The organism is Variovorax sp. V213 (genome assembly GCF_041154455.1).
Taxonomy (GTDB): domain Bacteria; phylum Pseudomonadota; class Gammaproteobacteria; order Burkholderiales; family Burkholderiaceae_C; genus Variovorax.
In genome coordinates this window covers 5147459-5259663 of the sequence record NZ_AP028664.1, presented here as the reverse complement: position 1 = coordinate 5259663, position 112205 = coordinate 5147459, and the positions used below count along the sequence as shown (strand labels likewise).

101 protein-coding genes, 1 pseudogene and 1 riboswitch (2 of these 103 running past the window's edge) are annotated in these 112205 nt (G+C 67.3%); of the genes and pseudogenes, 35 read left to right on the top strand and 67 right to left on the bottom strand.

Going from position 1 to position 112205, the window contains the following annotated elements; all coding sequences use genetic code 11:
• From ACAM55_RS24820 to ACAM55_RS24735, 18 genes are all read right to left on the bottom strand, one after another.
• A protein-coding gene (locus tag ACAM55_RS24820) for a dihydrodipicolinate synthase family protein (RefSeq protein WP_369654070.1) crosses the window boundary here: on the bottom strand, positions 1-853 show its 5' portion. The gene continues 65 nt to the left of window position 1, outside the view; the window shows 853 of its 918 coding nt (coding positions 1-853); the start codon lies at positions 851-853; its stop codon lies beyond the left edge, outside the window.
• Positions 854-1168: 315 nt separating this feature from the next.
• Complete coding sequence (locus ACAM55_RS24815; protein ID WP_369656472.1) at positions 1169-2161, bottom strand: tripartite tricarboxylate transporter substrate-binding protein; 993 nt, start codon at positions 2159-2161, stop codon at positions 1169-1171.
• Between the two features lie 24 nt (positions 2162-2185).
• Complete coding sequence (locus ACAM55_RS24810; protein ID WP_369654069.1) at positions 2186-3391, bottom strand: M20 aminoacylase family protein; 1206 nt, start codon at positions 3389-3391, stop codon at positions 2186-2188.
• A 64-nt stretch (positions 3392-3455) separates the two neighbouring features.
• A complete protein-coding gene (locus ACAM55_RS24805) occupies positions 3456-4745 on the bottom strand; it encodes an aspartate aminotransferase family protein (RefSeq protein WP_369654068.1) in 1290 nt (429 codons plus the stop codon).
• Positions 4746-4755: 10 nt separating this feature from the next.
• Positions 4756-5811, bottom strand: coding sequence for a phosphotransferase (locus ACAM55_RS24800; protein WP_369654067.1), 1056 nt, complete (start codon positions 5809-5811; stop codon positions 4756-4758).
• A 22-nt stretch (positions 5812-5833) separates the two neighbouring features.
• Positions 5834-6862, bottom strand: a complete 1029-nt coding sequence (locus ACAM55_RS24795; RefSeq protein ID WP_369654066.1) for a histone deacetylase family protein — start codon at positions 6860-6862, stop codon at positions 5834-5836.
• Positions 6863-6879: 17 nt separating this feature from the next.
• The gene (locus tag ACAM55_RS24790; RefSeq protein WP_369654065.1) at positions 6880-7611 is read right to left on the bottom strand and encodes a GntR family transcriptional regulator; all 732 of its coding nucleotides are present in this window, start codon (positions 7609-7611) and stop codon (positions 6880-6882) included.
• Between the two features lie 40 nt (positions 7612-7651).
• The gene (locus ACAM55_RS24785) at positions 7652-8578 is read right to left on the bottom strand and encodes a DMT family transporter (protein WP_369654064.1); all 927 of its coding nucleotides are present in this window, start codon (positions 8576-8578) and stop codon (positions 7652-7654) included.
• Positions 8575-9633 (bottom strand): histone deacetylase family protein, encoded by a 1059-nt coding sequence (locus tag ACAM55_RS24780; RefSeq protein WP_369654063.1) that lies wholly within the window; start codon positions 9631-9633, stop codon positions 8575-8577. The genes ACAM55_RS24785 and ACAM55_RS24780 overlap by 4 nt, the downstream gene beginning before the upstream one ends.
• The gene (locus tag ACAM55_RS24775) at positions 9630-11000 is read right to left on the bottom strand and encodes an aspartate aminotransferase family protein (RefSeq protein ID WP_369654062.1); all 1371 of its coding nucleotides are present in this window, start codon (positions 10998-11000) and stop codon (positions 9630-9632) included. The genes ACAM55_RS24780 and ACAM55_RS24775 overlap by 4 nt, the downstream gene beginning before the upstream one ends.
• Positions 11001-11025: 25 nt before the next feature.
• Entirely contained in the window at positions 11026-11997 is a 972-nt protein-coding gene (locus ACAM55_RS24770) for a 2-hydroxyacid dehydrogenase (RefSeq protein ID WP_369654061.1), read from the bottom strand.
• Positions 11997-13655, bottom strand: coding sequence for an ABC transporter ATP-binding protein (locus ACAM55_RS24765; RefSeq protein WP_369654060.1), 1659 nt, complete (start codon positions 13653-13655; stop codon positions 11997-11999). The genes ACAM55_RS24770 and ACAM55_RS24765 overlap by 1 nt, the downstream gene beginning before the upstream one ends.
• Positions 13652-14503, bottom strand: a complete 852-nt coding sequence (locus tag ACAM55_RS24760; RefSeq protein ID WP_369654059.1) for an ABC transporter permease — start codon at positions 14501-14503, stop codon at positions 13652-13654. Before ACAM55_RS24760 ends, ACAM55_RS24765 begins: the two co-directional genes overlap by 4 nt.
• Positions 14500-15471, bottom strand: coding sequence for an ABC transporter permease (locus tag ACAM55_RS24755; protein ID WP_124959184.1), 972 nt, complete (start codon positions 15469-15471; stop codon positions 14500-14502). The genes ACAM55_RS24760 and ACAM55_RS24755 overlap by 4 nt, the downstream gene beginning before the upstream one ends.
• A 43-nt stretch (positions 15472-15514) precedes the next feature.
• Complete coding sequence (locus tag ACAM55_RS24750; RefSeq protein WP_369654058.1) at positions 15515-17083, bottom strand: ABC transporter substrate-binding protein; 1569 nt, start codon at positions 17081-17083, stop codon at positions 15515-15517.
• A 94-nt stretch (positions 17084-17177) separates the two neighbouring features.
• A complete protein-coding gene (locus ACAM55_RS24745; protein ID WP_369654057.1) occupies positions 17178-17969 on the bottom strand; it encodes a class II aldolase/adducin family protein in 792 nt (263 codons plus the stop codon).
• Positions 17970-18273: 304 nt separating this feature from the next.
• The gene (locus ACAM55_RS24740) at positions 18274-19143 is read right to left on the bottom strand and encodes a pirin family protein (protein ID WP_369654056.1); all 870 of its coding nucleotides are present in this window, start codon (positions 19141-19143) and stop codon (positions 18274-18276) included.
• A 39-nt stretch (positions 19144-19182) separates the two neighbouring features.
• On the bottom strand, positions 19183-19569 hold the full coding sequence (locus tag ACAM55_RS24735; RefSeq protein ID WP_369654055.1) for a DoxX family protein: 387 nt from the start codon (positions 19567-19569) through the stop codon (positions 19183-19185).
• Positions 19570-19654: 85 nt separating this feature from the next.
• On the opposite strand from ACAM55_RS24735, the gene ACAM55_RS24730 reads away from it, so the two are divergent.
• Together ACAM55_RS24730 and ACAM55_RS24725 are read left to right on the top strand one after the other, a co-directional pair.
• Positions 19655-20584, top strand: coding sequence for a LysR family transcriptional regulator (locus ACAM55_RS24730; protein ID WP_369654054.1), 930 nt, complete (start codon positions 19655-19657; stop codon positions 20582-20584).
• 38 nt (positions 20585-20622) lie between these two features.
• Positions 20623-21099, top strand: a complete 477-nt coding sequence (locus ACAM55_RS24725; RefSeq protein ID WP_369654053.1) for a peptidylprolyl isomerase — start codon at positions 20623-20625, stop codon at positions 21097-21099.
• Between the two features lie 18 nt (positions 21100-21117).
• Here ACAM55_RS24725 and ACAM55_RS24720 read toward each other — a convergent pair whose 3' ends face one another.
• Complete coding sequence (locus ACAM55_RS24720) at positions 21118-22764, bottom strand: CHAD domain-containing protein (protein WP_369654052.1); 1647 nt, start codon at positions 22762-22764, stop codon at positions 21118-21120.
• On the opposite strand from ACAM55_RS24720, the gene ACAM55_RS24715 reads away from it, so the two are divergent.
• From ACAM55_RS24715 to ACAM55_RS24705, 3 genes are all read left to right on the top strand, one after another.
• Positions 22763-24136, top strand: a complete 1374-nt coding sequence (locus ACAM55_RS24715) for an amidase family protein (RefSeq protein WP_369654051.1) — start codon at positions 22763-22765, stop codon at positions 24134-24136. The two genes, ACAM55_RS24720 and ACAM55_RS24715, sit on opposite strands and share 2 nt — an antisense overlap.
• 108 nt (positions 24137-24244) lie before the next feature.
• Positions 24245-24667 (top strand): VOC family protein, encoded by a 423-nt coding sequence (locus ACAM55_RS24710; protein WP_369654050.1) that lies wholly within the window; start codon positions 24245-24247, stop codon positions 24665-24667.
• A gap of 28 nt (positions 24668-24695) precedes the next feature.
• Positions 24696-25913, top strand: a complete 1218-nt coding sequence (locus tag ACAM55_RS24705; protein ID WP_369654049.1) for a pirin family protein — start codon at positions 24696-24698, stop codon at positions 25911-25913.
• A gap of 22 nt (positions 25914-25935) precedes the next feature.
• Here the strand turns inward: ACAM55_RS24705 and ACAM55_RS24700 are convergent, their stop codons facing one another.
• Entirely contained in the window at positions 25936-26226 is a 291-nt protein-coding gene (locus ACAM55_RS24700; protein WP_369654048.1) for a YciI family protein, read from the bottom strand.
• 144 nt (positions 26227-26370) lie between these two features.
• Here ACAM55_RS24700 and ACAM55_RS24695 point away from each other — a divergent pair, with 144 nt between their 5' ends.
• On the top strand, positions 26371-27441 hold the full coding sequence (locus tag ACAM55_RS24695) for a M4 family metallopeptidase (RefSeq protein WP_369654047.1): 1071 nt from the start codon (positions 26371-26373) through the stop codon (positions 27439-27441).
• Positions 27438-27779: a protealysin inhibitor emfourin gene (locus tag ACAM55_RS24690; protein ID WP_369654046.1), complete on the top strand. Its 342-nt coding sequence runs from the start codon at positions 27438-27440 to the stop codon at positions 27777-27779. The genes ACAM55_RS24695 and ACAM55_RS24690 overlap by 4 nt, the downstream gene beginning before the upstream one ends.
• A 24-nt stretch (positions 27780-27803) precedes the next feature.
• Here the strand turns inward: ACAM55_RS24690 and ACAM55_RS24685 are convergent, their stop codons facing one another.
• Positions 27804-29132 carry an Nramp family divalent metal transporter gene (locus ACAM55_RS24685; protein WP_369654045.1) on the bottom strand — a complete coding sequence of 443 codons (1329 nt, stop codon included), beginning with the start codon at positions 29130-29132 and terminating at the stop codon, positions 27804-27806.
• Positions 29133-29229: 97 nt separating this feature from the next.
• Here ACAM55_RS24685 and ACAM55_RS24680 point away from each other — a divergent pair, with 97 nt between their 5' ends.
• The 3 genes from ACAM55_RS24680 to ACAM55_RS24670 all read left to right on the top strand — a co-directional run bounded on the left by ACAM55_RS24680 (position 29230) and on the right by ACAM55_RS24670 (position 30839).
• Positions 29230-29538, top strand: coding sequence for a putative quinol monooxygenase (locus ACAM55_RS24680; protein ID WP_369654044.1), 309 nt, complete (start codon positions 29230-29232; stop codon positions 29536-29538).
• A 118-nt stretch (positions 29539-29656) separates the two neighbouring features.
• Positions 29657-30220, top strand: coding sequence for a hypothetical protein (locus tag ACAM55_RS24675; protein ID WP_369654043.1), 564 nt, complete (start codon positions 29657-29659; stop codon positions 30218-30220).
• A gap of 19 nt (positions 30221-30239) precedes the next feature.
• A complete protein-coding gene (locus ACAM55_RS24670) occupies positions 30240-30839 on the top strand; it encodes a hypothetical protein (protein WP_369654042.1) in 600 nt (199 codons plus the stop codon).
• A gap of 74 nt (positions 30840-30913) precedes the next feature.
• On the opposite strand, the gene gap is transcribed toward ACAM55_RS24670, so the two are convergent.
• Together gap and ACAM55_RS24660 are read right to left on the bottom strand one after the other, a co-directional pair.
• The gene (gene gap / locus ACAM55_RS24665; protein WP_369654041.1) at positions 30914-31915 is read right to left on the bottom strand and encodes a type I glyceraldehyde-3-phosphate dehydrogenase; all 1002 of its coding nucleotides are present in this window, start codon (positions 31913-31915) and stop codon (positions 30914-30916) included.
• A gap of 62 nt (positions 31916-31977) precedes the next feature.
• Positions 31978-34089, bottom strand: coding sequence for a transketolase family protein (locus ACAM55_RS24660; protein WP_369654040.1), 2112 nt, complete (start codon positions 34087-34089; stop codon positions 31978-31980).
• Positions 34090-34224: 135 nt separating this feature from the next.
• Between ACAM55_RS24660 and speD the strand changes: the two genes are divergently transcribed.
• From speD to ACAM55_RS24645, 3 genes are read left to right on the top strand one after another with little or no spacing between them, the layout of a single operon-like run.
• Positions 34225-34605: an adenosylmethionine decarboxylase gene (speD, locus tag ACAM55_RS24655; protein ID WP_369654039.1), complete on the top strand. Its 381-nt coding sequence runs from the start codon at positions 34225-34227 to the stop codon at positions 34603-34605.
• Positions 34606-34628: 23 nt separating this feature from the next.
• Positions 34629-35339, top strand: a complete 711-nt coding sequence (locus tag ACAM55_RS24650; RefSeq protein WP_369654038.1) for an NDP-sugar synthase — start codon at positions 34629-34631, stop codon at positions 35337-35339.
• Positions 35336-36730 (top strand): aminopeptidase P N-terminal domain-containing protein, encoded by a 1395-nt coding sequence (locus ACAM55_RS24645; protein WP_369654037.1) that lies wholly within the window; start codon positions 35336-35338, stop codon positions 36728-36730. Before ACAM55_RS24650 ends, ACAM55_RS24645 begins: the two co-directional genes overlap by 4 nt.
• A 39-nt stretch (positions 36731-36769) precedes the next feature.
• On the opposite strand, the gene ACAM55_RS24640 is transcribed toward ACAM55_RS24645, so the two are convergent.
• The 9 genes from ACAM55_RS24640 to ACAM55_RS24600 form a co-directional block, all read right to left on the bottom strand.
• Positions 36770-38122 carry an esterase-like activity of phytase family protein gene (locus tag ACAM55_RS24640; protein WP_369654036.1) on the bottom strand — a complete coding sequence of 451 codons (1353 nt, stop codon included), beginning with the start codon at positions 38120-38122 and terminating at the stop codon, positions 36770-36772.
• A gap of 76 nt (positions 38123-38198) precedes the next feature.
• Entirely contained in the window at positions 38199-40484 is a 2286-nt protein-coding gene (gene pbpC / locus ACAM55_RS24635) for a penicillin-binding protein 1C (RefSeq protein ID WP_369654035.1), read from the bottom strand.
• Between the two features lie 53 nt (positions 40485-40537).
• Positions 40538-46552: an alpha-2-macroglobulin gene (locus ACAM55_RS24630; protein ID WP_369654034.1), complete on the bottom strand. Its 6015-nt coding sequence runs from the start codon at positions 46550-46552 to the stop codon at positions 40538-40540.
• Positions 46553-46972: 420 nt separating this feature from the next.
• Entirely contained in the window at positions 46973-48091 is a 1119-nt protein-coding gene (locus tag ACAM55_RS24625; RefSeq protein WP_369654033.1) for a saccharopine dehydrogenase family protein, read from the bottom strand.
• Positions 48088-49713, bottom strand: a complete 1626-nt coding sequence (locus ACAM55_RS24620) for an FAD-dependent oxidoreductase (protein ID WP_369654032.1) — start codon at positions 49711-49713, stop codon at positions 48088-48090. The genes ACAM55_RS24625 and ACAM55_RS24620 overlap by 4 nt, the downstream gene beginning before the upstream one ends.
• A gap of 7 nt (positions 49714-49720) precedes the next feature.
• Complete coding sequence (locus ACAM55_RS24615; RefSeq protein ID WP_369654031.1) at positions 49721-51262, bottom strand: polyamine aminopropyltransferase; 1542 nt, start codon at positions 51260-51262, stop codon at positions 49721-49723.
• A 14-nt stretch (positions 51263-51276) separates the two neighbouring features.
• Positions 51277-51495, bottom strand: a complete 219-nt coding sequence (locus ACAM55_RS24610; RefSeq protein WP_015868006.1) for a DUF350 domain-containing protein — start codon at positions 51493-51495, stop codon at positions 51277-51279.
• A 58-nt stretch (positions 51496-51553) separates the two neighbouring features.
• Positions 51554-53032, bottom strand: coding sequence for a DUF4178 domain-containing protein (locus ACAM55_RS24605; RefSeq protein WP_369654030.1), 1479 nt, complete (start codon positions 53030-53032; stop codon positions 51554-51556).
• Between the two features lie 9 nt (positions 53033-53041).
• Positions 53042-54091, bottom strand: a complete 1050-nt coding sequence (locus tag ACAM55_RS24600) for an SPFH domain-containing protein (RefSeq protein ID WP_369654029.1) — start codon at positions 54089-54091, stop codon at positions 53042-53044.
• A 165-nt stretch (positions 54092-54256) separates the two neighbouring features.
• On the opposite strand from ACAM55_RS24600, the gene ACAM55_RS24595 reads away from it, so the two are divergent.
• The 3 genes from ACAM55_RS24595 (at position 54257) to ACAM55_RS24585 (ending at position 57669) form a co-directional block, all read left to right on the top strand.
• Positions 54257-56599, top strand: coding sequence for an NADP-dependent malic enzyme (locus tag ACAM55_RS24595; protein WP_369654028.1), 2343 nt, complete (start codon positions 54257-54259; stop codon positions 56597-56599).
• A gap of 180 nt (positions 56600-56779) precedes the next feature.
• Positions 56780-57193 (top strand): ribonuclease domain-containing protein, encoded by a 414-nt coding sequence (locus ACAM55_RS24590; protein WP_369654027.1) that lies wholly within the window; start codon positions 56780-56782, stop codon positions 57191-57193.
• Positions 57194-57243: 50 nt separating this feature from the next.
• Positions 57244-57669 (top strand): barstar family protein, encoded by a 426-nt coding sequence (locus ACAM55_RS24585; protein WP_086012221.1) that lies wholly within the window; start codon positions 57244-57246, stop codon positions 57667-57669.
• A 351-nt stretch (positions 57670-58020) separates the two neighbouring features.
• Here the strand turns inward: ACAM55_RS24585 and rsmA are convergent, their stop codons facing one another.
• From rsmA to ACAM55_RS24570, 3 genes are read right to left on the bottom strand one after another with little or no spacing between them, the layout of a single operon-like run.
• The gene (gene rsmA / locus ACAM55_RS24580) at positions 58021-58788 is read right to left on the bottom strand and encodes a 16S rRNA (adenine(1518)-N(6)/adenine(1519)-N(6))-dimethyltransferase RsmA (protein WP_369654026.1); all 768 of its coding nucleotides are present in this window, start codon (positions 58786-58788) and stop codon (positions 58021-58023) included.
• Entirely contained in the window at positions 58788-60194 is a 1407-nt protein-coding gene (locus tag ACAM55_RS24575; protein WP_369654025.1) for a peptidylprolyl isomerase, read from the bottom strand. Before ACAM55_RS24575 ends, rsmA begins: the two co-directional genes overlap by 1 nt.
• A gap of 17 nt (positions 60195-60211) precedes the next feature.
• Positions 60212-62794, bottom strand: coding sequence for an LPS-assembly protein LptD (locus ACAM55_RS24570; protein WP_369654024.1), 2583 nt, complete (start codon positions 62792-62794; stop codon positions 60212-60214).
• A gap of 234 nt (positions 62795-63028) precedes the next feature.
• On the opposite strand from ACAM55_RS24570, the gene ACAM55_RS24565 reads away from it, so the two are divergent.
• The 5 genes from ACAM55_RS24565 to ACAM55_RS24545 all read left to right on the top strand — a co-directional run bounded on the left by ACAM55_RS24565 (position 63029) and on the right by ACAM55_RS24545 (position 68163).
• Entirely contained in the window at positions 63029-64123 is a 1095-nt protein-coding gene (locus ACAM55_RS24565) for an aminoglycoside phosphotransferase family protein (RefSeq protein WP_369654023.1), read from the top strand.
• A complete protein-coding gene (locus ACAM55_RS24560; protein ID WP_369654022.1) occupies positions 64124-64858 on the top strand; it encodes a 16S rRNA (uracil(1498)-N(3))-methyltransferase in 735 nt (244 codons plus the stop codon). It abuts the gene before it with no gap.
• Positions 64859-64931: 73 nt separating this feature from the next.
• On the top strand, positions 64932-66287 hold the full coding sequence (locus tag ACAM55_RS24555) for a M20/M25/M40 family metallo-hydrolase (RefSeq protein ID WP_369654021.1): 1356 nt from the start codon (positions 64932-64934) through the stop codon (positions 66285-66287).
• A 102-nt stretch (positions 66288-66389) separates the two neighbouring features.
• Positions 66390-66845 (top strand): YidB family protein, encoded by a 456-nt coding sequence (locus ACAM55_RS24550; RefSeq protein ID WP_369654020.1) that lies wholly within the window; start codon positions 66390-66392, stop codon positions 66843-66845.
• A gap of 133 nt (positions 66846-66978) precedes the next feature.
• Positions 66979-68163 (top strand): MFS transporter, encoded by a 1185-nt coding sequence (locus tag ACAM55_RS24545; RefSeq protein ID WP_369654019.1) that lies wholly within the window; start codon positions 66979-66981, stop codon positions 68161-68163.
• Positions 68164-68172: 9 nt separating this feature from the next.
• On the opposite strand, the gene ACAM55_RS24540 is transcribed toward ACAM55_RS24545, so the two are convergent.
• Positions 68173-69024, bottom strand: coding sequence for a lysophospholipase (locus ACAM55_RS24540; RefSeq protein WP_369656471.1), 852 nt, complete (start codon positions 69022-69024; stop codon positions 68173-68175).
• 14 nt (positions 69025-69038) lie between these two features.
• Positions 69039-70550 carry a M20 family metallopeptidase gene (locus ACAM55_RS24535; protein ID WP_369654018.1) on the bottom strand — a complete coding sequence of 504 codons (1512 nt, stop codon included), beginning with the start codon at positions 70548-70550 and terminating at the stop codon, positions 69039-69041.
• A 91-nt stretch (positions 70551-70641) separates the two neighbouring features.
• On the opposite strand from ACAM55_RS24535, the gene ACAM55_RS24530 reads away from it, so the two are divergent.
• Positions 70642-71439 (top strand): DUF72 domain-containing protein, encoded by a 798-nt coding sequence (locus tag ACAM55_RS24530; protein ID WP_369654017.1) that lies wholly within the window; start codon positions 70642-70644, stop codon positions 71437-71439.
• Here ACAM55_RS24530 and ACAM55_RS24525 read toward each other — a convergent pair whose 3' ends face one another.
• Positions 71440-71955, bottom strand: a complete 516-nt coding sequence (locus tag ACAM55_RS24525; RefSeq protein ID WP_369654016.1) for a polymer-forming cytoskeletal protein — start codon at positions 71953-71955, stop codon at positions 71440-71442.
• Between the two features lie 136 nt (positions 71956-72091).
• Between ACAM55_RS24525 and ACAM55_RS24520 the strand changes: the two genes are divergently transcribed.
• Entirely contained in the window at positions 72092-73021 is a 930-nt protein-coding gene (locus tag ACAM55_RS24520; RefSeq protein WP_369654015.1) for an ion transporter, read from the top strand.
• On the opposite strand, the gene ACAM55_RS24515 is transcribed toward ACAM55_RS24520, so the two are convergent.
• The 4 genes from ACAM55_RS24515 to ACAM55_RS24500 form a co-directional block, all read right to left on the bottom strand.
• Positions 72966-73556, bottom strand: a complete 591-nt coding sequence (locus ACAM55_RS24515) for a YigZ family protein (RefSeq protein ID WP_369654014.1) — start codon at positions 73554-73556, stop codon at positions 72966-72968. The two genes, ACAM55_RS24520 and ACAM55_RS24515, sit on opposite strands and share 56 nt — an antisense overlap.
• 34 nt (positions 73557-73590) lie before the next feature.
• Positions 73591-74178, bottom strand: coding sequence for a methionine biosynthesis protein MetW (gene metW / locus ACAM55_RS24510; RefSeq protein WP_369654013.1), 588 nt, complete (start codon positions 74176-74178; stop codon positions 73591-73593).
• Positions 74175-75359, bottom strand: a complete 1185-nt coding sequence (locus ACAM55_RS24505) for a homoserine O-acetyltransferase (RefSeq protein WP_369654012.1) — start codon at positions 75357-75359, stop codon at positions 74175-74177. The genes metW and ACAM55_RS24505 overlap by 4 nt, the downstream gene beginning before the upstream one ends.
• 129 nt (positions 75360-75488) lie before the next feature.
• The gene (locus tag ACAM55_RS24500) at positions 75489-76052 is read right to left on the bottom strand and encodes a TMEM165/GDT1 family protein (RefSeq protein ID WP_369654011.1); all 564 of its coding nucleotides are present in this window, start codon (positions 76050-76052) and stop codon (positions 75489-75491) included.
• Between the two features lie 16 nt (positions 76053-76068).
• Positions 76069-76244, bottom strand: a riboswitch (yybP-ykoY riboswitch).
• 261 nt (positions 76245-76505) lie between these two features.
• Between ACAM55_RS24500 and ACAM55_RS24495 the strand changes: the two genes are divergently transcribed.
• Entirely contained in the window at positions 76506-77081 is a 576-nt protein-coding gene (locus tag ACAM55_RS24495) for an RNA recognition motif domain-containing protein (RefSeq protein WP_369654010.1), read from the top strand.
• 91 nt (positions 77082-77172) lie between these two features.
• Here the strand turns inward: ACAM55_RS24495 and ACAM55_RS24490 are convergent, their stop codons facing one another.
• From ACAM55_RS24490 to ACAM55_RS24475, 4 genes are read right to left on the bottom strand one after another with little or no spacing between them, the layout of a single operon-like run.
• Positions 77173-77955 carry an SDR family oxidoreductase gene (locus tag ACAM55_RS24490; protein ID WP_369654009.1) on the bottom strand — a complete coding sequence of 261 codons (783 nt, stop codon included), beginning with the start codon at positions 77953-77955 and terminating at the stop codon, positions 77173-77175.
• Positions 77956-77986: 31 nt separating this feature from the next.
• Positions 77987-78631: an LPS export ABC transporter periplasmic protein LptC gene (lptC, locus tag ACAM55_RS24485; protein WP_369654008.1), complete on the bottom strand. Its 645-nt coding sequence runs from the start codon at positions 78629-78631 to the stop codon at positions 77987-77989.
• Positions 78628-79176 (bottom strand): KdsC family phosphatase, encoded by a 549-nt coding sequence (locus tag ACAM55_RS24480; RefSeq protein WP_369654007.1) that lies wholly within the window; start codon positions 79174-79176, stop codon positions 78628-78630. The genes lptC and ACAM55_RS24480 overlap by 4 nt, the downstream gene beginning before the upstream one ends.
• Entirely contained in the window at positions 79176-80174 is a 999-nt protein-coding gene (locus ACAM55_RS24475) for an SIS domain-containing protein (RefSeq protein WP_369654006.1), read from the bottom strand. The genes ACAM55_RS24480 and ACAM55_RS24475 overlap by 1 nt, the downstream gene beginning before the upstream one ends.
• A gap of 87 nt (positions 80175-80261) precedes the next feature.
• On the opposite strand from ACAM55_RS24475, the gene ACAM55_RS24470 reads away from it, so the two are divergent.
• Positions 80262-82247: a monovalent cation:proton antiporter-2 (CPA2) family protein gene (locus tag ACAM55_RS24470; RefSeq protein ID WP_369654005.1), complete on the top strand. Its 1986-nt coding sequence runs from the start codon at positions 80262-80264 to the stop codon at positions 82245-82247.
• Between the two features lie 29 nt (positions 82248-82276).
• On the opposite strand, the gene ACAM55_RS24465 is transcribed toward ACAM55_RS24470, so the two are convergent.
• Positions 82277-82777 (bottom strand): hypothetical protein, encoded by a 501-nt coding sequence (locus ACAM55_RS24465; protein WP_369654004.1) that lies wholly within the window; start codon positions 82775-82777, stop codon positions 82277-82279.
• On the opposite strand from ACAM55_RS24465, the gene ACAM55_RS24460 reads away from it, so the two are divergent.
• On the top strand, positions 82776-83231 hold the full coding sequence (locus ACAM55_RS24460; RefSeq protein ID WP_369654003.1) for a hypothetical protein: 456 nt from the start codon (positions 82776-82778) through the stop codon (positions 83229-83231). The genes ACAM55_RS24465 and ACAM55_RS24460 overlap by 2 nt on opposite strands.
• Before the next feature lie 82 nt (positions 83232-83313).
• On the opposite strand, the gene ACAM55_RS24455 is transcribed toward ACAM55_RS24460, so the two are convergent.
• The 6 genes from ACAM55_RS24455 to rpmH form a co-directional block, all read right to left on the bottom strand.
• On the bottom strand, positions 83314-83775 hold the full coding sequence (locus ACAM55_RS24455; RefSeq protein WP_369654002.1) for a Crp/Fnr family transcriptional regulator: 462 nt from the start codon (positions 83773-83775) through the stop codon (positions 83314-83316).
• Positions 83776-83865: 90 nt separating this feature from the next.
• On the bottom strand, positions 83866-85284 hold the full coding sequence (mnmE, locus tag ACAM55_RS24450) for a tRNA uridine-5-carboxymethylaminomethyl(34) synthesis GTPase MnmE (RefSeq protein ID WP_369654001.1): 1419 nt from the start codon (positions 85282-85284) through the stop codon (positions 83866-83868).
• 77 nt (positions 85285-85361) lie between these two features.
• The gene (gene yidC, locus ACAM55_RS24445; RefSeq protein ID WP_369654000.1) at positions 85362-87050 is read right to left on the bottom strand and encodes a membrane protein insertase YidC; all 1689 of its coding nucleotides are present in this window, start codon (positions 87048-87050) and stop codon (positions 85362-85364) included.
• Positions 87047-87334: a membrane protein insertion efficiency factor YidD gene (yidD, locus tag ACAM55_RS24440; RefSeq protein WP_369653999.1), complete on the bottom strand. Its 288-nt coding sequence runs from the start codon at positions 87332-87334 to the stop codon at positions 87047-87049. Before yidD ends, yidC begins: the two co-directional genes overlap by 4 nt.
• Entirely contained in the window at positions 87331-87723 is a 393-nt protein-coding gene (locus ACAM55_RS24435; RefSeq protein ID WP_369653998.1) for a ribonuclease P protein component, read from the bottom strand. Before ACAM55_RS24435 ends, yidD begins: the two co-directional genes overlap by 4 nt.
• A 98-nt stretch (positions 87724-87821) precedes the next feature.
• A complete protein-coding gene (gene rpmH / locus ACAM55_RS24430; protein ID WP_007834827.1) occupies positions 87822-87956 on the bottom strand; it encodes a 50S ribosomal protein L34 in 135 nt (44 codons plus the stop codon).
• A gap of 320 nt (positions 87957-88276) precedes the next feature.
• Between rpmH and dnaA the strand changes: the two genes are divergently transcribed.
• The 3 genes from dnaA (at position 88277) to gyrB (ending at position 93612) form a co-directional block, all read left to right on the top strand.
• Complete coding sequence (gene dnaA, locus ACAM55_RS24425) at positions 88277-89656, top strand: chromosomal replication initiator protein DnaA (protein ID WP_093020203.1); 1380 nt, start codon at positions 88277-88279, stop codon at positions 89654-89656.
• 90 nt (positions 89657-89746) lie between these two features.
• Complete coding sequence (gene dnaN / locus ACAM55_RS24420; protein ID WP_093020201.1) at positions 89747-90853, top strand: DNA polymerase III subunit beta; 1107 nt, start codon at positions 89747-89749, stop codon at positions 90851-90853.
• Positions 90854-90987: 134 nt separating this feature from the next.
• Positions 90988-93612, top strand: a complete 2625-nt coding sequence (gyrB, locus tag ACAM55_RS24415; RefSeq protein WP_369653997.1) for a DNA topoisomerase (ATP-hydrolyzing) subunit B — start codon at positions 90988-90990, stop codon at positions 93610-93612.
• Positions 93613-93623: 11 nt separating this feature from the next.
• Here the strand turns inward: gyrB and ACAM55_RS24410 are convergent, their stop codons facing one another.
• Both ACAM55_RS24410 and ACAM55_RS24405 read right to left on the bottom strand, forming a co-directional pair.
• Positions 93624-94286: a hypothetical protein gene (locus ACAM55_RS24410; protein WP_369653996.1), complete on the bottom strand. Its 663-nt coding sequence runs from the start codon at positions 94284-94286 to the stop codon at positions 93624-93626.
• An 86-nt stretch (positions 94287-94372) separates the two neighbouring features.
• Positions 94373-94639 (bottom strand): hypothetical protein, encoded by a 267-nt coding sequence (locus ACAM55_RS24405; protein ID WP_369653995.1) that lies wholly within the window; start codon positions 94637-94639, stop codon positions 94373-94375.
• A 300-nt stretch (positions 94640-94939) separates the two neighbouring features.
• On the opposite strand from ACAM55_RS24405, the gene ACAM55_RS24400 reads away from it, so the two are divergent.
• From ACAM55_RS24400 to ACAM55_RS24390, 3 genes are all read left to right on the top strand, one after another.
• Positions 94940-95458, top strand: coding sequence for a hypothetical protein (locus ACAM55_RS24400; protein ID WP_369653994.1), 519 nt, complete (start codon positions 94940-94942; stop codon positions 95456-95458).
• Positions 95459-95584: 126 nt separating this feature from the next.
• Positions 95585-96085 carry a hypothetical protein gene (locus ACAM55_RS24395; RefSeq protein WP_369653993.1) on the top strand — a complete coding sequence of 167 codons (501 nt, stop codon included), beginning with the start codon at positions 95585-95587 and terminating at the stop codon, positions 96083-96085.
• Positions 96086-96216: 131 nt separating this feature from the next.
• Positions 96217-97464 (top strand): metallophosphoesterase, encoded by a 1248-nt coding sequence (locus tag ACAM55_RS24390; RefSeq protein ID WP_369653992.1) that lies wholly within the window; start codon positions 96217-96219, stop codon positions 97462-97464.
• Between the two features lie 9 nt (positions 97465-97473).
• On the opposite strand, the gene ACAM55_RS24385 is transcribed toward ACAM55_RS24390, so the two are convergent.
• Complete coding sequence (locus ACAM55_RS24385) at positions 97474-97971, bottom strand: polyhydroxyalkanoate granule-associated phasin (protein ID WP_369653991.1); 498 nt, start codon at positions 97969-97971, stop codon at positions 97474-97476.
• Between the two features lie 187 nt (positions 97972-98158).
• On the opposite strand from ACAM55_RS24385, the gene ACAM55_RS24380 reads away from it, so the two are divergent.
• Entirely contained in the window at positions 98159-98734 is a 576-nt protein-coding gene (locus ACAM55_RS24380) for an acyloxyacyl hydrolase (protein ID WP_369653990.1), read from the top strand.
• On the opposite strand, the gene ACAM55_RS24375 is transcribed toward ACAM55_RS24380, so the two are convergent.
• From ACAM55_RS24375 to ACAM55_RS24365, 3 genes are all read right to left on the bottom strand, one after another.
• Positions 98731-99699, bottom strand: coding sequence for a lysylphosphatidylglycerol synthase domain-containing protein (locus ACAM55_RS24375; protein WP_369653989.1), 969 nt, complete (start codon positions 99697-99699; stop codon positions 98731-98733). The genes ACAM55_RS24380 and ACAM55_RS24375 overlap by 4 nt on opposite strands.
• Entirely contained in the window at positions 99696-100973 is a 1278-nt protein-coding gene (clsB, locus tag ACAM55_RS24370; protein WP_369653988.1) for a cardiolipin synthase ClsB, read from the bottom strand. The genes ACAM55_RS24375 and clsB overlap by 4 nt, the downstream gene beginning before the upstream one ends.
• 85 nt (positions 100974-101058) lie before the next feature.
• A complete protein-coding gene (locus ACAM55_RS24365) occupies positions 101059-101841 on the bottom strand; it encodes an endonuclease/exonuclease/phosphatase family protein (protein ID WP_369653987.1) in 783 nt (260 codons plus the stop codon).
• A gap of 218 nt (positions 101842-102059) precedes the next feature.
• On the opposite strand from ACAM55_RS24365, the gene ACAM55_RS24360 reads away from it, so the two are divergent.
• On the top strand, positions 102060-102488 hold the full coding sequence (locus ACAM55_RS24360; RefSeq protein WP_369653986.1) for a serine/threonine protein kinase: 429 nt from the start codon (positions 102060-102062) through the stop codon (positions 102486-102488).
• Positions 102489-102567: 79 nt separating this feature from the next.
• Here the strand turns inward: ACAM55_RS24360 and ACAM55_RS24355 are convergent, their stop codons facing one another.
• The 8 genes and pseudogenes from ACAM55_RS24355 to ACAM55_RS24320 all read right to left on the bottom strand — a co-directional run bounded on the left by ACAM55_RS24355 (position 102568) and on the right by ACAM55_RS24320 (position 111062).
• Positions 102568-103146, bottom strand: a complete 579-nt coding sequence (locus ACAM55_RS24355; protein WP_369653985.1) for a Spy/CpxP family protein refolding chaperone — start codon at positions 103144-103146, stop codon at positions 102568-102570.
• Positions 103147-103296: 150 nt separating this feature from the next.
• Positions 103297-104395: pseudogene (locus ACAM55_RS24350) on the bottom strand (flavodoxin family protein).
• A gap of 94 nt (positions 104396-104489) precedes the next feature.
• Positions 104490-105389: a pirin family protein gene (locus ACAM55_RS24345; RefSeq protein ID WP_369653984.1), complete on the bottom strand. Its 900-nt coding sequence runs from the start codon at positions 105387-105389 to the stop codon at positions 104490-104492.
• A gap of 67 nt (positions 105390-105456) precedes the next feature.
• Positions 105457-106209: a GNAT family N-acetyltransferase gene (locus tag ACAM55_RS24340; protein WP_369653983.1), complete on the bottom strand. Its 753-nt coding sequence runs from the start codon at positions 106207-106209 to the stop codon at positions 105457-105459.
• On the bottom strand, positions 106206-107453 hold the full coding sequence (locus ACAM55_RS24335; protein WP_369653982.1) for a biosynthetic peptidoglycan transglycosylase: 1248 nt from the start codon (positions 107451-107453) through the stop codon (positions 106206-106208). Before ACAM55_RS24335 ends, ACAM55_RS24340 begins: the two co-directional genes overlap by 4 nt.
• A 28-nt stretch (positions 107454-107481) precedes the next feature.
• Complete coding sequence (locus ACAM55_RS24330; protein ID WP_369653981.1) at positions 107482-108051, bottom strand: hypothetical protein; 570 nt, start codon at positions 108049-108051, stop codon at positions 107482-107484.
• On the bottom strand, positions 108032-108961 hold the full coding sequence (gene xrtQ / locus ACAM55_RS24325) for an exosortase Q (RefSeq protein WP_369653980.1): 930 nt from the start codon (positions 108959-108961) through the stop codon (positions 108032-108034). Before xrtQ ends, ACAM55_RS24330 begins: the two co-directional genes overlap by 20 nt.
• A gap of 25 nt (positions 108962-108986) precedes the next feature.
• Positions 108987-111062 carry a VIT domain-containing protein gene (locus ACAM55_RS24320; RefSeq protein WP_369653979.1) on the bottom strand — a complete coding sequence of 692 codons (2076 nt, stop codon included), beginning with the start codon at positions 111060-111062 and terminating at the stop codon, positions 108987-108989.
• A gap of 208 nt (positions 111063-111270) precedes the next feature.
• On the opposite strand from ACAM55_RS24320, the gene creD reads away from it, so the two are divergent.
• Positions 111271-112205, top strand: partial view of a cell envelope integrity protein CreD gene (gene creD / locus ACAM55_RS24315; RefSeq protein WP_369653978.1) — the 5' portion only. 547 nt of this gene lie beyond the right edge of the window; the window shows 935 of its 1482 coding nt (coding positions 1-935); it begins with the start codon at positions 111271-111273; the stop codon falls past the right edge of the window.

Sequence of the window (112205 nt, the reverse complement as noted above, 5' to 3'; positions counted from 1 at the left end):
CCGCCGCGCGCTCCTCGCCCACCAGCGGCAGCCGCGGGCGGCGCATGTGCTCGCTGCCCACGCCCACCAGCGCATCGATCAGCTTCAGGTTCTGCACCAGCTTGGTCGACACATCCAGGTGCAGCATCGGCGTCATCCACTGGTACAGCGCCAGCGCCTCGGCGAATTTCCCGGCCTTCATCAGGTCATACAGCGCCACCGTCTCGCGCGGGAACGCGCAGCCCACCCCGGCCAGCAGGCCATCGCAACCCAGCGCCAGCCCTTCGTAGGCCAGGTCGTCCACCCCCAGGAACAACTGGTAGCGGTTGCCCACCGTGTTGCGCAGGTCCGTGATGCGGCGGATGTCGTCCGTGCTCTCCTTGATCGCCGCGATCCATTCGCAGTCCGCCAACTCGACCATGTGCTCGGGCTTCAGGTCCACCCGGTAGGCCACCGGGTTGTTGTAGACCATGATGGGCTTCTGAGCGGCGTTGGCGATGGTGCGCACATTGAGCATTGCCTCGCGCGCATCGGCCACGTAGATCACCGAGGGCATCACCATGAAGCCCGCCACCCCCAGCTGGTTGGCGCCGTCCACGTAGCGCAGGGCTTCCCGGGTGCTGGTTTCCGACACATTCGCCAGCACCGGGATGCGGCCGTCGGCCGCTTCCAGGGCGATCTGGGCGACCTGCAGCTTCTCTTCGAGCGTGAGCGTGCTGGCTTCGCCCAGCGAGCCGCAGGTCACCAGGCCGTGGATGCCGTTGCGGATCTGGAAGTCGATGTGCCGGGCGGTGCCATCGGCATCGATGCTTTCGTCGGCGTGGAACTTGGTGGTGATGGCGGGGAAGATGCCTTGCCAGCGGGGGTTGGTCACGTGATGGGCTCCTGGGTTGCGCGACGGGAAACGGCCGCGATCTAAATATATTAATAATATATCTTCAGGATATGCGTGGGGCAAGCGCTCTTTTGGGTCAGGGTCTTCTGTGATATCCGGAGAAGGACGGAGGAAGTCCGCTTGATGGGGCGCGACTTGTGTGCGTCCGCGCTTTGTTCACGCTCACGCGTTCAGGGTGCGCTCCCGCCGACGGGGGACAGGGACATTCGCGGAGGGGAGTACCCGGTGGCCTTTGCACGCGCCCTGAACAAGAGTGCCCTGAACAAAAGCGCCGAACACAACATGAGACCCAAGTCAGTCGATCTTCGCCCCAGAAGCCTTCACCACCGCCCCCATCGCATCCCAGTCCGCGCGCAGCAGCTTCTGGAACTCTTCGACGCTCTGCGTGCGCGGCTCCACGCCCAGGCGCTTGAAGCGCTCCTGGATCGCCGGATCGGCCAGCACCTTGTTGGTGGCCGCGTTGAGGCGCTCGACCTCGGCCTTGGGCGTACCGGCGGGTGCGAGCAGGCCGATCCAAGAATCGAAGGCATAGCCCGGCAGGCCGCTCTCGGCCACGGTCGGCAGGTTGGGCAGGAAGGGGCTGCGCGCCTGGCCGGTGGAAGCGAGCAGCTTCATGCGCGGATCGGCCTGGAAACCCATCACGCCGATGCTCGAGGAGATGACGGCCTGCACGCGGCCCGCGAGCACCTCGTTGACGGCCTCGCCGGTGGACTTGGTCGGGATGTGCGTCATCTGCAGTCCAGCCTTGGCAAGGAACGACGCCATCGCAAGGTGCGTGGCGCTGCCGTTGCCGGCCGAGGCGTAGTTGTACTTGCCCGGGTTGGCCTTGACCTCCTTGATGAAGTCCGCCGTGTTCGACACGTTGAGCCCGCTCGCCACCGCCAGCACGTAGCCCGCATTGCCGATGCTGGCCACGCCCACGAAATCCTTCAGCGGGTCATAGGAGAGCTTGCTGTACAGGAAGCCCGCGATGTTGTGGCTCGCGGCCGCGAGCACCAGCGTGTTGCCGTCCGCAGGCGCCTTGGCCACCGCGGCCGCACCCACCGTGCCGCCCGCACCCGCGCGGTTCTCGACGATCGCGCTGGCGTTCAGGGCCGCGCCCAGTTCGGCGTTGAAGGCGCGCGCCACCGTGTCTTGCACCGCGCCCGTGCCGAAGGGCACGACGATGTGGATCACGCGCTGCTGCGCGTGCACGGGCGCGAAGGCGCCGAGTGCCGTGGCGGCGGCAAGGGCAGCCAGCGAACGCCGGGAGAACAGGGGGGGAGTCATCGGGGTGGCCGCTTTCATCATCATTGGCAGGAAAAATTTCAATCAGGCACCCGACGGCAGCCAGCGCTGCACCAGCTTCACGAAGTAGCTGGCGCCGATCGGAATGATCTCGTCGTTGAAGTCGAACGAGGTGTTGTGGATGATGCAAGGGCCGGGCCCATGGCCGTCGAGCCGGTGGTCGCCATCGCCATTGCCCAGAAAGGCATAGCAGCCGGGCCGCGCGAGCAGCATGTGGGCGAAGTCTTCGGCGCCCATCACGGCAGGGAAGTTGTCGGTCACCATGTCTTCGCCCACCACCTCGCGCATCACACTGGCGGCAAAGCGCGCTTCGGCCACGTGGTTGACCACCGGCGGCGACGAGCGGTTGAAAAACACCTCGGCCGTGCAGCCGTGCGCCGCGGCCACGCCGGCGGCCACCTCCCGCAGACGCGCCTCGATCTTGTCGATGGCCTCGATGGAAAAGGTGCGGATGGTGCCGCCGACGGTCGCCACGTCGGGAATCACGTTGGGCGCGTCGGAGCCCTGCAGCTGCGTGACCGCGAGCAGGGCGCGCTCGGTGCTCGGAATGGTGCGCGGCACGATGGTCTGCAGCTGCTGCGCGAGCGTGACCACCGCGGCCACGGGGTCGATGCCGGTGTGCGGCATCGAGGCATGCGTGCCGCGCCCGTGCATGGTGATCTTGTAGGTGTTGCTCGACGCCATCAAAGCGCCTTCGTTGAGCGCGAAGCGGCCCACGTCGCCGACCGGGAAGTTGTGCAGCGCAAAGACCGCGTCGCAAGGAAAGCGGTCGAACAGGCCGTCCTGAATCATCTTCTTGGCGCCGGCCTTGCCCATCTCCTCGGCGGGCTGGAAGATGAAATGCACGGTGCCGTCGAAGTCATGCGGCCCCTGCTGCGACAGGTGCCACGCGGCGGCCAGCAGCATGGTGGTGTGGCCGTCGTGGCCGCAGGCATGCATGCGGCCGGCGTGGGTGGACTTGTGGGCGAACTCGTTGGCTTCGTTCAGCGGCAGCGCGTCCATGTCGGCGCGCAGGCCGATGGTGCGTGTGCCGGTGCCCTTGCGCAGCACGCCGACCAGGCCGGTGCCGGCAATGCCGCGGTGCACCTCGATGCCCCATTCGGCGAGCAGGCCCGCCACCTTTTCGGAGGTGCGATGCTCTTCGAAACCGAGTTCGGGGTGGGCGTGGATGTCGCGCCGGATATCGACGAAGCGGGAAACGTTGTTGGCGAAGGAGTCGACGATGTTCATGATGGCGAAGGACTGGAGGCGAACGATTCTGGCGCAAGGCGGCGACGGCCGCCATGGCCGGGTTTCAGAGCCCTGCCAGCACCTGGTCGAGCGTCTCGACGAGCAGATCGGCGTTGGCTTCGGAAAACACCAGCGGCGGGCGGATCTTCAGCGTGTTGGCGTGCTCGCCGGTGGCGCTCAGCAAAACCTGCCGCTCGCGCAGGCCGTTGACGACCCGCGCGGTTTCCGCTGTGGCGGGCGTGCGCGCCTGGCGGTCCGACACCAGCTCCACGCCCACGAACAGGCCGGCGCCGCGCACATCGCCGAACAGCGCATGGCGCTCGGCGAGCTTCGCGATCTGCGCACGCAGATAACGGCCGACGCGCTGCGCATTGGCCATCAAGCCTTCGCCCTCGATCACGTCGAGCACCGCCATGCCCGCGGCCATCGAGACCGGATTGCCGCCGAAGGTGTTGAAGTAGCGGCACTCGCGGCCGAAGGCGGCCAGCACCCCGGGGCGCACCGCGAGGCCGGCCAGCGGATGGCCGGCGCCGAGCGGCTTGCCCATGGTGACGATGTCGGGCACCACGCCGTGCCGCTGGAAACCCCAGAAGGCATCGCCGGTGCGCCCGAGGCCGGGCTGCACTTCATCGGCGATGAAGAGGCCGCCGGCTTCGCGCACCGCGTCCACCGCCTCGGCCATGAAGCCCGGCGGGTCGGTGAAGATGCCGTCGCTCGAGAACACGGTGTCGACCATCAGCGCGGCCGGGCGCAAGCCCTGCGCCTTCAGATCGGCGATGGCCTCGCGCACGCCCTCTGCAAACGCGCGGCCCATGTCGCCGGCGGCGATGCGGTAGCTGTCGGGTGCGGGCACGGTGCGCACCGCGTCGCCGAGCTGCACGAACTTGCCGAGCGAGGGCGAGGCCTCGGCAATCGACGCCGTCACGCCGTGGTACGCGAAGCGCGTGACGATCAGCCCCTCGGCTTTCGTATGCGCTCTGGCAATGCGCATCGCCAGGTCGTTGGCCTCGCTGCCGGTGCAGGTGAACATCGCATGGCCGAGTTCGGCCGGCATGGTGGCGAGCAGCCGCTCGGCATAGTCGAGCACGCCTTCATGCAGGTAGCGCGTGTGGGTGTTGAGCACGCCCGCCTGGCGCGCGATGGCCTCGACCACGTGCGGATGGCAATGGCCGACCGAGGCGACGTTGTTGTAGGCGTCGAGATGGCGCTTGCCGTCGGCGTCGTACAGCCACACGCCTTCGCCGCGCACCGGGTGCAGCGGTGTTTCGTAGAACAGGCGGTAGGCCGGGCCGAGCACGCGTGCGCGGCGCTCGACGAGCGACCGGGTGTCGGGAGCAAGAGCGAGGGAGGTCATGGGCGGTCTCTCAGAGGTTCACCGCGCGGCGGAAGGCGGCTGTCGCGGCGGCGGCGCCGACGCGCTCGCAGGCCTGCAGCCGCGCCCACGACAACGGGTTGTTGCGCAGCAGGTAGGGCGCGTTCTCGGGATAGCGCGCGGCGCGCCAGCCGCTGATGGCCACCACCATCACGAGCCGCGCCGTGACCAGGTTGAACAGCACGCCGACCTCGGTCGGCGACAGCGGCCGCACCGCGTGGTACGCAGCGACCAGCGACACGATGGCCGCGAGCGGATCGTCACCGGTGCCGGCCTGGTACGCAGCGGCCACGGCCAGGTCGTTGATGCACGGCGCGCGCACCATGTCGCCGAAGTCGAGGATCGCGGCAATGCGGTCGGTGTCGGCCGGGTCGACCAGCACGTTGTAGATGTTGAAGTCGTTGTGGATCGGCTGCGCGGGCAAGGTGCGCAGCACGGGCTTGGCGTCGCGTTCGAAGCGGTCGAGCGCGGCCGAGGCCAGCGCGCGGCGCTCGGGCTCGGCGATATGCGCGAGCAGGCCGCGCACGCTGTCGGCGCGCTGGAGGTCCCAGGGCAGCGGCAGTGCGCCGGCCGGATGGTCGAAGCCCGCGAGCGCGACGTCGAGCCGGGCCAGCATGCGCGCGAGGTTCTGCTGCTGCAGCGGCGTGCGCGGCGCTTCGGGCAGCGGCAGGCCGGGCAGGTAGGTGAAGAGCCGCACCACGCGCGGCAGGCCGTCGCCCGGGTCGCACACGAAAGAGGCCGCGCCCTCGCATGTCGGCACGATGCGCTGCACCGGCAGGCCGGGATCGGTGGCTGCGAGATGCAGCAGGGCCTGGGTCTGGAAGTCGGCGACGAGCGCGGTCTCCGCCGGATGCGAGATCTTCAGCATGAAGCGGGCGCCGTCGGTGGCGCGCTCCAGCCGGTAGTTGCGGTCGCGCTCGCCGGTCAGCGGCTTCATCTCGCCGTCGATGCCGTAGCGCTCCTGTGCCAGCTGGCGCACCCAGGCGTCGTCGAGCGCGGGCGAGCCTTCGCTGAGTACCTGCGCGTCGGTGAATTCCGCCGTCGTCATGGGTGCACCCTTGGCGTTGCGCTCATGCCACGCTCTCGAAACCGCGCAGCGCACTCGCGATGTTCGGGCCCAGGTCATCGGAAAGGTAGCCACCCTCCTGCACCAGCACCGTGGGCAGGCCCAGGCGCGCGATCTCGGCCAGCAGCACCGCGAAGCCGGCGGTCTGGATCTTCATGCCCTTGTAGGGATCGCGCTCGTGCGCGTCGAGGCCCAGCGCCACCACGAGTGCGCCGGGCGCATAGGCGCGGATGCTGTCGCAGGCATCGCGCAGCGCGGGCAGGTAGCCGTCAATGTCGGTGCCCAGCGGGAGCGGCTTGTTGATGTTGTAGCCCAGGCCTTCGCCTTCGCCGCGCTCGTGCGCGTGGCCGGTGAAGAAGGGCGTGAAGTTGCGCGGATCTCCATGCAGCGAGATGGTCAGCACGTCGGCGCGGCGGTAGAAGATGCCCTGCGTGCCGTTGCCGTGGTGCACGTCGATGTCGAGGATGGCCACGCGGTCGTGCACGCCTCGCAGGTGCTGTGCGGCAATGGCCACGTTGTTGAGGTAGCAGAAGCCGTTGGCGCGGTCGGCGTAGGCGTGGTGGCCGGGCGGACGGCACAGCGCATAGGCCACGCGCTCGCCATCGAGAACGAGCTGCGCCGCATGCGTCGCCATGTTCGCCGAGGCAATGGCGGCCTCCCAGGTGCGCGCGCCGATCGAGCACGCGTTGTCGCCCATGTGGAAACCGGCCTGGCCGACCACGCTGTCGGGATAGGTGCAGGGCTGGCCCGGAAAGGGATGGATGTTGGGCATCACCTCTTCCGAGGGATCGTCCAGCAGCTGCCAGCGCGCATAAGCGGTTGCTAGAAATCGCAGGTACTCGGGCGTGTGAATGGCGGCACGCGGGCCGGCGCCGAAGTCGCGCGTGGCGACGATCTCGTGACCCTCCTGCTCCACCGCCTTCAGCAGGCGGAAGGCGCGCTCGGGCTGCTCGTTGCTGCGCTTGAGCTTGCCGCGCACCATGAAGAGCTGCGGGTCGTGGTCCTTGTGCGTGTCGCTGTAGACGACTTTCATCGGGTGTCTCTCCGGTGTCAGGCGTGGGTGGGAAGGGGCGCTGCGCCGTGCTGCTTCACGAACAGCGCGCGCACGTGCTGCCAGGCGTCTTCCAGGTGCACGCGCATCGCGGCCTTGGCGGCCTCGGGATCGCGGCGCAGCAGGGCGTCGACGATGGGGCGATGGGTCTCGGCCATCGCGGTGGGGTCGTGGTAGACCGCGTCGATCAGCGCGATGATCATCTGCATCTCGGTCTGCGTGTTCATGAAGATGCGGTGCAGATGGGCATTGCCCGACAGCTCGCAGATCAGCGTGTGCAGCGCCAGGTCGGTGGCAATGCGGTGGTGCTGCGGCTGCGTGCTCGCCTCGCGCACCATGGCTTCGACCAGCGCCTGCACGCGCGCGATGCCCGCGTCGTCGGCCTTGCGGCAGGCCAGCTCGATCGAGGTCAGTTCGAGGCTCAGGCGCACCTCGAACAGATCGTCGATCTCCTGCACGCTGATGGTCCTCACCGCGAAGCCGTGGCGCGGCTTGGCCACCAGCACACCCTGGCGTTCGAGCCGCCGCGCCGCCTCGCGCACCGGCGCGCGGCTCACGCCCATGCGGCGCGCGATGTCGGCCTCGACGATGCGGCTGCCCGGTGGCAGGCGCCCTTCGACGATGGCGCGCGTCAGCTGGGCCTCGACCAACCCGACGAGGTCGGTCGATTCGACCGACTCGAAGAGGGCCGTATCGGAAGAAGGAGGAGGAGAAATTGCGGAAGTAGCCATGTTGCTTGTCTCGTCATTGGTATGCGCCAGGGGCGATTCTTCACCGGATGGCGTCTGGCGCAGCCGGTACGGTCTTCAGCCCTCGCCCCGCGCGGGCAAGATAGATGCCGGCCGCCATGATCAGTGCGATGCCAGCCATCGCGATCGCGTCGGGCGGCCTGCGGAACCAGAAGGTGCTGAAGGCCACGGCCAGCAGCAGCTGGAAGTAGTTGAGCGGCGCCAGCGTGGAGGCCTCGACGCGCTCGAAGGCGGCCAGCAGCAGCCATTGCGCCGCGGCGCTGCAGGCGCCGCCCGCGAGCAGCAGCGCCACGTCGCCCCACGGAGGCTGCTGGGCGGGCAGGAAGAAGGGGGCAGGAATCAGCGTGGCGACGAAGCAGACCAGCGCGGTCCAGGCGTATTGCACCGGGCCCGCGACCAGGCCCGCGAGCCGCCGCGTGAGCAGCTGGAAGACCGCGTAGCAAACGGCCGCCACGGCCATCAGCACCGTGCCGAGCAGAGGCAGGTCGGCGCCCGGCCGCACGATCAGCAGCATGCCGCCAAAGCCGACCGTCACCGCCACCCAGCGGCTGCGCCGCAGCTGCTCGCCGAGCAGCCACGGCGACAGCGCCACCATCAGGAGCGGTGCGGTGAAGTAGATGGCCGTGGCCTCGGCCAGCGGCATCCAGATGAGCGCCGTCATGAAGCAGGTCGCCACCGTCGCGAGCATCAAGCCCCGCAGCAGCAGCAAAGGCTTTTGCGGCGTGCGCCATATGCGCAGGTCGCCATGGCGCAGCAGCATCGCAAAGGCAATGCCGCTCACCGCGACGTAGCGCATCACGTTGACGAAGGGCGCCGGGTAGAACTGCAGCATGTATTTGCAGAACGCGTCGTAGGAGGCAAAGGCCACCAGCGCGCAGAAGAACAGCGCCACGCCGGCGCTTTTCGAGCCCGCCGGGCGCAGTGCGAGAGCCGTGGCTGCGGTGCTCATCGCGCGGCCTGGAAGCCCCGCAGGAAATTGTCGAGCGCGGGGCCGATGGCCTCCACCATGTAGCCGCCTTCCTGCACGACCACGGTCGGCAGTTTCAGCGCGCCGACGCGCTCGCCGATGTGGCGGTAGGCGTCGAGGTCGAGCTTCAGCACGCTGATGGGGTCGTCCTTGTAACTGTCGAAGCCGAGCGCGAGCACCAGCGCCTTGGGCGCGAATTCGCGCAGCGCGGCCGCGCCTTCGTCCACCGCCTGCAGGAACACCGCGTTGTCGGCGCCGTGCGCCAGCGGCAGGTTCAGGTTGAAGCCTTCGCCCGCGCCCACGCCGCGCTCGTGCGCATAGCCGGTGTAGAACGGGTAGTAGCCCGAGGGATCGGCGTGCGTCGACACGGTCAGCACGTCGCCGCGCGCATAAAAAATGTTCTGCGTCCCGTCGCCGTGGTGCGCATCGACGTCGAACACCGCCACGCGGCCGTGCCGCTCCCACAGCCGCTGGGCCGCGATGGCGCTGTTGTTGATGTAGCAGAAGCCGCCCGCGCGGTCGCGGTGCGCGTGATGGCCCGAGGGGCGGCACAGCGCATAGGCCGCGTCGCCGCTTTCCAGCACCGCATCGGCGGCCGCCACCGCGGTGTGCGCCGAGCGCAGTATCGAGCGCCAGGTGTGCGGGCCCAGCGGGCACGAGAGGTCGCTGATGTAGTAGCCCGTGCGCGCCACCAGCGATGGCGAGGGGCACGGTGCGCGCGCCACGCCCGGCGTCCCGTTGTAGTAGGGCGAAAGGTTCGGCAGCACCTCGATGCCGGGTTCCACGCCGGGCACCTCGAGCTGGCGCCACAGCGCGTAGGCCGTTTCCAGGTAGTCGAGGTAGTCGGTGCTGTGCACGGCCTCGAGCGGCGCGCGGCCGTAGTCCGGCGGCTCGGCCAGCGCAATGCCGCGCAGGGCCAGCGCGTCACGCAGCGCATGCGCGCGGCTCGGCAGGTCGGTCGGCTTGCAGATGCGGCCCAGCCGCATGAACTGCTGCGGGTCGTGCAGCAGCTGGTCGTCGGTGAAGAAGGCCTTCATGCGAAGGTTTCTTCGAACACCGCCATGGCGCGGCCGAAGCGCGCGAACATGTCGTCGGTCTGCTCGGCCGTGATGATGAGCGGCGGGCAGAAGGCGACGGAATCGCCCATGGCGCGCACGATGAGCCCTTGCGCCAGCGCGAGCTCGGCCAGCCTGGCGCCGGCCTTCTGCGCGGGATCGAAGGGCGTGCGCTTCCCGGGGTCGGCATACAGCTCGATGGCGCCGATGAGCCCGACGCCGCGCACCTCGCCGACGTACTTGCGCGCGGCGTGGTTCTGCAGCCCCTGCTGGAATTGCGGTGCCAGCGACTGCACGTGCGCGACGATGTTCTCGTCCTCGTAGACCTTGAGCGTCTCGAGCGCGATGGCGCAGGCGACCGGATGGCCGGAGTAGGTGAAGCCGTGGCCGAAGGTGCCGATCTTGCCGCTGTTGGCGGCCACGGCCGCATGCACCTTCTCGTTCACCATCACGGCCGAGATCGGCACGTAGCCCGACGACAGCGCCTTGGCCGCGGTCAGGATGTCGGGCGCGAGGCCGAAGGTGGTGGAGCCGAACATCTGGCCGGTGCGGCCGAAACCGCAGATCACCTCGTCGGCGATCAGCAGCACCTCGTACTTGGCGAGCACCTTCTGGATCTTCTCGAAGTAGGTGGCCGGCGGCACCAGCACGCCGCCCGCGCCCATCACGGGCTCGGCGATGAAGGCGCCGACCGTTTCGGGGCCTTCGTCGAGGATGCGCTGCTCGAGCGCAGCGGCCAGGCGCGTCGCGAAGTCTTCCTCGCTTTCGCCGGCCTCGGCGTAGCGGAAATGGTGCGGGCAATCGACATGCAGGATGCGGTCGATCGGCAGGTCGAAGTCGCGGTGGTTCGGCACCAGGCCGCTCAGGCTCGATGCCGCAACGGTGACGCCGTGGTACGCGTTGCGGCGCGCAATGATCTTTTTCTTCTCGGGCTTGCCGATGGCGTTGTGGTAGTACCAGACCAGCTTGACCGCGGAGTCGTTGGCCTCCGAGCCCGAGTTGGCGAAGAACACTTTGGACATCGGCACCGGCGCCATCGCCAGCAGCTTTTCGGCCAGCGCGATGGCGGCCGGATTGGAGCGGCCGTTGAACGTGTGGTAGTAGGGCAGCCCGTGCAGCGCATCGCTGCCGGCCTTGGCCAGGCGTGCGTTGCTGAAGCCCAGCGAGGCGCACCACAGGCCCGACATGGCTTCGAGATAGCGGAGGCCCTGGTCGTCCTCCACGAAGATGCCGTCGCCGCGCTGGATCACCAGCGGACCGACCTGCGGATGCGTGGCAAGGTTGGTGAAGGAGTGGAGATGCGCGGCGATGTCGGTGGCGGCGTTTTCCGCGTGCGTGCTTGCGTTCATGAAGACGGTTCCGGTTTGGGGGAGTTCAGTAGCCGCGGGCCAGGTCGACCTGGTTGGCGGGGCGCCGGCCCTGCCGCACCGCCGCGAGGTTGCCGAGCGTCTGGCGGGCGATCACGAGGCTGTCGGTGCGCGTGGCGATGTGCGGCGTGACGAGGATGCGCGGGTCGCCCCAGAACGGATGGTCCGGCGGCAGCGGCTCCTGCGAAAAGGCATCGAGGGTGGCCGCCGAAAGCTGGCCCGCGTCGAGCGCCGGCTGCAGGTCGGCCTCGACCAGATGATCGCCGCGGCCGACGTTGATCAGGTGCGCGCCGCGCGGCAGCTTTGCGAACAGCGCGGCATCGAGAAAGCCGTGCGTCTCGGCTGTCAGCGGCAGCAGGCACACCAGCGTGTCGCACCCCGAGAGAAATTCGTCGAGCTGCGCCGCACCGTGGAACCCAGCGACGCCGGACGGCAAGGATTCTTTCGCGCTGCGGCTCCAGCCACGCACCTGGTAGCCGATGGCGGCCAGCGCCTCGGCGCAGGCCATGCCCAGCGTGCCGAGGCCGGCGATGCCGACGCGATGGTGGCGCGGCGACACGACTGGCTGCTCTTCCCATCGGCGGGCCTGCGAACTCGCGACGTAGGCTTGCATGCCGCGGTGCCGCTGCACCACGGCCCAGCAGACATAGGCCTTCATGCCGGCCGCCATGCCGGTGTCGACGATGCGGCACAGCGGCAGATGGCGCGGCAGCTGCGCATCGGCCGTGATGTGCTCGATGCCCGCGGCCAGCGACTGCACGAGCCGCAGCTTCGGCATCTGCGCGAGCAGGCCGTGCGGCGGAAACCAGCAGACGGCCGCATCGATCTCGTCCAGCGCGCCGAGCGCATCGAGGTTAGTGCCCAGGCGCAGGTCGATGCCCGGATGGGCCTCGCGGAAAGCGACGGCGAGGTATTCCATGTCGAGCACGGCGCTGAGCAGCGCCACGCGAGGCGTGCCGGCCTTGTCGTCCGGCGCCATCACGCGACCAGCGCCTCGGCCGGCGATGCGGAGGACACCAGCCGCGGCACCGCTTCGATCAGCTTGCGCGTGTAGGCGTGCTTCGGATCGCCGAGCACCCTGTGCGTCTCGCCGTATTCGACGACCTCGCCGCGCTGCATCACCGCGATGTGGTCGCACATCTGGCCGGCCACGCGCAGGTCGTGCGTGATGAAGACCATCGCAAGCTGGAACTGCTCGCGCACCTGCGCGAAGAGTTCGAGCACCTGCGCCTGCACCGACACGTCGAGCGCCGACACCGGCTCGTCGGCCACCAGCAGCTCGGGCTGCATGGCGAGGGCGCGCGCAATGCCGATGCGCTGGCGCTGCCCGCCCGAGAACTCGTGCGGATAGCGCTCGGCCGCGTCGGGGCCCAGGCCCACGAGCTTCAGCAGTTCCATCGCGCGTGCCATGGCTTCGGCCTTGCCCACGCCCTGCGCAATGGGACCGCCCGCAATGGCCGCGCCCACGCGGTGGCGCGGGTTGAGCGAGGCGTACGGGTCCTGGAACACCATCTGGATCTTGCCCGCGGCCTCGCGCCGGAAGGCCGGGCCCTGCGACAGGCTGCGGCCCTTGAAGAGGATGCGGCCGCTGTCGAACGGCGAGAGCCCCACCAGGCAGCGGCCTACGCTCGATTTGCCCGAGCCCGATTCGCCGACCAGCCCCAGCGTTTCGCCGCGGCGCAAGTCGAAGCTGACGTTCTTCGCGGCCTGCACCGAACGGCCGCGCTTGAAGAGGCCGCTGCCCGAGGTGTAGGTCTTGCACAGGTCCTGCACCTGCAGCACGCGCACGATCTCGCCGGTGGGGGTGTCGCGCTCGGCATTGCCGGTGGGAATGGCCGCAATCAGCTTGCGCGTGTAGGGGTGCTGCGGCGCATCGAGCACCTGGCGCACCGGCCCGGCCTCGACCACCTTGCCGGTCTGCATCACGACCACGTGATCGGCGATTTCGGACACCACGCCGAAGTCGTGCGTGATGAACAGCACCGCCGTGCCGCGGCGCTGCTGCAGCTCGCGGATCAGCGCGAGGATCTGCGCCTGCGTGGTCACATCGAGCGCGGTGGTCGGTTCGTCGGCAATGAGCAGCACGGGCTCGAGCACCAGCGCGCAGGCGATCATCACGCGCTGGCGCTGGCCGCCCGAGAGGCGGAACGGATAGGCGTCGATCAGCAGCTCCGGGTCCGGCAGCCCCACATCGGCCAGCGCGGCCAGGATGCGGCGCCGCTTCTCGGCCACGGGCACGCTGCCGTGCGCGTCGAAGACCTCGCCGATCTGCTCGCCGATGCGCATCACCGGGTTCAGCGCCGTCATCGGCTCCTGGAACACCATGCCGATGCGCCGGCCGCGCAGCTCGCGCATCTGCGGCTCGGTGAGCTGCAGCAGGTCGCGGCCCTCGAACAAGATCTGCCCGGCCACGGGCTCGACGTGCGGACGCGGCAGCAGGCCCATCACCGCGTTGGCGATCATCGATTTGCCCGAGCCCGATTCGCCGACCACGCACAGCGTCTGCCCCGGCAGCACCGACAGCGTGGCGCCGTCGACGGCCAGCGCGCGGTCCGCGCCCTTGGGCAGGCTGATGCCCAGGTCGACGACGTCGAGCACCGGCTGCACCGGCTTCATGGGTGTGACGGTGGCGCTCATTTGCCCCTCCCGTCGAGCCGCGTGTTGAGCCCGTCGCTCAGGCCTTCGCCCACGAGGTTGAGCGCGAGCACGGTCAGCACGATGGCCAGGCCGGGAAACAGCGCCATCCACCAGGCCTGGCGCAGCACGGTGCGCGCCGCGCCCACCATGTAGCCCCAGCTCATCTGGTTCGGATCGCCCAGGCCGAGGAAGCTCAGGCTCGACTCCAGCAGGATCGCGGTGGCCGTCATCAGCGAGGCCATCACGATGATGGGCGACATGGCGTTGGGCAATATCTGCGTGAGGATGATGCGCGGCGTCGACTGGCCCGCAAGCAGCGCGGCCTGCACGAAATCGCGCTGGCGCAGCGTGAGGAATTCGCTGCGCACCAGCCGCGCCACGGGCGGCCACGAGACGATGGCAATGGCCACCACGATCGAATTGACCGAGGGCTGGAAGATGGCCACCAGCACGATAGCGAGCGCGAAGCTCGGCACGGCCTGGAAAAGCTCGGTGAAACGCATCAGCGCCGCGTCGATCCAGCCGCCGAAGTAGCCGGCGATGGCGCCGAGCGTCACGCCGATGAGCAGCGCCACCACGGTGGACACCAGCCCGATCAGGAGCGAGATGCGCGCACCGTAGATCACGCCCGAGAGGATGTCGCGGCCCAGCGTGTCGGTGCCGAGCGCGAAGCCGGGCTCCGTCCACGGCCGCAGGAACGGCTGCTCGACCATGTTCCACGGATCGTTGGTCGCGACCGACGGGCCGACGATCGCCACCACGGCCACCAGCAGCAGCACCGCCATGCCGAGCACGGCGCCCTTGTTGCGGCAGAAGCGCCGCCAGAATGGACTTTGCAGCAAGGTCATAGCTCTATCCGCGGATCGACCAGCGTGTAGACGAGGTCGGTGATGAGGTTGAACAGCACGGCCATGGCCGCGGTCACCAGGAAGGCGCCGAGCAGCAGGTTGTAGTCGCGCTGCAGCAGCGCGTCGAACATCAGGCGGCCGATGCCAGGCCAGGCGAACACGGTTTCGGTGAGCACCGCGCCGCCGATCATTCCGCCGGCCTGGATGCCCGCGAGCGTGACCACCGGCAGCAGCGCGTTGCGCAGCACGTGCGCGCGCAGGATGCGGCCGGGCTTTACGCCCTTGGCACGCGCGGTCTTCACGAAGTCCATCTGCGCCACCTCGAGCATGGCGGCGCGCGTCATGCGCGCATACACCGCCATGTAGAACAGCGCGAGCGTCAGCGCCGGCAGCACCAGGTGGCCGGCAATGTCCCAGGCCAGCGCCAGGCCGGTGGCGCCGGAGCCGACGGTGCTGAAGCCGAAGCCCGGCAGCCAGTCGAGCTGCACCGTGAACACCAGCACCGCCATCAGCGCGAGCCAGTAGAGCGGCGTGGCATAGAAGATGAGCGCCACCACGGTGATCGAGCTGTCGACCCAGGTGCCGGCCCGCCGCGCGGCCAGCGCCCCGAGCGTGATACCGAACAGCAGCGACAGCGCAAAGGCCGTGCCGGTGAGCAGCAGCGTGGCCGGCAGCCGGTCCATGATGAGCTTGAGCACCGGCTGCTGCTGGCGGTACGAGAAGCCCAGGTCGAGCTGCACCACCTTGCCGACGTAGGTGGCAAGCTGCGTCGTGATCGGCTGGTCGAGCCCGAACTGCGCGCGCAGCTGGGCCACGAACTGCGGATCGGATGCGCCCGCCTCGCCCGCCAGCACCGACACCGGGTCGCCCGGCGCGGCGCGCACCAGCATGAAGTTGACCGTGGCGATCAGCAGGATCGCCAGCAGGCCCTGCATCACGCGGCCCAGCATGAACTGCGTGCGTTTCATCGGCAGCCTCCATGGCTGCGCGGGAGCGGTGCCGCCATCATCATCATGCGACCGTCGCGGTGCCCAGGCTGTCGTTCAGGCCGATGCCGGATGTGATCAGGTTGCCAAGCTTGGTGCGGTACAGCGTCGGGAAGTTGAGCTCGTGCAGCCAGGCCACGGGCACCTCGTCGAGCAGGATCTTCTGCACCTGCAGGTAGATGGCCTTGCGCTTCTCGGGGTCGGCCTCCTTGGCGCCGGCGTCGAACAGCTCGTCCACCTTCGGGTTCGAGTAGCCCTCGACGTTGTTGAAGGGCGAGCCCTTGGCGATGTTGCTGGTGGTGTAGTTGCGCGCCACGCCCAGCGCCGGGTCCCCGTACTGGTACACGTAGGTAAAGGCGAGGTCGTAGTCCCACTCGTTGAGCTTCTGGTTCCAGCCGGCGACGTCGGTGGCCACCAGCTCGACCTTGATACCCGCCTGCGCCAGGTTCTGGCGCAGGATCTCGGCCGAGCGCGCCCACGTCTCGCCGTAAGGCAACGGCAGCAGGCGCAGCGTCTCGCCCTTGTAGCCGGCTTCTTCCAGCAGCTTCTTCGCGGTGGCCACGTTGCGCGGGTACTTGGCCACGTCGGTGCTGTGGAACTTGATGTTGCTGTTGAACGGCCCGGTGGCGGGCTTGGCGAAACCCTGCCATGCGATCTTGGCCATGGCTTCGCGGTCGATGGCGTACATCACCGCCTGGCGGAACTTGACGTTGTCCATCGGCGCCTTGCGGTTGTTGAGCCACAGCCATGAGTGCGGCGCGAAGAACTCCCAGCCCTTGGTGGTGACCGCCACGCCCGGCAACTTGGACAGCCGCAGCACGTCGAAGTATTCGACCGCCCCGCCCGGCACCAGGTCAACCTTGCCCGACTCGAAAGCCGCCGCCCGCGAGGCCGCATCGGGAATGACATGGAAATACACGCTCTCGACCAGCGGCACGTCCTTGACGTGGTACTTGTCGTTGGCCACGAGCTGGATGTACGAGCCCTTGACCCATTCCTTGAACTTGAACGGCCCGGTGCCGATGGGCGTGGCGTTGGCGGGGTTGGTCGCGAAGTCGGTGCCTTCGTAGATGTGCTTCGGGATCATCGGCATGCTGCCGACCTCGAAGATGCCGATGAACGGGCCGAAGGGGTACTTGAGCTTGAACTCGACCGTGAGCGGGTCGAGGGCCTTGATGCTTTCCACCGACGCCAGGTTGGCCCGCAGGCGTGCATGCGTCTTGCGCAGGAACACGTCGGCCGAGAACACCACGTCGGCCGAGGTGAAGGGCTTGCCGTCGTGCCAGGTGACGCCGGGCTTGAGCTTGAAGGTGTAGAGCGTGCCTTCCTTGTTGACGGTCCACGAGGTGGCCAGCGAGGGCAGCGGGTTGATCTTCTCGTCATAGCGCAGCAGGCCTTCGTAGATGTTGCCCGAGATCATCTGCGTGGGGCCGTTCTGCGTGATGCCCAGCATCAGCCCCGGCGGCTCGGGCTGCACGACGGCGTTGATCACGCCGCCTTTCTTACCCGCGGCGAGCAGGTGCAAGGGAACGCCTGCCAGCGTCAGGCCGGCGGTGGCAGCGGCACCCATCTGGATGAGATTGCGACGTTTCATGTGCGGAAACTCCTTGTGGCTCTGTGCGAGCGGGTGGGGACAAAGAAACAGAAACGGGAACGGAAGAACGCGGGCGCCGCGCACGGCGCCCGGCTCAGTCGCGGTACGACGTGGCGGGAAGCGGATCGATGCGTTGCAGCAGCGCGCGCCATTCGCGCGCGTTCGGGTCGGGCTGGCCCGGCTGGCGCACGCTGTCGCCGCTTTCGTACTGCTGCGCGGTCTTTTCGCAGACCTCGGACGGCACGGGGTAGACCGGCTGCCCGCTCGAGGCAATGGCCACCTGCACGCGGCAGGCGCGCTCCAGGTTCAGCATCAGGATGAAGGCCTCCGACACCGTGCGCCCGAGCGTGACGAGGCCGTGGTTGCGCAGGATCAATGCGCGCGCGCTCGGCCCCAGGTCGGCCACCAGGCGCTCGCGTTCGTCGGCGTCGAGCGCGATGCCTTCGAAGTCGTGATAGACCACGCGGTTGTAGAACTGCAGCGCCCACTGGTTGCACGGCTGCAGGCCGCCCGCCAGCGACGACACCGCCACGCCCGCCACCGTGTGCGTGTGCAGCACGCAGGCCGCGTCGTGGCGTGCCGCATGCACGGCGCTGTGGATGGTGAAACCGGCCGGGTTCACGTCGTAGGGCGAGTCGTCGAGGATGCGGCCCGCCAGGTCGATCTTGACCAGCGACGAGGCCGTGATGTCCCGGAACAGCGTGCCGAAGGGGTTGATCAGGAACTGGTCTTCGGCCCCCGGCACACGCGCGGAGATGTGCGTGTAGATGCTGTCGTCCATGCCGTAGTGCGCCACCAGGCGGTAGGCGGCGGCCAGGTCTTCACGCACCTGGCGCTCAGCGTCGGAAACGGGTGGGGCCTTGCGGCCCACTGCCTGCAATTGCATATCGCGTTCCTTTTTTCAGCCCGGCAGAAAGCGCCGCGCCTTGATCGAGGTTCATCGGATCGACTGTGCAAACTGTCGACAGTCAACTCGCGACAGTCTTAAGCAATATGCAGGCCCGCGTGATGGGGTAAGCCCTTGGTGAGGGGCGTCGACGGGCGGAAAACGGCGCCGGCAAAGGGCCGGCGCAGAAAAAAGAACGCCGCGGGCACCGGGTGAAGTGCGCGCGGCGGTGATGCCGGATGGGACGGTCGTGCGCCATGAGGGCGCCGGGTGCACCAGGGTGCACCGGGAAAATGCACCTCCCTCAGCCCAGGCGCCCTTCTTCGCGCAGCCGCGCTCCGATGCGCCGGATCTCGGCCTCGCCCTGGTCGAGCGCCGCCTTGCTGGTGTGCACCGAGTAGCGGCCCATCACCAGCTCGTGCGGGTGCCTCACGGCCGAGCCCAGCACGAAGTCCGTGTCGCCGCGGGCCACGAAGTCGATGGCCGCGCCGGATTCCTCGAACACGGCGAGTTCGCCGGTGGCGATCGGGTCGCCGCCGCTGTCGCCCGCATCGAGCTGGCCCGCGTTGATCGCGACCCAGCCCACCGTGTGACCGGCGGGCGGCGTGTAGCGCCAGTGCTCGCCGTCCTTCAGTTGCACGGCCAGGTAGTTCATGGGCGCGGGCGCCGGAATGGGGCTCTGCGCCGCGCCGTAGCGGCCGAGCAGCACGCGCGCCGGGCCTTCTCGCGGCACCTGCGAGGGCGCCAGGTAGATGCTTTGGGCCGGCGCGTTTTCTTCCGCGGCCGGCAGGGCCACCCAGAGTTGGAAGCCCTGCACGCGCTTCGTGCCCGGCGCGGGCGCACCGTCGTGCCACACGCCGTTGCCGGCGCGCATCCACTCGACGCCGCCGGCCGGCAGCACGCCTTGCTCGCCGGTCGTGTCTTCGTACACCGTGTCGCCTTCGATCAGCCACGTCAGCGTGGCAATGCCCGAGTGCGGGTGAATGCCGAACCCCTTGCGGCTGCCGGTGGTGTCGAAGCCGAACAGGTCGAGAAACACGAAGGGCTTCAGAAACTCGCCCAGGTCGCCGGGGCTCATGAGCCGGATGATCGGCCCGTGCTGCGAGCCGCGCGTCCGGTAGACGATGGGGCGGGCTTCTTCGGTGATGGGGGTCGTGGCAACGGCGGTGGTCATGGGATGCTCCTGAATCGATAGAAGAAGAGGAAGAAGCGATCAGGCCGCCCTGGCCGCCTGCCGCGGCACGGGCCGCAGGCGCCAGGTCACGAACACCGAAAGCAGTGCGAGCACGACGGCTGGAGCGGGGCTGCCGCCGATCAGCACCAGGTGCGTGGCCACGGCGCCGGCCATGGTCGCGGTCAGCAGCAGGCCGCCGAGGAAGCCGGTTGCCGGCACCAGCAGCAGCACCGCGCCGCCGACTTCGACCACGCCGGTCACATAGCGGAACCACTGGCCGAAGCCGATGGCCTCGAACACCTGGACCATCTGCGGTGCGCCGGACAGCTTGGCGATGCCGGCGGCACCGAAAGCCAGCGCCAGAAGGATGCGAAGACCCCAGACGATGCGGCGCTGGGTCGGGGAAGTGAGAGATGAGGAAGTCATGGGGAGTAGGTTAGGGTCGCACCCATTGATCGACTAGACAGCAGAATCGGATTGCACTCGTCCACCGAAAGAAGGAATTGCCGCCATGCTCGACCTCAACGACATCGCCATGTTTGTGCAGGTGGTGCGCCACGGCAGCTTTGCCGAGGCGGCGCGCCGGCTCGGACTGCCGCCCAACACCGTGAGCCGGCGCGTCCAGCAGTTGGAAGCGCAACTGGGTACGCGGCTGATGCAGCGCTCCACCCGCAAGCTCACGCTCACCAGCGCGGGCCAGGCTTTTCATGAGCGCTGCGCGGGCGCGGTCGACGGGCTGGTCGAGGCCGGACAGGAGCTGATCACCGGCAGCCAGGAACCCAGCGGCCTGGTGCGCGTGGCGGCCACGGCCGACTTCTTCGATTTCTTCCCGATGGAATGGGTCGCCGACTTCCTGGCCGCGCATCCGCTGGTGCGCGTGGATTTCGTGCTCAGCGACGCCAAGGCCGACCTGATCGCCGAGCAGATCGACATCGCCTTCCGGGGCGGCGCGCTGCCCGACTCAGGCTATGTCGGCCGCAAGCTCATGAGCGCGCGGACCGACGGCATGGTGGCCAGCCCCGCATACATCGCCGCGCGCGGTGCGCCCGCCACCTTGCCAGACCTGGTGAACCACGACTGCATCACCTCGCCCCATCCCAGCGGCCGCGCCTTGTGGCGCCTGGCCGGCCCCGGCGGCGTGGAAGAAGAAGTGCAAGTGACGGGCCGTTTCACCGGCAACACCGCCCAGGCGCTGCGCAAGGCCGCACTCGCCGGCCTGGGCGTCGCGCTGCTGCCGCCCACCATGGCCCGGCTCGACCTCGAAGCCGGCCGGCTCGTGCGGGTGCTGCCGCAGTACCAGCGCACGGGGCAGGGGCTGAGCGTGCTGTATCCGAGCCGGAAACACCTGCCGCTGGCGGTGTCGGCGTTCATCGGGATGGTGATGGAGAAGCTGAGTGGGGTGGAGGGGCTGCCGGAGATGTTGCGGGTGGCGAAGGCATAGCCCCACCGGCCGGCCGATTTGCACAGAAAATGCCCCGCATGAAAATCGAAAAAGACACCGTCGTCACGCTCAAGTACAAGGTCGCCGACGCCCAAGGCAAGCTCATCGAAGCCAGCCCCGAGCCGATGGCCTATCTGCATGGCGGGTACGAGAACACGCTGCCCAAGATCGAGGAAGCGCTCGATGGCAAGGAAAAGGGTTACCAGACCACGCTGCATCTGGCGCCTGAAGACGCCTTCGGCCTGCGCGACGAGTCGCTGGTGCGCAGCATTCCCAAGGCCGACTTTCCGCCGGGCGTGAAGGTCGGCGGGCAGCTGGAAGGGCGGCTCGACGACGGACGCGAGCACCTGTTTACCGTGATGAAGATCAAGGGCCCGGTCGTTCTGCTGGACGGCAACCATCCGTGGGCCGGCAAGGCGCTGCGCTTCAGCCTCCAGGTGACGGACGTGCGTGCGGCGCTGCCGGTGGAGATCGAGCATCGGCATGTGCATGGGGCGCACGGGCACCATCACTGACCGTGCGGGGTCAGCTGCCTAGCTCTGCTTTTTCTTGTTCCAGAACCGCGGCGCCTTCTCGATCTTGCCCAGCGCCTTGCGGCACGCTTTCGCGCCCGCATCATGGCGTGCGCTGAACCAGCCGACCGCAAACCACGCGCGGGCATCTCGCTGGGTGGCTTCCCGATAGAGCGCGAGCGCCACCGCTTCGTCGTTGAACTCGCCCAGCGCGTCTTGCGCCGGGCGCAGCCGCTCCAGGTAGCGCTCGGCGGCTGACTTTTTTTTATCGTCCGCATCGGCGAACAGCGGCGCCACGAACTCGGCGAGATAGCGCAGGCGCTTGAGCCGCTTGCGCGTGCGGTGCTGGTCTTCGGAAGCCAGCGACTCGAAGCGCCGGCCATCGCGCACGATCTGTTCATGCAGACGCCTCAAGCGCTTGCGCAGAGAGCGGCGCGCATCGCCGGCCTCCAGCGGCCCCGATGGCGAGGGGGCTTGTTCGGATGCTTCGGCGCCACCTTTGGGCTCGGCTTCCGCGGCCGTCATCGCGGTGAACCCGATCAATGAAACCAGCACCGATTGAAATGCCGGCGCGCGCACGACCTCACCAGGCGAAGGCGCGTGGGCCGCTGCCGCATCGTCGCCGGCCAGCGGATCGAACTCGGGCGCGCCCGCGTCTCGCAGTTGCGGCTGTGCCAGCTTTAGCACCTGCTCGCGGTCGCGCAGCACGCCCAGCGCGCGAAAGGCCTCGACCAGCGGCGGCTCCCATTCGGCGCCGTTGAAAAGATCGGTACGTTCGTCGAGTCCCGCCAGTTCACGCAGCGCCGTGCGCAGGCGCCGGATGCCGATGCGCAGTTGATGGATCTGCTCCTCGTCGCTGCTGCCCGCGGCAATTTCGCTGGCGTTGGGCAGCATCTGCGCGAGGCATGAGGCGACCACGGCTTGCTGGATGGCGCGGCCATCGAGCTTGTGGTCGTGTTTCTCTTCGGCAAAGCGCGGCGTCTCGGCTTTCACGGCCGGAACCACGTCGAGCTTTGCCAGCAGCCGCGCGCCGCGCTCGGCCTTGGAAACGGTGCTGAACCACAGGCCGTGCTGCTGCGACCAGCGGCGTGCGAGCGCGACCAGGCCCTGCACGTTGCCACGCTTGAGTTCGAGTTCCAGCTCGCACACCGGCGATTCGCGCTGCTCGGGCGTGCCCGCGTGGGCAACGACCTTGCCGACATCGAGTGCCAGCTCGACCACGGCGCCGCCGGCCCCGGTCGTGCGCACGTCGCGCGTGAGCCGCACGATGTCGGTGGACTGGCGCTCGACCAGCGGCGCGCCGCTCGCGGCCAGCACCTTGGCGAGCCGGTCGCCCACGGGCGTGCCCTGGTGGCGCTGCGGGTCGATGGCCGGCACCGCGCCGCTGCCCGCTGCGGCGCCAAGGTCGACGTTGTGTTCGAGCCGGTGCAACGCGTTGTCGCCCGTGGCCTTGGCGGTCTGCACCCAGCGCGGGCCTTCCTTGCGCAGCCGCAGCACGATGCCTTGCGCGGCCAGCGCCTGGTCGGCGGTGTCGAAGTAGCGCGCCTGCAGGCGGGTCCGCACCACGGTACCGCGCCGCAGGGCGGCCTCGACGGCTTTCAGGCGGCCCGCGGGAATATGAAACTTGAACTCGATTTCCATGACGGTCATGATGCCCGTCTTCGCCATGAGCACAACATCCGACCCCAAAGCATTGCTTGCCGCGGGCGCCGCCCGGTCGGCCAAGGCACTGGCCGCCAGGGAGCTGACCGCCGCGCAACTCTGCGAAGCCGCCATCGCCCGCATCGAAGCCCTCGATGGCGCGCTCAACGCAGTGGTGGTGCGCGATTTCGACCGCGCGCGGCGCCAGGCCGCCGACGCCGATGCGGCGCTCGCGCGCGGGGAGCGCCGGCCGCTGCTGGGCGTGCCGATGACGGTCAAGGAAGCCTTCAACGTCGCGGGCCTGCCGACCTGCTGGGGCCTTCCGCCGTTCCGCGATTTCGTTCCGCCGCATGACGCCGTTGCCGTGCAGCGCCTCAAGGCGGCGGGCGCGGTGATTCTGGGCAAGACCAACGTGCCGCCCGCGCTGGCCGACTGGCAGTGCGACAACCGGGTGTATGGCCGCACGCTGCACCCGCTCGACCCCTTGCGCACGCCGGGCGGCTCGTCGGGCGGCGGCGCCGTCGCGGTGGCCACGGGCATGGCGGCGCTGGAACTGGGCAGCGACCTGACGGGTTCGCTGCGTGTTCCCGCGAGCTTTTGCGGCGTGTACGCGCACAAGCCGAGCGCCGGGCTCCTGCCGACCCGCGGCTTCGCGTTTCCCGGTACCGAGGAGGCGCCGGCCGGGTTGCCTTCGGTGATCGGGCCGATCGGCCATTGCGCGGACGACCTCCTGCTGGCGCTCGGGGTGCTGGCCGGGCCCGACGCGGCCCATGTGGCAAGGGGCTGCTTCGCGCTGCCTGCGCCGCGCCGCACGGCCGCAAAGGAATGGCGCGTGCTCCTGGTCACGGCGCATCCAAAGGCCGCCGTGGCGGCGGAGGTGCGCGCCGCCATCGAAGGTGCCGGCCGGCGACTGGCGAATGCGGGCGCCTTGGTGGCCGAGGCATCCGATCTGCTGCCCGATCTGGCCGAGATCGGTGACACCTACGACCAGACCGTGCAGACCGTGCTCGCGCACGTCGAGCCGGGCGGCCGCTCGCAGATGTCGCTGCGAGCGTGGTTCGACCTGTTCGCCACGCGCACGCGCATCCGGGCGCAGCTGCGCGCGCTGTTCACGCAGTTCGACGCGGTGTTGTGTCCGGCGGTCGGCTGCGCGGCCTTCGAGCATGTGAGTGAGCCTGATTTTTGCAAGCGAACACTCACTGTCGATGGAGTCGAGACACCGTATGACGCGCTGGGCGCCTGGGCTGCCCTGGCGAGCCTGGGCGGACTGCCGGCCACGGTCGTTCCTGCAGGCTTCACGAAGGGCGGATTGCCGCTGGGCGTGCAGATCGTCGGTCCGTATTTCGAGGACCGCAGCACCATCGCCCTGGCCCGGTTGCTGACGGAGAACAGTGCTTGAAAAATAATGTGGACGCCGTCCATTTTCTTTGATATCTTTTGTGGACGGCGTACACAAAGCGCCGGCAAACACCTCCATCCAACCCTTCACCGAAACAGGAAGACAACCATGGCCAACAAGCAAATCTTCGTGAACCTCGCCGTCAAGAACCTCGAGAAGTCCAAGGCTTTCTTTGCCGCGCTGGGCTATACCTTCAACGAGAAATTCACCGACGCCAACGCTGCCTGCATGGTGATTCAGGAGGGCAGCATCCACGCCATGCTGCTGGTCGAAGACTTCTTCAAGACCTTCACCAGCAAGAGCCTCACCGACACCAGCAAGAGCACCGAGGTGCTGCTGTGCCTCTCGTGCGAAAGCCGGACCGAGGTCGACGAGATGGTGGCCAAGGCCGTGGCCGCGGGCGGCACGGTGCCACGCGAGCCGCAGGACTACGGCTTCATGTACGGCCACGGCTTCCAGGACATCGACGGCCACCTGTGGGAGCTGATGTACATGGACCCGAACGCCGAAGTGACCCACCAGAACGCGTGAGCCGCGGCGCTGAAAAAAAGCGAGAACGATGCCCATCGTTCCATATGCGCTTCTCACTGTTGCGCGAAAGGGGGCTTCCTTAAAGCGCGCGAGCCCCGATATTCCAAAGATCAGCGCCGCCCTGCGTTCGGCGGCGCAACCAACGGAAAGGAATACCGAGGTGTCCAGCAACAACATTGATGAAGAAGCCCGCAGCCCCGTCCTGCAGGTGAGCCCGCTCGGCTTTCCGTGGCAGACGATCGATCCGTTCCTGTTCTGCGTCTATCACGACGACGCCTATCCCAGGGCCAACGCGCGGATGGGGCCCGAGGCCTCGCTGGCGGGCCGCCAGATCGGCCAGGACTTCAGCCGCAAGGACGGCTGGAGCATGTACCACGGCGAGACGGTGCCGGGCTTTCCCTCGCACCCGCACCGGGGTTTCGAGACGGTGACCATCGTTCGCAAGGGGCTGGTCGACCATTCCGATTCGCTGGGCGCCACCGCGCGCTTCGGCGGCGGCGATGTGCAGTGGCTCACGGCCGGCAAGGGCATCGTGCATTCGGAGATGTTTCCGCTGCTCGATGCGAACGCGCCCAACCCGCTGGAGCTGTTCCAGATCTGGCTCAACCTGCCGGCCAAGAGCAAGATGGCCGAGCCGCACTTCACGATGTTCTGGTCCGAAGCGATCCCACGCTTTGCATCGGACGACGCGAAGGGCGGCCGCACCGAAGTCGCGGTGATCGCGGGCCGGTTCGGCGACGCTGCAGGCAACGGACAGGAACCGGCCACGCCCATTGCGCCGCTCGCGCCGCCGCCCGCTTCATGGGCTGCAAAGGCCGATGCCGACGTGGCGATCTGGACGCTCAAGATGACGCCCGGCGCCCAATGGACGCTGCCGGCGGCCGCGGGCGAAGGCACGCGGCGCATGCTGTATTTCTTCAAGGGCGCCGTCGCGCACGTCGCGGGCCAGCGCGTGGAAGGCCCGGCCGCCATCGAGCTGCGTGCCGATGCGTCCGTGGAACTGCTCAATGGCGACGGCGAAGCAAGCGAGTTCCTGCTGCTGCAGGGCCGCCCGATCGCGGAGCCGGTGGTGCAGTACGGCCCGTTCGTGATGAACACGCAGGCCGAGATCGGCCAGACCCTGGACGACTACCGCCGCACGCAGTTCGGCGGCTGGCCCTGGGACGATCCGGCACCGGTGCACAGCCGGGGCGCCGCGCGCTTTGCGCGGCACCCTGGCGGACGCGAGGAAACGCCGGGGGCCTGAAGCGCGCAGCCCCGGGGCCGCGTCAAACGGTCTTGAGGATCTCGGTGGCGGGAGCGGTCATGCTCGGCACGAACTCGATCACTTCGGTCGTCGCCACGCCGTTCTGCACGAACGGGTCGCGTGCCAGCACCGCCTCGAGCGCGGCCCGCTCGCCCGACCGCGCGAAGATCACGCCGCCCTTGCGCGGCACCTGGCGGCCCGAGGCCAGGAAGAGTCCGCTTTCATAGTGTTTTCTAAGCCACGCCATGTGCCCGTCCATCAAAGCATCGAGCTCTTCGAGGGGGCGGATGTAGGTGAGGGTGACGATGAACATGGCAAAAGCGGCAAGTGGATCGGGACTCCGATCCTATGGCCTGCCCGTGGCATTGCGTGACACCAGAAGTAACGGAGTGATCCAGTTTTTACGGCTTTCTGCTACCGTCTTTTCTACCGTTCCCACCGTTCGAGGAAAGTCTCCATGCCGCTTCGATCGCCGCCCCTTCTGCCACCCAGCTTCGTACCGCCGTACCTGCTGGACCGGCTGGCGGAACGTGCCAGCGCGCATGCCAGCGCACGGGCGGCCCAGACGCTGATGATCGACCGCGAACACCGCGGTCTTCGCGAAGCGACGGCCTCGAAGGGCGTGTCATCGGGTCCGGCGCCGCGCTACCTTCGGCGGGGCTCGCCCGCGCGCGCCATCCACGACGCGGAGCACGCGATGAGCCTGCCCGGCAGGCTGGTGCGCTCCGAAGGGCAGGCCGCCACCGGCGACATCGCCGCCGACGAGGCCTACGACTACCTGGGCGCCACCTACCGCCTGTACCACGACATCTACGAGCGCGACTCCATCGACGGCGCGGGCATGCCGCTGACCGGCAGCGTGCATTACGGCAACGACTATGACAACGCCTTCTGGAATGGCAGGCAGATGGTGTTCGGCGACGGCGACGGCGAAGTGATGAACCGCTTCACCATCGCGGTGGACATCATCGGCCACGAGCTCACGCACGGCGTCATCGACCACGAGTCGGGCCTGGTCTACCAGGGGCAGCCGGGCGCGCTCAACGAATCGATCTGCGACGTGTTCGGTGTCCTGGTCAAGCAGCACCTCTTGAAGCAGACGGCGCAGCAGGCCGACTGGCTGGTGGGGGCGGGGCTTTTCACCGCCAAGGTGGAGGCGCGCGCGCTGCGCTCGATGGCCGAGCCCGGCACGGCCTACGACGACCCGGTGCTGGGCAAAGACCCTCAGCCTGCCCATATGAAAGACTTTGTCGCCACGCGGCAGGACAATGGCGGCGTGCACATCAATTCCGGCATTCCGAACCGCGCCTTCTACCTCGCTGCCACGGCCATTCCGGGCCCGGCATGGGAGACCGCGGGCCGCGTCTGGTACGACACGGTGTGCGATCGGCGGCTGCGCCAGGACGCCGATTTCGAGGCCTTCGCGCAACTGAGCGTGGAGAATGCGGCCAGGCGCTTCGGCGCCGACAGCACGGTGCACAAGGCCGTTGGCGCCGCCTGGAACACCGTGGGAGTCACACCATCATGATTCAGCTTCCGCCCCTGGACCAGGCTTCGGTCGTGCGGGTGACGCGCGAAGGCGGCGTTGCCTACCTGCCGGGCCTTTCGCGCCCGCGCAGCTACCAGCTGGGCAACTGCAGCGAGGAACTGCGCCAGCAGATCGGAGAGGCGTTGCAAAGCGCTGCCCCGCATGCGGAAGAGAGCGGCGGCGGCCCCGGCTCGCCGGGCGGCGACCAGCGTTTCTACCGCGTCGAGCTGGTGATGCACAGTGCCACCGCCCATTCGGGTTCAATCAGCTTCGAGGTGCCCGAGACCGAGGCGCCCGAAGCGCTGGTGCACCTCTGGAAAGACGCCGCCGACCGCTGAACGCCCGGTCGGCCGGGCTTCAGATCAAAGCCCGCCAAGAACCGTCGAGGCCACCAGCCAGACGTTGGCCGAGCTGATCAGACCGAACAGCCCCCAGGCCAGCAGCTTGACCGGCGTGCCATTGGCAAAGCTGCCCATCAGCGCGCGGCTGCTCGTGAAGCGGATCAGCGGCCACATGGCAAATGGCAGCTGGAAACTCAGCACCACCTGGCTCAGCACCAGCATCTTGCCCACGCCGCCATCGCCGAACCACCAGACACCGAGAAAGGCCGGCCCGAGCGCCAGCGCCCGCGTGATCAGGCGGCGCTGCCAGCATGGGATCTTCAGGTCGAGAAAACCTTCCATGATGATCTGGCCCGCGATGGTTCCGGTGAAGGTCGAGCTCTGGCCCGAGGCGAGCAGCGCAATGCCGAACAGCGTGGCCGCGAACGCGCTTCCCACGATGGGCTCGATGAGGCGGTAGGCATAGTCGATCTCGGTCACTTCCACATGGCCGGTGCTGTGGAAGGCGCTGGCCGCCAGCACCATGATGGCCGCGTTGACCAGCAGCGCGAGCGACAGCGAGAACACCGCGTCGAAGGTGCAGAAGCGCACCGCCTCGCGGCGCGCCGCATCGGTGTCGGCCACCAGCCGGGTCTGCACGATGGACGAGTGCAGGTACAGGTTGTGCGGCATCACCGTGGCGCCGACCACGCCGATCGCGAGGTACAGCGCGCCCGGCTGCTGCAGCCGCTCGAAGCTCGGCGCAAAGCCCATCGCCACGCCGAACCAGTTGGGCTGCGACATCGCAAGCTCCACCACGAAGCAACCGGCGATGGTGCCCACCAGCCCGAGCACGATGGCCTCGACGCGCCGGAAGCCCGCGCCCTGGAGCCCCAGCACGAGCAGCGTGTCGAACGCCGTGATGGCAATGCCGACCGGGATCGATACGCCGAACAGCAGATGCAATGCCAGCGCACTGCCCAGCACCTCGGCCAGGTCGCAGGCCACGATGGCGAGCTCTGCGCCCAGCCACAAGAAGCGGCCGACGCGCGGCGAATAGTGCTCGCGGCAAGTGCGTGCCAGGTCTTTCTGCGCCACGAGGCCGAGCCGCACGCACAGCGTCTGCAGCAGCATGGCCGCCAGGCTCGCGAGCAGCACCACGAAGAGCAGGCCGTAGCCGAAGCGCGAGCCGGCCTCGATGTCGGTCGCCCAGTTGCCCGGGTCCATGTAGCCCACCGACACCAGCAGCCCGGGACCGGCGTAGCGCAGCAGCTTCTTGCCGAAGGGCAGGTCCTGCGGGACCGCCACGCTGCCTTTGACTTCGGAAGGGCAGAACGGCGCCGTGGCCGTGCGGGGCAGGGGAAAGAACATGCGCGCGATGATAGGGTCGCGCGCGGGACCCGCGCCCAGGCTGCGGATCTTTTAGATTCGGCGATTGCCATCCACAACCACACTGGAGCTTTTTTCCATGATCCACGTCGTCGCCGTCATCACCGCCAAGCCGGGCCAACGCGCCAAACTGCTCGAAGCCTTTGCCGCCAACCGCGCGGCCGTGCTGGCCGAAGAGGGCTGCATCGAATACGGCGCCGCCATCGATGCGCAAGGCGTTCCGACATCGAAAGCCAGCTTCGGGCCCGAGACCTTCGTGGTCATCGAGAAGTGGGAAACGCTGGCCCACCTGCAGGCGCACGCGGTGGCACCGCACATGGCGGCGCACGGCGCCAGGACGAAGGAACTGGTCGAGAGCAAGCTGATCCACGTGCTCGAGCCGGTCTGAGCGGTCCGCCAGCGGGCCTTCGCGCGCGGCGCAATGCCTGCTACCCTCGCGCCGGGAGCAGGCATCTCGAGGAGGGATACAACGCATGGCGATCTTCTTCAGACCGCAAGGTTTGCGCTTGCGCGCTTTCATCGCAACGCTCGGCACGCTGGCCGCGGGGCTGCTGGTGTCCGGCTGCGCGCAGCTTGCAGCGCCGCCCTACGCGGCCGACTACGAGGCGCTCGACCGGCTCGAAGCCGCGCGCCCCGGCATGGTGGCCGTGGCGAAGGTGCAGCCGACGGATCCGAACGACGGCATCAACACGTTGAGCTTGCGCCGCGCGAAACTGGTATCGCCCAGCGGCACCTTCGCGCAATACCTGGAAGACGCGCTGATGCGCGACCTGGGAGAGATATCGGCCTACGACCCCAAGGCGCCGACCCGCATCGCGGCGCGGATCCTGGTCAACGAGCTCGACCTTGGCGTGATCAACGGCAACGGCCGCATGGACGTGGAAGTGGTCGTGACGCGTGCGGCCGCACAGCGCTTGCGCAAGACCTACCGCGGCGAGATCGCCTTCGATTCGAGCTACGCGAACATCGTGGCCGTGCCCGCCGGGCAGGCCGCCTACCCACGGCTGGTGCGGGCGCTGCTGCGCCAGATGTATGCCGACCCGCAGTTCGTCGCGGCCATTGCGCCCTAGAACCGGAGCAAGCCGCAGCATGCCGTCTCTTCATTCTTCTTCGGCCACTCGCCTGTTGGCCGCTGTCGCCCTGGCCATCGCGGTGGCAGGTTGCTCCCATCCGATCACGATGATCACGGAAACGGCGCCGCCGCGCGCGACGGCCCATCTCATCCCGAAGAAGGTGGCCTACGTGATGACCGACACCCAGCGCGACCAGCAGGTGACCACCGCCGGCGGCAGTGGCGACCGCGTGAGCTACTACCCGTACCGCGACCTCGAAAAGTCGATTCGCGATGCGCTGCGCGCGGTGTACCGCGACGTGGTCGTGCTGCGCACCGCCGGCGATGCCAAGGCCAACGAGGCGGCGGGCGTGTCGCTGGTGTTCACGCCGCAGATCAAGACCGATTCGAGCTCGTCCTCCTGGGTCACATGGCCGCCCACGTCGTTCACCGCCGAGGTCAGCTGCGTGGTGAGCAATGCCGCGGGCGCCGAGGTCACCCGCGTGCGCGCGGTCGGCAACGGCACGGCGGAGTTCGGCGAGTTCAACGGCGACTACGGGCTGGCCGCCCGGCGCGCGGCAACGCGGATGACCTCGCAGCTCAGCAGCGAGATCCGGCGGAACGAGAAGCTGCGCTGACGCGATTCCTTTTTCCGCGAGCCCATGAAAAAACGCGCCCAAGAGGGCGCGTTTTTCGTTGGAGCTCCGAAGCCTTACTTCGAAACGACCTTCACCATTTCGAGGCACTTGTTCGAGTAGCCCCACTCGTTGTCGTACCAGCTCACGAGCTTCACGAAGGTGCCGTCGAGCGCAATGCCGGCTTCGGCGTCGAAGATCGAGGTGCGCGGGTCGCCGCGGAAATCGGTGGCCACCACCTTGTCTTCGGTGTAGCCCAGCACACCCTTGAGCGCGCCTTCGCTCTGCGACTTCATCTCGGCGCAGATTTCCTTGTAGGTGGCTTCCTTCTCCAGCTCCACCGTCAGGTCGACCACCGACACGTCGGAGGTCGGCACGCGGAAGCTCATGCCGGTGAGCTTCTTGTTGAGCTCCGGGATCACCACGCCCACGGCCTTGGCGGCGCCGGTGCTCGAGGGAATGATGTTTTCCAGGATGCCGCGGCCGCCGCGCCAGTCCTTGTTGCTCGGGCCGTCGACGGTCTTCTGCGTGGCCGTGGCCGCATGCACCGTGGTCATCAGGCCGCGCTTGATGCCCCACTTGTCGTTCAGCACCTTGGCGAGCGGCGCCAGGCAGTTGGTGGTGCAGCTGGCGTTGCTGACGATGGCTTCGCCGGCGTACTTCTTGTCGTTCACGCCGTAGACGAACATGGGGGTGTCGTCCTTCGACGGGGCCGACATGATCACCTTCTTGGCACCTGCCTCGAGATGCTTCTGGCAGGTTTCCTTGGTGAGGAAGAGGCCGGTGGATTCGAGCACGATGTCGGCGCCGACTTCGTTCCACTTCAGTTGCGCCGGGTCGCGCTCTTGCGTGAGGCGGATCTTCTTGCCGTTGACGATCAGGGTGTTGCCTTCAACCGTGACTTCGCCCTTGAAGCGGCCGTGCACCGAGTCGTACTGGAGCATGTAGGCCAGGTAGTCGGGCTCGAGCAAGTCGTTGATGGCAACGATTTCGATCTCGTTCTTGAAGTTCTGCACCGCTGCGCGCAGCACGTTGCGACCGATGCGACCGAAGCCGTTGATACCGAGTTTGATAGCCATCTGATTTGCTCCTAAGGTTGAAAAACTTTTTGATCGAACAGAAAGAAAGCGCCGGGCCGGGCTCAGTCGCGCAGGGCGGCTTCGACCGTGGCGGCAACGTTCTCTGCCGTGAACCCGAAATGCTTGAACAGCGCCGAGGCCGGTGCCGACTCGCCGTAGCTGTCGATACCCACGACGGCTGCGCAGCCGTACTTCCACCAGCCGCCGGTGCAGCCCATTTCGACGGCGATGCGCGGCAGCTTCTTGGGCAGCACGCTCTTCTTGTAGGCCACGTCCTGGCGATCGAAGGTGGTGGTCGAGGGCATCGACACCACGCGCACCGCAATTTTCTTCTCGGCCAGCAATTTCTGCGCGGCCAGGGCCAATTGCACTTCGGAACCGGTGGCAATGATGACCGCGGCGGTCTTCTTGCTCTTGAGGCCGACGACCTCGGGTTCCGACAGCACATAGGCGCCGCGGCTGATGTCGCCGAGGTCGCCCTTCGGCGCATAGGCGATGTTCTGGCGGCTCAGCAGCAGCGCGGTGGGGCGCGACTGGTTCTGCAGCGCCACGGCCCAGGCCACGGCGGTTTCGGCCGTGTCGCCCGGACGCCAGACGTCGAGGTTCGGAATCAGGCGCAGCGACGCGGCGTGCTCGATCGACTGGTGCGTGGGGCCGTCTTCGCCGAGGCCGATGGAGTCGTGCGTGAACACGTGCACCACGCGGCGCTTCATGAGCGCGGCCATGCGGATGGCGTTGCGGCTGTAGTCGCTGAAGGTCAGGAAGGTGCCGCCGTAGGGAATGAAGCCGCCATGCAGCGAGACACCGTTCATGATGCCCGCCATGCCGAATTCGCGCACGCCGTAGTTGATGTGCCGGCCGATCACGCCGTGGGGCGGCTCGGCGTTGTCGGCTGTGCTCTCGGGTGCGGCTTCGTCCTCGGCGCCCTGGTTGGGCTGCTGGACCGGCACGTCCATGACCACGGTGCCGGTCTTCGCATCGAAGCGCATTGCAGCGGTGCTCTTGGTGTTGGTGAGGTTGGAGCCGGTGAGGTCGGCGCTGCCGCCGAGCATTTCGGGCAGCGCGGCGGTGAAGGCCTCGAGCGCGAGTTGGCTGGCCTTGCGGCTTGCCACGGTTTCGCCCTTGGTGTGGGCGGCCACCACGGTGTCGAACGCCACCTGGTGGAAGTTCTTGGGCAGCTCGCCTCGCATGCGGCGCGTGAACTCGGCGGCGAGTTCGGGAAAGGCTTTTGCGTAGGCGTCGAACTTGTCGTTCCAGGCGGCTTCGGCCTTGGCGCCCTCGGCCTTGTGGTCCCAGTCGGCGTAGGCTTCCTCCGGCACTTCGAAGGCCGCGTACGGCCAGTTCAGCGCGGCGCGGGTGAGGGTGATTTCCTCGGCGCCCAGCGGCTCGCCATGGGCCTTGGCGGTGTTGGCGCGGTTCGGGCTGCCCTTGCCGATCTGCGTCTTGCAGATGATGAGGGTGGGCTTCGAGTCTTCCTTCTTCGCCTTGGCGATGGCCTTGGACACATCCTTGGCGTCGTTGCCGTCGATCGGGCCGATCACGTTCCAGCCGTAGGCCTTGAAGCGTTCTTCGGTGTTGTCGATGAACCAGGGCTTCACCTGGCCATCGATGCTGATGCCGTTGTCGTCGTACAGCGCAATCAGCTTGTTCAGGTGCCAGGCGCCGGCCAGCGCGCAGGCTTCGTGGCTCACGCCTTCCATCATGCAACCGTCGCCCAGGAAGGCGTAGGTGTGGTGGTCGACGATGGCGTGGTGCTTGCGGTTGAACTCGGCCGCAAGCAGCTTCTCGGCCAATGCAAAGCCCACCGCGTTGGTGATGCCCTGGCCCAGCGGGCCGGTCGTGGTTTCCACGCCGGGGGTCACGTCGACTTCCGGGTGGCCCGCGGTCTTGCTGTGCAGCTGGCGGAAGTTCTTGAGCTCGCCGAGGGGCAGGTCGTAGCCGGTGAGGTGCAGCACCGAGTACAGCAGCATCGAGGCGTGGCCGTTCGACAGCACGAAGCGGTCGCGGTCGAACCAGTGCGGGTTGGCCGGGTTGTAGCGCAGGTGCTCGCCCCAGAGTGCGACGGCCATGTCGGCCATGCCCATCGGTGCGCCCGGATGTCCGGAGTTTGCTTGTTGGACGGCATCCATGGCCAGCGCGCGAATCGCGTTGGCCATCAGGGCTTGGTTTGCCATGGGCGGAGGACTTTCGGGGAATGTGGATTGGGGGGAACCCGCGATTTTACCGGGCTCGCTCCCGCCCCCTTCAATACGCCCTCGACACGCGGCCGATGTTCTTTGGCGGCGCCCGGACTGCTAGAGTTGCCACCCATGCATGGGCTGCACCTCACCGCCGATCTCCACGACTGCCAATGCGGGATGCAATGGCTGACCGACAAGGAGGCGCTCGGCGCCGTCTGCCTCAAGGCGGTCACCGCCGCCGGGCTGCAGCCGGTAGGCCAGCTGGTCCACGGGTTTCCGGCCACGCCAGGGGGACCGGGCGGCGTGACGGCCACGGTGCTGCTGGCCGAATCGCACCTGTGCATCCACACCTGGCCCGAACAGCGCGGGGCCACGCTCGACGTGTATGTGTGCAACTTCGGCGGCGACCATTCGGCCAAGGCGCATGCGCTCATGGAATGCCTGGTCTCTCTGTTCAAGCCCGGCCACAGCGAACGCAACGAGCTGCTGCGCGGCAAGGTCGCGGCGTGAGCACCCGGGCTTGCGTTCGGGCGATGATCCTTGCCGCAGGCCGTGGCGAGCGCATGCGGCCGCTGACCGACACCACGCCCAAGCCATTGCTCGAAGTGCGCGGCAAGCCGCTGATGCAATGGCCGATGGAGGCGCTGGCCGCCGGCGGCTTCACCGAACTGGTGGTCAACACCGACTGGCTTGGCGAGAAGATTTCCAGCCGGTTCGGCGCCAGACCCTTGCTGAGTGGACGCGGCGCGCTATCAATTTCATATTCCGACGAAGGCCGCGACTTTGGTGGAGCGCTGGAAACGGCCGGCGGCATCGTGCGCGCGCTGCCCCGGCTGGGCGAGGTTTTCTGGGTCGCGGCCGGCGATGTGTTCGCACCGGATTTCGCCTTCACTCAAGCCTCGGTGGACCGCTTCGCGGCCAGCGGCAAGCTCGCCCACCTGTGGCTGGTGCCGAACCCGGCGCACAACCCGAAGGGCGATTTCGGCCTCTCCGCCGGGGGGCTGGCGCTCAATTCGGCGGCCGAAAAATACACCTTCTCGACCATCGGCCTGTACCGCGCTGCGCTCTTTGCGCCGCCTTACTGCGACATTCCCCCCGGCAACCCCGCGGGCGCCAAAGCCCCGCTGGCACCCATCCTGCGCGCCGCGATGGACAATGAACTCGTGAGCGCCGAGCTCTACGCCGGGCCCTGGACCGATGTGGGAACGCCCGAACGGCTTCTTCAACTGAACACGCCAAGATGACCTCAGAAGACAACAAGATCTACGCCGAGCGCCGCGCTCGCCTCGCCTCGCAACTGGGCAAGGACGGCATCGCCATCGTGCCGACCGCGCCGGAGCGCCAGCGCAACCGCGACAGCGATTTCCTGTTCCGGCACGACAGCTACTTCTATTACCTGACCGGTTTCACCGAGCCGAATGCCTGGCTGGTGCTCGCGGGCGACGGCCGCGCGGCGCTGTTCTGCGCGCCCAAGGACCTGGAGCGCGAGATCTGGGACGGCTATCGCCTGGGCCCCGACGCGGCTCCCGCGGCGCTTGGCGTGAACGAAGCCTTTTCGATCAACGACCTCGACGCCAGGCTGCCGAAGCTGCTCGAGAACAAGTCGACCGTGTGGTTTCCGTTCGCGATTCACAAGGGCCTGGAAACCCGCATCGACGGCTGGCTGCAATCGGTGCGCGCGCGCGTGCGCTACGGTGCACTGTGCCCCGAGGAGCAGCGCGACCTGTGCGGACCGCTGGACGAAATGCGCCTGGTGAAGGACGCGCACGAACAGGACATCATGCGCCGCGCCGCGCAGATCAGCGCGCGCGCCCACATCCGCGCGATGCAGTTGTCGGCCCGCATGCTGCGCGAAGGCAAGGACGTGCGCGAGTACCACCTGGACGCCGAACTGCTGCACGAGTTCCGCCTCGGCGGCTCGCAATACCCGGCCTACGGCTCCATCGTGGCGGCGGGTGCCAATGCCTGCGTGCTGCACTACCGCGCCGACGCGGCGCCGGTGCAAAGCGGCGAGCTGGTGCTGATCGACGCAGGCTGCGAACTGGACGGCTATGCGAGCGACATCACACGCACCTTTCCAGCCAACGGCAGGTTCAGCGGCCCGCAGCGCGCGCTGTACGACCTGGTGCTGGCCAGCCAGGACGCATCGGCCGCAGCCACCAAGGCCGGCAACCGCTTCAACGATCCGCACGATGCGGCCGTGAAGGTGCTGGCGCAGGGCATGCTCGACCTGGGCCTGCTCGACGCCAACAAGGTGGGCAGCGTGGACGACGTGATCGACACCCGCGCCTACTTCCAGTTCTACATGCACCGCACGGGCCACTGGCTCGGCATGGACGTGCACGACTGCGGCAGCTACGTCGAGCCCACGCAGGTGGGCGAGGTGAGCGAGCGCAAGGATCCGCTGTCGAACGAAGTCATCAAGAACCGGCCGAGCCGCATCCTGCATCCCGGCATGGTGCTGACGCTGGAGCCCGGCATCTACGTGCGGCCCGGCGAAGGCGTGCCCGAGCAGTTCCACAACATCGGCATCCGCATCGAGGACGACGCGATCGTCACGGCCACGGGCTGCGAACTCATTTCGCGCGGCGTACCGGTGAAGGCGGACGAGATCGAGGCGCTGATGCGAGCGTGACCGCCCCGCTGCGACGCCGATGGCATCGCAGCGGCTTTGTTACTTCGCCTGCAGCAGCGCGCCCGCTTCGAGCAGCACCAGCTCGTTGTCGTCCGCCTTGTTCGGCTCGCGGCTGCTGGAGAACGGCAGATTGTTGTCGTTGCCGACCACGATGTGCGTGGCATCGACCACGTCGACGTTCTCGATGGTGAAGAACGGGAACTTGAGCACCCCGTCATTGAGCGGCTTGCGCGCGAGCTTGGCCGGGTCGGCAATGTTGAGCAGATCGATGTAGCCGATCTTGCGCACCGGGCCACCTACGTTGGCGTCGTTCAGCTCGATCTTGTAGACGCGCTTGAACTTCGCGATGTCGTGGAAGCAGTCGGTGCGCTTCTGGCCTTCGGGGCAGGCCTTGTCGCTCGTGCCCTCGCCGTTGTCGCGCTCGATGACGAGGCCGGTGGTGGCGTCGATCATGTTGAAGTCGCCGATGGCGTGGCCGTTCGCTTCGAGCGGGTACTGCCAATGACGACCCGTCCATTTTTCAGACGCCACGTCGAACTCCAGCACGCGCAGCGCTTCCTTGCCGTCCAGCTTCTCGTAATCCTTCGTCTCGGCGTTCCACACCGGGCCTTCGAGCAGCGCGTAGAGCTTGCTGCCGTCCTTCGACGAGGCCATGCCTTCGAAGCCCTTGGAGCGCTTGACCTGGAAATCCACCGTACCGCCCGGCGCGCCCGGCGTGGTGACGGCCGGATGGTCGGGCGAGCGCACGGCCTTGCCGTCGACCAGCGTATCGAACACCGCGAGCACCTTGCCCTTCAAGTCGGCCTTGATCACGAAGGGGCCGAACTCCTCGCCGATCCACAGCGCGCCGCCGGCGAACTGGAAGCTCTCGGGGTCGAAATCGGAGCCGGTCAGGTAGCGCTGCTTCGTGCCTTCGTGAACGATGCGAAAGGGCACCTTCTTGTCGGGGTCATGCAGGAAGATGGTGTTCAGGCGGTTGAACTTGCCGCTCTTGAAGTCCACCTTGTAGTGGTTCAGGTAGAGCATGAAGTCGGGCGAGTTGGCCTTGGCGCCGGCACCGTTGTCGGTGAGTATCCAGAACGAACCGTCGTCCATCTTCTTGATGCCCGAGTGGCCTTGCAGCGGCTGGCCCTTGAAGGGCACCGAGACGCCCGTGCCGCGGCCGGCCGAGAGGCCTTCGACCGTGCCCAGCGCCTCGACGCGCTTGCCCGAGGTGAACTTGCCGCTGGCCTGCAGGTCGGCCGGCGCATCCTTGGGCGCGGCCACGAAGCTCTGCGCGGGCAGCACGGCGTGGCCGGCGAGCGTCGCGGGGAAGGCGGTCTGCGCGGCGGCATTGCAGCAGGCGAACGCGGCGGCAAGGGCGATGAAAGAGAGGGAGGCGAGGCGCGTCATGAGCAAGAAGAAAGGTTTCAGTCGAAACGCGAGACCATGCCAATTCCGCGTGACGCGGCCATGACATCCGTCCGGGTCAAGGCGCGATGTCTACCGTCACTTCGCGCGATTCGGCGCGCCCCTGGTCGTCGACAGCGCGCAGCATGTAGCGCCGGCCCGAATCCGCGAGGTCGGGCATCCAGGTGATGCCCTCGCCGGGCGCGGCGCGGCCGATCAGCGCATCGTCCGCGAACCAGTAGATCGTCTGCGTGCCCGCAGCCGCTTCGGCGCGCAGCACCAGCGGCTCGGGCTTCTTCGCCCGCAGCGTGTGGCGCACGCCGCGCAGCGGCGAGGTGATGAGCGGCGCGGTCTCTGTAGAGGCATTGCCTTTCTCGCAGCCATCGGCCGGCAGGCTCGCGCGCGGCAGCCCGGCCTGGCGGAACAGCCGGCGCATGTCGCTGCCCCATTGCTCGACCACCTGCTGGCGTGCATGGGGCTGCGGGCCGCACACCACCTGGCCGGTCGTCTCGTCGACCCACACCGCGCGATGCAGGTTGCTGACCTGGATCGGCGACTTGCCGGCGATGAACCACGTGGTGGCGCGCACCGGGCACAGCGCATCGGGCAGGCCGCCCGTCGCGGTGCAGACCTCGACCTGGCGCAGGTCCGGAGGCTGCCGCGTGGCGACCTCGCCGGGATCGAGCCGCTCGGCGCGCAATGCGTCGACCATGCGCAGGAACAGGGGGGCGGCCGCGTCGACGCCCACCAGTGCAGGGTTGCTCGTTCCGTCGAAATTGCCGACCCACACCACGAGCACATGGCGGCCGAACACGCCCGCTGTCCACGCATCGCGGAAGCCCCAGGAGGTGCCCGTCTTCCACGCGATGGCGGGGCGCGCGGGCAGGGTGGTGTCGGGCCGCGGCGTGTGGCGCAGCATGTCGAGCGTGATGAACGAAGCCTCCTCGCTCAATAGGCGCAGCGGCTGGGCCGGCCGCTCGTCGGGCGCGGGCTGCGTGTAGCGCAGCGGCTGCGAGACACCGCCGTTGGCCAGCGTCGCGTAGAGGCCCGCGAGCTCCTCGGGCGTGACCTCGCCGCCGCCCAGCACCAGCGCCAGGCCGTAGTGCGATTCGCTCTGCAGCTTCGACACGCCCGCAAGCCGCATGAAGTCGTAGAGCCCGGGCTTCGAGAGCTTCGCCGCCACAGCCACCGCCGGGATGTTGCGGCTGCGGATCAACGCCTCCTGCGCGGGCAGCGGGCCGGCGAAGCGGTGGTCGAAGTTCTCCGGCGTGTAGGGGCCGAAGGAAGTCGGCGCGTCCTTCAGCATCGTCTTCGGATGCAGCAGGCCCTGGTCGAGCGCCAGCGCATAGATGAAGGGCTTGAGGGTGGAGCCCGGCGAACGCTTGGCCTGCGTGCCGTTGACCTGGCCCGCGATGGCGTCGTTGTGCCAGTCGGCCGAGCCGATCAGCGCACGCACCTGCATGGTCGAGGCATCGAGCAGCAGCGCGCTCGCGTTGGTCATGCCCACGTCGGCGTGCGTGCGCAGGTACTGGGCCATCACGCGTTCGAGCGTGGCCTGCATGCGCAGGTCGATGGTGGTCCGGATCTCCTGCACACCACGCTCCTGCGCGAGCAGCATGTCGGTGGCGTGCGGCGCGAGAAAAGGCAGGCTGCCGCGCGACTGCGCCGAGAGCGCGAGCTGCGCGTCGGGCGCGTGCTGCTTCGCCGCCGGATCGCGCTCGGCCCACAGCGCCCACAGCCGCTCGCGCGCCGATTGCAGCTCGGCATTGCGGCCGCGCTCGGCGATGCGCTTGACGGGGTTCTGCGGAATCACCGCGAGCGTCAGCGCTTCGGGCAGGCTGAGCTTGGCGGCATCCTTGCGAAAGTAGATGAGGCTCGCGGCCTGCACGCCTTCGATGTTGCCGCCGTAGGGGGCGGTGTTGAGGTACGCCTCCAGGATCTCGCGCTTGCTGAAGCGTGCCTCCAGCCAGAGGGCTGCGCCGATCTGCGCGACCTTGCCCATGGCCGTGCGGCTGTCGATGCCGTAGATACGCCGTGCAAGCTGCATCGTGAGCGTCGAGCCGCCCTGCCTGCGCGCGCCGCTGGCGATGCGCCACGCGCTGCGCACCAGCGCGGCGGGGTTGACGCCGGGGTGTGCGTAGAAGCGCCGGTCTTCGTAGAGCAGCACCGCGTCGATCAGCGTCGGCGAGATCCGGTCGAGCGGCACCCAGAGGCGGTACTGCTCATCGCTTGCGAGCGTGAGGCGCAGCAACTCGCCGCCTTGCGCGTACACGGCGCGGGAGCTGCCGACGGTTTCGCTCAGCGGTGCGTGGGGCCAGAAGCGCAGCAGCGCGAGCAGCAAGGCAACCGCCACGAAGGCGACCAAGGTCTTCCTCCCTCTCCCAGTGGGAGAGGGAGGAAGACCGGGGCTCGCCATGGTCAATTCGCCACCACCTGGAAGCGTGCACCCGCAGAGCGCGAATACACGCGCCGGTCGTACATCGCTTCGCCATACGCCGCGGGCACCACGAAGTCGCCCACGTTGGTGGCACGCGCCTTGTAGGTCACTTCGAGCAGGTCCTTGCCGACGCCGCCGTAGAACACCACGCGGTCTTCGCGGATGTCGGCGTACTGCACCTTCCACGAGCCGCTGCCGCCCAGGCGCTTCTTCCAGATCGGCGCGTCGGCGTTGGCTTCCTCGTCGTCGCCCACGGCTTGCAGCACCGGCTCCAGCCCGCCGGGCAGCACGTCGACCAGCGCCACGTCGCTCAGCTGCGCGCGCTCCAGGCTGCGCACGCGCACCCGCACCGTGACCTCTTCGCCGAGCCTGGCCTTGGTGACCGGGTTGCCCTTGGCATCGAGCACTTCATGGAAGATCTCGAGACCCTGGTTCACCGGCGTGGCGGGCACGTTGCGTTCAAAGCCCTGTTCGGCCCAGCTGTAGTAGAGGTTGAAGTCGCTGTCGTTCGACAGCTTGAGCTTCGCGGTGCCGGCGGGCACCGCCGCGCGCGTGATCGGGTTCACCGCACCCAGCGCGAGCGCCGCAGCCTGGCCTTGCGCGTTGACGGTCTGCGCCGTGAGCTTGCCCTCGGCGTTCTGCGCCACTGCCTCGAAGTAGGCATCGACGGCGAGCAGCATGGAGGCCGACGACAGGCTGTTGTACCAACCATCGCGCACCATCGCGCCCATGCCCTCCCACACCGCAGGCTTCAGCGTCTTCAGGCGCGACGGGAAGTGGCGGCCCACCAGGTGCAGCATCATGCTGTCGTGCACCAGCGGGTCGTAGTAGGCGCCCCAGACATTGCGGCGCTGCTTCTTCTCGGTGCGCGCGAGCAGGTCGGACCACACCGGGTTGAGCAGCTCGTTGGCCACCTGTTCCTGCTTCACGAGCTGGTAGCTCGCGGCCAGGTACACGGCGCCGAGGTCGTCGCTCCAGCCCTGGGTCTGCCGTGTCTGCTGGGTGCGCCAGGCTTCGCGCAGGTTGGCCAATGCGGCCGGCGCGATGATGCCCTGGCGGGTCAGCAGATAGGCCGCCTGCGTGCGCTGGCGCCAGCCGTCGAGCGAGGCGTCGCCGCTGCCGAGCCAGCCCTGCAGGTAAGTGTTGGCCTTCTGCAGCAGGTCTTGCGGCACCGGCAGCTTGTGGTCCTTGGCTTCGACCAGCAGGTGCACCGCATAGAGCGTGGCGAAGGCATCGGTGCCGGCGCCGGGCCACAGCGAGAAACCGCCATCGGCCGTCTGCCGCGCGCGCAGCTGCACGAGATAGCGCTCGAAGGTCTTGCGCGCCTCGGGCATCGGGCCCTGCTCGGCGGTGCGGCCGCGTGCCATTTCCTTCACCAGCTCGGGGCGGCCCGACAGCAGCACGGCCGGGAAGGTCTGGCTCGTGATCTGCTCGGTGCAGCCGTGCGGGTAGGCTTCCAGGTACTGCATGAGGCCGGTCGCAAAGGCCCACGGCGCGGCCGACACCGCCACATCGCTCTTGCGGAAGTTCGGGTACAGGTCGGCCTTGCTGCTCAACTCGCCCGCGCGCTGGAAGCTGCCGGCCTGCACCAGCGTGACGAATGGCGACGCCGGGCGCACGCTCACCTCGGTCGACAGGCGTGCGCTGAAGGTCTTGTGCGCCGAGGTGAACACCAGCGCGGAAGAACCCAGCACCGCCTGCTCGCCCGGCTTGGCGCGCACGTTGAACTTCGTGCTCGCTTCGCCGCGCTCGTTGACCTTGAGCGTCTGCGTGGCATCGCCCACCACTTCGAGCCCGCCCGAGGCGGTGAGCGTGAGCGCGATGGGCGCCTCCTTGCCCGAACCCACGATGTTGTTGGCGAGGCCCACGCCCACTTCGACCGTGTCGCCGGGCGCCATGGCGAGCGGTGCGTTCGGCAGGATCACCATGTCGCCGCGCACCACGGTGCGGGTGCTCTTGGCGGCGGTGGTCTCGTCGTTCACCGCCACCGCCATCACGCGCAGGCTGCCGTTGAAGCTCTCGGGCACGGTGTAGCTGAACTCGCGGCTGCCGTTCACGTCGACCAGTCCCGACCAGTAGGCCACCGGCTTGTCGCGCTTGCGCTTGAACGGATTCAGGTGCTTGCCCAGCTCGCCTTCGCCGTCGCCGCCGGGCGCCGCCCCCTGCATGAGCTTCTTGAACTCCGGCAGGATCAGGTCGAGCGTCTGCAGCGTGCCGACCTCGAGCGCGCGCTTCTGGAAGAAGTGCTTGAGCGGATCGGGCGTCTTGTAGCGCGCCACCTGCAGGATGCCTTCATCCACCGCGAACAGCACGGCGCGCGTGGGCTTGTCGCTGGCGAGCTTCATCTTCACGGTCTGGCCGGGCTTGACGAGTTCGCTGCTGGTGAGCTGCAGGTTGGCGGTGCGCTTGGCCAGGCTGGTGGCGAAGGGCGCGACGCCGTACGACAGCGGGCTCATGTAGACCTCGTCGGAGGCCGGATCGCGCACGAAGTGCACGTTGACGTAGCCGGTGCCTTCGAACTCCTTGGGCAGCGTGATCTTCTGCACCGAAGCGGTCTTGTCGGTCTTGAACCAGGCATGGGCGTAGACCTTGTCGCGCTCGATCGTGATGAGGCCGGCGCCCACGTAGGGTGCGCGGATGCTGACCTCGATCTCCTGGCCCGGCTCGTAGTCCTTGCGGTCGAGCGTGAGCTGCAGTTCGGCGTTGCGGTCCAGCGAGCGCGAGACGTTCGCGTTGCCTGCCACGCTGTACTCCACGCGGTTGAGCTCCAGCCCGCCGGCGTTGCGCACCACGTAGGCGAAATTGCCGGGCGCGGCGGTGTTGAGCGCAATGGTGTTGCCAGCCGCGACGATGGCCAGCGGCTTCTCGTCGAGCACGATTTCCTTCTTGCGCGACTCGTAGCGGTAGAGGCCGTTGTCCTGCTTGACGAGCACCGACAGCACCTTGCGCTCGACGCGCTCGATCTTCAGGTCGGCCACGGCGGTCTTCTTCGCCTGCGGGTCGATCGCGATCACGGTGGCATTACGCGCGGCGCCCTTGCTCACGTAGCTGGTGTCGCCGTCGACCTTCACGCCCACGAGGTAGGGCATGTCGCTCACCAGCGTCTGGGCCTCGGCCGAGACGCTGCGCCCGCCCTCGGGTTCGAAGGCCTTGGCGAGCACGTGCACCTCGTAGGTGGCGACATCGAAGCGCGAGAGGCGCAGGTCGAACTCGGCCTTGCCTTCGGTGCTGGTCTGCACGCTGCCGAGGTCGTCCACCTGTTTTTCGGTGGCGCGCTGCGGATCGAAGAAGGCGTAATCGGCGAACGCGCGGAACACCGGGAAGGCCGGGCTCAGCGTGAGCGTGCCTTCCACCTTGCGGCCGGGCGCGGGCGTGCCGAAGAGGTTCTGCACATCGATCAGCGCCTTCAGGTCCTTGGGCTTGACCCAGCCCTCGGCCGCTTCGCTGCTGAGCTTGGCGACGACCTTGGTGCGGTCGGGCAGGAACTCCTGCACCTTCACCGTGGTGCTGCCCAGCAGCAGGCCCTGCACCTCGGGGTTGCCGGGCGAGGATTCGCGCGGCAGGTAGAGGTTGACGGTGTAGTTGCCGGTGGGCGACGTGTCCTGCGTGGCGTGGGCGATTTCCGCCGCGCCGCCAGGGCCGAGCTTGAGCTTTTCGCGCCGCACGCTGAGGCCGCGCGCGTCGATGATCTCGGCTTCGAGCGGCAGGTCGCGCAGCGACGTGCCCCAGTTGCCGGCCTTGACCATCATCGCGATGTGCATGGTGTCGCCAGGGCGGTAGATGCCGCGGTCGCTGAACACATAGGCCGTCATCTGGTTCGGCACGCCGGCCGCGCGCAGGCCGCCGACGTCGAAGCGCGAGATGTCGAGCGTGCGGTCGCTGCGGTTGAAGGGCAGGAAGCTCAGGTCGCCGTCCTTGCGCACCACCAGCACCACGGGCGCCTTCTCGCGCTGGTAGCCGGCGAGGTTCGGCAGCTTGGCGGTGCCGGTGGCGCCGGTGGCCTGCGACGCGATGATCATGCCGTTGCGGCCCCACACCTCGACCAGGGCACCGGCCACGGGCTGGCCATTGGCGATGCTCTGCACGAACACGTCGCGCGTGCCGTCGAGCGACTTCTTGACGACGATGCCCAGGTCGGTGACGAGCACCAGGCGCTGGTCCTTCTGGTCTTCGGGGTTGCCGCTTTCGGGGTCGCCCTCGCCTTCGGAAGACTGCTCCTCTTGCGCCTCTTCCGGCTGAGCCTGTGCGGCATCGCCTTCGGCTTTCTTCCTGGCCTTGGGGTCGTAGCCCTGCACCTTGAGCAGGAACACGCCGCGGCGGTCGGCCACGTCGCTGCGCAGGTACTCGGCAAAGTCGACGGTTTCGTAGTGCGCCTTGCCGGCGGGAATGCTGAGCGGAATCTCCTTCTGGAAGCGATCGACCAGGTTGTCCGACTGCAAGCCGCCGTTGAACTGCGGATGCGCGAAGTCGCCGTTGGTCTGGGTGACCAGGTGCTGCAGCTGCTGCGGCAGCAGGCGGCCGATTTCCAGGCGGATGCCCGGCAGGTCGCGCACCAGGATCGGCAGCTTGCGTTCGCCCGACAGCGCGAGCAGCGAGCCCTGGCTCATGATGGTGAGCTCGGGCGCGAAGGTCTTGAGCAGTTGCACCTCCTGCCGCGCAGCGCCGAGCTGGTAGCCGCCCGGCGTCTTGAGGCCCTTGGCCACGCGCACCAGCAGGTAGCGGCCGCCTTCGGCCTGGGGCATGCGGAAGCTGACCATCTCGCTCACTTCGCGCTCGCTCGCGATGGGCTGCAGGGCGAGCTTCTTCGCGCGGCGCAGCACGGCGTCGGTGACCTTCGCGGGCTCGGCGGACCAGTCGAATTTCTCGTCCGGATCGCCCTTGGCTTCTTCCGTGGCGGGCAGCAGCCAGGCCTGCACCACGCGCGCCATCTCGCGCTCGTGCACCGGCATCGACGCGGTGACGTGCATCACATGCTCGGGCTCGCCGTTCTCGCCGGTGACGATGGTGGGCTCGACGCTGGCGATGTCGAAGCTGAAGAGTCCGGGGATGTCGACGGCGCGCGAGATGTCGTTGCGCTGGCCGGGGCCGCCCTTCTGTGCGACCGCACCGGCCGCGAGGCTGAGCACCACGGGACGCGTCTTCTCGGGGATGGGCAGCGGCTCGGACTGGAGGGTGGCAGCGAGGCGCAGCCTGTCGTAGCTGACCGTGAACTTCTCGCCGGTGCATTTGCCCACGCCGAAGAACGAGGTGCCGCAGGCCTGGTCGTAAGTGAGCACCAGGCGCTTCTCGAACTCGGCCGTGTTCACGGGGTGCGAGAAACTCACGCGGAAGAGGGCGCGGCGCACGTTCGCCTGCACGGGGTCCTGATAGAACTCGGCACTCGCGATGCGCGCGCTGAACTCGGGCGAGGTGAACTCGTACTTGCGCAGCGCCATCTCGATGTGCGTTGCCAGCGCGTTGTTCGCAAGCTGCACCTTGTACGGTTGGCCCACCGGCCAGTCCTGCGCGGGCAGGAACTCCAGCTTCTTCTGGCTGCTCCACGTCCAGCGCCCGGCAATGGCGGGCTCGATGCTGATGCCGGCCGCCTCCTGGCCGATGCGCGCAATCGGCGCGACCGAGGCCGAGAAGTTGATGACGAGCGGGTTCGGCCCCTTGTCGATTTCGATCTGCGTGCGCGGCGGCGGCACGATCTGCGCGGTGGCGACCACGGGTTCGACGCGGTCGGGCGTGAGGCCGTGCCACCATTTCAAGACGTGCGGGCTCGCCATCCAGCCGGCCAGCACGACCAGGGCAAGCACTACCAACCAGGCCAGCCGTTGCTGCAGCCACTGCAGTCCGAAGAGAAGAAGCGCACCCACGATGCGCAGCCAGCCCGGGGGTCGCCAGGAACCGATGAGTCCACGCGCGAGGGGACGCAGGAAGCCGAGCGCGCGGCCCAGCCCGGTGAAGAGCACGTCGCTGAGCGACGCGAGTTTTCGATTCGCAACCTGAAGCATGGAAGCTCCCCCGATGTTTTTGTTGGCGCCTGGCAGTCTGCCGGCGATCTGTGAAGAGACGGCGCCGTGTGTGAAGTCTGCGTGAAAACTGCACAGGCCCGCGCCAGGGCGATCTCAGTGATCCATGGCGTGTTGTCCTGCGGATTGCCCGTGTTCTGGATGCGTTTGCTCGGGGCGCCCTTGTTCAGGGCGCGTGCACAGGACATCGGGTACTCCCCTCCGCGAATGTCCCCCGCCTTCGGCTCCTCCTTTATTTCGCTGCGGGGAGCACCCGATGCCCTGCACACGCTGGGCGCTGCGGTTGTTCCGCTCGATCAACCACTGCGCCGAACAACCTGCTTCAAACAAAGTTCTCTCCTCAGAATGAAAGTTGCGGCTTGTTCACCATCAGCCAGAACACGACGACCATGGTCGCAGACGTCATGAAATGGCCGATGCCTCGTCGATCACATCGGTCACCATGCCCCAGCGCGCGAACTCGGGCTCGAACTCCGGGAGCGTGAGCAAGCCGGCGCAGGCGTGCGCGCCGATGGGCAACGCGTCGCCTCGTGCGAGCCGGCGGGCCAGCAGGATGGCGGCCATGCAGGGAATTTCGGGGCCGTGGTTGTCGTCGGCAGCGATGTGCCAGGCGCGGCGCAGAGCGGCGCCTTGCCCGTCCGTGCCCTCGACGCGCACCACCATGCCGCCCAGCGCCGTGCCGAGCGCATCGAGCACCCCGCCTGCGGAATGCAGCAGCGGCGCAAGTTTTTGCGGCGCACGCAGCAAGCCCGCGCGGCGCATGAACGCCATGAAGGCAAAGGCATGCTGCGCAAGACCCACTTCGAGCGCGGCGCGGAACATGACCGACTGGACGCCGGCATAGCGCGCCGGAAAAAGTTCGAGATCGGGGATGTCGCACAAGGCGCCGCGGCGCGGCTTCATGCGCGCGAACCGCACGGTCGTCGGGTGGGCCCAGCCGGGCCGGCCGGTCCATCCGCCGTCACGCCAGACCTGGACCGGCTCGCCGCAGCAGGCGAGCACGCCGGCGAGCGTGGCAATGCCGCGCGGCGCGCCCTGTGCCGGCGCGATGCAGGTGTCGATGCTTCGGAGGCTTCTCCATCCGGCGGCGAGATGGTCCACCACCGCCGAGGAGAGCGCCGGCACGGTGCTGGCGCCGGCAACGGCGGTGCGGCCAGCACCGCGGAAGGCCGCGTCGAGCGCGGCGGGAAAGTCGCAGACGAAGCGCCGCCCGTCGGCCAGGTCGACGTAGTGCGCGCCGGCGGCCGCCACGGCGTGCGGCACGCGGTAGTCCTGGTTCTGGAACGGACCCGCGGTGTGAATGACCAGTTCGGCGCCGAGGCCACAAAGGCTTTCAACCAGGTCGCCAGACCGGATGTCGATGCGCACGCCGCGCGCTTCGCCGCCCAGCGACTGCGCAAGACGGGTAGCCCGCTGAAGATCGCGGCCGCCGATCATCAGTTCGATGGCTGCATCCGGTGCCAGCGCGCGGCAGATGCGCGCGCCGAAGTTGCCGTAGCCGCCGAGCACCAGGATCTTCATGAAACGCCCAGGCCCGCCACGTGTCCGCGCGTGAAGGCTTCCTCGAAGATCGAGTAGCCCGACCAGTCCGCATGCGCGAACGACAGGCGGCCCGCCGTAATGTGCCCGCGCTGCGCCGGGTCCGCCGTGCCGATTCGGGCCAGCAGCCCCGGGGTGGGAATGGCCATGGCATGGCCATAGCGCGTGATCTCGATGCGCGTGGCCAGCGCAGGCAGATCGGGATGCGGCACCGACAGCTCGGCAACCAGGTCGTCTCGCCAGCCGGTCCACGAACGCTCGAGCAGCAGGCGTCGGCCATCGGCCGCGTCGTAGCGGCTCGGGCCGAGCGGCCGGTACCAGCTGATGACGGTGCCGCGCGGCGTGGGGTCCAGCGTCTGGTGGCGTGCATCGACATACCCGAGGCCGCGGGTTCCGTAGACCACGTTGTCCCAGCTCGGCGCGGCGCCCGCACGATCGGCAAAGGGCCCGCGCAGATGCACGTTGGCGACCAGCCAGGGGGCGTAGCGCACATGCGCGGCGGCGTTCGCGAGCACCGCGGGGGGGTTCTCGACCACACGTGCCGCAATGAACACCGGGAGCGCGACGATGCAGCGCTCGGCCTGCCAGCGCACCACCGATTTCGACGCGGCATCCCAGGCATCGACCTCGACACCGCCACGCATCTCGGCGATGCGCGTGACGACCTGGCCCGTATGCAGCCGGTCGCCGAGCGGCGCGGCCAGGCGCTGGGTGAGCCAGCCGTTGCCTTCGGGCCAGGTGAGCACGCCGTCGCGCTCGGGGTTCGAGTCAACGCCGCTGCCCGATGAACCCGGCGCGTGAAATCCATGCCGGCTTGCAAAGTAGTGAATGCCGGCCCAGGCCGAGACCTGTTCGATGCCCGCGCCGTAGTCGTCGCGGCAGCAGTAGTCGAGGTACCACCGAAGCTGCGGGTCGCTGAAGCCTTCGCTGTCGAGCCAGCGCTCGAAGGGAAGGGCGTCGAGCGCGAGCAGCCCGGGCGTGGCGGCCACCTTGAGCGTGGGAATGGCGAAGTGCGCCGCATGCTGCAGCGCGTCGATGCGCTGCGCGAACTTGCGGTACTGGGCGTGCGTGCTGTCGCCCACGTCGTGCACGGGCAGCAGGCCGTCCTGCCACTCGCCGCGGAAGAACAGCCGCTCCTGCGGGCTGTGGCAAAGGTTGCGCTCGTCGTATTCCCACCGGCCCGCCACGCGGCGGCGCAGGCCCAGTTCTTCGAGCAGATCCTGCACTTCGCGCGCGTCGTCGCTGGGCACGGGCAGGTAGTGCGCACCGAGCGGGCAGGCAATGCCGTTGACGATGCCGCCGCGCGCATTGCCGCCGGGCGTGTCTTCCAGTTCGAGCAAGGCGAAGTCCTCGATGCCCGAAAGACGCAACGCGCGCGCGGCGGCAAGACCGGCGACGCCGCCTCCGGCAATCACCACGCGCGTGCGCTTCACGGTTGCGGGTGCCTGGCTCTTGAGCGCGCCGTCGCGCATCGCATGGCCGCGCGCCATGTCGATGCCGGTGAAGCCGCCCTCGATGGTTGGCGGCGCCTCGCAGCCGGCGAGCGCGAGGGTGCCCACCGCACCTGCCGCACCCACCACGCCGAGAAAATCGCGCCGCTGCATGCCGAAGCTAGTGCGTCATCACCTTGCCCCACTCCTGCTCATAAGTGGTGACGAGGGTCTGGTTCGAAAGGCGGTTGACCTCCGCCGGCACGCGCGCCATGTCGAGCGGGAAGTCGAACATCAGCGGAAGCGTCGAAGGCGAAAGGAAGCGCAGACCCGAGGGCAGCGCATCGGGCATGCGATAGGGCCGGCGGCTAGCGATGATGTAGCCCCACTCGCCGAAGCTCGGCACGTGCGCGTGGTACGGCGTTGCCCTGAGCCCGACGGATTCTATGGTCGTTGCCACGGTCCAGTAGCTCTTGCGCGCCACCAATGGCGAGGTGGTCTGGATCACCGCGTAGCCGCTCGCTGAAAGACGCTTCTCGAGCAGCGAATAGAAGCTGCTGGTGTAAAGCTTGCCGATGGCAAAGTTGGTGGGATCGGGAAAATCGACCACGATCACATCGAACATGTCACCAGGCTGCTGCAGCCACTGAAAGGCATCGGTATTGACGACCTGCACCTTCGGCGACGACAGCGAATGGCCGTTGAGCGCCGCCAGCGTTTCATGCTCGGTGAAGAGCTTCGTCATGTTCGGATCGAGTTCCACCAGCGTGATCGACTCGACCGAGGGATACTTGAGAATCTCGCGCACCGCCATGCCGTCGCCGCCGCCGAGCACCGCGACCTTCTTCGGCGCACCCTGTGCGGCCATCACCGGGTGGACCAGCGCCTCGTGGTAGCGGTATTCGTCGCGCTCGGCGAACTGCAGGTTGCCGTTCAGGAACAGGCGGTGGCCGAGCTGCCCGCGCGTGACCACGATGCGCTGATAGGGCGAGGTGGCGCTGAACACGATGCGGTCCTGGTAGAACTTGTCTTCGGCCAGCGTGGTGATGTGGTCGGCCCACACAAAAGCACCGAGCAGCGCGGCCAACGCAAGAAAGCATGCGAACGCATGGGCGCCGATGCGGCGCAGCTCATGCCGAAACAGCCACAGCGCCCACACGGCCACGGCCGCGTTCATGAAGCCGAACAAGAGGCCGGTGCGGATCATGCCGAGTTGCGGTACCAGGATGAGCGGAAAGGCCACCGACACCGCGAGCGCGCCAAGATAGTCGAAAGTGAGGACCTGCGACACCAGGTTCTTGAGCTGGATGTTGCGCTTGAGGATGCGCATCACCAGCGGAATCTCGAGCCCCACCAGCGTGCCGACCACCAGCACGAGACCATAGAGCAGCAGCCGGAACGCGCCGGGCACGTAGGCATTCGCGAGGAAAAGAATGGCCGGCAGGGCCCCGCCGACGAGCGCCACGAGCAGCTCGATGCGCAGGAAGTGCGCCGGCAGCTGGCGCTCGAAGTAGCGCGAGAGCCAGGAGCCCACGCCCATGGCGAACAGGTAGGTGCCGATGATGGTGCTGAACTGCAGCACCGAATCGCCGAGCAGGTAGGAGCTCAGCGCGGCCGCGGTCAGCTCGTAGACCAGGCCGCAGGCGGCCACCACGAACACGCTGGCGAGCAGCGCGATCTCGACGGGCTGCGGCCCGCGCGCATCGGCAGAACGCGCGGACACCGCCGCCTCCCCGCTCAATGGATCGCGGCTGCGACGATGACGCAGATGCCCAGGCTCATGGCGGCCACGACCAACCCGAGCGCCACGTTCTGCTTCTCGACGATCTCGCCCCACAGGTCATAAGGCGTGAGCTTGTCGATGATGAGGAAGCAGAGCCAGAAGATCAGCACGCCAAGCAGCGCATACACGAGCGATCCGAGGACCACGCCCGGTTTCAGCCATTCAAATCCCATGGGGACCTCCAGTCGTAGTAGCAGTATTAGATGACATCAATGCGAACCCGCCTGTTTTTCATTTGTGGCCGCCGCCGCTCGAGTAGCCGCCGTACGACCCGCCCGAGCTGCGCGATCCGCTGGACGAACCGCTGCAGGTGCTCAGGATGACCAGCAGCACGATGATGACGATCACGATGAAGATGACGGTGCCGCAGCCCAGCCCCGATGCGGCACTGACCGGCGACGCGTCGCCGCGCACGAACATGTCTTTCTTGTCGTCGAGCTTGAACGCCGCGGACACCACGCCGCTGTCGAGCTTGCTGCCCGAGGACCAGGTCAGCTCGTTGGCCGAGCGCTCCATCGAGAGCAGCGCATTGCCGTTGGCGAAGTCGCGGTTGAAGGTTTTCTGCCCGCGCTCCACCTGCCAATAGAACTCGCCCGCCACGTAGGTGGTCTCGGCGTTGTAGGCGTACTGCTGGGTGTAGCGCTTGCCGAGATAAGTGGCGCTGCTGCCGTTCTCGGCCATCACCGGCGCGCCGGTGGTCGGTTTGACCATGCTCCAGCCGTCTTCGGCATCGACCAAGAAGCTGAAGCCGCGCTTCTTGTTGTACAGCAGGTACTCGTTCCAGCCGAAGTGCTCGTCGTCGCCGGGCTCCGCGCCCATGCGATGCTGGAACCCCACCACCTGCCACTGCGCGCCCTGCAGCTGCCCCATGCTGCCGAGGGCGATGAGCGGGCGAACGGGTTCGTTCTGCTCCGCGTGCTTCAGCTCGCCGCCGATGCCGTGCGACAGGTCGATGATGCTGTTGCACGAGCCGCAGGTGATGCTCTTGCTGTCGGCCAGGTTGACCGTGACGGGCGCGCCGCAATGGGGGCAATTGAAGGCGCGGCCTTTTTCGTCCTTGGCGGATTCGTCGCGCAGGCCCGTGAGCTGCAGATCTTCCAGCTGCACGGAGCGGCCCAGGTACGCGCTGGGCGGCTCTGTACCGTAGTCGATGCTGAGCACCAGGCCCTTGTCGCTGCGCAGCTCGACCATGGGGAACGCGCGGCCCAGCTCCGGCAGGTGCGGCAGCTCGCCTTGGGCGGAGAGCAGCGCCACCTGTTCGTTCGACGAAACGGTGTAGCTCTGGCCGTTGAACGCGCTGGTGGCGCCCACGCGCAACTCGGTTGGCGGCGGCGCGGCGCGCTGCAGCTCGAAAGGCAGTGCGAAGACATAGGCGCCGTTGTCCTCGCTGAGGATGCCGGTGCGGTCGCCGTCGAGCGCGGCGATCCATTCGGTCCAGCGCCCGCCGGGGTTGCTGTATTGCAGCCGGCCGACGATGGTGAACGGCTGGTTCTGGATGCGGCCGGCGGCAAACAGCTGCAGCGGGCTGAAATCGTCGAACAGCTCCGCCATCTTGCCGATGCGCGCGAGCGTCTCGCCCTGTCGGACGACGGTGCTCTGGCAGTACGGGCAAACGGCGAAGGCCGATTGTGCGGACCTGAATTCGACCGGCGCGCCGCAGCCGGGGCACGGCGCACGGTAGGCGCGCTCGGCGCCTGGTTGCTCAGCCATCGCCGGTGCTTAGACCAGCTTCTTGAGCAGTTCCGCCTTCTTGGCGTCGAATTCTTCCTGCGTGAGGATGCCCTTGGTCTTGAGCTCGCCGAGCTTCTCGAGCGTGGTCATGACGTCGGCCGGGCTCACCACGGCCACGGCCGGCTGCTGCTGGGTCGCCGCGGCCTGGGCCGCCGCGCTCGGGCTCAGCCCTTGCGCGAGGTTCTGCGCCAGCACCTGGCCCAGCGCCACACCGGCCCCCAGCCCCATGGCATCGCCCGCGATGCCGCTGCCGCCGCCCGCGCCTTCGGCGAACTTGGGGATCGCCTGCGCCGTCTGGTACTGCATGAACTTGCCCATGTCGTTGCCGACCATGCCCATGCCGATCTTCTGGTCGAGGATCTTCTGCAGCTCTTCGGGCAGCGAGACGTTCTGGACCGTGATGTTCTCGAGCTTGATGCCGATCTTCTCGAACTCGGGCACCAGCTGCGCCGCAAGCGCCTGGGCGAACTGGATCTGGTTGGCCGCGAGGTCGAGGAAGGGCACGCCGCTGGAAGCGATGGCGTTGCTGATGTTCTGCAGCACCAGGCCGCGCAGCTGGCCGTCGAGGTCGGCCACGCTGTAGAGGTCGCGCGTACCGGAAATTTCGGTGTGGAAGCGCTTGGCATCGCCGATGCGGAAGCTGTAGTTGCCGAAGGCGCGCAGGCGCACGGCGCCAAAATCCTTGTCGCGGATGGTGATGGCCTGCGGCGTGCCCCACTTCTGGTCGACCTGCTGGCGCGTGCTGAAGAAGTAGACGTCGCTCTTGAACGGGGACTCGAACAGCTTGTCCCAGTTCTTCAGGTACGTGAGCACGGGCAGCGTCTGCGTCGTGAGCTTGTACATGCCGGGGCCGAACACGTCGGCCACCTGGCCTTCGTTGACGAACACCGCCACCTGCGACTCGCGCACGGTGAGCGAGGCGCCGTTCTGGATTTCCATCTCCGCCATCGGGAACCGCCAGGCCAGCGTACCGTCGCCAGTCTCGGTCCACTGGATGATGTCGATGAACTGTTTCTTGATGAAATCCATCAGGGCCATGGCCGCTCCTCGTCTATTTTTTTCCGGAACGTACATATTGCCACATCGTCTTGACGGGTCATCGTGCTTTTGGCAGGGCGGATCTCCGCCATGCGGCCTATGGCGCCGTTGGCCGAGGTCTACAATCGGCGCCCCCAGAAGAAGCGCCACCAGGAGCAACGGCCCATGTCCGATTCGACGACCTCATCGACCCCCACGCCCGAAGACAAGCGCGCCGAGTTGCGGCGCGCCGCCCTCGAGTACCACGAGCTTCCGGTGCCGGGCAAGATCGCCATCGCCGCCACCAAGCAGATGGTCAACCAGCGCGACCTGTCGCTGGCCTATTCGCCCGGCGTGGCCGCGCCCTGCGAGGAAATCGTCAAGGACCCGGCCAATGCCTTCAAGTACACGGCCCGCGGCAACCTGGTGGCGGTGATCACCAACGGCACCGCCGTGCTCGGCCTGGGCGACATCGGCCCGCTGGCCGCCAAGCCGGTGATGGAGGGCAAGGGCGTGCTGTTCAAGAAGTTCGCCGGCGTCGACGTGTTCGACATCGAGATCGACGAGAAAGACCCGGCCAAGCTGGTCGAGGTGATCGCCGCGCTGGAGCCGACCTTCGGCGCCATCAACCTCGAGGACATCAAGGCCCCCGACTGCTTCTACGTCGAGCGCGAGCTGCGCAAGCGCATGAAGATCCCGGTGTTCCACGACGACCAGCACGGCACGGCCATCACCGTGGCGGCCGCCATGCTCAATGGCCTCAAGGTGGCGGGCAAGGACATCGGCGAGGTCAAGCTGGTCACCTCGGGCGCGGGCGCCGCGGCGCTGGCCTGCCTGAACCTGCTGCTCAAGGTGGGCCTGAAGCGCGAAAACGTGTTCGTCACCGACCTGGCCGGCGTGGTCTACGAAGGCCGCGAAGAGCTGATGGACGACGACAAGCGCCAGTACATGCAAAAAACCGACATGCGCAAGCTGTCGGAGGTGATCGTGGGTGCCGACGTGTTCCTCGGCCTGTCGGCGGGCGGCGTGCTCAAGCCCGAGATGGTGGCGAAGATGGCGGCCAAGCCGGTGATCTTCGCGCTGGCCAATCCGAACCCGGAGATCGCGCCCGAAGACGCCCATGCGGTGCGCCCCGACGTGATCATGGCCACGGGCCGCACCGACTACCCGAACCAGGTCAACAACGTCCTGTGCTTCCCGTACATCTTCCGCGGCGCGCTCGATTCGGGTGCCACCACGATCACCGACGAGATGGAAATTGCCGCGGTGCGCGCGATTGCCGATCTTGCCCAGGCCGAGCAGAGCGAGCGCGTTGCTGCCGCCTACGTCGGCGAAAAGCTGTCTTTCGGGCCCGAATACCTGATTCCGAAGCCCTTCGATCCGCGTTTGATGATGAAGATCGCGCCCGCGGTGGCCAAGGCCGCCGAGGAAAGCGGTGTGGCCTCGCGCCCCATCAAGGACATGGACGCCTACCGCGACCGACTGCAGAGCTTCGTCTACGCCTCGGGCACCACGATGAAGCCGATCTTCGACGCCGCCAAGCGGGCGCAGAAGAAGCGCGTGGCCTACTGCGAGGGTGAAGAAGAACGCGTGCTGCGCGCCGCCCAGATCGTGGTCGACGAAGGCATTGCCCGCCCGACGCTGATCGGCCGCCCGGCCATCATTGCCCAGCGCATCGAGAAATTCGGCCTGCGGCTGAAGGAAGAGCTCGACTACGACATCGTCAACGTCGAGCAGGACCACCGCTACCGCGACTTCTGGCAGACCTACCACCGCATGACGGAGCGCAAGGGCCAGACGGTGCAGACCGCCAAGATCGAGATGCGCCGCCGCCTGACGCTGATCGGCGCCATGCTGCTGCACAAGGACGAAGTCGACGGCATGATCTGCGGCACCTGGGGCACCACGCTGATCCACCTGCACTACATCGACCAGGTCATCGGCAAGCGCCCCGGCGGCTGCGAGAGCACCCCGCAGGACGTGCCGGTGTACGCCTGCATGAACGGCCTTTTGCTGCCCGATCGCCAGGTGTTCCTGGTCGACACGCACGTCAATTACGACCCCTCGCCCGAGGAACTGGCCGAAATCACGACCATGGCGGCTGAGGAAATGATGCGCTTCGGCCTCAAGCCCAAGGCCGCGCTGCTGTCGCACTCCAACTTCGGCACCAGCAACGAGCCCAGCGCGATCAAGATGCGCAAGACGCTGGACCTGTTGCGCGTGCAGGCGCCCTGGCTCGAGGTGGACGGCGAAATGCACGGCGACGTGGCGCTCGACAGCAAGCAGCGGGCCATCGTCATGCCGCACAGCGCACTCGCGGGCAATGCCAATCTGCTGGTATTCCCGAACATCGACGCCGCCAATATTTCCTACAACCTGCTCAAAACTGCGGCAGGCGGAAATATCGCGATCGGTCCGGTGCTGCTCGGCGCGGCCAAACCTGTGCATATTCTCACGGCCAGCGCAACTGTTCGGCGCATCGTGAACATGACGGCCTTGACGGTCGCTGACGCAAACGCTGAGCGATAAGCCATTTCTGGAGAGTGGCCGCCCACTTTAGGCGCCACTCCTCGTCCCTCGCACTGCTCAAACTTTGGGCAGTCGCTTGCTATTTTCGTCAGCGTGGTGCACACTCGCGGGCTTGAATTTGCGGGTTAACCCCAGGGTTGATCGCCAATTCGGAACCCCGCTCTTTTCTTGTGGTGCCCCATGGCGGCTTACGCCTCGATCACGTCCTCAGTCACTAAGTTTGCGCTCACCGGCTTTTTGCTGGCGGCGTTGGCGACCGGGGCCGAGGCCCGCCGCGATTGGTTTGGCACCGGAAAGCCCGCCCAGGATTCGATTGCACTGGCCGAACTGCCGGCTCAGGGCCAGCGAACCTACGAAGCCATTCTGAGTGGCGGCCCCTTCCCATATGAAAAGGACGGCACGGTATTTGGCAATCGCGAGCGTCTCCTGCCGCCAGCGCGGCGCGGTCATTACCGCGAGTACACGGTGGCAACGCCCGGCTCGCGCGATCGCGGGGCGCGTCGCATTGTCTGCGGCGGTGAACAGCGCACGACACCCGAGGCCTGCTGGTACACGGCAGACCACTACGCGAGTTTCAGACGGATTGCACCATGAGCGATGACAACGACTTGAGCGGCGCCCCGAAGCGCCCCGAAGAAATGATGATGACTATGGAAAGACCAGCGGAGATGACACTATCCCTTCGTGCCGTACGCCCGAACATCGTGCAGTCGATTCGTGCGTTCCGCGTGAACGACCTGCAGGAAGCCGCGAACGCCGCGGGCCAGCATTTCCTGTACGCCAACCTGGGCAACGCCCAGACCAAGCAGGACGTTCTCGACCTGATTGCCCAGCAGTTCACCTTTCCGGCGCACTTCGGCAAGAATTTTGACGCGTTGTACGACTGCATGACCGACCCGTTGCATAAATCGGGCCCGCAGCCCGGCTTTGTGATCGTGCTCGAGCAGATCCCGGCCAACGCCAAGTTCGACAAGGAAGCGCGCGAGCAGCTGCTCGACATCTTCCGGGACGCCTCCGACTACTGGGGAGACCGGAAAGTCCCGTTCCGGTGCTTCTATTCTTTTCTGTAGCCCGTTCTGCACACACCAGCCAAGCAGAACGGGCGAACGAGGCTCAGCCGAACGGCGCAGCACTCGATGGCATTGAAATCAACGGCAACCCGGCCGCGGCGGCAGCCGGCACGGAGCCGGAAGGCGAAAAAATGCCGACCGACAAACTGGTCGACGTCTCGCCGCTCGCGTTGCGCATGAGCAGCCCCTTCAACGCGGGCTACTGGCTCGCCGCAGCCTGAATAAGCCCACCCCCGAAGCGGCTCACTTCGTGTAGCCGCCTCCCCCTCGAGGGGGCAACACCTGCGGCCCGGCGAAGCCGGTTCCGCGGTGTTCACGAACAAGAGCCCGCCTTTGCCAAGGCGGGCTTTTTCATGGGCGCGGGGGAACGGCTTGCGCGAGCGCCACGTATTCGGCCACGGGCACCTCTTCGGCGCGGCGCTGGGCATCGAACCGGCCCTCGAAGCCATGCTCGTCCAGCCATTTGCCCAGGGTGTGCCGCATGATCTTGCGGCGCTGGCTGAAGGCGACCTGCACGATTTCGCCGAGGCGGGCAGCATCGACGGCCGGCGGCTCGGCCAGCGGCACCATCCGGACCACGGCGCTGTCGACACGCGGCGGAGGGTCGAAGCTCTCGGGCGGCACGAACAGCACGTTTTCCATCTCGTAGCGCCACTGCAGCATCACGCTCAAGCGGCTGTAGTCGGACGTGGCGGGCCGGGCGACCATGCGGTCGATCACCTCCTTCTGCAACATGAAATGCTGGTCGGCAATCAGATGCGCAAAGCCCAGCAGATGGAACAGGATGGGTGTGGAGATGTTGTAGGGCAGGTTGCCGACCACCCGCAGCGGGGCCGCAAACCTGGCGGCGAGCTCGGCGAAATCGACCTTGAGCACGTCGGACTCGATGACGTCGAGCTGCGGATGATCGCGCAGCCGCTTGGCCAGGTCGCGGTCGAGCTCGATGACCGTCAGGCGTCCGAGCCGCTCCACCAGAGGCTGCGTGAGCGCCGCCAGCCCGGGACCGATCTCGACCATGGCATCGCCAGGTTGCGGCGCGATCTCGTGCACGATCGCATCGATGATGCCCCCGTCGGACAGGAAGTGCTGCCCGAAGCGTTTCCTGGCGATATGAGCCATCAGGACTGGGGCGGCTCGCGGTACTCGACGTAGGCGCGCGCGCGCACTTCCTGCGCCCAGGTGGTGAAGGCCTCGTCGACCCGCTGCTCGCGCAGCACGGCGCGCGCGGCTTCGCGCTGCTCGGCCTGGGTGAGCTTGGATTCGCGCCGGCCGACCACCTGGATCAGGTGGACGCCGAAGCGCGACACCACGGGATCGCTGATCTGGCCCGGTGCGAGCCGGTCCATGGCTTCCTCGAACTCGGGCACGAACTGGCCCGGGCGCGACCAGCCCAGGTCGCCGCCTTCCTTGGCGCTCGCGTCTTGCGAGTTGTCGCGCGCCAGGCCGGCGAAATCGGCCGTGCCGGCCTGCACGCGGCGCTTGAATTCGGCGAGCTGCGCCACGGCCTGCGCCGTGGTGCGCTTGGGGTCGTTGAGCAGCAGGATGTGGCGCACCTGCGTCTGGGTGACGGTGGCGTCCACGGCGCCGAGCTGGGCCTTGGCCAGAACCTTGAGCACGTGGAAGCCGGCGCCCGAGCGGATCGGCCCCGCAATGCCGTTGACCGCCGTCGACTGCGTGGCTTCGACGAACAGCGTCGGATAGCGGTCGGCGCTGCGCATGCCGATTGCGCCGCCATTGGCGCGGTCGGGCGAGTCGGAGTTTTCCTGCACCAGCTTGGCAAAGTCTTCGCCGGAGCGGGCGCGCTGCGCCAGGCCTTGAGCGCGCTGCTGCAAGGTGGCGACCTGCGCGGGGGTTGCGTTCTCGGGCACGGCGACCAGCAGCTGCGCGAGGTTGATGTTCTGCAGCGCCGCATCCTTGGTGGGAGCGCTTCGCTGGTCGCGCAGGTATTCGTCGGCTTCGGAGTCGCTGATCTTGACCTTCGATTCGACCTCGCGGTCGCGCAGGCGCGTGAGCAGCAGCTGGTCGCGCAGGTCGTTGCGGAATTCGCGCGGCGAGATGCCTTCGGCCACCACGCGGCGGCGCAGTTCCTCGACGGTGACCTGGTTCTGCCGCGCCACGGTCTGCTCGGCCTGGTCGATGGCCACGTCGTCCACCTTGATGCCGTTTTCCTTGGCCAGCTGGAGCTGGGCGCGCTCCGAGATCAGGCGCTCGAGCACCAGGCGGGTGAGCTCGGCGCGGGGAACGCGCTCGGCCTCCGCGTTTTCGCGGATCAGCCGCGTGACGCGCGACTGCACTTCGGTGTTGGTGATGGGTTCGGAGTTGACCAGCGCGACGATGTACTCGGCCGAGCGCTGCACCGGCGCGGCGGATGGCGCGGGGCGTGCAACCGGGGCCGCAAGGCGCGGGCCGGCGCGCATGATGTCCGTGATGCCGCTGCCGCCACCGGGACGCAGGCCCTGGGCACCGGACGTTGCGGCCAGCGCCGCAAGGCAGCTCGAGGTAAGGATGGAACGGATGTGTTTCATGGCGTTGCTCAATCGTCTCAGTCGTAATTGGTGAAGCGGCTCGGCCCTTCGGTGGGCTGGCGAAGGGGCTGGTAGCGCTGGATGTTTGTTCGCAAGGTCTGCATGGGGCTCGACCCGATGCTGGAAAACCCGACGAATTCGAGCTGGAACATGATGCGCGTGTTGGCCGTCAGTGTGCCGGTCGTGATGCGCTGCAGCACCACGCGTCCGATCCAGCAGCAGCCGTCGTACTCGAAGCCGAGCACGCCGTCCGTGAGTTTCTTGTCCTGCAGGCTGTAGTTGAGCCGGCCGACCGCATACCACCGTCCGCCGCCCTGGCCCTTGCCCGGGCCCAGGTCCTTGCCCTTGTCGCCCCAGAGGTCGTTGAGCGGCCACTGCCAGCCCACGTCGAAGGACTTGTTGCCGTCGGTGGCGGTGGGCGTGGTGGGCGCCTGGTAGCGGAACGCCGCGCTCAGGTTGTGGTACGGCTCGGGGTTGTAGCGCGCGGTGATCGCCGAGCGCTCCGACTTGCGCGTGTCGGGGTTGTACTGGACCACGGTGTCCAGGCTCCACTTGGGCGTCCAGTTGATCTGCGCGCCCAGCAGCAGGTCGCTCGCACGGTCGGTCACCGGGGTGCCGCCCGGCAGCGTGACCTTCTGGTCGCTGAAGCGCAGCCGCTGCGCGATGCCGAAGCGCGCGGCCTCGACGCCGGTTTCGGGGTCGATCAGGCGCGAGGTCACGCCCAGCGTGAGCGTGTTGGTGTCGGAGATGCGGTCGTTGCCCGAGAAGGCGTTCTCGGTGTAGATGGTCGCAAAGCTGAAGTCGTTGGCCGCCGAATCGTAGTTCGGCAGCATGCTCTGGTTGCGGTACGGCGTATAGACGTAGTACGCACGCGGCTCCAGCGTCTGGCGGAAGGCGCGCCCGAAGTAGCTCGCGTCGCGCTCGAAGATCAGGCCGCTATCGAGGCTGAAGGTGGGCACCGTCCGGTTGCTCGAGGTCGGGAAGAAGTACAGCGAGTTCGGGTTGTAGGGCACGCCGTTGACGTACTGGATCCCGTTGACCGTGAGCTTCGGAACGTCCGACTGCGGCAGGTAGTAGTTGTACGAAGCCGTGTTCAGCTGCAGCTTGGGAATGACGAAGGAACTCGGCGTGATGAACGGCCGGCTGATCGTGGCAATCGCCAAGGCGCGGTCGCCATCGGGCTGCGACTGCTGGTTGATGTCGAAACCCGGCTGGCCGGCCAGGATGGAGTTGACGCGAAAGCGCGTGTAGTCGAGGTTCAGCGAAACGTCGAAGCCGTGCCAGTCGTACTTGTTGTAGTTGGCCGTGATCTGCGGCATCCGGTCATAGGACGGCACGATCGGCGACAGGCTGTATTGCAGCGTCTGGTAGCGCAGCGCACGAATCCCGCCGCTCCAGTCGCCCTTGCTCCAGTTGAGCGACGCGTCGTTCGACAGCTGGCGCTGTGCCAGCGTGGGCGTGCGCGTGAAGTCGCGCCAGTAGTCGTTGTCGCTGACCCGGTTGATGTTGATATTGGCCGACAGCGAATCGAGCCCGAGCGCCTTGGCGTTGAAATCCTGGTGGTGATTGGCCCAGATGCCCCAGCGCTTGGTGCTGGGCGGCGCTCCAAAGGTCAGGTCCGAGGCCTGGATTTCTCCGTTGGCCAGCTGCTGCAGTTGCGCGCTGCGCGTTTCGTTGTAGCGCTGCCCCACCAGGCGGTCGCTGCCCATCAGATCCAGTCGGATGGTGCCGCTGTATTCTTTTTCGAGGTAGCGGAATTCCGAGCCCAGGTTGAGGCCCCGCTTGCTCATCAGCGTGGGCGTGAACGTGGCGTCGCGGTTGGGTGCGATGTTCCAGTAGTACGGCTGCGAGATCTCGATGCCGTTGGTGTTGTCGACGCCGATCGTGGGCGGCAGCAGGCCGCTCTTGCGCTGGTTCGACAGCGGAAAGCTCACGCTCGGAAGCGGCGGCGTGCTGATGCCCATGAAACTCAGCCGCGCATCGGTGGCCACGCCGACGTTTTCCTCGGTGTCGGTGGTCATCGTGGCCGCGGTCAGCAGCCAGGCCGGCATCCAGCCCGGGAAATCTTCGCGGCGGCAGGTGGTATAGGTAGCGCTGCGGGCCACCGACACGTTGCTGTCGACGAAATCGATGCGCTGCGCCTCGCCGTGCCCGCCGTTGGCAAGGAAGGAGTAGCGCACGTTGTTGAAAAAGCCCTCGAAGGTCTCGAGCTTGAGCTCGAGCTCCGGGCCTTCGTACACATTGCCGGCCTGGTTGACCCGCACGTTGCCGCGCGCCTTGGCGCGGTCGTCGGGCTGGTAGTACTCGAGCCGGTCGGCGGTGATGGCCACCTCGCCGCGCCGCAGCGTCGCATGGCCTTCGACCACGGTTTCGAGGTCCTGGCGGCCCGACAGCCGGTCGCCGGTGATGAGGCTCGGCAGCTGGCTGCGTTCATTCGGCGGCAGCGTTTCGGTCAGTTGCGGCGTGCGCTTGAGCGTGAGCGGACCGTCGAGGCCGCCCGCCGGTTGCGCGGACGCGCCGTGCGCATGCAGCAGCGCCAGCGACAACACGGCCAATGGCAGGGGCGGGCCGGAACGCCGCAGGGCAACGCGTCGGCTCATCAAGCCACCCGCCAGGTCGTTCCGGAGAAGGCCCGCAGTCTCCCCTGGGAGGGCTGCGAGTGCACAAGGTGCCAAGCGTGGAGGCTTTGGATCGTAGGCATCGGTCAGGAACGAAGGATCGTCGGGAGGACGGCGCGGCAGGCCGGCAGGTTGCGGGAGCCGGCGGCAGCCCTGTTCGACCGGGGAGGACCGCAGGAGTTGCCGCGCCGGGCGGATTTGTAGAATCGATTATCCATGACAGCACCCCCGCCCCCGGCTTCCGAGCCTACCCCCTCCGCCGAGGCCATTCCCTGGACCGATCCGCAGCGGGCCGCGACCTTCCGGCACTGGCTGGCCGGCATCTCCGCCACGCACCGCCTGCTGCCCGAAACCGTGCGCCTTGCGTCAGCCGACGCGAGCTTTCGGCGCTACTTCCGGGTCGACTCGACGGAGGCTTGCGGCACCCGCATCGTGATGGATGCGCCGCCGGACAAGGAAAACAGCGAGCCCTTCGTACAGGTCGCCCGCTTGATGGCCGACGCCGGCGTCACGGCGCCGCGGGTGCTCGAATGGGACCGGGTGAACGGCTTCCTGCTGCTCGACGATCTCGGCCGCCAGACCATGCTCGACGTGATCGACCCGGCCCGGCCCGACGCGAGCCGTCCGCTCTACGACCAGGCCATCGACGCGCTGATCCGCTGGCAGCTGGCCTCCAGGCCGGGCGTGCTGCCGCCCTACGACCGCGCGCTGCTGGAGCGCGAACTGGCGCTTTTTCCCGAGTGGTACATCGGCCGCCACCGCGGCATTGCCGTCGAGGGCAAGCTCAAGGAGCGGCTGGAGCGCAGCTTCAAGCTCATCGTCGAGAGCAACCTGGCCTCGCCGAGCGTCTATGTGCACCGCGACTTCATGCCGCGCAACCTGATGGTCCGGGATGGAGCCGATCTCGGCGTGCTCGACTTCCAGGACGCGGTCTACGGCCCGATCACCTATGACATCGCGAGCCTGATGCGCGATGCCTTCCTGAGCTGGGACGAGGAATTCGTGCTCGACGTCACCATCCGCTACTGGGAGGCCGCCCGCAAGGCCGGGCTGCCGGTCGACGCCGATTTCGGCGCTTTCTACCGCTCGGTCGAATGGATGGGGCTGCAGCGCCACCTCAAGGTCGCCGGCATCTTCGCCCGCCTGACGCTGCGGGACGGCAAGCCCCGCTACCTGGCCGACACGCCCCGATTCATCGCTTACATCCGCTCCACGGCCAGCCGCTACATGGAACTGACGCCGCTGCTGCGCGTGATCGACGAAATCGAAGGCAGCTCGGCGCTCACCGGCTTCGTCTACGGTCGGCCCTAGATGCCCCGTTTCCATTGCCCGGTGCCGCTGACTGCGGGTGCCACGTTCGAACTGCCACCCGGCGCGGCGCGCCACGTGCAGGTGCTGCGGATGCAACCCGGCGACGCGCTCACGCTGTTCGACGGCTCGGGCGGCGAATACGCGGCCACGGTCGAGCGCATGGGGCGCAGCGACGTTTCGGTGACGCTTGGCGTTCACGCGGCCACGGAGCGCGAAGCGGGGCGCGCGGTGCATCTCGCGGTCGGCATGCCCGCCAACGAGCGCATGGACTGGCTGGTCGAGAAAGCCACCGAACTGGGTGTCGCGAGCATCCAGCCGCTGGCAACGGCCCATGGCGTGCTGCGCCTCTCGGGCGAACGCGCCGAAAAGAAGAGGGCCCATTGGGAGGCGATTGCCATTGCGGCCTGCGAGCAATGCGGCCGCAACCGCGTGCCGGTGATCCATCCGGTGCGGCCGTTCTCCAACCCCTCGGCCTGGATCGATGCCAACACCGGCGCCGCCGCGCTGCGCCTTGTCTTGAGCCTCGCCGAAGGCACGCGGCGCCTGGCCGATGCCACGGCATCGACGCCGGGCGATCGCAGCGTGCTGGTGCTGAGCGGCCCCGAAGGCGGCCTGAGCGGCGCCGAAGAGCAGGAGGCCCTGTCATGCGGCTTTGCGCCGGTCACTCTCGGGCCGCGCGTGCTGCGCGCCGAGACGGCGGCGCTCGCCGCGCTGGTGTCGCTCACCGGAGCCTAGCCTTGTTTCCGTGAGGCGTGCGTGCCTCAACCGTTCGCCACAACAGACGAGAGAAGAGAAGGACCTTTACGCCATGCTTCGTTCACCACGCGCCCTCCGGCTTGCGCCCCTTGTTCTGGCCATGTTCTGCGCCATGCAGGGCGCGCAAGCCCAGAACACCGCCGTGGCACCCACGCCCGCGCAGGTCGGTCCCGAGGTGGAAAAAGCCTTCACCCAGCTGATGGCGGCGCCCGCGATCCAGAAGCTGCTCGACGCGGTCAAGGCCGACCATGACCGCGCGGTCGAAGACCTGAAGATGCTGACCGAGATCGAGGCACCGCCATTCAAGGAGCAAAAGCGCGCCGAAGCCTTCCTCGCGCGCATGAAGGCGCTGGGCCTCGCCGACGCGAAGATCGATGCCGAAGGCAACGTGGTCGGCCTGCGCAAGGGCACGGGCAACGGGCCCAAGCTGCTGATCTCGGCCCACCTCGACACCGTGTTTCCCGCCGGCACCGACGTGAAGGTGAAGGAGCGCGACGGCAAGCTCTACGCACCCGGCATTGCAGACGACACGCGCGGCCTCTCGGTGCTGCTGTCGTGGCTCAAGGTGCTCAACGACAACAAGGTGCAGACGGTGGGCGACCTGCTGTTCGTCGGCAATGTCGGCGAGGAAGAACTGGGCAACCTGCGCGGCATGAAGGCGATCTTCCGCAACCACCTGGACATCGACGGCATGGTCGGACTCGAACCCGCAGCCGACGGCACGGTCCTGATGCTCGGCACGGGCAGCCACCGCTACGAAGTCACGTTCAAGGGCCCGGGCGGCCACAGCTTCGGCGCCTTCGGCCAGGTGCCCAGCGCAATCCACGGCATGGGCCGCGCCATTGCCAAGATCGCCGAGGTGCGCACGCCAAGCTTCCCGAAGACCACCTTCACGGTCGGCACCGTGGGCGGCGGCACCTCGGTCAACACCATTGCGCCCGATGCGCGCATGGCCATCGACATCCGCTCCGACGAAATGGCGCCGCTGCTCGAGACCGAGAAGAAGATCCTCGCGGCCATCGACGAAGCGGTGGCCGAAGAGAACAAGCGCTGGAACGTGACGACGCTCAGCGCAAGCAACAAGCTGATCGGCGACCGGCCAGGCGGCCGGACGCCCTCCGACTCGGTCATGGTGGAAGCGGCCGTCCGCTCGAACACGGCTTTCGGCCACAAGACGCTGCTGCGCGGCGGCAGCACCGACGCCAACGTGCCGATGTCGTACGGCATCCCGGCCATCATCATCGGCGGGGGCGGCAAGTCCACCGGCTTTCACGCCCTGAGCGAGTCGATCGACGTGACAGACGCATGGAAAGGCGCGCAGAATTCGCTCGTCACGGTGCTCGGCCTGGTGGGCGTGCAAGGGGTCAGTCCCGCATTGCTGCCCAAACGGCCGGCACGTACCCGGTAATTTGTCACACGGCGCGGCGATAGTGGGCGCCTCCGCCGTCGGCTCGCGGTCCGTTTGCGTTGGAAAATGCGGGCGGTTCTGTCACACACCAAGGAAATGGCCATGGGATTGCTCGATTCGGTACTCGGTCAGGTGCTCGGAGGCGCAGCCCAACAGCAGCAGCAACCGCAAGGCGGCGGGATGGGAGATCTCGGCGGCCTGGCCGGCGCGCTGGGCGGACTGCTCGCCAACAACGGCAGCGCAGGGGGCCTGGGAGGGCTGGTCTCGAAGTTCGAGCAGGCCGGCATGGGCGACGTGATCGGCTCCTGGATCGGCAAGGGAGAAAACCAGCCGGTGTCCGGCGACCAGTTGCAGGACGCACTGGGCAGCGACACCATTGCCAGCATCGCGTCCAGGCTCGGCATCAATGCGCAAACGCTGCTGCCCATGCTGGCCACCTTGCTGCCGGTTCTCATCGACCGGCTCACGCCGCAGGGCAAGGTGCCGGAGCAGGGCCTCGGCGACCAGAGCGATCTCCTGGCTTCGCTCGGCGGCCTGCTCCAGAACAAGCAGCCCTGAGCCATTGGCTCATCGAGAATTCCAGCGCCCGTGCGGGCGCTTTCTTTTGGCCTGCGCATTTCGGCTGGCGCACCGGGAGCGAATCGCGTAGAACCTCAGCCTCCATGCCGCTGCGCGCCTTCGCCACTTTTCCATGAACCGCAACCTTTGGCTGCTCGCCATCTGCCAGGGCCTGTTCCTGACCAACAACGTCACCTTCATCGCCATCAACGGGCTGGTGGGGCTGAGCATCGCACCGCGCGGCTGGATGGCCACGCTGCCCGTCATGGGCTACGTGGTGGGCGGCGCGCTCACCACCGGGCTGGTGGCGCGCACCCAGCAGCGATTCGGCCGTCGCGGCTCGTTCCAGATCGGACTCGCGGTGGCGCTGGGTTCAGCCTTGCTGTGCGCGTTCGCGGCTGTGTCGAAGAATTTCTGGCTCTTGTGCCTTGCAACGGTAGTGGCCGGCTACTACAACGCCAACGCGGGCCTCTATCGCTTTGCCGCCGCCGAACTTGCGGCGCCGGCCTGGCGCGAGAAGGCCGTGTCGCTGGTGATGGCCGGCGGGTTGATCGGCGCGGTGGCGGGGCCCAACCTGGCGGCCGCCACGCGCGAAGTGTTTGCGGTGCCGTTCGCGGGTGCCTACATCGCGCTGGCGGCGGTGGCACTGCTGTCGATGCTGGTCATGCGGTTCATCGACTTTCCCGCCACGCTGACTCGCCAGCAGGCGATGGGCGGGCGGCCGCTCTCGGAAATCATCCGGCAGCCGGTGTTCATCGTCGCAGCCGCGGCGGGTGCACTAGGCTACGGCGTGATGAACCTGCTGATGGCCGCCACGCCGATCGCCATGCAGATCTGCAGCCTGCCGTTTTCCGATGCCGCCCTGGTGCTCGAATGGCATGTGATCGGCATGTTCGCGCCGGGCTTCTTCACCGGACACCTCATCCGCCGCTTTGGCGCGCTGCCCGTGATGGGCGTGGGGCTCGCGCTCAACCTCGGCTGCATCGCCGTTGCGCTGTCGGGCGTGGAGCTGCAGCACTTCCTGGTGGCGCTGTGCCTCCTGGGCGTGGGCTGGAATTTCCTGTTCACCGGCAGCACGACGCTGTCACTGACGGCCTACACCGCCGAAGAGCGCGACCGGGCGCAGGGCGCGCTCAACTTCTGCGTGTTCGCGACGCTGGCGCTGACCTCGTTCGCCTCGGGCGTGCTGGTCACGACGCAAGGCTGGCAGTTGCTGAACTACGGTTCGCTGGTGCCGGTGGTGCTCACGGGGGCGGCATTGCTGTGGCTTGCGCAGACGCGCCGGCGCGCTGCCGCTGCCGCTGCCGCGGGCGCCTGAAACGCCCCTTCAGTTCGGCGGAAAGCGCTTGTCGAGCCAGCGCTGCAGCGCGGCGAACACCGGCTGGGCATCCAGCTCGTTGAATATCTCGTGGTACAGGGATTCGAAGCATCGCGCTTCGACCATGCCGCTGGGCGCGGCCGCCTCGGCGAAGGCACGGCTGGCAGCCGGCACCACCAGACGGTCGTCGCCCGCGTAGATGAGCAAGGTGGGGACCGGCCAATGCGCCGCAGCCTGCTGCACAAGAGCCCCTTCGTGCGCGAGAAAGCGGGCCAGCCGGCCACCGATGCGGTCGTGCGTGAGCGGATCGTCACGGTAGGCCTGCACCACGGCGCGGTCATGCGAAAGAAAATTGTCGTCCAGCCCATTGCCGACGCGAAGCGTGGGCGCAATGCGCGGCAGCACCGCGAGCAGCGCCTTCTGGAATCCGTTCAGGCCGGGATCGAGCCCCGGCGAGGACAGCACCAGCCCGTCGACCAGCCGTACGCCGCGCGCCACCAGGCTGGCCGCGACCAGCCCGCCCAGGCTGTGGCCCAGCAGCACCAGCGGCAATTCCGGGTTCTCGCGCCGCGCGTCGTCGATGACCAGCGCGAGGTCGTCGACCAGCCGCAACTCGCTCGGCAGGCCGCCGCGCGCGCCGGACGACTCGCCGTGCCCGTGATGGTCATGCGCCCACACCGCGAAGCCCCACCTGTGCAGGCGCTCGGCCAATGCCTGATAGCGGCCGGCATGCTCGCCGAGGCCATGCACCAGCACCACCACGGCGCGCGACGCGCCGGCCGCGGGAAAGCGGCGCAGCAACAGCGTCTCGCCGTCGGGCGTGGACAGCGAAACGCGCTGCGGCGGCAAAGGTGGCGTCAGCGGCGCGGGTCCGTTCAAGCGGCGACCGGCTCCGCGGCCGCAGCGCGATGCGCAGCCGGCAAGGCCGCAATCACCTCGGCCACGGCGGCCGTGAGCTTCTTGGCGTAGGGCACATGCAGGAATTCGTTGGGTCCGTGCGCATTGCTCTTCGGTCCGAGCACGCCGCAAACCATCATCTGCGCCCTCGGGAAGCCGGCGCTCAGCATGTTCATCAGCGGGATGGTGCCGCCCTGGCCGATGTAGCCGCAGGAGGCGCCGAAGTGCGCCCGAGAGGCCTTGTTGAGTGCGTCTTCGAACCAGGGCGTGATCGTCGGCGCATTCCAGCCGGTGGCACCGCCACCGCTTTCGAAGGTCACGCGCGCCTGGTAGGGCGCGTTGTCTTCGAGCAGCGTCTTCAGCTGCTGCACCGCTTCGGCCGCATCGATCAGCGGCGGCAGGCGCAGCGAGAGCTTGAAGGCGGTGTAGGGGCGCAGCACGTTGCCGGCGTCCTTCAAGGCCGGAAAGCCTTCGGCGCCCGTGACCGACAGCGTGGGCTTCCAGGTGCGGTTGAGCAGCGCTTCCACCGGGTCGGTGGTGGTCGGCAGCGCGAACATGGTGGAGCCGCCGCAGTCGTAGTGCGCCCACGGAAAGCGCTTGTAGACCTCTTCGCCGAGGATGGCCGCGGTGGCCCTGGCCTGCGCCAGGCGGTCGGCCGGCACTTCGCAATGGAAGCTCGCGGGCAGCAGGCGGCCGGTGGCGCTGTCTTCGAGGCGGTCGAGCACCTGCCGCATGATGCGGAAGCTCGAGGGCACCAGGCCCGAGGCGTCGCCCGAGTGGATGCCTTCGGTCAGCACCTCGACCTTGAGCGTGCCGCTGGCCATGCCGCGCAGCGAGGTGGTGAGCCACAGCTGGTCGTAGTTGCCGGCGCCGGAGTCCAGGCAGATCACCAGCTCGACATTGCCCAGCCGCGGACGCAGCGCGTCGACGTATGGCAGCAGGTCGTAGGAGCCGCTTTCCTCGCAGGTCTCGATCAGGCCCACGATCCGCGGATGCGCCGCGCCCTGGCTTTTGAGCGCCTGCAGCGCGGCAATGCTGGCATAGACCGCATAGCCGTCGTCGGCGCCGCCGCGGCCGTAAAGCAGGCCGTTCTCGTACTTGGGCGTCCAGGGGCCGAGGTCGTTGCGCCAGCCGGTGAATTCGGGTTGCTTGTCGAGGTGGCCGTACATCAGCACGGTCTCGCCCATGTCGGTGCCGGTGGCCGGCACTTCGAAGAACAGCACCGGCGTGCGGCCTTCGAGGCGCACGATCTCCAGCTTCAGGCCCTCGACCTTCTGCGCCTCGACCCACGCGGCCGCGTTGCGCAGCACCGTTTCAAGGTAACCGTGGGCGGCCCACTCGGTATCGAAGCCGGGCGACTTGGCGGGAATGGCGATGTAGTCGGTGAGTTGCTTGACGATGTCGCCGTCCCATCGGGCGCTGACATCGTACAGGGCGCGCTCGGCGTCGAGCGTTGCGGCGGGCATTTCGCGGTGCAGGGGGGCGTTCATCGGGGGGTTCTCCGCGGGTGACGAAAAAACGCATTTTGCGCCCGCGCGCGACCCCGCGTAGAGTGCGGGCGATCTCAACCCGGAGCGCAATGTGAGCAAGGCAACATCGACTCGGAACCCGGTGGATATCAAGGTAGGCATCGGCGGCTGGACCTACGAGCCCTGGCGCGACAACTTCTATCCCAAGGGGCTCGCGCATGCCAAGGAATTGCGCTATGCGAGCCGCCAGGTGAGCGCCATCGAGATCAACGGCACCTACTACAGCACCTTCAAGCCCGAGACCTTCCGCAAATGGCACGACGAGGTGCCGGACGACTTCATGTTCTCGATGAAAGCCTCGCGCTTCACCACGAATCGCAAGGTGCTTGCCACCGCGGGAGACTCGATCAAGCGCTTCATCGAAAGCGGCGTGGTCGAACTGGGCGACAAGCTCGGCCCGATCGTGTGGCAGTTCATGCCCACCAAGCAGTTCGATGCGGAAGACTTCGAGGCTTTTCTGGAGCTGCTGCCGAAGAAGGAGGGCAGCCGCGTGCTGCGCCACGTGATGGACGTGCGGCACGAAAGCTTCATCACGCCCGCCTACCAGGCGCTCGCGAAGAAGCACAAGGTGTCGACCGTGTTCACCGACGCAGACAAGTTCCCGTCGTTCGAGGAGCCCGAGGGCGACTTTGCCTATGCACGGCTCATGATGGCCGACGCCAAGTTCAAGACCGGCTATGCGCCGAAAGCGCTCGACAGCTGGGCCGAGCGCGCGCAGCAATGGGCCGAATCGCCCAGCAAGCGCGAGGTGTTCGTCTACTTCATCAACGGCGCCAAAGAAAAAGCACCGGCCGCGGCCGGTGCCTTGCTGGAGCGCCTGGGTTGGAAGCCGCCTGAAGAAGCAGCCTGATCAGGCCGCGGCTTGCAGCGACGGCTTGGCGCCGAAGCTGATCTCGCCCGACAGCTGGCCGCCTTCCTCGATCACGATCTTGCCGTAGCGGATCTTGCCGGTGACCTTGCCGGTCGAATGGATCACGAGCTTTTCGCGCACCGTGAGGTTGCCGTCGAACACGCCGCGGATTTCGGCGATGTCGATTTCAGCCGAGCCCTTGAACTCGCCCTGTTCGGCGATCTGCATCAGGCGCGAGTCCATCGTGGCCTCGACCAGGCCTTCGACCACGAGCGTGTCGCAGTCGGTGATCTCGACGCCCTTGAGCTTGATGTTGGGGCCGACGGTGAGCTTGCTGCCGCCTTCCTTGGCGGGTGCAGTCGCTGCGGTGAGGCCGCCTTGCTGAGCGGTCAGCGATGAAGGGTTGACGGGCGAACCCGAGAGATTGGTACCCGAACCCACCAGCGGCGCGGGGCGGGAGGTCAACGAGTCGGTGTCACGATCACGCTTGCCGAAAAAGGGGGACTGTGTAGCCAATGGGGAGCTCCTCAACAAAGGGGCTATCGTAAGAACCCCCTCGCGGCCTGCGGCACTTCATTGCGCAAGAAACGTAACTGAATAAATCCCATGGCCGTCCGACAATGGCGCTCTCCAGTGCCTCCGGCCCCGCAAGATGACCCGATCGAACACCGCCCCCGCTGCCCGGACCTTCGCCATCTCTTCGACCATCGATGCGCGCTTCGACAAGCCGGCGGGCGGCTGGCGGCACCGGCTGTTCACGGTGATCTTCGAGGCCGACACGCGCGCGGGCCTGCTCTTCGACCTGGCCTTGATCGCCGTGATCGTGACCAGCGTGCTGGTGGTGATCCTCGACAGCGTGCAGTCGATCCGCGAGCAATGGCGGCCTGTGTTCAACGTGCTCGAATGGACGTTCACCATCCTGTTCACGCTCGAATACATCGCGCGGCTCGCCTGCGTGAACAAGCCGCTGCGCTATGCGCTGAGTTTCTATGGCGTGATCGACCTGCTTGCGCTGCTGCCGACCTTCCTGGTGGCGCTCGCGCCCGAGCTTGCCTACCTCATCGACGTGCGCGTCCTGCGGCTGCTGCGCGTGTTCCGCATCTTCAAGCTGTCGCGCTACTCGGTGGAATACCGTGCACTGGTCTCGGCCGTGGCCGCGAGCCGCCGCAAGATCACGGTGTTCGTCGGCTTCGTGATGCTGGTGGTGCTGGTGATGGGCACGCTGATGTACGTGGTGGAAGGCCCGGTGCACGGCTTCACCAGCATTCCGGTCGCAATCTACTGGGCCATCTCGACCATGGCCACGGTGGGCTTCGGCGACCTCGTGCCCAAGACGGATCTCGGCCGTGCCATTGCCTCGGTGATGATGCTGCTGGGCTGGGGCGTATTGGCCGTGCCGACCGGCATCGTCACGGCCGAGATGGCGCGCCGCGGCCCCGACGACGATGGGGCGCCTGTGCCATTGGGGGGGCGGGGCGTGCTGGCGATGGTGCCGCCCTCGGCCCCGGCGGCTCCCGCGCGGCGGCTCACGCCTGCTGCCAGACGGCGCGCCCTTGCGCAGCATCGTCGAGGCGGGCGATGAAGCTGCAGGCCTCGGGCTCGGGCAGCGTGAACGTGAAGTCCACCGCGTCGCCATGCCGCACCTCGACCAGCGAGGCGCCGGCCGCGGCGGCGATCTCGCGCCGCACCAGCCCCTCGAGCGCATAGGGCACGGCGCATTGCAGCAGCCGCTGGCGCACCAGCGGAACCAGCGTCGCCCCGAGGCAGGCCTGCGCCACGGCATCGGTGTAGGCCCGCACGAGCCCGCCCGCGCCCAGCTTGATGCCGCCGAAGTAGCGGACCACCGTGGCGAGCACGCCTTCGAGCTGCTGGTGCCGCAGCACCTCGAGCATCGGCCGTCCGGCGGTGCCGCCCGGCTCGCCATCGTCGTTGGCCGCCGATTGGCCGCCCGCCATGAGGGCCCAGCAGACATGCGCGGCGGCAGGGTGTTCGTTGCGAAGCGATGCCACCACGGCCAGGGCTGCGGCCCGGTCGGCCACCGGCTGCACGCAGCCGATGAAGCGGCTCTTCTTGACCAGCAGTTCGCTGTGCGCCGGTTGCGAGAGCGTGAAGCTCATGGGGCGGCCGTTTTCAGTCAGGGCACGGAATCGCTCAGCGCTCCCGCTCGAACTTGAACACGGCCGTACCCGCCCGCGCATTGGGCAGCCAGCGCACGCTGCGGCCTTCCTGCACGCCGAAGGCATCGAGCACGCGCAGGCTGTTCTTCTGCGCCAGCACCTCGAAGTCCTTGAAAGTGCCGACCCGGATGTTGGGCGTGTCGTACCACTGGTAGGGCAGGCGGCGCGTCACCGGCATGCGGCCGCGGGCGATGCTGATGCGGTTGGGCCAATGCGCAAAGTTGGGGAAGGCCACGATGCCGATGCGGCCCACGCGCGCTGTTTCGCGCAGCATGATCTCGGCATTGCGCAAGTGCTGCAGCGTGTCGATCTGCAGCACCACGTCGAACGTGGCGTCGTCGAACACCGCCAGTCCTTCGTCGAGGTTCAGCTGGATCACGTCGACACCGCGGCGGATGCACTGCAGCACGTTGCCGTCGGCAATTTCCACGCCGTAGCCGGTGCAGCCGCGCTCGCGCTGCAGCAGGTCGAGCATGGCGCCGTCGCCGCAGCCGAGGTCGAGCACGCGCGAGCCCTCGGGCACGAGATTGGCGATGAGGCGCTGGGTTTCGATGTCGCTCATTGGGTCAGCTCCGCGCTTCCTTCGGCCTGGATCTCGTGCGCCACGCGCTCGAAATAGGACCGCACCACGCCCATGTAGCGCACGTCGTCGAGCAGGAAGGCATCGTGCCCGTGCGGCGCGTCGATCTCGGCGTAGCTCACGTTGCGGCGGTTGTCGAGCAGCGCCTTCACCAGTTCGCGGCTGCGCGCGGGCGAGAAGCGCCAATCGGTCTTGAAGCTCACGAGCAGGAACTTGGCCGTGGCGCGCGCGAGGGCCACGCTGAGGTTGCCGCCATGGGCGCGCGCAGGGTCGAAGTAGTCGAGTGCGCGCGTGATCAGGAGGTAGGTGTTGGCGTCGAAGTACTCGCTGAACTTGTCGCCCTGGTAGCGCAGGTAGCTCTCGATCTGGAATTCGATCTCCTGCGTGGAATAGCGGTAGTCCAGCCCCGCCGCCTCGCCTTCGACCGCGCTGCGCAGGATGCGTCCGAACTTCTCGTTCATGACGTCGTCGCTCAGGTAGGTGATGTGGCCGATCATCCGCGCGATGCGCAGGCCGCGCTTGGGTATGACGCCGTGCTCGTAGAAGTGGCCGCCATGGAAATCGGGGTCGGTGACGATCGCGCGGCGCGCCACTTCATTGAAGGCGATGTTCTCGGCCGTGAGGTTGGGGGCACTCGCCACCACCACGGCGTGGCGCACGCGGTCGGGGTACTGCAGCGTCCACGACAGCGCCTGCATGCCGCCCAGGCTGCCGCCCATCACCGCCGCGAGCGTGCGGATGCCGAGCGCATCGAGCAGCGCGGCCTGGGCATCGACCCAGTCCTCGACCGTGACCACCGGAAAGTCGGCACCATAGACACGGCCGGTGGCGGGGTTCACATGCATCGGCCCGGTCGAGCCGAAACAGGAACCGAGGTTGTTCACGCCGATCACGAAGAAGCGGTCGGTGTCCACCGGCTTGCCCGGGCCCACCATGTTGTCCCACCAGCCTTCGGACTTGGCCTGGCCTTCGTAGATGCCGGCGACATGGTGCGACGCATTGAGCGCGTGGCACACCAGCACCGCATTGCTGCGCTCGGCATTCAAGGTGCCGTAGGTTTCGTAGGCGAGCGTGTAGCCGCCGAGCGAGGCGCCGCTGCGCAAGGCCAGCGGGCCCGCGAACTGCATCGACTGCGAAGAGACGACCAAAGGAGGTGACGACATCAATAAAAAACCCGGCCTCGCCAAAAACGAGCCGGGTTGTTCGCCAACTGACTGTCTTTAGCTGAATTTATAAAGCGCCCGCAAGCTGAAGCAAATCGGCGCAGGAAGCAGTATATCGCCCCCACCGGACTACCAGCCGACGATCATCACGATGCCGAGCACGAGGAAGATCGCGGCCGAGATGCCGTGCACGAGCTTGATCGGCACGCGCTTCACGAGCTTTTCGCCGAGCCAGACAACCGGGGCGTTGGCCAGCATCATGCCGAGCGTTGTGCCCGCGACCACCCAGACGTAGGCCTGCGTGAAGCGCGCGGCCAGCATGACGGTCGCGATCTGGGTCTTGTCGCCCATCTCGGCCAGGAAGAACGCGACGAGCGTTGTACCGAAGACGCCGTAGTGCGAGGCGGCGGGAGCGTCGTCTTCGTCGAGCTTGTCGGGAATCAGCATCCACGCGGCCATGGCGATGAACGAGCCGCCCAGGATCCAGCGCAGGAGCTCGGGGCCGAGCCAACGGGTGATGTAGTTGCCGACCGCGCCGGCCAGTGCATGGTTGACGATGGTGGCGGCGAAGATGCCGAGCACGATCGGCCAGGGTTTTCTGAAACGAGCCGCGAGCAAGAGGGCCAGCAACTGGGTCTTGTCGCCCATTTCGGCGAGCGCGACCACGCCGGTTGCAACGAGAAAAGCTTCCATGAGGGCAGGGGTTCCTTGGGCCGAAGGACGCAATTGACCGTGCAACACCTTCGGCCATATTCCCGAAGTTGCACGGTCAAAGGTCTCGCCAGGTGATTCACTGCACGCGCCATGTCCTGTGTGGGGCAGGACAAGTCTGTTGACGCGGGCCCTTCTCGCGGTGGAAGGCGGCTACTCCCCAATGACGCTCGGGATTCTACCTAACCGGCCGGCTGCCCCCCGCCGGGCTGTAAGCGGGCGCTAGCTTTTCGAATTTTTTGGAGGCCCTGCCGGAAGCAGCAAATTCCTGCTTGCATTTCACATATTTCACCCATAATGCACGAGCCTCCCTCTTCATTTTGCTGGGAGGAAGTTCGGTGATCGGTCAGTTTCGCGCGACTCGACGGCTCTCGTTTGAGTGATGCTTCAGGGACTCCGTCGCTTTTCTTGCTATGTGTTTATAGGAGTCCCTTGATGGGCAACAAACTGTACGTCGGCAACCTGCCTTACTCGGTGCGCGACGGTGATCTCGAACAGGCTTTTGGACAATTCGGTTCGGTGACCAGTGCCAAGGTCATGATGGAACGCGACACCGGCCGATCGAAGGGCTTCGGCTTCGTCGAGATGGGCAGCGACGCGGAAGCGCAAGCCGCCATCAACGGCATGAACGGCCAGCCCCTGGGCGGCCGCAGCGTCGTCGTCAATGAAGCACGTCCCATGGAAGCACGTCCCCCGCGCAGCGGTGGTGGCGGCTACGGCGGCGGTGGTGGTGGTTATGGCGGCGGTGGTGGCGGTGGCTACGGCGGCGGCGGTGGCGGCTACGGTGGTGGCGGCTACGGTGGTGGCGGCGATCGCAGTGGCGGCGGCGGTGGCCGTTCCGGCGGTGGTGGCGGCTACGGCGGCGGCGGTGGTGGCCGAAGTGGCGGTGGCGGCGGTGGTGGCGACGGCGGTTTCCGCAGCCCTTACGGCGCCGGTCCTCGCGGCGGTGGTGGCGGTGGCCGCTCCGGCGGTGGCGGCGGCTACGGCGGCGGTGGAAACAGCGGCTACTGAGCCTTGCACCCCGGCTCACACAGGCAAAAGGCTCCCTCGGGAGCCTTTTTCATTGGGATGGACGCGAAGGAGGCGGCCCCCGAGGAAAGGCTCAGCTTTCGCCGCTGCGCTTCTTGCGGGCGCGGCCTTGCACGGCAAGGTCGAGCAAGGCGTTCGGCAGCATGCGCATCAGCTTGGCGACCACGCCCATCTGCCAGGGGATGACGCGGTAGCTGGTGCCGGCCTCGATGGCGCGCAGCGCCTGGTCCGCAAAGTCTTCGGCCTTCATGAGAAAGGGCATGCCGTAGCGGTTGCCCTGCGTCAACGGCGTATCGATGTAGCCCGGGCATAGCGTGACAACCTTGACGCCGCTGTTGTGCAGTTCGCCGCGCAGGCTCTCGCAGTACGCGACCACGCCCGCCTTGCTGGCGCAGTAGGCCCCATGCCCCGGCAAGCCGCGAATGGCCGCAACACTCGCGATGCCGACCAGCCGGCCGCTGCCGCGCTGCCGCATACCCGCAACGAAGGGATGGAAGGTGGCCATGAGGCCCACGTTGTTGGTGGCGAAGGTTCGACCCATCACCTCGATGTCTTCGCGCTCCGCCGTGTCGATGCCCACGCTGATGCCGGCGTTGGCAATCACCACGTCAGGCAGGCCCTGGCGTTCGATGCAGGCGGCGCCAGCAGCCAGGATGCTGTCCGTCTGGGCCACGTCGGCGCTATATATCTGATAGCGGGATGGGTCCAGTTGGCGGGCGGTAGCCCAGGATTCGATTTCGCCCGTGCGCCGGGCGACCAGCGCCAGCCGGTAGCCGGCCCGATAAAAGCTCGCGGCGAGGGCCTGGCCGATGCCGCTCGATGCGCCGGTGATGAAGACAAGCGGGGAGGGGCTCATGCGCGGGTTGTCTTCCGGGTCGCTCTTGTCTTCAGCGCGGTTTGCCGCCTGCGGGAGCCGCCGACGGGATCAGCACGCCGCGCACCCGGCCGGTCAGGTTGGCCACGCCGCTCAGGTTGTCGTAGTCGAGGTTGTCGGCGGTGAACTGGTCGCTGCCGCGGATGAGCGTGACGGGCTTGTTCGACGTCACACGCTCGGAGTCGAGAAAGGCGTGCAGGAAGTCGCCGCGGAACTCGAGCCGCGGCGTGCCCTTGCCGCCGGGCGCGACGACGGGGTCGCGGATGACGACGGCATTGCCGAAGAGCTGGATCTCGCTGCCATCGGAATTCGACAGGCCGCGGTTGGCCGTGGCGTGGGTGGTGTAGCCCTGCGGCGAGACGGAGCGCATGCGCACGTCGTCGACCTCGACGGTGTCGGTGTCCGGGTAGTGCCGGCCTTCCTTGCCATGGAGTTCGCTGCGCAGGTCGCCGTTGGGCAGGAAGTTCTTGATCACGAAACCGCGCATGAAATAGTCGGGCTCGTGCGTAGGCGCGGCCTTGGCGGTGGGTTCGAGCAGCTTGGGCGCATTGCGCACCAGCCAGTAGGTACCGAGCGCGACCGCTGCGGTCAGGATGATGGGCAGGTAGATGGTGGCGCGGTCGAGAACGTCGCGCAGCAGGCTCCAGGCGGCCTTCATTGCTGGGGGCCCCGTGCGGCGTCGAGCAGGCGCCGGTACTGGCCGCAAGCCGTCAGCAGCAGGTCGCAGAATTCGCGCGCCGCGCCTTCGCCGCCGCGTGCGCGGGTGACGTAATTGACCGCTTCGCGCACCTCGACGTGCGCATTGGCGGGCGCCGCCGCAAAGCCGGCGCGCGCCAGCACCGGCAGGTCGGGCCAGTCGTCGCCGATGGCGGCCGCCTGGTGCCACCCAAAGCCAAGCTGCTCGAGCATGGCTTCGGCCGCGGGCAGCTTGTCTTCGGTACCGTAGCGCACATGCTCGATGCCGAGCGCTTCGAGCCGCACGCGCAGCGGCTTCGAATCGCGCCCGGTGATCACCGCGGGCGTGATGCCTGCCAGGCGCAGCAGCTTGAGGCCGTAGCCGTCCAGGATGCTGAAGCGCTTGAGGGTTTCGCCGTGCTCGGTGAAATAGACGCCGCCGTCGGTCAGCACGCCGTCGATGTCGAAGAACGCAATGCGCGCATCCTGTGCGGCAAGCAAGGTTTCGGCCTGGAAATCGAGCGGCATCAGATGACCTTCGCGCGCATCAGGTCGTTGATGCTGAGCGCGCCGATCAAATGCCCCGCGGGATCGACGATGAGCACGCTGGTGATGCGGTGTTCTTCCATCAGCTCGGCCGCCTCGACCGCGAGCGCATCGGCGCGCAACGTGCGCGGACCGGGGTGCATCACGTCGGCGGCCGTCAGGCCGCGCAGGTCGCCGCCGGTCTCGACCTGGCGGCGCAGGTCGCCGTCAGTGAAGATGCCGATGGCACGGCCTTCGGCGTCGACCACCGCGGTGGCACCCAGGCCCTTGGAGCTCATCTCGCGCATCAGTTCGCTGAGCGTGGCGGTGGGCGCGACGCGCGGCACTTCGTCGCCCGAGCGCATCACGTCGCTCACATGGGTGAGCAGCTTGCGGCCCAGCGCACCGCCGGGATGCGAGCGCGCGAAGTCTTCGGAGCCGAAGCCGCGCGCATCGAGCAGCGCCACCGCCAGCGCGTCGCCCATCGCCATCTGGGCGGTGGTGCTCGCGGTGGGAGCGAGATTGAGCGGGCAGGCCTCCTTGGCAACGCCGGCGTCGATCACGATGTCGGCGTGGCGCGCCAGGGTGGAATCGACGCGGCCGGTCATGGCGATCAGGGGCACGCCCTGGCGCTTGACCACCGGGAGGATCACGGTGAGCTCGTCGACCTCGCCGCTGTTGGAGATGGCCAGCACCAGGTCGACCGACTTGATCATGCCGAGATCGCCGTGGCTGGCCTCGGCCGGATGGACGAACATGGCCGGCGTGCCCGTGGAAGCCAGGGTCGCAGCGATCTTGCGGCCCACGTGGCCGCTCTTGCCCATGCCCATGACGACCACGCGGCCGCGCACTTCGAGGATCTTGCGCACGGCGTCGACAAAGCTCGGGCCCACGCGCGACTTGAGGCCGAGTACGGCATCGGACTCGATGTCGAAGGTGGCGCGCGCGCGCGCAAGAATCGCGTCGGCGTCGACCACGGGGGGCAGGGGAGCTGAACTCATCGGCGGATTTTACGGGCCGGCCGACTTGGCCGGTCGTCGGGCGAAAGGGGCACGCCCGGGGCATGGACATTGCTCTAGCATCCGACCATGTCTTCGTTCGATCTCACGCTGATGTATTTGCTGGCCGCGGTGATCGGCGTCGTCGTCTGCCGCTCGCTGAAACTGCCGCCGATGCTCGGTTATCTGACGGCGGGCGTGCTGATCGGGCCTCATGCGCTGGGATTGGCGCACAACTCCGAAGCCATCCTTCACCTGGGCGAGTTCGGCGTGGTGTTCCTGATGTTCGTGATCGGGCTGGAGTTCAGCCTGCCCAAGCTGCGTGCCATGCGCAAGCACGTGTTCGGCCTGGGCCTCTTGCAGGTGCTGCTGACGATGACCATCGCCACCGCCGGTGCGCTCTTGATCGCCTCCCAGCTCCCGCCGGTCTGGCGGCTCGGGTGGCAGACGGCGCTGGCGCTGTCGGGCGCGTTGACCATGAGCAGCACCGCGATCGTGGTCAAGCTGATGGCCGAGCGGCTCGAGCTCGAGAGCGAGCACGGCCGGCGCGTGATGGGCGTGCTGCTGTTCCAGGACCTGGCCGTGGTGCCGCTGCTGGTGCTGATTCCCGCACTCGGCGCACCGCCCGAGGCGCTGGCCAAGGCCATCGGGCTGGCCATGGTGAAGGCCACCTTGCTGATCGGCCTGCTGCTTTTCGGCGGTCCGCGCATCATGCGCTGGTGGCTCACCCTGGTGGCCCGGCGGCGCAGCGAGGAGCTCTTCATCCTGAACGTGCTGCTGGTCACGCTCGGCCTGGCATGGCTCACCGACCTGGCCGGCCTGAGCCTGGCGCTGGGTGCCTTCATCGCCGGCATGCTGGTGTCGGAGACCGAATACAAGCACCAGGTCGAGACCGACATCCGTCCGTTCCACGACGTGCTGCTGGGCCTCTTCTTCATCACTGTGGGCATGTCGCTCGACTGGCACATCGTGGTGGACCGGTGGGCCCTGGTGGCCGTGCTGTTGGTCCTGCCGCTGGCCTTCAAGCTCGCGCTGGTGACGGTGCTGGCGCGGGTGCTGGGCGCCACCGCGGGCGTGTCGCTGCGCACCGGCCTGTACCTGGCGCAGGCGGGCGAATTCGGCTTCGTGCTGCTGACGCTGGCGCAGGAACGCAGTCTGCTGCCGCCCTGGCTCGCCAACCCGGTGCTGGCCTCGATGGTGCTGTCAATGCTCGCCACGCCGTTCATCGTGATGTACACCAACGCCATCGTGCGCAAGCTGGTGGCGAGCGACTGGCTCCAGCAATCGCTGCAGATGACCAGCATCGCGCGCAAGACCATCAACACCGCAAAGCACGTGATCATCTGCGGCTACGGGCGCTGCGGCCAGAACCTGGCGCGCATCCTGGAGCACGAAGGCATTCCGTACATGGCGCTCGACCTCGACCCCGACCGCGTGCGGCAGGCGGCTGCGGCCGGCGATTCGGTGGTGTTCGGCGACGCGGCACGGCTGCAGGCGCTGATGGCGGCCGGCCTGGCCCGCGCCAGCGCCGTGGTCGTGACGTACCTGGACGTGCCGGGTGCCATGAAGGTGCTGGCCAACACCCGTGCCCACGCGCCGCAGGTACCGGTGATCGTGCGCACGCAGGACGACCACGACCTTGAAAAGCTGCAGGCCGCGGGCGCGACCGAAGTGGTGCCCGAGGCCATCGAGGGTTCGCTGATGCTCGCGAGCCATGCGCTCGCATTGGTGGGCGTGCCGATGCGGCGCGTGATCCGCGTGGTGCAGGACCAGCGCGACGCGCGCTACAACCTGCTGCGCGGCTACTTCCACGGCGCCGACGACGACAACGCCGACGAGATCGACCATGAGCGGCTCAACACCTTCACCCTCACGCCCGGCGCCCGTGCGGTGGGACAAACCCTGGCGCGACTGGCGCTGGAATCATTGGGCGTTCGCGTCGCCAGCCTGCGCCGCCACAACGGCCAGGCCCAGGTACTCACCGACGACACGGTGCTGAGCGATGGCGATACGCTCGTGCTGTCCGGCAAGCCCGCGGCCCTGGCGGTCGCCATAGAGCGGCTGCAAAAGGGTTAGGACCCTCCCGCGGAACCGGCGGCGCCGAGCTAGTTGACCAGCGTCGGGTTGCGCTTTTCTTCTTCGATGCGCTGCTGCCGGCGCACCGCCTCGCATTGCGCGTGCGGCTTGTATTCGGGCTTGAGGCACTGCGCGGCCATGCACTGGGCCTTCGCGATGAAATTGCGGTCGCCACAAATGGCCAGCGGGTCTGCGGGCGCCGAGGGTGCCTGGGACGGCGTCGGCGCCGCGGCGACTGCGGCCGGCACGGACTCGGACGCCCCGGCTTGCGGCGGTGCCGCGGGTGCCGGCTTGCGCGTCTTGCTCACGGCTGCAGGCGCTGGCTTGAGGTTGGCGGCCAGGGGCGTGGTTGCCGCCGCATCGTGCGGCGCGGCTTCCACGGCCAGCGGCTCCGCAGGCGGAGGTTCGGGCACCGCCGCCGGCGGCTGGATCGATGGCACGGGCGGCACGGCGGGCGCAGCGGGCTTGGCGATTTCGACTTCTTCGTCCGGCGGGTCCATTCCGTAGCCGCGCCAGCCCGCAACGACCATGACGAGCCCCACCGCCAGCAACAGCAACCAGAGCCAGAAGCCGCGCGAGCGCCACGGCTTCCGGGGCTCGGCCCGGGGCGGCCGCGGCGCCCTGGGCTTGGAAGACTTCCTTGCCCGGGGTTCCCGCGGCGGCGAAGGCGGGCGCCTCAAGCGGCCCAGCGCGGCAATGAGCGTCTTCTCATCCGCCAGCGTTGCGGCGCCCGCAGGCGGCGCCGTGGACGCGGGCGGCATGCGGGCCTCGAAGAGCCCGCCGGGGATCGTGGGTGCGCGCAGTTGCGCGGGCGCCGTGGTGGCCCACTCGCGCTCGGACCGGCTGCGAGGAGCGGGAGGTGGCGAAATCGGCGTGGGTGCGGCGGGCGCCAGCTTGCCGCCGCAGCTCTTGCAGAAATTCGCGCCCTCGCGGTTTTCTGTGCTGCAGACCGGGCAGATCAAGGCCATTTCGACTGACTTCTAGGGAACGGGAGAAACGATTTTCGGGAACGGACCGCGGCGTGCTGCCACGGTTTGCACTTCACGCGGAATGGCCAGGTGGATGCTCAGGTGACCGCGACGCGCTTGGACCGGTGCGCCATGCGCTTGGCGATCACCGCGCCAAGGCCCATGGCGATTTCGAGGGCCAGGTTGGGCTGCCGATTCGACATTTCCAGGAAGCGGACCGCCGTGAGGCGCCATACGCGCCCCGCGCCGGTGACCACCACGTTGGCCGAATGCGGTTCGCGCGAGAAGAAGGAGCCTTCGCCGACCACCGACCCCGGCATCAGCACGGCCAGCTTCATCTGTTCCTTGCTGCTCACGCGGTGCACGCTGATGGCGCCGCTCTCGAGAAAATACACCGAGCGGTCGTGCGTGCCCTGCTCGATGAGAACGTCGCCGACGCCGGTCACGATGGGCTGCAGATAGCCCGCCAGCGTTTCCCACTGTTGTACGTTCAGCATCAACGCAAAGGCGTCATTGCTGTTGTTGTCCGCGATGGCGCGGCTCAGGTTCTGGATGGACATGCTTTTCTCAACCCCCGCATCTGTGCCGGAGTATCCGCGAAGGGCGCGGTTTTCGGCTACAACTCTTTACGTTTTTCGGAGGGGCTGTCTCTATTTGCCGATACAGAAGCGCGAAAAGATGACCCCCAGCAAGTCGTCGGCGCCGAACTCGCCGGTGATTTCGTTCAGCGCGTTCTGCGCCAGGCGCAGTTCCTCAGCCAGCAGGTCGAGCAGCTGCGCCTGCGCTGCCAGATGGCTCGCGGCCAGCGCCAGGTGGGTTTCGACCCTGGCCAGCGCCTGCACGTGGCGCGCGCGCGCCAGGTAGACCCCCTCGGGCACGGCCTGCCAACCGGCCATGGCCAGCAGTTGCTCGCGCAGCGCTTCGATGCCGAGGCCGGTCTTGGCGGACAGGGCGATGCCCTGGGCCGCGCTGGCCGCACTGGCCATTGGCGCGGCGTCCTGCTTGTTCCAGACATCGAGCACCGGCACGCCCGCGGGCAGCTTCTGCCGCAGGCTGCGCAAGATCTCGGCGTCGGCGGCGGCGTAGTCGGGCAGGCCGGCGCGTGTCAGGTCGTGCAGGAACAGCACCGCGTCGGCGCTCTCGATCTGACCCCAGGCGCGTGCAACGCCGATCTGTTCGACCTCGTCGCTGCTTTCGCGCAGGCCCGCCGTGTCGGCCACGTGCAGCGGGACGCCGTGGATCTGGATGGTCTGCGAGACCACGTCGCGCGTGGTGCCCGCCACCGCGCTCACGATGGCCAGCTCGGCGCCCGCCAATGCGTTGAGCAGCGAACTTTTGCCTGCATTGGGCTGGCCTGCGATGACCACCTTGATGCCCTCGCGCAGCAACGCCCCCTGTTTCGCGCGCTGCTGCACCGCCGCCAGCTGCGCCTGCAATCTCATCAACTGCCCGGCCGCATCGGCCTTTTGAAGGAAGTCGATCTCTTCTTCGGGGAAATCGAGCGTGGCCTCGACCAGCATGCGCAGATGGATCAGCGCGTCGCGCAGCGTGTGGATCTCGCGCGAGAACGCGCCCGAGAGCGAACGCCCGGCGCTGCGCGCGGCCGCCTCGGTGCTGGCGTCGATCAGGTCGGCAATGGCCTCGGCCTGGGCCAGATCGACCTTGCCGTTCAGGAAGGCGCGCTGGCTGAACTCGCCGGGCTCGGCCACACGCAGGCCGGGCAGGCGCGGGCGGCCGGTGACCGGGTCGGCCTCGGCGGCGGCTTCGAGGCAGCGTGCCAGCAAAAGCTGCAACACCACCGTTCCGCCATGGGCCTGGAGCTCGAGCACGTCCTCGCCGGTGAACGAATGGGGCGAGGGAAAGTGGATCGCCAGGCCGTGGTCGACCGGTTCGCCGGCCGCGTCGCGGAACGGGAGATAGGTGGCTTCGCGCGGCTTCAGCGGCCGGCCGCAGAGGGCCTCGATCAGCGGCGCGAGCCGGGCGCCGGACACCCGCACGATGCCCACCGCCCCGCGCCCCGAGGCGGTGGCGATGGCGGCGATGGGATCGGTGGTGCGTGCGAAGGTCATGGAAGCACGATTCTTTCAGCAAAAAGGCAAAGGGCCGCGGATGCGGCCCTTTGCGTGGGTGGCGGAAGCCTCTGCGCTTACTTGCCCAGCACGCCCAGCCGCTTGTTGATGAACCATTGCTGCGCAATCGACAGCACGTTGTTCGTGATCCAGTACAGCACCAGGCCGGCCGGGAAGAAGATGAACATCACGCTGAACGCGAGCGGCATGATCCACATCAGCTTGGCCTGCATCGGATCGGGCGGCGTCGGGTTGAGCCAGGTCTGGAACAGCGAGGTAAGGGTCATCACGATCGGCAGGATGTACCAGGGATCGGGTGCCGACAGGTCGGTGATCCAGCCGATCCACGGTGCGTGGCGCATTTCGACCGACGACAGCAGCACCCAGTAGAGCGCGATGAACACCGGGATCTGGATCACGATCGGGAAGCAGCCGCCCATCGGGTTGACCTTCTCGGTCTTGTAGATGCGCATCATCTCCTGCTGCATCTCTTGCGGCTTGTCCTTCAGCCGCTCGCGCATTTCCATGATCTTGGGGTTGATGGCCTTCATCTTGGCCATGCTGGCGTAGGCCTTGGCGTTGAGCCAGTAGAAGGCCGCCTTCAGCAGCACCACCAGCGCCACGATGGCCCAGCCCCAGTTGCCCAAGATGCCGTGCAGCTGGTTCAGCAGCCAGTACAGCGGCTTGGAGATGATGGCGAAGATGCCGTAGTCCTTGACCAGGTCCAGGCCCGGCGCAATGGCTTCGAGCTTCTTTTCTTCTTCGGGGCCGGCGAACAGCGCGCTGTTGACCACCTGCGTCTGGCCCGGGGCGATCTTCGGCAGCGTGGCCACCATGGCCACGGTGAAGAGGTTGTCGCCCAGGTCCTTCACGCGGAATTCGCGCTTGAGCTGTTCGCTGGCCGGGTCGCCCTTGAGCAGCCAGGCGGACACGAAATAGTGCTGCACCATGGCAATCCAGCCGTCGTTGGCGGGCGGCGGCGGCTCGATCTTGCCCTTGGAGATGTCCTTGAAGTCGAGCTTGTGGAACTTCTTCTCGTTGGTGTATGCGGCCGGGCCGGTGAAGGTGTTGGTGCCGAACATCGTGCCGGCGGCCACCGTGCCGTGGCGCAGCAGCTGCATGTAGAGCTGCGCGTCGCGCGGCTGGTCGCTCACGTTGACGACCTCGTGGCGCACGCCGATGGTGTAGTCGCCGCGCTTGAACACGTAGGTCTTGACGTACTTCAAGCCGCCCGAGGGCGCGCTTTCGAAGCTCACTTCGAGCGTGTTCTGACCCTCGGCCATGGCGCGCGGACCGGCCTTCGGCGTCATCGGCGTCAGGTGGTTGGGGAACGGTTCGCCGGTCTGGCTCAGCAGGCCGGTCTGGGCCACGTAGCGGGTGGCGGGCGAATCGTTCTCGAACAGGACGACGTGCTTGGTGCGGTCGGCTTCTTCGTACTTCAGCAACTCCAGGTAGTTGACCGTGGCGCCTTCGCTGTCGATCACTGCCTTGAACAGGTCGGTGGTCACGCTGACCCGCTCGCGCGGCGCGGCCGGGGCGGCCTGCGTGGGCACGGCGCCCGCATTGCCGCCGGTGGCGGACGCGGCGGCTGGCACGCCGTTGCTGGCGGCCGGCGTGCCGCCTGCCGGCGCGGAAGCCACGGCAGCCGGCTTGCTCGACGGCAGGAAGGTCGGCTTGTTGCCGTTGAAGACCTGCCATTGGTCCCACAGCAGCACCAGCGAGAAACCAAAAATCACCCACAGGATCGTGCGGCGTATATCGTTCATGACGAAGACTTCTTGTCGGAGGAGAGAAGAGACGAAAACAGCGAGCCTGGCTTGCCAGTGCGACGCTGTGATTTCGGTGGAACCGGATCGTGCCCGCCCTGGCACCAGGGTTGGCAGCGCACGATGCGGTGCAGTGTGAGATAGCTGCCCTTGAGAGCGCCGTGGACTTCGAGCGCCTCGATCGAATAGACGGAGCAGGTCGGCTCGAAGCGGCACGACTGCCCGAGCCAGGGGCTCAGCAGCAGGCGATAGCCTTTCACGAGGCCGATCAGCAAGCGCTTCATGATGACTGTGCAGAGGAGCGCGCGGCCCGCGCCAGCAGTTGCTGGAGTTCGGCGCGCACGGCGGCCTTGAGCTTGTCCGAGGAGGCGCTCACGAATTCCTTGCGGTCAAAACCCGCGCGCAGCCGCACCACGTGCGCCGCACGGGGCAGGCCCGCATCGGGTGCGGCGCTCACGGTATAGATCTGGCGCTTGATGGCGTTGCGCGTGACCGCGCGGCGCGCCCAGCGCTTGGGCACCATGGCGCCCAGCCAGACATCGTCGGACACGAACAAAGGCCGCGCGCTCGACGAATCGAGCGCGCAGCGATGCAATGCGAAATGAGCAGTGCGCGCCACGGTGGCACCTGCGAGGACGGCCTGGAACTGCGCGCGGGTCTTGAGCCGCTGCATGGAAGCCGGGCCGGTTGCGTCGTCGCTGGTCGGGCCAGAAGTACTGGCGGCGAAAGCTGGCGCTGGCGGCTCGGCGGCTGGCAACGGCAGAACTGCCGTCAGACGGCCAGGCGCTTGCGGCCCTTGGCGCGGCGTGCGTTGATGACGGCGCGGCCGCCACGGGTCTTCATACGGACCAGAAAGCCGTGGGTACGGGCGCGGCGGACTTTGGAAGCTTGGTAAGTGCGTTTCATGATGAGATTTCCTGCTGATTCCCCCGATATCCGCGATGTCCCTTATGAAGCCATGAAGGCCATATCGGACATGCGGGCGCTGGGAGCGTTTTTCGGATGACCCCCGAAAGACGCAATGAGGTTTTCAGGGAAACCCGCAATTATCGCAAACATTCGGCCCAACACCAAACATCGAGCAACTTTGCGGGCCTTTGCCGGGTGCGCCCGGGGATGTGGATAAGGTTTTGACAAGTTAGAATGCAGGCCGCCTTGCAGCAGAGCATATCCACAATACATATACCAAAAAATGGCCGAGGGACACACCACTTTTTCAAGCACCCATGTCGACTGACGGCATCGGTGAGAGCCTCTGGCAGGCTTGTGTCGACCAGCTCGCGCAGGAGCTGTCCGAGCAGCAATTCAACACCTGGATCAAACCCCTGACGGCGCAGGTCGCAGACGACCTGTCGCGCATGACGGTGTTCGTTGCCAACCGCTTCAAGCTCGACTGGATCCGGGCCCAGTACGCAGGCAAGATTGCCGCCATGGCCGAGAAGATGTACGGCCAGCCGGTGGCAGTTGAGTTAGCGCTCGCTCCGCGCGAAGCGCCCGTGCGCTCGACACCCGTTGCCGTTCTGGCCGAAACCGACGTGCCGCGCGACGTGGCCGGGCCGGGCGAGGAACCAGCGGCCGCCGGCTTCAAGAACCGCCTCAATTCGGGCCTCACCTTCGACACCCTGGTGGAGGGTACGGCCAACCGCATGGCACGCGCCGCGGCCATGCACGTGGCCGGCATGCCGGGCCACCTGTACAACCCGCTGTTCATCTACGGCGGCGTCGGCCTGGGCAAGACCCACCTGATGCACGCTGTGGGTAACCGGCTGCTCGCAGACCGCCCGGATTCCAAAGTTCTCTACATCCATGCCGAGCAGTTCGTCTCGGATGTGGTCAAGGCCTACCAGCGCAAGACTTTCGATGAGTTCAAGGAGCGCTACCACTCGCTCGATCTGCTCTTGATCGACGATGTGCAGTTCTTCGCCAACAAGGATCGCACGCAGGAAGAATTCTTCAACGCGTTCGAAGCCCTGCTGGCCAAGAAGTCGCACATCGTGATGACCAGCGACACCTACCCGAAGGGCCTGGCCGACATCCACGAGCGCCTGGTGTCGCGCTTCGATTCGGGCCTCACCGTCGCCATCGAGCCGCCCGAGCTCGAGATGCGGGTGGCCATCCTGATCAACAAGGCGCGCGCCGAATCGGCCGAAATGCCGGAAGAGGTGGCCTTCTTCGTCGCCAAGAACGTGCGCTCGAACGTGCGCGAGCTCGAAGGTGCGCTGCGCAAGATCCTGGCGTACTCGCGCTTCAACCAGAAGGAAATCTCGATCGCCCTGGCGCGCGAGGCGCTGCGCGACCTGCTGTCGATCCAGAATCGGCAGATCTCGGTCGAAAATATCCAGAAGACGGTGGCCGACTACTACAAGATCAAGGTCGCCGACATGTACAGCAAGAAGCGCCCGGCCAGCATCGCGCGACCCCGGCAGATCGCCATGTACCTGGCCAAGGAGCTCACCCAAAAGAGCCTGCCTGAAATCGGCGAGCTGTTCGGCGGGCGCGACCACACCACGGTGCTGCACGCGGTGCGCAAGATTTCCGGCGAGCGCCAGCAGCTCACCGAACTCAACCAGCAGTTGCACGTGCTCGAGCAAACGCTCAAGGGCTGACCGCGAATGTCATCAAGAATGCGCCTCGCAACAGCGGAGAATGGCGTCTTACAAGCGGATTCAAAGAGATAAAGAGAAGAGGAAGAAGACATGATCGTTTTGAAGGCAACCCAAGACAAAGTCCTCGCCGCGCTGCAATCGGTGGCGGGCATCGTGGAACGGCGCCATACGCTGCCGATCCTCGCCAATGTGCTGATCCGCAAGACCGGCGGGCAGCTGCAGCTGACGACCAGCGATCTCGAGATCCAGATCCGCACCACGGCCGAACTCGGCGGCGATGAAGGCAGCTTCACCACCACCATCGGCGCGCGCAAGCTCATCGACATCCTGCGCACCATGCCGGCCGACCAGACCGTGAGCCTCGAATCGAGCGCGAGCAAGCTGGTGCTCAAGGGTGGCAAGAGCCGCTTCACGCTGCAGTCGCTGCCCGCCGAGGACTTTCCGCTGGTGCAGGAAGCCGCCAACTTCGGCCCCGTGTTCAGCGTGCCGCAAAAGACGCTGAAAGACCTGCTCTCGCAGGTTTCGTTCGCCATGGCCGTGCACGACATCCGCTATTACCTGAACGGCATCCTGTTCGTGGCCGAAGGCAAGCAGCTGAGCCTGGTGGCCACCGACGGGCACCGCCTGGCTTTCTCGTCGGCCACGCTCGACGTCGAAGTGCCGCGCCAGGAAGTCATTCTTCCGCGCAAGACCGTGCTCGAAATGCAGCGCCTGCTGTCGGACGCCGAAGGCGCCATCGAGATGCAGTTTGCCAACAACCAGGCCAAGTTCAGCTTCGGTGGCATGGAGTTCGTCACCAAGCTGGTCGAGGGCAAGTTCCCCGACTACAACCGCGTGATTCCCAAGAACCACAAGAACAGCGTCACGCTCGGCCGTGCGCCCCTTCTGGCCAGCCTGCAGCGCACCGCCATCCTGACGAGCGAGAAGTTCAAGGGCGTGCGGCTCAACATCGAGCCCGGCACGCTGCGCATCGCGTCGAACAACGCCGAACAGGAAGAGGCGCAGGACGAACTCGACATCGACTACGGCGGCGACGCCATCGAGATCGGCTTCAACGTCACCTACCTGATCGACGCCCTGTCCAACATGGACCAGGACATGGTCAAGCTGGACCTGGCCGACTCCAACAGCTCCGCCCTTTTGACCATCCCCGAGAACGCATCCTTCAAATATGTCGTGATGCCGATGCGGATCTAGAAGACAGAAAACACAGCGCCTTGCGCAGACAGCCCGCGGCCCTCCGCGGGTTTGCGCTTTCAAGAGGCAGGAAAAACAGGCTCCCAGAGCCCGAAAAATCCCGTGAATGCCGTGAGAGATAGAGGAATATCCGAATGAGTGCAGAAGAGAACAAGCCCGAAGTGCCCCACACCGAACCGGTCTACACCCCCGAGATCGAGAGTGCGGTGCCGATCGAGATCACGCCCGCCGACACCAGCTACGGCGAAGGCTCGATCACGATCCTCGAAGGGCTCGAGGCGGTGCGCAAGCGCCCCGGCATGTACATCGGCGACACCTCCGACGGTACGGGCCTGCACCACCTGGTGTTCGAAGTGGTCGACAACTCCATCGACGAGGCACTGGCCGGCCACTGCGACGACATCGTCGTCACTATCCACAGCGACAACTCGATCTCCGTCACCGACAACGGCCGCGGCATCCCGACCGGCGTGAAGATGGACGACAAGCACGAGCCCAAGCGTTCGGCCGCCGAAATTGCGCTCACCGAACTGCACGCGGGCGGCAAGTTCAACCAGAACAGCTACAAGGTCTCGGGCGGCCTGCACGGCGTGGGCGTGAGCTGCGTGAACGCGCTGAGCGTGAAGCTGCGCCTCATCGTGCGCCGCGAAGGCAAGATCCACGAACTCGAGTTCAGCCGCGGCTTCGTGCAGAACCGCCTGCTCGAGACCGTGAACGGCTTCGAGGTCTCGCCCATGAAGGTCATCGGCGACACCGACAAGCGCGGCACCGAGGTGCACTTCCTGCCCGACACCGAGATCTTCAAGGAAAACAACGATTTCCATTACGAGATCCTGAGCAAGCGCCTGCGCGAACTGAGCTTCCTGAACAACGGCGTGCGCATCCGCCTGCTCGACGAACGCACCGGCAAGGAAGACGACTTCTCGGGCGCCGGCGGCGTGCGCGGCTTCGTGGAGTTCATCAACAAGGGCAAGACCGTCCTGCATCCGAACTCGTTCTATGCCGCTGGCGAAAAGCCGGCCGACACCTATGGCGGCATCCCGGGCACGCACATCGGCGTCGAAGTGGCCATGCAATGGAACAGCGGCTACAACGAGCAGGTCCTCTGTTTCACCAACAACATTCCCCAGCGTGACGGCGGCACCCACCTCACGGGCCTGCGCGCCGCGATGACCCGCGTCATCAACAAGTACATCGAGGAAAACGAGTTCGCCAAGAAGGCGAAGGTCGAAGTCACTGGCGACGACATGCGCGAAGGCCTGTGCTGCGTGCTGAGCGTGAAGGTGCCCGAGCCCAAGTTCTCGAGCCAAACCAAGGACAAGCTGGTGTCCAGCGAAGTGCGCGCGCCGGTGGAAGACATCGTCGGCCGCCTGCTGACCGACTACCTGCAGGAGCGCCCGAACGACGCCAAGATCATCTGCGGCAAGATCGTCGAGGCCGCCCGCGCCCGCGAAGCCGCGCGCAAGGCCCGCGAAATGACGCGCCGCAAGGGCGTGCTCGACGGCATGGGCCTGCCCGGCAAGCTGGCCGACTGCCAGGAAAAAGATCCCGCGCTGTGCGAGGTGTACCTGGTGGAGGGCGACTCCGCCGGCGGCTCCGCCAAGCAGGGCCGCGACCGGAAGTTCCAGGCCATCCTGCCGCTGCGCGGCAAGATCCTGAACGTGGAAAAGGCGCGCTACGAGAAGCTGCTCACCAGCAACGAAATTCTCACCATGATCACCGCTTTAGGCACCGGCATCGGCCGCGCCGGCGCCACCAGCGCGGGCGGCGGAGCGGACGACTTCAACGTCGCCAAGCTGCGCTACCACCGCATCATCATCATGACCGACGCCGACGTCGACGGCGCCCACATCCGCACGCTGCTGCTCACCTTCTTCTACCGGCAGATGCCGGAGCTGGTCGAGCGCGGCCACATCTACATCGCGCAGCCGCCGCTCTACAAGGTCAAGGTCGGCAAGGAAGAGCAGTACCTGAAGGACGGACCTGCGCTCGACGCCTTCCTGCTCAAGGTGGCCTTGAAGGACGCGAGCATCGAGACCGGCGGTCCCAACTCGACCACCCTGAGCGGCGACACCCTGGCCGAACTGGCGCGCAAGCACCAGCTGGCCGAAGCCGTGATTGCGCGGCTGCGCAACTTCATGGATGCCGAGGCCCTGCGCGCCATTGCAGACGGCGTGGCGCTCGACCTCGACACCACCCCGGCGGCCGAAGCCTCGGCCGTGGCGCTGCAGGCCAAGCTGCGCGAGCTCAACACCACCGGCGTGCCGGCCGAAGTGAGCAGCGAGTTCGACGCCCGCACCGACAAGCCGCTGCTGCGCATCAGCCGCCGCCACCACGGCAACATCAAGAGCAGCGTGCTCACCCAGGACTTCGTGCACGGCGCCGACTACGCCGCGCTCGCCGAAGCCGCCAACACCTTCCGCAACCTGCTGAGCAGCGACGGCGCCACCGTCCGCCGCGGCGAAGGCGAACGCGCCAAGGAAGAAAAGGTGGCCGACTTCCGCATCGCCATGAAGTGGCTCATCGGCCAGGCCGAGAATGCCACCTCGCGCCAGCGCTACAAGGGCCTGGGCGAAATGAACCCGGCGCAGCTGTGGGAAACCACCATGGACCCGACCGTGCGCCGCCTGCTGCGCGTGCAGATCGACGACGCCATCGAAGCGGACCGCGTGTTCACGATGCTGATGGGCGACGAGGTGGAACCGCGGCGCGAGTTCATCGAGCAGAACGCGCTGCGGGCGGCGAATATCGACGTTTGATTGATTGGTGATCAGCGGCAGCCCAACCGGAACCGCCGGTCACGGGTCTGCTGCCTTTGCTCGCGCAGCCAGTCTTGCATGGCTGCGCCTTGCGGCTGCCGCGCCACTGTGTCGAGCCACTTGACGTGCGCGTCGAGTGCACTGCACTCGGCGTGTGCGCCGCTCGCATTGGAAGCGACCTGGTGGTCGTGCGACTGTGCCTGCACCGCCAGCGCGGCGCTGTTCCGATTCGACGCCTCTCGCGCCTCGACGCTCATTCCATCGGCCAGATTCTGATTGCGATCGACGCGTACTGCAGTGGCGATCGAACCCGCGGGGCAGGGCCCGTCCGAATAGGCGATCTTGCCCGCCGCGCTCGTGCATTTGCTGACCTCGAGAGCAGTTGGGGCAGATGAAGAACGACCCGCAAGACTTGCCGGAGGCGATGGCGCGGCGCGATCTGACCCCGGGCTGGGACCTTGCGGCATCGGGGGCGCAGCGGATTTCACCCCGTCTGGCCGCACGGCGCGTTGCGCCAACAGCCATTCAGCGCCGCAATAGAGCCCGAGCATCAGCAAGGCCGACAGCCCGACCCACATCAGCCAGTGGCGCTCCCGCCTGGGGCGCAGGTTGTACTCCCATTCCGTCATCGCGTTGCGGCTGTCGTGCAGCGGGTCGCGATGGTCGGAATTCATGAAGGCCGAGTATCCCCGCTTCGCCGGCTCTTTCGCCAACGAACGGCCTGGCGCTTCACCAGTGGCCGATCAAGGCAATGCAAGGCTCAGATCGACCGATGCACGCGAGCGCCGCCCCTGCCGCCCTGCAACACCTGCGCAACGCGGGCCAGCCCGCCGGTTCCGCTCGCCGCACGGCCGACCAGCGCACCGCCCGCCGCGCCAGCCAACACGCGGCGCATCAGCGAGCGGCTGCTTCCTGCCTTCAGCAGCAGCAAAAGGCCTGCTCCCAGCACAGCCAGATGCTCGCCCGGAATCCCGCGGCGCTGGGCATCCATTTTCTTGATTGCGTCGATCTTCGATCCGATGGTCATTTGAAAGCTCCTTTTCTGTACGAACTTCTTCATAACCAACGCGGCGGTGCACCGCTGTAGGCGCCGATCACGTGCGCCACGTCGGATCGGGCGCACACAGAGGGCGTCTCAGGGTTTTCATAGGTAGGACGCTGCAAAACCACGGAGATACCCGTCACACAATCGTCATGAGCTATTAAAACAATAGCGTTCAGCGGGTCGCCGAGGATCGTTCCTCGTAAACGCTATATCTAGCCCGACTCTTGCTAAGCAAAATCCTCGACGGATTTCACGTCACCCATGATCGAGGACATCGAAGCAATGAACCTTATGCGTCTCCGGCAGCCGATGGCTGCGTTGGTACTGGGCGGCACAGCAGCATTCTTCGGGGCGATGACATCGGCCCATGCGTTCTCGAACCCGCCCATCCAGATGGCGCAGGGCGTCGAATACATGTGCGGGGGCACGAGCAAGGACGAAGCCGCGTTCATGCAGATGGTTTCGCCGCGTTGGGCGGCCACCCTCGAGTTCGGAATCAACGACAGCACGCAAAAGGGCAGTTTCCCGGCGCGGGCGGCCGTCCAGGTGCGCGAAAAGTACACGGGCCGCCCCGTGATGGAAGCCCAGTCGCAAGGGCCCTACATGCTGACGCGGCTCGACCCCGGCGCCTACGACGTGAACGTCACGCTCGGCGGCCTCACGATCACGCAGACGCTGACGGTGATCGCCGGCGTGCCGGCACGCGCCGTGTTCATGTGGCCGTCGAATTTCGACATGGCCTCGGTGCTGCCGCCCGCGCCGCAGACGCAGGCGCTCGCACAGACCTCCGCCGGCCGCTGAGCCTTCTCTCCCCGGGCTTGGCACCGGGGTCGGAATCCTTGTTAAGCCTTGTCTAAGCCGTGCGCCGCACAGTGGCGCCGTGGTGTCTCGCCACGCAATTACGGAAGAAAGGAAAGGATTCAGATCATGACCACCCCCCGGATTTCATCGCACCGGCGGCCCGTAGCGACGGCCGCCACAGCGCTGTGCGGCGCCGCTCTTCTCTTTTTGGCGGCGCTGTCTTCGGCGCAGGCCACGGTCAACCCGCCGATCCGCATGACGCATGGCATCGAATACATGAGCGGCGGCATCGGCAGCGACGAGGCCCAACTGATGGAGACGGTGGCGCCACGCTGGCCGGCCACGTTCGAGTTTGCGATCAAGGACCACAAGGGCGCCGATTTCGCATCCGACGTTCGCGTGACGGTGCGCGACGCCCGGGGCACCGTGCTGCTCGACAACGTGGTATCGGAAGGCCCGTTCATGGTGGCCCGCCTCGATCCGGGCACCTATGAAGTGGAGGCTCGCTTGCGTGGCAATACGCTCAAGCAAACGCTGCGGGTGGCACCAGGAACGCCCGCCCGAATGGCGTTCCTGTGGCCAGCGGGCACCGACATGGCTTCGGTCGGCACGCGCACGGTGCAGTAATACATAAGCCCGAATTCGGGCGACGGGCACGGAGCTTCCGGTTTTCGGGTTCGCGTTGCTTGCAACGCCCGCTATCCCCATGTCGTGTGCTATAGAAAAAATAGCGCGAGACGGGTCGGACGCCTTCTTGAATGCACGGCATGCGCCTTGCAGATGTCCTGTCCCGGGCAACGCCCGTTCCCATTGCCCCCATGCCGATACGTCCCCTGAGCGTTCTCACCGCGCTCCTGCATGCCTATATGGCGCTGCGCCTGCTGCCTGCGTTGGCCATGCTCACGCCGGCGTGGCCGCTCGCCCTGGCCGCGCTCGTCGTCTCGGCCGCCACGATCCCGATGCCCTTCGTCTCGCGCCGCATTGCGCCGAATGCCACGCTGGGCAACGCGCTCAAATGGATCGGCCTGATCAGCATGGGCTGGTTCTCGTCGATGTTCGTGTTGACGATGGCGCGCGATGCCGGCCTGCTGCTCGCTTGGCTGGCAAGCGCGCTGGGTGGCCTGCAGGTGCGCTGGGACGCGTTGCTGCCATGGACCGCCCTGGCGGTGCCGGCAATGGCCACGGCCACTTCGCTGATCGGATTCGTCAATGCCCGCCGCACCGCCAGCGTGAAACGCGTCGACATTCCGATCCGCGGCCTGCCGGCGGCGCTCGACGGCTTCACGATTGCGCAGCTCAGCGACATCCACGTCGGTCCGACAATCAAGAGCGCCTACATCCAGCGCATCGTCGATGCGGTGAACCGGCTCGGCGCCGACGCCATTGCGATCACGGGCGACCTGGTGGACGGCACGGTGGCCGAGCTGCGCGAGCACATCGCGCCCTTGGCGGGCCTGCGTGCGCGGCACGGTACTTTCGTCGTCACGGGCAACCATGAGTATTACGCCGGCGCCCACGCATGGATCGACGAGCTGCGGCGGCTCGGCCTCAAGGTGTTGCTCAACGAGCACGTGGTGCTGCAGACGCGCAACGTGCGCGGCGCGCAGAACGACGAAGAACTGTTCGAAAGCCAGCTGGTGCTGGCCGGCGTGACCGACTACACCGCGGGACATTTCGACGCTGCGCACGAAAGCGACCCCCACCTGGCGCTGTTCGACGCGCCGCCGCTGGTGCACACGCGGGTGCTGCTGGCGCACCAGCCGCGCAGTGCGCCGTTGGCCGCCAAGGCCGGCTACCAGCTGCAGTTGTCGGGCCACACGCATGGGGGCCAGTTCTTTCCGTGGAACCTGTTCGTGCCGATGCAGCAGCCCTTCACCGCGGGACTGCACCGGCTGCACGACATGTGGATCTACGTGAGCCGCGGCACCGGCTATTGGGGGCCGCCCAAGCGCTTTGGCGCGCCTTCCGAGATCACACTGCTGACACTGGTGCCGGCGCGCAGCTGACGCGCCCGCTCAGTCGCGCAGCTCGGCCAGGCGCCGGGCGTTCGAAGTGGCGGCGGCATGGATCGGCTTCAGGCCCTGGCGCGCGATGCGGACCGCGGCGCCGGACAGCTGGTTGGCCGTGCCCGCCGCGCGCGCGGCAGCCCTGACGAAAGCATCGCTGCGCACGGCCGCCTGCGCCGGCGTGATGCTGCCCGTCATCGAAAGAAAGGCGCCCGCGCTCTGGAGCCATTGCTGCAGCGCGCGGTTGGCCAGCGCGACGTGGCTGCTGTGCCACTGCTTGGCCATGGCCACCCCCGATTCGCCCGCCGCGGCGAGCTTTTCATCGCCCATGAGCTGGAACTCGGCGAGATCGGCCGCGCTCGGCGTGAGCCCGGCCTTGGCGATGCGCTCGGTACGCATCTGGATCACGGAGCCCGAAGACAGCAGCATCTCGTGGGTCTTGAGGGCCACATCGACCCACAGCATCAGGGGGCTGGCCAGACGAACGGCGGAGGTGAGGGACGACATGGAGGCGATTCATGGAATGGACGAACACCACTATAGGCGCCAGCCGGAGGTTTTGCTGCACTGCAACAAAGTTGTTCCCGATTTGTCGAACAAGTCCTACTTTTCGACGCGGAATTAGGGTTGCACGAGCGCAGCGAGCGGCACGGAAAGTTAATTATTTGTTCCTGACGCAGCTCAAAACCACATCATGAAAAAACAAGGCTTCGCTTTCCTTGGGTTCGCGGGGCTCGCAGGCCTCTTGTGCTTGCTGGGAACCGAGGCCCGCGCTTTCGAAGACAGTGCACGCGGCCTCTACTTCGAGGGCGGACGCGCACCGCACGGCGACCAGGGCGCCACGAATGCAGCCACCGTCGGGGTCACGCTGCCCTGGTCGCTGCGCCAGCCGGTCCATGAAAGCGCATTGACCTCCTACTGGGACCTGTTCATCAGCCAATGGCGCGGGCCGGCGCTGGACGACGGCGCGCACAGCTACACGCAGATCGGTGCGATCCACACCTGGCGCTACCGCTTCGACCGCGGCAGTTCGCCCTGGTTTGCCGAAGGAGGCGTGGGCGGCACGTTGATGGACCACCTCTACAAGACCCCCGACCGCACCTTCACCACGGCGTTCCAGTTCACCGAGGTGCTGGGCGTGGGACGCAGCTTCGGCGAGAACGGCAAGCACGAACTGACGCTGCGCCTGCAGCATTTTTCGAATGCGGGCATCAAGAAGCCCAACCCGGGCGAAAACTTTGTCCGGGTGCGCTATACCTACCGCTTCTAGTGGCCGGCGGCCCGCGCGCGCCAGCGCTTGGCGCGCAGTTCCGCCACAAAGTAGGCCAGCGTGGCCACACCCAGCGGCAAGAGGTAGTAAAGGCCCCGATAGACCAGCAGCACGCCCAGCAGCCTGCCTTGGGGCACCTGGTCCGAGAGCAGCGCAATGAACACGGCTTCCAGCACGCCGAGCCCCGCCGGCACGTGGGTGATGACGCCCGCCACCGCAGCCACGAGCAGCACCGCGAGCACCGCGTGATAAGCCACCTGGCCCTGCAGCAGCACCCAGATCACGCCGCCTATCAGCGACCAGTTCAGGCAGGAGATGGCCAGCTGGAGCAGCGCCATGCGAAACGACGGAACCTTGAACGAATGGCGGTGAATCCGGAAGACGTGCCCGCTGGCGAACGCGCACAGCGCCAGGTAGGCCGAGGCCACCAGCAGCAGCACGGCGCCGAGGATGCGCAGGCCTGCGTTGTCGATCTTCCAGTCGCCCGGCAGCACGAGCGGCCAGAAGCAGAACACCGCGCCAGCCACCACCAGGTAACCAAGCCAGTTGGTCAGCATGCTGAAACCCAGCACGCGGGTGATGGTGCCGTTGGAGAGCTCCAGCCGCGAATAGAGCCGGTAGCGAAACGCCACGCCGCCCACCAGCGAACCCAGGTTGAGGTTGAAGGCATAGCTGATGAAGGTCACCCCCATCACGGTGACGGTACCCAGCGGGTGGCGCGTGAGATGCCGGCCCAGGAGGTCATAGGTGCTGTAGATCGCAAAGCTGCCCGCGGCCAGCGCGCCGGCCAGCAGCAGCGTGGCCGCAGGAAGCGCGCGCATGGCGTCGAACACCTCTTGCCAGTCGATGGCACGCGCCTGGTTCACGAGCAGCCAGCCAATCAGGCCAAAGAACGCCCATGCCGCGAGACGGCGCACCCAGGGCCACCAGGGCCGGTGTGCAAGCCGTGCAGTGTGGGTGTTCATGCCGCTTCCGTCGGGGTCACGGCGTCGTCGCCGCTTTTCTTGCTCTTTTCGCGTTGTTCGCGCCTTTCGGCCAGGTCGACGGCCTCGGCGGGCGTCAGGCGCGGCACCTGGCGCGGCAGCCAGCCGAGCCATGAGGGATACCAGCGCAAGAAGTGAAAGATGAAGAAGCTGCGCACCAGCCGCCAGCCGCTCCATCCGTTCTCGAGGTCGGCGGGGCCGATCTGCTTGCAGCTCTTGCACATGAGCGTCTCCATGCGCTCCCACAGCAGTTGGTTGAAACCCTTGTCGCGCGCGAACACGTTGGCTTCGAGGTTGAGCGACAGGCTGAGCGGATCGAGATTGCTCGATCCGACCGTGGTCCAGCGGTCGTCCATCAGGGCAATCTTCGCGTGCAGCGGGCGGTCGCAGTATTCATAGATGCGAACGCCCGAGTGCATCAGGTGGTGGTAGAGCATGCTCGCGGCCGTCTTGACGATCGGCATGTCGGGCTCGCCCTGCAGGATGAGCCGCACGTCCACGCCGCGCCGCGCCGCGCGGCGCAGTTCCTTGATGAGCCGGTAGCCCGGAAAGAAATACGCATTGGCAATCACGATGCGCTGGCGTGCGGCGCGAATCGCGATCAGGTACTGGCGCTCGATGTCGCCGGTGTGGCGCCGGTTGTCGCGCGTGACGAACATCGCGTCCGCCTCGCCGACCGCTTCCCGGTCGACCGGCGGGGCTTGCTTGAGGCGGCGCCGGAACCAGCCCGGCCCCTTGTCGCCGAGTGCGATGGCACGCAGCACGAACTGATGGATCTGCGCCACGATCGGCCCACGGAGTTCCACCGCGTAGTCCTGCTTGGCCTTGGGCCCGTAGTCGAGCAGATGGTCGGCCGAATAGTTGATGCCCCCGACGAACGCAAGCTCGCCGTCCACCACCACGATCTTGCGATGCATGCGCCGGAACACGTTGAGGCGCTGGCCGAGGACGCGCTTGCCGTGATCGAACACCCGCATCCTCACACCCACCGAACTCAGCCCTTCGACGAATTCGCGCGAAAGATCCGGCGAGCCGAAGCCGTCGACCAGCACATCGATCTTGACGCCGCGCTGGGCCGCGGAGCGCATGGCGGCGTGCAGTGCCAGGCCCACCTTGTCCTCGAACAGGATGAAGGTCTCGATGAGGACTTCGCGCTTTGCCTGGCGGATGGCGTCGAACACGCGCGCGAAGTATTCCTCGCCGTTTTCGAGCAGCGCGATGCAGTTGCCGCCGATCCAGCGGTCGCCGTTAGCCATGGTGGCCACCCTCAGTGCCCGCCAGGGCGGGCGATGCAAGTCGCGGCGCGAAACGAACTGCGCGGAACATGGGCGTGGTCCATCTTCAAAGGTCGATGTTCGCCACCAGCGGCGCATGGTCCGACAGGTGCGACCAGGGCTTGCGCGGCAGCACCACGGGTTCGTGCACGCCCGCATTCCGAACGTAGATGCGGTCCAGCGACAGCAGCGGAAAGCGAGACGGAAAGGTCTTGGCGGCCGAGCCGTTCGCGTGCAGGAACACCTCGCGCAGCGCGGCGCCTTCTTCGAGCACCCGGTGCGCGCGGCCGCGCCAGTCATTGAAGTCGCCCGCAACGATCAGCGGCGCATCGGCCGGCACCTCGTCGCGCACGATGTGGCAGAGCAGCTCCAGCTGCTGTTGCCGATGGGTCTCGGCCAGGCCCAGATGGGCACAGATCGCATGCACGTCGACCGTGCGGCCCGGCAGGCGCAGCACGCAGTGAAGCAAGCCGCGCTTTTCGGGGCCGGCCACCGATACGTCGTGGTTACGGTAATGCACGATCGGAAACTTCGACAACACCGCGTTGCCGTGGTGCCCTCTCGGATACACCGCGTTGCGCCCGTAGGCGAACTGCGGCCACATGGTGTCGGCCAGGAATTCATAGTGCGGCGCCTCGGGCCAGTTGTCGACCTTGCGCGAGTGCCGCGAATGGGTGCCGAGCACCTCCTGCAGAAAGACCACATCCGCCCCCACGGTACGCACTGCGTCCCGAAGCTCCGGAAGAATGAACTTGCGGTTGAGCGCAGTGAACCCCTTGTGGGTGTTCACCGTCATGACCTTGAGCGAGGTCGGCGCCGCTGTGGCGAGTGGAATCGGGGAAGAGGACATCGGTCATGCGGTTGTACGTTGCCGCGCCGCCAGCGCCTGTAGGAACTCGCCACCTTCTTCTTCCGCCTTTCGCGACAGGGCGGCCGGCTCCTACAGGCAGGCCTGCCGCACCCCGACATGGCCCCCATCCCGGGCCTCCTACGGTGGTTTCAGGCCGAAGGGAACGGCCCGTCCGTCATTCGTTCATCGATCGCTCGATACAAGCAAAGGAAACCACCATGAAGCAAGGAATCTTTCACGCCACGCTGCTGGCCGGCCTGATGGCCACGGCTGGTGCCGCCATGGCGCAGGCCACCTCGATACCCGCCCAGCCCGACCCGTCCGTGGGCGGCCAGGCCAGCACGCAGACGCCCTCCGGCGTGCCCAACCCGCCGCAGCGTCCCGACAGCAGCATGCCGGCTTCGCGCGAAGCCGTGAAGGCCGAAGCACGCGCCCACAACCGCAACAACGCCAACAACCCGGTGCCGAAGGGCGAGGCCAGCACCACCGTGAACGCCCAGCCCAACGCCATGCCGCAACCCACGGGCGAGATGTCGCGCGCCGAAGTGAGCCAGCAGGCCCGCAAGACCAAGCCCCGGTTCGGCCATCCAGGCGAACGGCCGGACGTGCCGACGAACCCGACGGAAAAGACCGGTACGCCTCAATAGACCGACGGACGAAAAAGGCCCGCGATGCACGATGCATCGCGGGCTTTTTATCGTTTGCGCCCTTCAGCGCGCCAATCGCTCAGCTCTTGGCGGGCGCTGCTGAATGGTGGCCGTCGGGACCACCGTGGCCGTGGTGGCCGCGATGCCCATGCATGCCGGCATGCACCGTTTCCGCGTCGAAGGTCTTCTTCTGCTCGGTCGTCAATGCCGCGTAGAAGGTCTTGGTGGCCTCGGCGCGCTTGGCGAACATCGCGCTGCGTTCAGCCTGGCGGGCCTGCATGCGCTCCAGGCGCTCGGGCGTGGTCAGCTTGGCGAATTCCGCGCGGTCCATGCGCGGGGGGCGGGCGCCGGCCGGCGGCTGGCTGGCCGATGCGAAAGTGGCCCATGCGCTTTCCTGCGCGGCGGTCAGCTTGAGCTTTTCCTTCAGTGCGGCCAGGCGCTTGGCGCGATGCTCCTGCATGCGCTGCATGCGCTCGGCCGGGTCCATGCGCTTGTGCTGCGCCTTGTTTGCGGCAGCACCATCGGCTTGGGCGACGGCCGCAGGCGGGGTCGAAGAGGTGCTGGGTGCGGCCGGCGCCTGTGCAAAAGCGCCCGAGGAGGCGAGAGCGGCCGACCCGAGAAGGCTGGCCCAGACGATGCGTTGGCGAAGAGAGATCATGAAAAGTGCTTCCTTTCGAAGAAGCCCGCCGCCAAGGGGCAGCAGGTGAAGCGAAGTGTGGAAGACCTCTGTATCGCCCAGGTGAGCCGACAGTGAGCGTGCGTAAAGAATCATGAACAGCCCGGGCCCCGTGCCGCCCGCGTGGCCTACCTATTTCGGCCTTGGCGGCTTCAGCCCGCGATCGGGCGCCTGCAGCTTGCCCGCGCGCAGCTCGCCGACTGCCAGTGCCACCGCACGTGCGGCGTTGCGCACCTCTTCCTGCACGTCTTCATCGGCGTCGAGGCTGTCGTGGCTGCTCGCATAGGGCTCGTAGTAGCCGATGTAGCGGTCGAGCCGGGCCTGCGCGCCCGCATCGATCAGGCCCATCCAATCGAGCCAATCCGACAAATTGCGGCGCAAGCTCTCGACGCCGGCCACGTCGCCGTGCACCACCACGCCGTAGACCCGGCCGCTCAGGTGCTTGGGATAGCCCCAGCCCTCGAGCTCGAGGGCCTTGGCTTCGTCGGGCTTCTTGCCGTGGGTGCTGGTGGGGTCGGGGTTGCCGCCATCGGCGCACCAGCCTGTCGGCCATGAGCTTGAGCGGGCTCGCGGACTGGTACCAGTGGGTGGGGGTGAACAGCATCACGCCGTGCGCGGCAACCCAGCGCTCGTAGATCTCGTTCATCCAGTCGCCGGTCTGGCGCAACGCATGGTTGGGATAGCAGCTGCAGGGCCAGTGGCACAGCGGCATGGCGGTGGAGACGCAGCCCTTGCAGGGATGGATATGCCGGCCGTATTCGGAGGTGAGCAGGCTCAGGTCGAGCACGTCGACGTCGATGCCGCAGCCGTCGAGCACCTCTTGCGCGAGCTGCACCAGCCGCCAGGTCTTGGAGATCTCGCCGGGGCAGGTGCCGTCGTTGCGCGGCGACCCGTTGACCAGCAGCACGCGCGACCGCGTCTGCGGGTTCCCCCAGGCGGCCTGCGCCGCGTCGATGCGGGCCCTGGCCTCGAGCCAGTCAACTGAAAGTTCGTACTCGGGATCGGCGTAGCCGGGGCCGGCCTTGCGCGTGACCGGCGCCTTGCGCCCTTCCTGGTAAGCCTCCCAGGCAACGAGTTCGATGCGCTGCAACGACTCTTTCTCGGCCTCGAAGGCCGGGTCCTGGAAGGACTGCATGAAGCGCTCGTGGAACCGTTCGCGCTGCAGGGTATCGGGCGCCTGTCCTTTGCGGACCCGGGGCGCTTTGGAGGTGCTGGAGGTGCGAAAAGGCATGGCGACAATCTATGCGCCGCGGTCCCGCCCGTGACCTGTGCACGACGCCGATTTTCGGTAGGCCTGCGACTACACGCATGCAGGGCCGCGCCGGTCAGCCGCCGAACTTGCCGTTCTGGAAGTCGTGCACCGCCTGCTTGACCTCTTCCTGGGTGTTCATCACGAAGGGGCCGTACTGCGCAATCGGTTCGCGCAGCGGCTTGCCGGCAATCAGCAGCGCGCGTGCCGGGCTGTGGTTGGTGGCGCCCGCGCGCAGCACGACGCCGTCGCTGCCGGGCTCGTTCGCAAGAATGGCCATGCGGCGCGTCGGCACCTCGCTGCCCGAGATCCACACCGATTCGCGGAACACGTACACCAGCGCGTTGTGATCGTCCGGCAGGGGCTGCGCAAACTCGGCGCCCGGCGGCAGGGTGATGTCGAGATACAGCGGCTCCGTGTCCTCGCGCCGCACCGCGCCTTCGATGCCGTGGCTGGCTCCGGCGATCACGCGCACCTGCACGCCCGCGGTGGTGGTGTATTCCGGAAGTTCCTCGCTCTGGATGTCGCGATACCAGGGCTCGCGCATCTTGTCCTTCGCGGGCAGGTTGAGCCAGAGCTGAAAGCCTTCCATGAGGCCGTCTTCCTGTTCCGGCAGTTCACTGTGGATGAGCCCGCGGCCAGCCGTCATCCACTGCACGCCGCCGTTTTGCAGCAAGCCCTCGTGGCCCGCGCTGTCGCGGTGGCGCATGCGGCCCGCGATCATGTAGGTCACTGTTTCAAAGCCGCGGTGCGGATGGTTGGGAAAGCCGCCGATGTAGTCGCCCGGGTTGTCGCTGCCGAAGGCATCGAGCATCAGATAGGGGTCGAGCCTTTTCTGCAGCGGCTGCTGAAGCACGCGGGTGAGTTTGACGCCGTCGCCATCGCTGGTGGACACACCGGCCACGATGTGGTCGATGCCGCGCGGCGTGGCGACGGGATCGGTGGGGTGGTTGGCATGATGATTTGCGTTCGTCATGCAGCCATGGTGGCACTAACGCCCCGACCGCGCCACCGGTGGGGGTGTGCCTTTCAGGTGGGTGCCGTCACCGCGGCCACTGCTGCCGCTGCCAGTAGCGGTACTGCCACTGCGTGGAAAAACCGGCGCGCCGGTAGAGCGCATGGGCCGCATCGTTGTGTGCGTCGACCTGCAGGAAGACGCGTTCGAAGCCGCGCTCGAGCGCGGCCTGCGCCAGGCCCGCAAGCACGCGCCCCGCCAGGCCCCGCCCGCGCTGCGACTGCTCGGTTCGCATGCCGTGCACGCTGGCCCATCCGTGGCCGAAGGCCATGGCGCCCGCGGCCACGGTGCGCCGGCCTTCGCGCACGCTGGCATAGAGCGACCCCTTGGCACGCGACAGCGCCCGCACGCGATGCGCGCCATCCACCGGATCGAAGCCCTCGCCGAGAAACAGCGTCGCCCAGGCCTCGTCGGGCGCCAGGTCGACCTCGGCCAGCGCAGCGTCGGCCGCCGCCACCTCGCGCATGCGCCGCGCGGAACCGACCTGTACGCAGGTCGGCGAATCGCCGACGTAGTGCCGCTGCTCCAGCTCGGCGTGCAGTGCAGCAAAGGAAGGAACGTCGGCCAGTCGGAAGGCCGGTACGAACTGTCGGCTGTCGTAGCGGTCTTCGATGCGGTCGATCGTGCGGTCGCTGACCTCGCCGCGGTGCAGCGGAACCGCCGAGCGGGCGCGCTTGACGGTGCCGTCGTCGAAGGGCAGCAGCCAGCCGTCGAGTTCTTCGACGGCAAGGGGAGACACGGCGGCGACCGTGGCGCGCTCGATGGCCTCGACATCGTTCATGGCACCGCCTCCGGCGCCGTGAACCGGGCCGCCGCCACGCTCTTGAGCAGTGCCTCGCGCTGGTTGCGGCTGATGCCGCGCACGCCTTCGGCCACCCACTTGGTGCGGTCAGGGTCGATGCGGCCGTCGCGCCGCCATTGCTCGAGCACCGCCTGTGGCTTGTGCAGCATGGCCGCGAGCCAGACAGCCTGCGCGGGTTCCAGGTTGCGCGCCGGCCGCTTGAAATAGCGCCGTGCGGCGGCTTCGGCACCGCACAGGTTGCCGCCCCAGGGCGCGTTGTCGAGGTAAAGCTGCAGGATGCGCGCCTTGCCCAGTGTTTGTTCCATTTCGACCGCGTAGAGCAGTTCGCGCAGCTTGCGCTCGGCGGTACGGTCGCTGCCGGTCACCAGCATCTTGGCGAGCTGCTGGGTCAGCGTGCTGGCGCCGCGCTTCTGCTGGCCGTCCTTTTGGTTGTTGTCGATCGACGCGACGATTTCAGTCAGGTCGTAGCCGGCGTGGGTGAAGAAGCGCTGGTCCTCGGCCGCGATGACGGCCCGTGCCAGCCAGCTGTCGTTGGCCAGCTTCGAAGGCGCGCCACAGCTGGTGCGCGCGCCGAGCATGGCTTCGGTGCCCAGCCCTTCAACGGTGAACTGGCTGACGGTGGGAATCACGACGAACGTGGCTTCGGGCAGCGCCACCTGGCCGCGCAACGCCAGCGTGCCGCCGATGCGGGCACGTTGCAGCTCGGGCAGGTGGGGCGCAAGCACCGCATACCAGCGGGCGATGGGCGCATCCTTGATGTCGGCGCTGAGGTGCAGGCCCTTGGGCACGAGGCGCCCTTCCCATTGACCCTGGATCACGGCGGCGGCATCGGCAGTGCGAGGCGTGGCCGCGATGGTGCCGGCCAGCGTGTTGCCGTCGCGCCTGACGGTGGCGATCAGGCCTTCGACCTGGATCGGCTGCGTGCCGAGCGCCGGGACTTCCACGCTGCAGGGCGCGCAGCGCATCTCGAGCTGGCCGTCCGCGTCCTTCCAGGCGAAACGGACCGTGCCGAAGCGCGTGTCCAGAGAGTGGCCGTGAAGCCGTGGTGCAAGCCACGAAGAAGTGGCCAGGCGCACCGCCGCGGGCACGCCGACCTGGAAGCTCAGCGGGCCGGCCTTGACGGTGGTGCTCCACTCGCCCGCTGCGGGTGCAAGCGCGAACTTGGCTATCAGAAAGATGGCCAGGCAGACTGTCACCACCAGGGCCGACAGCGCATAAATCACAAATCTCAGGATCTTGTTCACACAACTCTCACAAGGGTCTCGCCACCGTGACGGCTTGCCACGGACCGCGCGACTGCCCGCTGGCCGCCGCCCAGTACCAAGCTGAAGTGTCGGTGAAAGCGGCGCCTTCGGCATCGACGATGCGCTCGCAGACGCGGAACTTTTGCACACCGTGCCGTTGCGCAACAAAGCAGCGCCACAGACGCTCCTGCGCGTCGCGTTCCAGGCGCGCCTGCTCGATGCGAAAACCCAGCGCGCGATAGCAGTCGGCCGCCGGATGCAGCATGCGCGTGGGTGCGTTCACCGCGCGCATCACGATCGTCTGTGTGCCGTCCGTCATGCGGCCGATGGCACCCGGAAAACGGTCGGCAAAGCGCTGCTCGACCTCGCTCAGCGCCATCGGGCGCAGCGGTGCACCATCCCATTCGCGCGGCCATTCGTGCGTGGCCGCGGCCGCCACGGGGTCCGGCGGGGCGCGCAGGGCCGCGGCGGTCGACCACAGCAGGCACAACAGCATCGCGAGCGCGAACGCCGCCTTGTGGCCGATGCGATTGATGAAGTGGTTAGCGAAAAAGTTTTCAAAGAACCGTGTCGACATGGCGGCCTCCTTGCGCAGTGATCAGGCCCGGAATGGGCTGGTCGGCAAACCCGGGCACCGTGCGCGCCGGCACCATCAGGCGCGCGATGCCGCCGCACACCACGGCCAGCACCAGCAGGCCGAGCAGGTTGTGCGCCCAGGGCGCCAGCGGATGGCCCGCACCTTCGAGTGCAATCAGCACACTGTTGCGCAGGATGTTGCCTGCCAGCACCAGCAGCCCGACCACCGGCAACCGGCGCACAAAGCCGCGATCGTCCTGGCGTGCCCAGAGCGCCACCGCGCAGGCGGTGAAGTAACCGAGCCACACCATCTGCACGCCCGAGCACGGCGCATCGACGATGACCAGCCGGCCATCGACCAGCAGGCTGCTGCCCTCGCGCGCCACGCTGAAGCCCGGCGCCAGCAGCCAGCGGCTCGCCTCGGCCGTGACCACGCGCAGCGGATAGCCCGCATAGAACTGCAGCGACGACAACAGCGGCAAGGCCAGCACCGCAAGCCCCGCGACCGGCAGCGCGGCCACGCGCCGCGGCAGGAAGGCGAGCAGGCCGCACGCCAGCGCCAGCACCGCCACCAGGCCCGCCGCGAGCGGGGGCAGGGCGGGCAGCGCGCCAAGCCCCGTGCGCAGCAGCGTGGCCAGCAAGGTGCCGGCCCCCGCGAGAGCCAGCCAGCCCAGCCGCGGCGCGGCGCGCAGTTCGCGCCGCCATTGCCACACCAGCGCAGCCAACGCAGCCAGCGCCAAGAGGCCCAGCGGGTCGTCGGAGCCGTCGCGCATGCGCCGGACCATCCAGGCCCAGGTCGGCGCCAGTGCAGAGAACTGCAGCGCGAGCCAGCCGGCGGCCGGTGCGCGGTCGATGTGAATGCCCCAATCCACGATGCGCGGATGGCGGTGGGCAAGTGCGGCCAGTGACATTTGTTTTCCCTTTTTTCTTTCGCGTTCAGGCCGTGAAGCGGCGCGGGTCGTTGCGCCGCGCGCGGCGGCGCAGCATGGCGAGCATCGACAGCACCACGGCAATCGCGCCCAGCGTTTCCGGCTCCGGCGTGCTGGGCACCTCGGCGCCGAGTGCGAGTTCGCTCACGCCCTGCGGCAGGGGCAGCGGCTGGTTCACGTCCACGCTGTTCTGCGGCGCCAGGTTGCGCACCACCTTGTCCACCGCGATGAAGCTGGTGTACTGCGTCAGCAGGCTGTACTTCAGGCCGAGCTCGGTGATGCGTTCCTTGAAGGCGCCGCCGCCCTCGAGCGTCTCCTGGTCGCTCAGGCTCTGGATGCGGTGGCGTGCCCACAGCGTGCGCAGCGCGGCGGTGTCCTGGCGCATCTGCGGGTCGATACGCAACTCCTGGCGGTACGGGCCGTTGGCACCGCGGCCTTCGACGATCACGCGGCCCCGGGCCTTGCCTTCGGCATCCGCGCGCCACTTGCCGAACACGATCGCGGGGCGTTCGCCGAGCACGTCGGGCAAGGCTTGCGGCTCCACGTCGTACACGTCCAGCCCACCGAAAGTGACCTTCACGTTCGTGAGCACGGGCGACTCCACCATGCGGCGGAAGCGTGCGGCCTGCTCGGGTGCCTGGATCGGGTCGGTGATGATGAAGGGCTCGCCCATGCCGGCACGCGCAATGCCTTCCATCAGGCTGCGGTTCACCGACGAGCCGATGCCGAAGGCAAACACGTTGGCCTTCGACAGGTTCTTGCGCACCAGCTCGAAGGCCTCGCGCTCCACGCTCACGTAGCCGTCCGTCACCAGCACCACGGTGCGCGACACGTTCTCTTCCTTCGGCTCCGCATAGACGCGCTTGAGCGCGGGAATCAGCTCGGTGCTGCCGCTGCCGCCGTAGTTCTGGATGGTGGCCAGCGCCTGCTCGATGTTGGCGCGGGTGGCTGGCACCGATTGGGGGGAGAGCATCTTGTTGCTGCCCGAGAACAGCAGCACGTTGAAGGTGTCGCTCGGGCGCAGCCCGCCGATCAGGCGTTCGAGCACGGTCTTGGCGGTGTCGAGCGGAAAGCCGTGCATCGATCCCGAGATGTCGACCACGAAGATGTAGTCGCGCGGTGAAATGGCGCTGGCGGCCACGGCCTTGGGCGGCTCGACCATCGCGAGGAAGAAGTTCTCGGTGCTTCCATCGGTGTTCTGGCCTTTGTAGAGCATCAGGCCCGATTCGATCTTTTCGCCCGCAAGGCGGTAGTCGAGCACGAAGTCGCGGTTGTCCGCGGGGCGGCCGTCGGCCGCGAGCATCACGTCGGCATGCCGGTCTTCATCGCTCTTCTTCACGTCGATGGCGTGCGTACCCGAGCGCACCTCCTTCAGGCCCATGGGCGTGTCGATGCTGGCCTTCAGCCTGAAGCTGGTGCCGGGCGCCACGCCGGCGCGCAGCGTGGGCTGGGCCACCCACTTGGCCTGGGCGTTCTCCGACTGCGGGCTGTTGTAGCGCGGGCCCACCACCGTGGGAAACACGAACGCGTAGTTGCCCGACTGCGGCACCAGGAGTTCGGTGTAGCGCAGCTCCACCTTCACGTCGTCGCCCGGCAGGATGTTGGCGACGTTCATCTGGAACACGTTGGGCAGGTGCTGCTCGAGCAGCGCGGCGGTCTTGCCTTCCTTCTTCGCGGTGTCGTATTCGATCTGCGCCTGCTGCTTCTCGCGGATCTGCGCGGTGATCAGGCGGTCGGCCAGGCGCACGTTGAGTCCACTGACCGCAGCCTTGGTCGAACCCGGAAAAACATACTTCGCCTCGATCGCGCGCTGTCCTTCATTGCGGTAGGTCTGCGTGACGGTCACGTCGGCAATGACGCCCGAGATCTTCACCGCCACCTCGGTTCCCTTGAGCGGCAGGCGGTCGACCGAGGGGTCGTCGCTTTTCACGAAGAAGTAGGGGCTCTCGGTCTTCAGCCGCGGGCCGGATGCTTCCTGTGCATGCACGGGGTTGAGGCTGAGCGCGACGAAGCCCGCGGCGGCCAGGCTCACGGTGGCGAGCCAGAGCCAGCGGCCGGGACGGGAGGTGGTGTGGGCATCCATGGCTGTTTGGTGTCGGTGTCCGTGCGAACTTGCACAGCCGCAACTGTCGGCACCGCGCGAGAAGGAAATTGGAAGGCTGCTTGAAGTCAGCCAGCCCGATGCGCCGTTGTGTGAAGCCTGTGTGAAGTCCGCCGGCGGCCACGCTTCACACGGCCTTCGGATCGCGCGACGAGCATCGCGGCTTCGCTATCGAAGAGGAGAAAAAAACATGCTTCTGTTGTTCAAGGCCCTGCAGGGTTCGATGCTGGTCAAGGTCGCCGGCCTGCTCATGCTCACGCTCTTGCTGTGCATTCCGCTGGCCGAGATCAATTCGATCAACCGCGAGCGCGGCCGCAGCCAGCGCGAGGCGGCCGAGGAGCTTGCCGCCACCTACGCGAGCGGGCAGACCATGGTGGGCCCGCTGCTGCTGGTGCCCTACGTGGAACGCTGGATGGAACCTCTGCGCAATGCGCAAGGCAAGGTGATCGGCCAGGAGGCACGCAGCAAGGAAATGGCCCACGCGGTGTTTCCCGACAAGCTGCACATCGAAGGCTCGATGGCGCCGCACGAGCGCTATCGGGGCATCTTCAGGATTCCGTTCTATACGCTCAACGCCACGCTCGGCGGCGGATTCGCAGCCTTCGACCCCAAGTCCGTGGCGCACAGCGAAGCCGATTCCCGCATTGAGTTCAAGGCACCTTTCGTCGTCTTCTACGTGAGCGATTTGCGCGGGCTCGACGGTTCGCCTTCCATCGCGATCAACGGTGAGGCTTTGCGTTTCAAGCAGCATGTGCCTGGTCTTGCGGACAGCAGCTGGCTGGCCGATGGCGTCCATGCACCGCTCACCGGCGCCGCGCTCGCCGCATGGGAGACGAAGACGCCACTGCCCTTCGAGATGAAGCTCGGCCTCGTGGGACAAGACACGCTCTCGATGGTGCCGATTGCCGAAGAGACCACCGCCCACCTGAGTTCGCCCTGGGCGCATCCGAGCTTCGGCGGCCGCTTTCTCGCCACGCAGCGCGAGGTGACGCCGCAGGGCTTCGATGCGCACTGGCGCGTGTCGTCGCTCGTGACCTCGGCGCGCGAACAGGTGCGCGCCGGACTGTCGGACCGCGATGCCACCGGTGCCGCCGCCACGGCAGCAGCTGCAGCGACAGCCGCCCA

Excerpts from the sequence above, each read along its gene's own strand:
- ACAM55_RS24815 (WP_369656472.1), bottom strand. The coding sequence starts at position 2,161 with ATGAAAGCGGCCACCCCGATGACTCCCCCCCTGTTCTCCCGGCGTTCG.
- ACAM55_RS24810 (WP_369654069.1), bottom strand. The coding sequence starts at position 3,391 with ATGAACATCGTCGACTCCTTCGCCAACAACGTTTCCCGCTTCGTCGAT.
- ACAM55_RS24805 (WP_369654068.1), bottom strand. The coding sequence starts at position 4,745 with ATGACCTCCCTCGCTCTTGCTCCCGACACCCGGTCGCTCGTCGAGCGC.
- ACAM55_RS24800 (WP_369654067.1), bottom strand. The coding sequence starts at position 5,811 with ATGACGACGGCGGAATTCACCGACGCGCAGGTACTCAGCGAAGGCTCG.
- ACAM55_RS24795 (WP_369654066.1), bottom strand. The coding sequence starts at position 6,862 with ATGAAAGTCGTCTACAGCGACACGCACAAGGACCACGACCCGCAGCTC.
- ACAM55_RS24790 (WP_369654065.1), bottom strand. The coding sequence starts at position 7,611 with ATGGCTACTTCCGCAATTTCTCCTCCTCCTTCTTCCGATACGGCCCTC.
- ACAM55_RS24785 (WP_369654064.1), bottom strand. The coding sequence starts at position 8,578 with ATGAGCACCGCAGCCACGGCTCTCGCACTGCGCCCGGCGGGCTCGAAA.
- ACAM55_RS24780 (WP_369654063.1), bottom strand. The coding sequence starts at position 9,633 with ATGAAGGCCTTCTTCACCGACGACCAGCTGCTGCACGACCCGCAGCAG.
- ACAM55_RS24775 (WP_369654062.1), bottom strand. The coding sequence starts at position 11,000 with ATGAACGCAAGCACGCACGCGGAAAACGCCGCCACCGACATCGCCGCG.
- ACAM55_RS24770 (WP_369654061.1), bottom strand. The coding sequence starts at position 11,997 with ATGGCGCCGGACGACAAGGCCGGCACGCCTCGCGTGGCGCTGCTCAGC.
- ACAM55_RS24765 (WP_369654060.1), bottom strand. The coding sequence starts at position 13,655 with ATGAGCGCCACCGTCACACCCATGAAGCCGGTGCAGCCGGTGCTCGAC.
- ACAM55_RS24760 (WP_369654059.1), bottom strand. The coding sequence starts at position 14,503 with ATGACCTTGCTGCAAAGTCCATTCTGGCGGCGCTTCTGCCGCAACAAG.
- ACAM55_RS24755 (WP_124959184.1), bottom strand. The coding sequence starts at position 15,471 with ATGAAACGCACGCAGTTCATGCTGGGCCGCGTGATGCAGGGCCTGCTG.
- ACAM55_RS24750 (WP_369654058.1), bottom strand. The coding sequence starts at position 17,083 with ATGAAACGTCGCAATCTCATCCAGATGGGTGCCGCTGCCACCGCCGGC.
- ACAM55_RS24745 (WP_369654057.1), bottom strand. The coding sequence starts at position 17,969 with ATGCAATTGCAGGCAGTGGGCCGCAAGGCCCCACCCGTTTCCGACGCT.
- ACAM55_RS24740 (WP_369654056.1), bottom strand. The coding sequence starts at position 19,143 with ATGACCACCGCCGTTGCCACGACCCCCATCACCGAAGAAGCCCGCCCC.
- ACAM55_RS24735 (WP_369654055.1), bottom strand. The coding sequence starts at position 19,569 with ATGACTTCCTCATCTCTCACTTCCCCGACCCAGCGCCGCATCGTCTGG.
- ACAM55_RS24730 (WP_369654054.1), top strand. The coding sequence starts at position 19,655 with ATGCTCGACCTCAACGACATCGCCATGTTTGTGCAGGTGGTGCGCCAC.
- ACAM55_RS24725 (WP_369654053.1), top strand. The coding sequence starts at position 20,623 with ATGAAAATCGAAAAAGACACCGTCGTCACGCTCAAGTACAAGGTCGCC.
- ACAM55_RS24715 (WP_369654051.1), top strand. The coding sequence starts at position 22,763 with ATGAGCACAACATCCGACCCCAAAGCATTGCTTGCCGCGGGCGCCGCC.
- ACAM55_RS24720 (WP_369654052.1), bottom strand. The coding sequence starts at position 22,764 with ATGGCGAAGACGGGCATCATGACCGTCATGGAAATCGAGTTCAAGTTT.
- ACAM55_RS24710 (WP_369654050.1), top strand. The coding sequence starts at position 24,245 with ATGGCCAACAAGCAAATCTTCGTGAACCTCGCCGTCAAGAACCTCGAG.
- ACAM55_RS24705 (WP_369654049.1), top strand. The coding sequence starts at position 24,696 with ATGCCCATCGTTCCATATGCGCTTCTCACTGTTGCGCGAAAGGGGGCT.
- ACAM55_RS24700 (WP_369654048.1), bottom strand. The coding sequence starts at position 26,226 with ATGTTCATCGTCACCCTCACCTACATCCGCCCCCTCGAAGAGCTCGAT.
- ACAM55_RS24695 (WP_369654047.1), top strand. The coding sequence starts at position 26,371 with ATGCCGCTTCGATCGCCGCCCCTTCTGCCACCCAGCTTCGTACCGCCG.
- ACAM55_RS24690 (WP_369654046.1), top strand. The coding sequence starts at position 27,438 with ATGATTCAGCTTCCGCCCCTGGACCAGGCTTCGGTCGTGCGGGTGACG.
- ACAM55_RS24685 (WP_369654045.1), bottom strand. The coding sequence starts at position 29,132 with ATGTTCTTTCCCCTGCCCCGCACGGCCACGGCGCCGTTCTGCCCTTCC.
- ACAM55_RS24680 (WP_369654044.1), top strand. The coding sequence starts at position 29,230 with ATGATCCACGTCGTCGCCGTCATCACCGCCAAGCCGGGCCAACGCGCC.
- ACAM55_RS24670 (WP_369654042.1), top strand. The coding sequence starts at position 30,240 with ATGCCGTCTCTTCATTCTTCTTCGGCCACTCGCCTGTTGGCCGCTGTC.
- gap (WP_369654041.1), bottom strand. The coding sequence starts at position 31,915 with ATGGCTATCAAACTCGGTATCAACGGCTTCGGTCGCATCGGTCGCAAC.
- ACAM55_RS24660 (WP_369654040.1), bottom strand. The coding sequence starts at position 34,089 with ATGGCAAACCAAGCCCTGATGGCCAACGCGATTCGCGCGCTGGCCATG.
- speD (WP_369654039.1), top strand. The coding sequence starts at position 34,225 with ATGCATGGGCTGCACCTCACCGCCGATCTCCACGACTGCCAATGCGGG.
- ACAM55_RS24650 (WP_369654038.1), top strand. The coding sequence starts at position 34,629 with ATGATCCTTGCCGCAGGCCGTGGCGAGCGCATGCGGCCGCTGACCGAC.
- ACAM55_RS24645 (WP_369654037.1), top strand. The coding sequence starts at position 35,336 with ATGACCTCAGAAGACAACAAGATCTACGCCGAGCGCCGCGCTCGCCTC.
- ACAM55_RS24640 (WP_369654036.1), bottom strand. The coding sequence starts at position 38,122 with ATGACGCGCCTCGCCTCCCTCTCTTTCATCGCCCTTGCCGCCGCGTTC.
- ACAM55_RS24630 (WP_369654034.1), bottom strand. The coding sequence starts at position 46,552 with ATGCTTCAGGTTGCGAATCGAAAACTCGCGTCGCTCAGCGACGTGCTC.
- ACAM55_RS24625 (WP_369654033.1), bottom strand. The coding sequence starts at position 48,091 with ATGAAGATCCTGGTGCTCGGCGGCTACGGCAACTTCGGCGCGCGCATC.
- ACAM55_RS24620 (WP_369654032.1), bottom strand. The coding sequence starts at position 49,713 with ATGCAGCGGCGCGATTTTCTCGGCGTGGTGGGTGCGGCAGGTGCGGTG.
- ACAM55_RS24610 (WP_015868006.1), bottom strand. The coding sequence starts at position 51,495 with ATGGGATTTGAATGGCTGAAACCGGGCGTGGTCCTCGGATCGCTCGTG.
- ACAM55_RS24605 (WP_369654030.1), bottom strand. The coding sequence starts at position 53,032 with ATGGCTGAGCAACCAGGCGCCGAGCGCGCCTACCGTGCGCCGTGCCCC.
- ACAM55_RS24600 (WP_369654029.1), bottom strand. The coding sequence starts at position 54,091 with ATGGCCCTGATGGATTTCATCAAGAAACAGTTCATCGACATCATCCAG.
- ACAM55_RS24595 (WP_369654028.1), top strand. The coding sequence starts at position 54,257 with ATGTCCGATTCGACGACCTCATCGACCCCCACGCCCGAAGACAAGCGC.
- ACAM55_RS24590 (WP_369654027.1), top strand. The coding sequence starts at position 56,780 with ATGGCGGCTTACGCCTCGATCACGTCCTCAGTCACTAAGTTTGCGCTC.
- ACAM55_RS24585 (WP_086012221.1), top strand. The coding sequence starts at position 57,244 with ATGACTATGGAAAGACCAGCGGAGATGACACTATCCCTTCGTGCCGTA.
- rsmA (WP_369654026.1), bottom strand. The coding sequence starts at position 58,788 with ATGGCTCATATCGCCAGGAAACGCTTCGGGCAGCACTTCCTGTCCGAC.
- ACAM55_RS24575 (WP_369654025.1), bottom strand. The coding sequence starts at position 60,194 with ATGAAACACATCCGTTCCATCCTTACCTCGAGCTGCCTTGCGGCGCTG.
- ACAM55_RS24570 (WP_369654024.1), bottom strand. The coding sequence starts at position 62,794 with ATGAGCCGACGCGTTGCCCTGCGGCGTTCCGGCCCGCCCCTGCCATTG.
- ACAM55_RS24565 (WP_369654023.1), top strand. The coding sequence starts at position 63,029 with ATGACAGCACCCCCGCCCCCGGCTTCCGAGCCTACCCCCTCCGCCGAG.
- ACAM55_RS24560 (WP_369654022.1), top strand. The coding sequence starts at position 64,124 with ATGCCCCGTTTCCATTGCCCGGTGCCGCTGACTGCGGGTGCCACGTTC.
- ACAM55_RS24555 (WP_369654021.1), top strand. The coding sequence starts at position 64,932 with ATGCTTCGTTCACCACGCGCCCTCCGGCTTGCGCCCCTTGTTCTGGCC.
- ACAM55_RS24550 (WP_369654020.1), top strand. The coding sequence starts at position 66,390 with ATGGGATTGCTCGATTCGGTACTCGGTCAGGTGCTCGGAGGCGCAGCC.
- ACAM55_RS24545 (WP_369654019.1), top strand. The coding sequence starts at position 66,979 with ATGAACCGCAACCTTTGGCTGCTCGCCATCTGCCAGGGCCTGTTCCTG.
- ACAM55_RS24535 (WP_369654018.1), bottom strand. The coding sequence starts at position 70,550 with ATGAACGCCCCCCTGCACCGCGAAATGCCCGCCGCAACGCTCGACGCC.
- ACAM55_RS24520 (WP_369654015.1), top strand. The coding sequence starts at position 72,092 with ATGACCCGATCGAACACCGCCCCCGCTGCCCGGACCTTCGCCATCTCT.
- ACAM55_RS24515 (WP_369654014.1), bottom strand. The coding sequence starts at position 73,556 with ATGAGCTTCACGCTCTCGCAACCGGCGCACAGCGAACTGCTGGTCAAG.
- metW (WP_369654013.1), bottom strand. The coding sequence starts at position 74,178 with ATGAGCGACATCGAAACCCAGCGCCTCATCGCCAATCTCGTGCCCGAG.
- ACAM55_RS24505 (WP_369654012.1), bottom strand. The coding sequence starts at position 75,359 with ATGTCGTCACCTCCTTTGGTCGTCTCTTCGCAGTCGATGCAGTTCGCG.
- ACAM55_RS24500 (WP_369654011.1), bottom strand. The coding sequence starts at position 76,052 with ATGGAAGCTTTTCTCGTTGCAACCGGCGTGGTCGCGCTCGCCGAAATG.
- ACAM55_RS24495 (WP_369654010.1), top strand. The coding sequence starts at position 76,506 with ATGGGCAACAAACTGTACGTCGGCAACCTGCCTTACTCGGTGCGCGAC.
- ACAM55_RS24490 (WP_369654009.1), bottom strand. The coding sequence starts at position 77,955 with ATGAGCCCCTCCCCGCTTGTCTTCATCACCGGCGCATCGAGCGGCATC.
- lptC (WP_369654008.1), bottom strand. The coding sequence starts at position 78,631 with ATGAAGGCCGCCTGGAGCCTGCTGCGCGACGTTCTCGACCGCGCCACC.
- ACAM55_RS24480 (WP_369654007.1), bottom strand. The coding sequence starts at position 79,176 with ATGCCGCTCGATTTCCAGGCCGAAACCTTGCTTGCCGCACAGGATGCG.
- ACAM55_RS24475 (WP_369654006.1), bottom strand. The coding sequence starts at position 80,174 with ATGAGTTCAGCTCCCCTGCCCCCCGTGGTCGACGCCGACGCGATTCTT.
- ACAM55_RS24470 (WP_369654005.1), top strand. The coding sequence starts at position 80,262 with ATGTCTTCGTTCGATCTCACGCTGATGTATTTGCTGGCCGCGGTGATC.
- ACAM55_RS24460 (WP_369654003.1), top strand. The coding sequence starts at position 82,776 with ATGACGAGCCCCACCGCCAGCAACAGCAACCAGAGCCAGAAGCCGCGC.
- ACAM55_RS24465 (WP_369654004.1), bottom strand. The coding sequence starts at position 82,777 with ATGGTCGTTGCGGGCTGGCGCGGCTACGGAATGGACCCGCCGGACGAA.
- ACAM55_RS24455 (WP_369654002.1), bottom strand. The coding sequence starts at position 83,775 with ATGTCCATCCAGAACCTGAGCCGCGCCATCGCGGACAACAACAGCAAT.
- mnmE (WP_369654001.1), bottom strand. The coding sequence starts at position 85,284 with ATGACCTTCGCACGCACCACCGATCCCATCGCCGCCATCGCCACCGCC.
- yidC (WP_369654000.1), bottom strand. The coding sequence starts at position 87,050 with ATGAACGATATACGCCGCACGATCCTGTGGGTGATTTTTGGTTTCTCG.
- yidD (WP_369653999.1), bottom strand. The coding sequence starts at position 87,334 with ATGAAGCGCTTGCTGATCGGCCTCGTGAAAGGCTATCGCCTGCTGCTG.
- ACAM55_RS24435 (WP_369653998.1), bottom strand. The coding sequence starts at position 87,723 with ATGCAGCGGCTCAAGACCCGCGCGCAGTTCCAGGCCGTCCTCGCAGGT.
- rpmH (WP_007834827.1), bottom strand. The coding sequence starts at position 87,956 with ATGAAACGCACTTACCAAGCTTCCAAAGTCCGCCGCGCCCGTACCCAC.
- dnaA (WP_093020203.1), top strand. The coding sequence starts at position 88,277 with ATGTCGACTGACGGCATCGGTGAGAGCCTCTGGCAGGCTTGTGTCGAC.
- dnaN (WP_093020201.1), top strand. The coding sequence starts at position 89,747 with ATGATCGTTTTGAAGGCAACCCAAGACAAAGTCCTCGCCGCGCTGCAA.
- gyrB (WP_369653997.1), top strand. The coding sequence starts at position 90,988 with ATGAGTGCAGAAGAGAACAAGCCCGAAGTGCCCCACACCGAACCGGTC.
- ACAM55_RS24410 (WP_369653996.1), bottom strand. The coding sequence starts at position 94,286 with ATGAATTCCGACCATCGCGACCCGCTGCACGACAGCCGCAACGCGATG.
- ACAM55_RS24405 (WP_369653995.1), bottom strand. The coding sequence starts at position 94,639 with ATGACCATCGGATCGAAGATCGACGCAATCAAGAAAATGGATGCCCAG.
- ACAM55_RS24400 (WP_369653994.1), top strand. The coding sequence starts at position 94,940 with ATGAACCTTATGCGTCTCCGGCAGCCGATGGCTGCGTTGGTACTGGGC.
- ACAM55_RS24395 (WP_369653993.1), top strand. The coding sequence starts at position 95,585 with ATGACCACCCCCCGGATTTCATCGCACCGGCGGCCCGTAGCGACGGCC.
- ACAM55_RS24390 (WP_369653992.1), top strand. The coding sequence starts at position 96,217 with ATGCACGGCATGCGCCTTGCAGATGTCCTGTCCCGGGCAACGCCCGTT.
- ACAM55_RS24385 (WP_369653991.1), bottom strand. The coding sequence starts at position 97,971 with ATGTCGTCCCTCACCTCCGCCGTTCGTCTGGCCAGCCCCCTGATGCTG.
- ACAM55_RS24380 (WP_369653990.1), top strand. The coding sequence starts at position 98,159 with ATGAAAAAACAAGGCTTCGCTTTCCTTGGGTTCGCGGGGCTCGCAGGC.
- ACAM55_RS24375 (WP_369653989.1), bottom strand. The coding sequence starts at position 99,699 with ATGAACACCCACACTGCACGGCTTGCACACCGGCCCTGGTGGCCCTGG.
- clsB (WP_369653988.1), bottom strand. The coding sequence starts at position 100,973 with ATGGCTAACGGCGACCGCTGGATCGGCGGCAACTGCATCGCGCTGCTC.
- ACAM55_RS24365 (WP_369653987.1), bottom strand. The coding sequence starts at position 101,841 with ATGTCCTCTTCCCCGATTCCACTCGCCACAGCGGCGCCGACCTCGCTC.
- ACAM55_RS24360 (WP_369653986.1), top strand. The coding sequence starts at position 102,060 with ATGAAGCAAGGAATCTTTCACGCCACGCTGCTGGCCGGCCTGATGGCC.
- ACAM55_RS24355 (WP_369653985.1), bottom strand. The coding sequence starts at position 103,146 with ATGATCTCTCTTCGCCAACGCATCGTCTGGGCCAGCCTTCTCGGGTCG.
- ACAM55_RS24345 (WP_369653984.1), bottom strand. The coding sequence starts at position 105,389 with ATGACGAACGCAAATCATCATGCCAACCACCCCACCGATCCCGTCGCC.
- ACAM55_RS24340 (WP_369653983.1), bottom strand. The coding sequence starts at position 106,209 with ATGAACGATGTCGAGGCCATCGAGCGCGCCACGGTCGCCGCCGTGTCT.
- ACAM55_RS24330 (WP_369653981.1), bottom strand. The coding sequence starts at position 108,051 with ATGTCGACACGGTTCTTTGAAAACTTTTTCGCTAACCACTTCATCAAT.
- xrtQ (WP_369653980.1), bottom strand. The coding sequence starts at position 108,961 with ATGTCACTGGCCGCACTTGCCCACCGCCATCCGCGCATCGTGGATTGG.
- ACAM55_RS24320 (WP_369653979.1), bottom strand. The coding sequence starts at position 111,062 with ATGGATGCCCACACCACCTCCCGTCCCGGCCGCTGGCTCTGGCTCGCC.